We start from the raw sequence: 111,719 nt of genomic DNA, 5'->3' as shown, positions 1-111,719 counted from the left end.
CGCACCTGCTTGATCGCGGCCGCGATAGCTAGATCGCGTTGCTCCTCTTCTCCATCCGCGTTCCAAGCTGCGGAAAGGCACCCATAAGCGTACGCCTGGTCGAGCAGGCGACGCGGATCGACGTCCAGCGCACGAGAGAATGCGTCCGCCATCTGTGCAATGCGTCTAGGATCGAGACAAAGGTCGTCTCTGTCAGCCGGATCGTAGAACATATTGGCGGCGCCAAAGCCCACTTCACCGACCAGACCGACGGGATCTATCACCAGCCAGCCGCGACTGGAGAACATGATGTTTTCATGATGCAGATCGCCATGTAGCCCACGCAGTTCCGAGGCATTGCTCATCATTTGATCGGCTATAATCGCCGCGTGGACGTAGTCAGTTTGACAACCTGCGTTTTGATCATCGCGCGCCCGCTGAAACAAAGCTGCAAAGCGATCCCGGATCGGGAGAAGGGCAGAAGGCAGGGGTTCCTCAGATGCGGCATACAGCTTCGCCATTAGTTCCGCTGCAATTTCGGTCGCCTGGTAGTCGCCGTGCTCGGCAACGATGTGAGAGAGCATTCGCTCCCCGGCATATTCGAGCAACATCAGATTGTTCTCACGACCGAGCAACCGGACTGCTCCCCTCCCATTGCGCCATACCAGATAGTCGGCCCCGCGCAGTTCATCAGCAATGTCTTCTATAGGTTTCAATCCCTTGACGATTGCAGGAGTCCCGTCTGGCAATGAAACTTTCCAAACGAGGCTGGAAAAGGTGTCCGCAATGAGAACAGGTTGCGAAACGTGCCAATGAGCAGGAAAAACAGGCGGCATGAACATCAACCCCAAGTCAGAGGGTCCAATCGCAGATAGAAGGCAAGGCGTTCGCGGTCGGGGGCTTCGATCCCCAATACATTGAATAGGACAGCGAAGGCGCGCTCTGCTTCATCTGGCGCTGCCCAGTTCTCTTCGGCGTTAGCAATCATGAGTGCCAAATCGGCATAGCGATCTGCTGTTCCGAGCCGCCCAAGGTCGATCAGACCCGTGCATTGAAGAGTTTTAGGGTCCACCATGAAGTTCGGCATGCAGGGATCACCATGGCAAACAACCATATCGGTGCGCTCTTGGTCGAGCCGCACCGGTAGCTCTCGTTCGACACGAGCCAAAAGATCGAGCTGCGGCGTACTCTTGTCCTCGTCCGGTAAGAAGTCGGGATTGACGGCATTGCGGGACACCACATCAACGGCGCGTCCGAACATTCGCGACAGCCTGCGCTCAAACGGACATTGATCAACCGATAGGCTGTGAACAGCGCCAAGTTGCTGCCCCATTGACGGCCACGCTTTGAGCAAATCCGCTCCAGACAGATCAGCCGCCGGTACTCCCGGAATTGCCGTTATCACCAAGCATGCACCCTCCTGTTCCTCCTGCCAGTTGATCACCTCGGGGCAAGCCACACCTCGACCTTTGAGCCAAATGAGGCGGTCACGCTCTCCAGCGAGCTCACCGCGGCGGGAAGCAGGTGCGATTTTCGCGAAGGCATGCCCGTCACCACGTCGAAAAACAAAATCACCAGATTCTCCGCCTCTGACAGGCAACCAGTCAGAATGCGATTCACCAAAAAAAATATTAGTTCGATTCAATGGAGGTTCCTTCAGTTTTCTGATGAAGCGCGGAGGTGGCTCAACCTGCGAAAAGAAACGAGTTGCTACGTAAGTCCGAGAACATGCTTTCCATGGTCTCTGAGCTCGCCTTTGGGACCGACATATCGGTAGAGAGTGACGCGCTCGATGCCGAGTTCCTTGCAGAGATCGGAAACTGAAGTATCGCGCTGGGCCATGGCGGCTTGCGCGAGACGCACCTGAGCTTTGGTGAGCGCGAATTTTCGTCCGCCCTTGCGACCGCGCGCTCTCGCGGAGGCGAGACCCGCCATGGTGCGCTCTCGGATCAGATCCCGCTCGAACTCGGCCAAGGTGGCGAAGATTCCGAACACCATGCGACCGGACGCAGTCGTGGTGTCGATCTGAGCGCCCTTTCCAGTCAGAACCCGCAGGCCGATCTTGCGGTCTGACAGCTCCTTCACCGTGTTGACCAGATGGGCAAGCGATCGTCCGAGGCGATCGAGCTTCCAGACCACCAGCACATCGCCGTCACGCAATGACTTGAGGCAGGCAGTCAAGCCAGGGCGATCATCACGACCGCCGGAAGCAAGATCATCATAGATATTGTCCCGTTCGACACCTGCGGCGCGCAAGGCGTCGTGCTGCAGGTCGAGAGACTGCGAGCCATCGGCTTTGGAGACGCGGGCATATCCGATCAGCATGTATCACAAACGTTGGTTTGAGGCGGCGCTTCGGCCACGATTGCATTGACCTCTGGAAATGTATCTCAACCAGCTTCATAAACAAAGCGTCTTGAACGCTATCAGATTTTGAAAAAGGAACATGTATGCCGCGTCGCGTCACTCTAACCGATCGGCAGAAAGACGCGCTGTTGCGCTTGCCGACTTCACAGACGGATTTGCTCAAGCACTATACGCTGAGTGATGAAGACCTTGGGCATATCAGGCTGCGTCGGCGCGCTCACAACAGGTTCGGCTTCGCCCTGCAATTGTGTGTCCTGCGCTATCCCGGCCGGGTGCTGGCTCCAGGCGAACTGATCCCTGCAGAGGTCATCGAATTTATCGGAGCGCAGCTTGGCCTGGGTGCCGACGATCTCGTAGACTATGCTGCCCGCGAGGAAACACGGCACGAGCATCTTGCCGAGTTACGGGGGCTCTACGGCTTCCGCACCTTCTCCGGACGTGGTGCGAGCGAGCTGAAGGAATGGTTGTTCCGAGAAGCCGAGATGGCGGTGTCGAACGAGGATATCGCCCGTCGCTTCGTAGCCGAGTGCCGACGCACCCGCACTGTCCTTCCCGCGACATCCACGATCGAGCGGCTTTGTGCCGCGGCTCTCGTCGATGCCGAGCGACGCATCGAGACGAGGATCGCCAGTCGGCTGCCTATGTCGATCCGAGAACAGTTGCTGGCATTGCTCGAGGAGACGGCTGATGATCGGGTGACCCGTTTTGTGTGGCTGCGCCAGTTCGAGCCTGGCTCGAACTCTTCGTCGGCCAACCGGCTGCTCGACCGGCTCGAATATCTGCAACGCATCGATCTCCCCGAGGATCTGCTTGCCGGCGTTCCTGCCCATCGGGTGACTCGTCTGCGCAGGCAGGGTGAACGGTATTATGCCGACGGCATGCGCGATCTCCCGGAGGACAGGCGGCTTGCGATCTTGGCTGTTTGCGTCTCGGAATGGCAGGCGATGTTGGCCGACGCAGTGGTCGAAACCCACGACCGGATCGTCGGCCGTCTCTACCGTGCTTCGGAGCGTATTTGCCATGCAAAGGTCGCAGACGAAGCGGGGGTGGTGCGTGACACCCTGAAATCCTTCGCCGAGATCGGGGGCGCCCTGGTCGATGCACAGGATGATGGCCAGCCGCTGGGCGATGTCATCGCGAGTGGGTCAGGGTGGGACGGCTTAAAAACCCTTGTTGCAATGGCAACCAGGCTGACCGCCACCATGGCCGACGATCCGCTCAATCATGTGCTCGACGGTTATCACCGCTTCCGCCGATACGCTCCACGCATGTTGCGCCTGCTCGATCTGCGAGCTGCGCCCGTTGCACTGCCGCTTCTGGAAGCGGTGACGGCCCTTCGTACCGGTTTGAACGATGCCGCGATGACCAGCTTCTTGCGGCCCAGCTCGAAATGGCATCGCCACCTTCGGGCCCAGAGGGCTGGCGACGCTCGCCTATGGGAGATCGCGGTGCTGTTCCATCTGCGCGATGCGTTCCGCTCCGGAGATGTCTGGCTTACTAGGTCCCGGCGCTATGGCGATCTGAAACACGCACTCGTTCCGGCACAATCCATCGCGGAAGGCGGTCGTCTCGCTGTGCCATTGCGGCCGGAGGAATGGCTGGCAGACCGGCAAGCTCGCCTCGACATGCGGTTGCGCGAGCTTGGCCGTGCCGCTCGCGCAGGCACGATCCCGGGCGGGTCGATTGAAAACGGCGTTCTGCATATCGAGAAACTCGAAGCCGCCGCGCCGACAGGCGCCGAAGATCTGGTGCTCGATCTCTACAAGCAGATCCCGCCCACGCGCATCACCGATCTCCTGCTGGAGGTGGATGCGGCGACCGGCTTCACCGAAGCGTTCACCCATCTGCGCACAGGAGCACCCTGCGCTGACCGGATCGGGCTAATGAACGTTATCTTGGCGGAAGGGATCAACCTCGGCTTGCGCAAAATGGCGGATGCGACAAACACCCACACCTTCTGGGAATTGATCCGCATTGGACGGTGGCATGTCGAGGGCGAAGCCTATGACCGGGCGCTGGCCATGGTGGTCGAGGCACAGGCAGCGTTACCCATGGCCCGGTTCTGGGGCATGGGCACGTCGGCTTCGAGCGACGGACAGTTCTTCGTCGCTACAGAGCAAGGTGAGGCCATGAACCTGGTCAACGCGAAATATGGCAATACCCCGGGCCTGAAAGCCTATAGCCACGTCTCCGACCAATATGCGCCGTTCGCAACCCAGGTGATTCCTGCAACGGCAAGCGAAGCGCCTTACATCCTCGATGGCCTGCTGATGAACGATGCTGGACGCCATATCCGCGAGCAGTTCACCGACACGGGCGGCTTCACCGATCACGTCTTTGCCGCATGTGCCATTCTCGGCTACCGGTTCGCTCCGCGCATCCGCGACCTGCCATCCAAACGGCTCTACGCGTTCAATCCGTCGGCCGCCCCGGCGCACCTGCGAGCGTTGATCGGCGGAAAGGTCAACCAAGCCATGATCGAGCGCAATTGGCCCGACATCCTGCGCATCGCCGCCACCATTGCTGCCGGGACCGTCGCGCCAAGCCAGATTCTGCGGAAACTCGCCTCCTATCCGCGGCAGAACGAGCTCGCGACAGCCCTGCGGGAAGTCGGTCGCGTCGAGCGCACCCTGTTCATGATCGACTGGATTCTGGATGCCGAACTCCAACGGCGTGCCCAGATCGGGCTCAACAAAGGCGAAGCTCATCATGCGCTGAAGCGGGCAATCAGCTTCCACCGCCGCGGTGAAATCCGCGACCGTTCCGCCGAAGGCCAGCATTACCGCATCGCCGGCATGAATCTGCTCGCCGCCATCATCATCTTCTGGAACACCATGAAGCTCGGCGAGGTCGTTGCAAACCAGAAACGCGATGGAAAGCTGCTATCGCCCGATCTCTTGGCCCATGTTTCGCCGCTCGGATGGGAACACATCAATCTCACCGGAGAATATCGCTGGCCAAAGCCTTAGCGTAGGATTCCGCCCCCTCCCGCAAACGACCCCTACATGTGCTTACGTTTTGCATCGCAGTTTCTTTATAAGCTAGGCACCACCGGTACTGCGGTACTCATGCGCTTATCTGCATTCATTCTGCTTTGCTTGGGTGTACAAATTGTGTGGGACGGCGTGCATGATCTAGTGTTAAATCTGCTTATTGAAGCTGCCAAAGCTACCCAGTAACCCCTTCCAGCCTTTTCTTGATTCAATAATGAACAATACTTCTACTAAACTGCTGTTCCTGCTATCTGGGCTGTGTTTCTTAGCACTGGCTGTAGCTCTAGTTTCTCAACACATGTTCGGCATGCGCCCTTGCGCGTGGTGCGTACTGCAACGCCTGATGCTTATTGCCGTGGGCGTAGGCTGCTTATTTGCGGGCATAGCAGCGAAACTCAATATTAACGTTATCGCTAAACTGTTGACACTACTCAGTGCATTGCTCGCAGCTAGCGGTATTTGGGCCGCCTGGCACCAATACAGCGTAGCGTCGTTGAGCTTTTCTTGCGATCAAACCTTAGCTGACCGCATCATGACCCAATCGGGCTTGGAAAGCCAATTCCCATCACTGTTCGGCATTTACGCCACCTGCATGGATGCACGCGTAGAGTTGCTAGGTGTGGAATACGCACTCTGGGGCATGGGTTTGTTTGCCGTGTGCGTGGTTGCCTTGTTGTATGTATTGTTCAAAAAACCAGCACGCATGTTCTAGGCCTCTTGCCCAACTTTCGTCGCTTATTCTTAGCCCCTTATTCTGAAAAGAACGGGGGCTTTTTTACGGCTCAACGCAAGTCAAATCCATCACTCCAGCCGCAGATGACCTGAAACCGCACACTTGATAAAACCCCTGCAAATGGGGTTCATAATCCACATGCAGCCAATGCGCACCTCGTTGCTTTGCCACCGCAGTAGCCATTCTCACTAATCCAGTTGCCACACCCTGCCTACGACAGTCTGGATGTACACATGTGTCTAAAATAAAAGCGTGTATACCACCATCCCAAGCCACGTTCACAAAACCCACTAACACGCCCTCACGGTATGCCCCCACATGCGTAAGGCTACGCAACAATATACGCTTGATCTCAGCGGGCACTTCTGTTTTCCATGCCGCTAACCACAGCCTATTCATTTCTGCATAAGAGGGGTGTGGGTCCACTTGATAGTCCAAAATGTATGCCTTCTAAATGAGTAATCAAAACACCAACACCGTAAATGGCGCGTCCGAACATTCGCGACAGCCTGCGCTCAAACGGACATTGATCAACCGATAGGCTGTGAACAGCGCCAAGTTGCTGCCCCATTGACGGCCACGCTTTGAGCAAATCCGCTCCAGACAGATCAGCCGCCGGTACTCCCGGAATTGCCGTTATCACCAAGCATGCACCCTCCTGTTCCTCCTGCCAGTTGATCACCTCGGGGCAAGCCACACCTCGACCTTTGAGCCAAATGAGGCGGTCACGCTCTCCAGCGAGCTCACCGCGGCGGGAAGCAGGTGCGATTTTCGCGAAGGCATGCCCGTCACCACGTCGAAAAACAAAATCACCAGATTCTCCGCCTCTGACAGGCAACCAGTCAGAATGCGATTCACCAAAAAAAATATTAGTTCGATTCAATGGAGGTTCCTTAAAAAATATTAGTTCGATTCAATGGAGGTTCCTTCAGTTTTCTGATGAAGCGCGGAGGTGGCTCAACCTGCGAAAAGAAACGAGTTGCTATGGACTTGCACCGGTTGTGTTCCGGTCTATCTCTCATTTTAAGCGGCTTTTTTCTCAAATGCAACCGGCGATTTCCAGCCGAGTGTTGAATGTCTTCGGCGTGGATTATAAAAGCCATTTATATATTCGAAGATTGCAATCTCAATATCTCGCCTTGTTTGCCAGTGTCTGCGCCAAATCAACTCAGCCTTTAATGATTTAAAGAAGCTTTCTACTGCGGAGTTATCAAAACAATTGCCTTTCCCGCTCATGGACGGCAGCAATTGATGTTTGAGCAGTAGCTTTTGATATTCATGAGCGCAATATTGGCTCCCACGGTCTGTGTGTTGAATACAACCCGGTGGTGGTTTGCGTAAAGCCAACGCCATACCGCATCGCCGGCATGAATCTGCTCGCCGCCATCATCATCTTCTGGAACACCATGAAGCTCGGCGAGGTCGTTGCAAACCAGAAACGCGATGGAAAGCTGCTATCGCCCGATCTCTTGGCCCATGTTTCGCCGCTCGGATGGGAACACATCAATCTCACCGGAGAATATCGCTGGCCAAAGCCTTAGCGTAGGATTCCGCCCCCTCCCGCAAACGACCCCTTACAGGGATTCAACAGCTTCCACCCAATCGGCAGGGTTGGGACGCCACAAGACGTCGCCGAGGTCATCCTCTTCCTGTTGTCGGACAAGGCAGCATGGGTGACGGGCGCAATCTGGGACGTTGACGGCGGCGTGATGGCCGGGCGTAACACATAATGGGGGAACGAGAAATGAACACAAACATTAAAGGAACTCCCGGCAACGGGATCAACGTCGGCGCATTGCGTGAGTTTGCAGATCAGGTCGCAGCAAAGCCCGCCGCAGGCATCGCGACGTTCGGCGTCGTGACAACCTGGGAGGGTGGCACCCGGACGCGTGCGCGAACCATGCCGCTCGTACTAGGTGACACGGCCTTGGCGCGCGGCTTTGTCATCGACGCGGACGAACCGGCAGAATTGCTCGGTACCGACACGGCCGCTAATCCACAAGAATTGATCCTGGCTGCGTTGAACGCATGCATGACTGCAACCTACGCGGCAAATGCGGCGGCAATGAACATCGAGTTGCAATCGCTGACTATCCGCACGAAGGGAAGCCTCGATCTGAGAGGTTTTCTTGGAATCGATCCTGGGATCAATCCAGGGTACGACCAGGTCGAGTATGAGGTCGAAATGGAGTCGTCGGCGGATTCGGCGGCGCTGAAAGCATTGCACGCGCAGGTGCAGCGAACATCGCCGAATTACCACAACTTCGCGAGAGCCATTGATCTCAAGGCCAAGCTGACCATTCTCCAATGATCGAGTCAGTGTTTCCCGTGGTTGGCTGACGGGAGGCCAAACCAGATGCGCTATGACGGAAGGTTCAACCTTCCGTCATCACGTTCTCTGGAATACGCAGTGTCAATTTGAGGTATACCCTAACTGGATGTCAGGCAGAACTGTCGTTTTCAGAAGACGACCGCACCATCTGACTGGATGTAACGCCTGGTGTGCATACGGCTCCTGACAGCCCAATATCAGGAGTCGTCTGCACCAATCTCGACTATGCTCAATACTCGTGTGCACCAAAGCGAGGTTTGGGCATGACATCAGACACTCCACCGATTGCCGCGCAAGGCGTGGCCACCCTGCCCGACGAGGCATGGGCGCAAGCCCGGCACCGGACGGAAATCATCGGGCCACTGGCAGCGCTTGAGGTGGTCGGGCATGAAGCCGCCGATGAGGCAGCCCAAGCGCTGGGCCTGTCCCGGCGACAGGTATATGTCCTGATCCGTCGCGCCCGGCAGGGTACTGGCCTGGTAACAGACCTGACGCCCGGCCGATCCGGCGGCGGCAAAGGCAAGGGGCGCTTGCCGGAACCGGTCGAGCGCATCATCCGCGAGCTGCTGCAAAAGCGCTTCCTGACCAAGCAGAAACGCAGCCTGGCGGCGTTCCACCGCGAAGTCGCGCAGGCGTGCAAAACCCAGAAGCTGCCGGTGCCGGCGCGCAACACCGTGGCCCAGCGGATTGCCGGACTACACCCGGCGAAAATAGCCCGCAGCCGGGGCGGGCAGGACGCTGCCCGTCCCTTGCAAGGCGCGGGTGGCATTCCGCCAGAAGTCACCATGCCGCTGGAACAGGTGCAGATCGACCACACCGTCATCGACCTGATCGTGGTCGACGAGCGCGACCGGCAACCGATTGGCCGCCCATATTTGACCCTCGCCATCGACGTGTTCACGCGCTGCGTACTCGGCATGGTGGTCACGCTGGAAGCGCCGTCCGCCGTCTCGGTCGGCCTATGCCTCGCGCATGCCGCCTGCGACAAGCGGCCCTGGCTGGAAGGGCTGAATGTGGAAATGGACTGGCCGATGAGCGGCAAGCCCAGGCTGCTCTATCTGGACAACGCGGCCGAGTTCAAAAGCGAAGCGCTGCGCCGTGGCTGCGAACAGCATGGCATCCGGCTGGACTATCGCCCACCAGGCCAGCCGCACTACGGCGGCATCGTGGAACGGATCATCGGCACGGCGATGCAGATGATCCACGACGAATTACCGGGGACGACCTTCTCCAATCCCGGCCAGCGCGGCGAGTACGATTCCGAGAAGATGGCCACCCTGACGCTGCGCGAGCTGGAGCGCTGGCTCGCGTTGGCGGTAGGCACCTATCACGGCTCCGTGCACAACGGCCTGCTCCAGCCGCCGGCCGCGCGCTGGGCCGAGGCCGTGGAGCGCGTTGGCGTCCCGGCCGTCGTTACCCGCCCCACCGCGTTTTTGGTCGATTTCCGGCTCTGTTGCAAAAATCGTGAAGCTTGAGCATGCTTGGCGGAGATTGGACGGACGGAACGATGACGGATTTCAAGTGGCGCCATTTCCAGGGTGATGTGATCCTGTGGGCGGTGCGCTGGTATTGTCGCTATCCGATCAGCTATCGCGACCTTGAGGAAATGCTGGCGGAACGCGGCATTTCGGTCGACCATACGACGATCTATCGCTGGGTCCAGTGCTACGCCCCGGAGATGGAGAAGCGGCTGCGCTGGTTCTGGCGGCGTGGCTTTGATCCGAGCTGGCGCCTGGATGAAACCTACGTCAAGGTGCGGGGCAAGTGGACCTACCTGTACCGGGCAGTCGACAAGCGGGGCGACACGATCGATTTCTACCTGTCGCCGACCCGCAGCGCCAAGGCAGCGAAGCGGTTCCTGGGCAAGGCCCTGCGAGGCCTGAAGCACTGGGAAAAGCCTGCCACGCTCAATACCGACAAAGCGCCGAGCTATGGTGCAGCGATCACCGAATTGAAGCGCGAAGGAAAGCTGGACCGGGAGACGGCCCACCGGCAGGTGAAGTATCTCAATAACGTGATCGAGGCCGATCACGGAAAGCTCAAGATACTGATCAAGCCGGTGCGCGGTTTCAAATCGATCCCCACGGCCTATGCCACGATCAAGGGATTCGAAGTCATGCGAGCCCTGCGCAAAGGACAGGCTCGCCCCTGGTGCCTGCAGCCCGGCATCAGGGGCGAGGTGCGCCTTGTGGAGAGAGCTTTTGGCATTGGGCCCTCGGCGCTGACGGAGGCCATGGGCATGCTCAACCACCATTTCGCAGCAGCCGCCTGATCGGCGCAGAGCGACAGCCTACCTCTGACTGCCGCCAATCTTTGCAACAGAGCCAGGACTGGTTCCAAATTCTGCCGCTATGGCGGGCAACATGGACTGGTTGAAGTACACGTTTGCCACAGTCAATGCGGACGCGACAGCCATTAGGCTTATCGCTAATCCGCTGAGCTGATCCTCGGACCTGATATTCATGCCTTGGCACCATCAGCGACCTGAGAGTGTGGCCCCAAGACTTGTGCCGCCGCCGAAATTGCGGCGATTGCTGTGGGAACACCTGCAACAATCGCTACCTGGGTAAGAACGCCGAAAATCTGGTCTCGGGTTGCACCCGCGCGTACCGCAGTGGGGACATGAAATTTGATGACATCAATTCCCGTTGCGCCCAACGCCGCGCCGGCTGCGATGATAACGAGTTCCCGGGTTTTCAAATCCAAATCGGTGCGGCTGTATACATCGCCGAAGACCCACTCAATCACATAGCGACCAAAATCAGGCGAGCTATCCTTGAATCCATCAAGGTATGCCTCCGTGGGAATGCCGGTGACTGCGGCGAATGTAGCAGATCCCCTGGCGAAACGGTCCTTTGAGACCTCAGCAGGCAAAGCGACGCTGGAATTTACGACTGACATACCCTATCTCCTCGTTTGCACTGCACCGTGCGGTCTCCAAAACATACATTGCACAGTGCAGTGCAGTCAAGGAAGGTGATGATCATCGTGAACGAAATTAGCCCGTCTTATTCATGAGGGCGGTGGATCGAAGCTGGCGAGCGTAGCGTAAAGCATTGATCTGGCTTAGGGATTGGGTGCTCACACCAACCTTCTTCACCCCATCGAGCCCGCCACGCCCGCCATGTCCGATCTTGACGCACTTCCGTTCGCGTTTCCATCCGTGAGAGCCAAGAAGCTCACAGCCGCCTTCGACGGCGGGCGCCTGACCTCGGACGGCGGCGTCCTGCTGCTGGCTCAGGCGGCCCGGCGGATGCGGATTGCCGACAAGCTCGCCGCGGTGATCCCGGACCGGCGCGATCCGAGCCGGATCGTGCACCCGCTGCCCGAGATCCTCCTGGCGCGCATCCTGGCCATCGCCTGCGGGTATGAGGACGCGGACGACCTCGACCACCTGCGCGCCGACCCCGCCTTCAAGCTCGCCTGCGGGCGCCTGCCCGAGAGCGGCGCGGACCTGATGAGCCAGCCCACCGTCTCGCGGCTGGAGAACACGCCGGACCTGCGCGACCTGATCCGGCTCGGGCGCGTGCTGGTCGACCTGTACTGCGCCAGCTACGCCGTGCCTCCAGCCGCCGTCACCCTGGACATCGACGACACCTGCGACGTGGTCCACGGCCAGCAGCAGTTGTCGTTGTTCAACGCCCGCCACGATGCGCGCTGCTTTCTGCCCTAATTCCGCTAGAGAGGCATTTGAGAGGGAGTGTCCGCCCAAGCCCCCGCACCTCCCATGATGGTCGACTGCCTACTCCCCGCAAATCTAGCCAAAAGTAATCGCAGCGCCCTCTATACGCATTCGAAGGCGCACTGCAGCGGAGCTCGTTCACCTGGCCTGGCCGCACCACGCGCAATCAACGGATACCGGTGGCCACCGAGCGCGAGCAGCTGCTGGCGGAGGCCGAAAGCAGGGCGCAGCAGCGAGGGAAACTGCTCGAGCAAACGGCTTGGTACCAGGGTCTGCGCACGATCGCGAACCTCTCGGACGACCAGGTGCTGATCAAGCACAAGGTCGTGGCCCCGCACCCGCGCTGCACGCTCTGGTTCGGTTAGCGCGGCGACCATGGGATGCCATCATCAAAGCCCACCTGCGGGTGTTTGTGCTCGCCGGCAAGGCCGAGCCGAAGGTCTCGGCCCTGCGCAACGTCGATCGTGGCGCGCGCGGCCGGCAGCGCGGCGATATGAAGGCGCGCGCTGAGGTCTGGGCAGAGCACAACCTCTACCTGCCCACCGGTTGCCAGCGGCCGCAGGACAGTGCCCGACCTGCGCTCCTTACGCCCTCGACCTATCGGCTTGGCGGCATCGCCTATGTGGCCCAGGGCAAGCCAGGCGCTCGCAAGGGGGGATAGCGTCGCGACCGGGTTGCATTTCCACCGCGTCAGATACGTTCTGCTGAGGCACACAGTTTCCCCATCCAGCGGACGATCACATGACCAGCTACAGCTTCAAGAAGCGACCCGGCACCGATCTTAGCGACCCCGAATTTGTGCTTCAGCACCGCGGGAAACCGACACGCGTCCAGATCCAAGACTCATCCAGCTGGGGCGGCGCCTATGCGGTGTCAGTCGATCATCTGGATGACGAGGCCGAGCCCCATCTCCTGTGGGTGGCCCTGTCCATCGCAAGCTTTGCTGAGGCAGCGCGTGTGGCTATCGGCCATTTCGAGGCGAACCTTCTCGCACGCGATCAAGCAGCCGCGCCTGGCGCAGAGCCTGGCTCGCCTTAGCGGCGGCGCAGAACACGGAGGGAAGGGCGCATCAGCGGCGCGAACGGCGGCTTAGCGGCCCTTGCGTTTTGGAACTGTGCGTTACCATTAGCCTATCAATCAAGGAGGCGCATTATGCACCCCATCATTGCTGGCGAAATCAGGAAGATCGAAGCGTTACTTGAAGGCTACCTTGGCCTTCCACCAAACACTATCAATCTCAATACATTTCAGATAGATCGATTTAAAAGTGTTGCCCCTTCGATCCGTAGAACTGTCGAGCGCGTAGTATTTGTCGCATCGCTTCCCAATACCAGTCAGGCCGACATCGCCTTCGCGGTTAACGCTTCCGATTTTATTGAGCAGGAAGTAGGAAAGCCTCGCGTTCCTAAGATCATTCGCCCGCTCTATGCCTTAGAAACTGAAATTAATGAACGCCCTGCCGTAAATCTGTGCAGGCACTTGGCCTCGATAGGCCTCTCTTTCTATGGCATTGCCTATTGCAATTCCGACACTTTAGAAGGCTCGCAGATCGCATATTTTTATGCAGTGACTGCATTAGTTATAGCGTCCCTCGCGACGCACTTAACATATCGACTCAGAAGCACAGCGATGCTATTAACAATACTTGCTTCGACAATTATTGGAGTGGAGATTCTTCTAGCCTTTCAGCCGCCAGCTGCGGCTTTCATGCTCTACTTTGTGCTATCGCTAATTTTGCTTGGGTCACAGCTTCAATTGCAGGGCTCCTCAAGCGCGTCGCAGGTTAGCTTTGGAACTTTAGACCCACAACTGCGCGATGCGAATTCTCAACACCCTGACCCACTAGATTCGGCTGATCCTTTCAAAATAAGCGTGTACCACACCCCTCAAGAGGTTATCCGAAACTTGGAAGGCAGAACGGGATTTGGGGATCAGGATAGATACCATTGAAAAAGGCCCGCATTGCGGGCCTTTTCTTTGCTACCTCAATTTGAAACTTTCACCGTGATCGTCACGTTGATTCAGCGTCACTACGTCAGCGAGGGTAGCTCCCGATCCATTGTCGTAGAGTCCCGCCTGGACAAGGTTATCAAACGATCCTCTAGCGACGTCCTCGCCGTAGCCGTTTTTGATAGCGCTATCGCGGTAGATTCCCCAAGTGTTGTTGTCCACGGTGCCCATTCTCGCCGCCGCGAATACCTCCGCTTGAGAGTCGTTGAGATGCAACCGCTTACCCTCGTTGACGTAATCCGCATGCGTACCCCCGGCGTTGAACACTGACCCCATCCGGTTCATTGCCTTCTGCGGTATGCCTCCTAAGACGGATTCACCCATATCGTTGACTCTTTTCCCTTTGTCGGCCAAGCGGCCCTCTGCGCGCTCCCCGGCTTCGGCTACTGCCCGGTTGGCGTATACCTGGCCATCACCAGCCACGATCTCACCTCGACGCGCATGCTCTGCAGCAATCTTGCTGTGGTCCCTTGCGGCAGCATTACCGGCGTCGTATCGGCTCTCAAATGAGCCGGACGACACAGAATGGCCTGCACTTTGTGTTTCCGAGCGAAGGTCCCCAACCTGAGGGCCCTTGAGGCCTTGGAATTCGTTGTGCGCCAGCGACGTTGGGCTAGCACCGAGCTCGCCACCGGAACGGGGATTGCTGTACATATCTCGATCTACTGTCCCGCCTGTCAACACGCCTAGATCGTTGTGCTTGGCCAGCGTATGCAACGCCGCCGCAGTATCTCGCCGTGAAGGATCGACCGTATCGAACATCCGCTTTGCTTCTTGGAATTCCTGCCCATAATTGTTCATAGCCTCGGCAACGACGGCGTCGGCTTTACCTTCTCTTTGCAACTTTCCTGCCCAAGCATCAGGGGACATAGATAGTTGCATACCGGTGGACTGAAGATAGCTTGAGGTCTCTGAATACTGTTTCTGCGCGGATATTGCCTCTTGGGCAGATTTGGAAAGACTCTGTTGGTCAGCCTGTGATACGCCTAACTTCTCGGAATTCTGAAAATTCTGTGCAACGGAAGAGGAATTTTCTTTTCGAAGAGCATTCGAAACGACTTCGGAAAGTCCAGCCGACCGAGCGTCGTTCATCACGTCACTAGCAGTCTTGCTGTCGTTCCTCGTTGACGAACTTTGCATGTTCGCGCCGATGTTTGCAGATCCGCCTAATTCGACCCCACCCTTGGATTTGCCGTCTTCACCGGTGGCAGCTCCATATTTGCCAAGGCCCAATCCTGCGCTTACATTTCCTCCGGTAGCCAGAGAGGCAACGACAGCGTCAGTCTGGGCCTGCGAATATCCCATATTGCGCATGTTACCGACCGCTTTTTCGTAGCTGGCATTGTTTGTTAGACCGAAGGAATTTGCGAAGGATGAACCGACTGTCGCCTGCTCGCCCAATGTCTTGGCCTGTTCCATCTGGCGCCCATAGGACGAAGTTAGGCTCTTGGCAAAGTTCTCAGAAGCGCTCTCTGCAGTTGCCTTTTGCGACTGGGCGGCATTACTCAACGACTGGCCGATATTAATCGAACCACGGGTTGTCTCAGACCCAGTCTGCCTCGTCCCATTGACGAAGTCGTTCGTCATATAGGGCGTAGTCGCCAAGCCTTCGGTGGGCTTCACGACGTCAGGCGTCACGATCTTCTCGTTGATCTGATCCGTGCCGCCAAGGCGCTGGGCCATGCTCGTCAACGCAAACGCGCTGCCGGAAACCAGGAACATGCTGATCACTGGAACGGATGAAGCCATCAGGCCGGCCACCCCAATCGCGCTGTCCAAGGCCGGCAGCATCTGCTTCAGCATCTCGAATGACAGGGCGTTGCCGTCTGTCACCGTGCTGGTCGTCGCGAGCAGGCCTTCCATGACCGTGCCGGTGTACCAGTTCGTGTAGAGGTTGACGATCGCGAGCATCGGCTGCCACAGCATCATCCAGCACAGCATGGTGATGTACTTGGTGATGAGATTCATGCCGAACGTGCCCATCACGAGCAGGAACGCCATCAACGGGGTGATTGCGTAGATGAGGCCTTCGAAGAAGGTCAGGAACGGGCGAACGTACCGGGTGAACATCGAGCCTTCGGCGGCCCACTGCGTGGCCTGCTGCGCCTGAGCCTGGGCGAGCATGATCGCGTAGGCACTCTGCTGGTCTTCCAGCGCTTTCTGGGCGGGCGCACGCTCGAAGATCGGCAGCAGAATGGACGCCATGGTAAAGGCACGTGCATCCGCCACCTGGAGATTCAGGCCGCGCAGCGCATCGTCCACGCGGGTGGTCAGATCGTCACCTGTAACGACTTTGCCCGGCTTCTGGAACGCTAGTTTCGAGACATCATCCATGACGCCCGGCTGTGCTGAGACGCTGAGAGCCTTGAGCCGGGTATGGGCCTGGGAACAGTTGTAGTAGGTGCCAGTGCCCGTCTTGCCCTCGTAAATCTCGGTACCGTAAACCTCGCTATCGAAGCGCATAGCGTCGATCGGGCTATTGCTGCGCATGAGGGCGCCATAGGCAGTCATGTTGCGCCCAACACCGACAAGGGTGCACTCCTTGATGTAGTTCGTCCATGAGCGGACGAAGTCGCCGCCCGCGTTGCTATCGCCCATCACAGACGGCATAGCCAACACATTGCGCGTCGCGCCGCGGACCTTCATCAGGGTGGTGAGGGGATCAGCGAACCCATAGGTAGTCATCGCCGGCGTTGAGAAGGCCTGCTCCATCTCCCTGGTCAGCTTGTAGCCGATGTTGGACACCACGGACCCTACGAACAGCGGTCCGATCGGCACGTTGTCGACCACCACAACGGTTCCGTCATAGACGTCCTCTACGACGGCGCGCCCGGTAGGCCCGTAGAGCGCCATGTAGAGGATCAGCGCCACGCCGACCTGTTGGAAGGGAATAGCCTGGTTTTTGAAGACCGCTTGGAATCCCAAGAACAGGGTACCGATCAACAACCCCACCTTGGCGAGGGACTCGATGCTGCCCGACCCGGAGATCATGGCCACAGCGTTGAGGATGCTCTCCAGGTAGGTAGCGGAGCCAATGGAATAGATCGAGAACTCCATCACTCACCCCCCTGCACAGGTTTCTCGACGTTGATAAACGCCGCAGGCGGAGGAAGCGATCGCATGCGCGCCTGGTAGTCGAGCAGCAGGTCATTCTCGTTGCCATACCGGGTGAGCAGCACCTGGTATTCCTGCATCAGCCGTTCCCTCGCCTTACCGATGAAGTCACCGGCAGGCATGCCGAGCTTGTCGACCATCTTGCCTTTCGTGATCACGGCTTCGGCCGTATCGATGTACGACTTGACGAGCGAATAGGCGCCCTCGAGCGCCAGCATTTTGGAATGGCCGGTGACAAACCCCTTCGCCATCGACTCGCTGCCTTGCGATAGGCGTTGCACCATCGCGGAGAAGCCGGGCTTTTGCATCATGTTCAGTAAGCCGGTCTCATCAGGACCAAAAGTGCCAGTATTCGTCGCCCACTTCGTGACGATGCCGACGGAGTTTCCCGATCCGTTGAAGATCTTGATAATCTTTTGCGCCAGGCCGTCGAAGGCCAGGTTAGAGAGCTGCGGCTCCAGGCAGACTGCATCTTCCTTGCACGAATAGACCTGCACCGATTCGGTCTTGACGCCCTCGACGATGTCCTGCAGCGAGATGCCAGTCGGCATCAGCGGCTTAGTGACGATCACCTTGCCCTTTCCATCTTCAGCCTGCTCTAGCCCGGGAATGATCACGGATCCGGTGAAGGACATGATCAGCTCGTCGGTCTGCTGAGAGCCGTATTTGAAGAACTGCTGGCTGTTGTACTGTTTCATTGCACACCAGACGACGTTGCCGGTGTCCTCGCAGCTCACTACGTTGCCGGCATCCGTCTTCATTTCGATCGGCGACTTGGAGTTGCTGCTACCGGAGAACAGCGATCCGAAGCTGTCGGCCAATCCCTTGATGGTGTTACCGGTGGCAGTCTGCATGTTCTCTTTTCCTTCGAAAGCAGAGAAGGCGTCCGTCACCAGGCCCTGGGCGAGCTGGCAGCTATTGGACATGAGGCCGTTGAGGTCCTGCATGGTCTCCTGCAGGTTGGCGATGGTGTTCTCCACCGTAGGCCCCATGGCCTTGAGCGCCAGCTTGAACGCATAGCCCGACGCTACGCCTACGGAGTTGGAGGCGATGGAGCGCAGCGACTGAACGAACTGCTGCGCGTTGATGAACGAGAAGGAGCCGGCGAACATGTCGATGCCGCCGCAGCCGGCCTGGAAGGAGGGCGGTCGGAAGGAGACCACCGGCGCCGTTGCGATCTGATTCCGGATCCTCATCGAGCCACCGCTGACCACGCCCCGGGTCGCCGTCTGATACATGCCGGGGTCTGTGCTGTTCGACATCGAGTTGAACATCGAGTCCAGCTGGCTCTCGATGTTGGCGTAGGCGCCCAGGGGCGCGAGGGCCGCAACCAGCACGGCTGCGCACAACGACTGCTTACTGCTGCGCCTCATGGGGCACCTCTCCATCTATGGTCTTGCGGGCGAGCTTGCGGCGCATGCTCTCAACGAATGCGGCGGGGTCCTGGTCGATCTGGTCTTGGCTGAGTCCGTCGTTGTCCTCGAGGGTCAGCAGGCCGTTGTCGAAGAACGGCTGGGTGGAGGCGAAGGTCTTCTGGTCGATAAGCGAGGCTTCGCGCGCAGCGATCAAGACCCGGTTGAACAGCACGTCCAGGGTGATGGCGCCGTAGCCGACGATCTCGGTGCGGCCCGGAGGGATCGCCAAGGCGAGGGCAGGGGCCTGATAGACCTCAAGCTTTTTGGCCTGGCCATCGTCGGTGCGGTAATTCGCGAAAAGCCCGTTGTCGAGGGGCGCGCCATCCAGCGAGACGGGGATGATCCGGATGCCGGTGGCCGCAGTGAGCGACTGCAGCACGGCCGCTTGCTCAGCGCAGAGTACGCAGTTGCCCTTGAAGAAGAAGAAGAGGCCGACCTTGTTGGCCAGGCCCTTAAGCACCTTGTCCCGGTTGTTCGAGACTTCCCGATTGAGCGCATTGGCGGCGTAAGTGGCCACCGGCCGCCGGCTGTCCTCGTCGAGGAACGGATCACGCATGATCACCTGGCTGGAGCGCTCGGAGAACTTGGACGATTTGTCCATCATCACGCGCTGCAGGTAGTAGTAGGCCTGCACGTTCGCGTCGGTCGGGTTGTCGATCGCGCGGTCGCGGTACTTGGGCAGGTTGTCCCTGATCCAGGCCACGCTGAACAGCTCCGGCCCTGGCGGCGCCGGCGGAGCGGCCGGTGGCTCAGCCTTCTGGATGAAAGCAGGCGGGGGTGGAGGCGGGGTAGGCGCCTTTACCTCGAGCTCCGGCTCCTCCTCGGGCGGATCCTTGTACCAAAACCAGCCCTCTGCCTTACCGCGGTAGAAGCTTTCGCTACCAGGCGCAGCGAAAGAATCTTTCACGCCATCCGCAGCGTTATCCGCCGCGCTCGCGATACCTGAAAATACTGCCGGCCAGAGCGCTGCAGCGACGGCTACAGCCAAAAGCGCGCGCCTCATTTCCTACCGTCCAGGTACAAGGCGACTGCGACGGTCGCGTACACCCAGCGCGAGCCTCGCTTGCGTCGGTGCGATCCGATCGCGCTTACCCACGGCAGGTGCTGATAGTCGGCATTGCCGATTTTCTTACTGACGTAGGTAACGCTGTAGCCGAGCGCATCAGCCACCTCGGCGACCGGCATCGACGGTCCATACGCCTGCAGGAGCTTAGGGAGGTGTTTCGATGGGGCGCGAATGCTCTCCAGCGAGCTACGCTGGCTGTCCAGGAAGGACGCAACGCCATGCGTGCCGTAGACCCAGTTGAGTCCTTGCCGGCGCCGGTGTGGGGCGATCGCTGCTACCCAAGGGAGATGCTGGAATTTGGCGCAGCCGATCTTCTTGCGGACATAGCCGACGCTGTATTCCAGCGCCTCCGCTATCTGCTCCGGCGTCATCACGTCGCCGTAGGTGTCCAGCAGGCCCGATAGGCTGGATGTGGGGGTGAACGAGCTCGTGACAGCTTCGGGCGTAGCGACGGACAAGGACATGCGCGCATCCGGAGTATTAATTCGATGCACACAAGGCTAGGGATTCGCGCGGACCAAAAGCGCTCGATTCACTCCCTTTTAGGGCGCGAATAACGCTCGGGGTAGAAAACGGAGGCCTGCTGAGCCATCAGCGATCAGCCACCTAGCTCAGGTGAAGGATCACCTGAGGGTATCGTGGCTCGCACAGCGTGACGAAGAAGTCTTCGTCGGAAGCCCTCCTCACCGGAGACGTTATGCACGAGCAGTTGAGCGAGATAAGCAGTAAAGGCTGAGCCGCATAGCATCGACTCCGCAATCCACAGAGGATTGACCTGACGCGCACGTTACCGAGCAGTCTCCTCAAGGGGTGCATTGCCCGCTGCGCGTGTGACTTCTACTCGACATCGACTAGGCTCACTTATGGCCGTGCGGCCTTTCGCTACTACATTGAATGACCGGTCAAAAGGCCCTTACTGACGCGCTACACGAGCGTGATCATAACACCGGCTAACACCGCTACGCGTGTAGCCTGTTCAAAGGAATCTGTGCTACAACGCCTCTAAGCGTCTCAGCTAAATCTTTTCAGCCGGAATATAAAATCAAATGATTAAGTCGTTTCTGCATGAAGGAAAGGAGTTGCGCTTTATTAGCTCCAGCAGTATCTCGTTAGGAGGGCAGGCGATTTTTTCCGCTGACTCTATGACGTTGCTTGTAGGACCAAATGGAGCGGGAAAAACCGCTTGCCTTCTATCCCTAGTGCGCCACGCAACAGAAGATGAATTTGCCGACGAACAAGCGCTCATCTTCGATGAGAAAACAGATCGCGAAAAGACCTGTGTTATCTATTATACGCCGGTGCCGTTTCTTACAAACGCCCCGAAGTCCGAAGAGCGAAGGACTGTAATTGTACCGACATCGTCTACCAAAAAGGAGTCCGTCACAGACATCCAAACGGCGATCGCGTCCGCTCTAAAGCAAGACTTCGGAATTGACGCAGCTTCAACTTTAAAACTCAATACCATAACTGATCGCGATATTGAGCGCTTAGTTCATATTATTCTAGATAGCGAACGTGTCGAGCAGGAATGGGTGCAAAAGTATAGCGCCGCCTATGAGGACATTAAACGCCGCCAAAACTCATTCCGTGGCGCATTTGCGATAAAAGATAGCCCAGAAAGAAACCAACTCAATAAAGATGTAGATGAACTTCACAAAAACTTTCTAATCGAATATGCGCTATTTGCGGGCTAAGAATATGCAATGAAGATCCGCGCTTTTCAAACTGCCCAACGCGCATATAAAACGACCTCTGGTGCAAACCTCCAACTTCTAGAAGAGCTCGGGTTCGACATAGCCGAACGCTACTATAATCTTTTGCCTAAAAAAAGTACAAAAGCCCGAGTCGTATTCCGAAAAACCCTTTCTTTATTGCGAACCGTCTCAGAAATTATAGACGACAAAACCCTTGAAAATGACGTACATTCCATTACAGAGATTCAAGTCTCCCAGCTCTCGAAGTTACACTTAGGTAGCATTGGGTATACGCGATTCAAACAGCTGAGTTCCGGCGCTGCCGCACTCATCGACCAATTTTCCGGAATCACCCTAGCGGTCCATCAACTCAGCGGGAAAGACCGCTTTAAAAACCTTTTGCTGTTAATTGACGAAGGGGATGCGTTTCTACATCTTAGCTGGCAAAAACGATATGTAGATTACTTGGATCGCATGATCGAAAACTTTAAAAAGCACTTTGATACGATACAGGTCGTTGTATCGACTCACTCCCCGGTTCTCATGTCAGACTTCCCTCGCCAATTCATTGTAAATTTAAAGGAAGAAAGAAGCATTAAAAGTTACATTGAAAAAGAATATGGGCATGACCAGTCTACGTTTGGGGCGCCATTAGAAACAGTAATGCGAGAAATAGCTGACACCGGTGCGATCGGAAGTTTTACTGCGCGAATTATCAGATTGATAGCCGCGAAGATCGAAGGCGGAGAATCTGTCGATCCGGAGCAGATTGAAATGATTGGAGATCCGGCTATTAGAAATACGCTCGCCTCGAAATCGCTCAAGCGAGCGAAGGCACTATAGTCTATGCTATTTAATACAGAAGACATCTGGAATAAGAGAACTCTAAAACGTCATCGGCAGTTCGTAAAAGATGCGATGATGCAGAGGCTACCTACGAAGCCAACACGTCTAATCAAGTACTTAATCTCTACTTATGGCGAAGATATCGCAACAGCCCATGCCTCAGTGCTTCTTCAAATTATAAACGACATTGAGGAGCGACGATCTAAGCTATCAGCAGCAACTGATCGAAGGTTCCGTCGGGAATGCGAACGCCTATTCAATTACAAAAGCTTTTCCAGAAAAGGAAAGAAAGGCTGGGGTGCATATGCGCTATGCCTTACTTCTAAATATGCATACTGCCCTTATTGCCATGAAAATGCTATTTATACAATATTTACTGACCCGAAATCTGGCTCCATAAGACCTCCCCTCGATCATTTCTATGCGCAAGTACACTTTCCATACTTGGCCCTATCAATATACAATTTGGTTCCGTCTTGCAATACATGCAACTCAACCCTGAAGAAAGAAGAGAATTTCTTTCTATCCCCGCATTTGAATCCATACATGGATGAAGAAAGTATATACTTTTCGCTGGACGTCAACCGCTATTTAAATTTGGTAAGCTATCCCGGTCGAGAATATAGTGCCGGGATAGTAGCAAATCCGTCAGCACCAACACACCCACACCATGAGAAGTCCACTAATTCCATCAACACTTTTTTAATCCAAAAGCGCCTGGACGAACAACATAACAGCATCAAAATCAATCGTTTCGTTAAGCGCCTTAGATCTCATAATCGCAACAGGCAGGGGGAGGTCAGCATGCTGCTCGGGCTTCTTTTTGACGGGATGACGGAAGCTGAGGCAATCGATTTTTGCCGTGGCAACTATAAAAATGAAGAGTTTGGTACAGTGAAGCGTGATCTTTATGACCTATTTTGGCGCTAAAATGTAGCTAAGCTACGAAGTGTGATGTCGAATTTAAGACCTACACGCTTCAATAGCCGCCTGCCAATCGCGCCAATGACAATGGCAGTACTTATCAAGAGGAAATTTCTTTGCACCTATCGTTTACTGAACACCTAGACAATATTATAAAAGCTGCTGGAGGAAATCAGCTTTTAGAGAACCTGCTATTAAGATCGCTCTTAGCCAATCTACCCGACTCCGCATCGAAAAAGCTGAAGAGCATCTGGCACCAATACTATCTAGACCTCAGTAACGCCCCAGAATGGCGATGCCAATATCGTGGTTGCAACGAAAAATCATGTTGGTCTCATGAAATATCCGAGAATGCCGCGCTTAAAAATCTATGCTCGAATTCACATGAAGTTGCGATATTAAAGCGCGACTTAGTATCAAATCCGACGAACTACGTAATCGGATTACAGCACAGGCGAAATGCAACGACTTTTCCCGGCTACTGCGCTATCCACGACGCCGAGCTATTTGCGGATATAGACTCAGGTGATATACCTTTCGATCTACACTACGTAAATAAACAATGTATGAGGACAACCCGGGCTGAAGTGTTTCGTCTGCAGCACCAGTTGAACTCATCCAAGGCATTCGTACGCAACATACCAGATGACCTACGCCACATCGATGACGTTATAGATATAATTAAAAAATTTGAAGGCATCAGTGCCCGATTAGTAAAAAATATAGATAGGCTCTGGACTTTGCATGATCAAATCCATTCTGGCATCGAGAGCGTTGACTATTTTTTAAATTACGACACGATCCCGGACATCAAGCCAGGCTTCTGCTGCGCTATCTGCAGTGATTCAACAGAAGAAAATGACGTCAAAGTATGTGTAAACTATCTATTGAAACTTGACCTTAAGTCAGGCACAGAGGCGATCGTAGCCTATCCGAACAACACACCATCTCGCGATAATGCTGGAATATTTATTGAAAACTATAGATTCTTATTTGGATATTTAGCTTACCACAATAAACGCGCCTTGGTATTGTCCGTTGATTTCTACAAGACACTTTCGGAAAACTGGAAAGATTTTTTTCTGAAAGACAATGAACTATATGCTATCAATCCGAAAGACCCGGCGAGCACCTATTTCTTGTCTCAACCGTTTATCGAGGAGCTTGCCTGAAGCATTGCGTACTGATAGCGCCAGATCAATCTCAAAGGATGATGTGGACGGTTGACGCTGATACGCTTGGCGCATGTGATTTAACATAAGTTGTATTATGCGAAGTGGACGTGTTACGGCCAAATAGTAATGTCGCGATCCAGCCAGATAGAAATGTCCCGATCACGTATTGCAGCTAGCCTACCGGCTTTGCAGCCGATGCGGAGCGATCAGGATGTCAGCCTACGAGCGGATCACGATGAGCCTACGTGAAGTTGGTCGCCTCAAGGTCATCCAGGCGGTGACCGAGGGGTTCCTTACGCCAACACGCGCCGCCCAGCGCCTGCAGCTGAGTTCCCGGCAGGTTCACCGCCTGGTGCAACGTTACCGGGACGCCGGCGTTTCGGGCCTGACCTCACGTAAGCGCGGCCAGCCCAGCAATCATCAGCTGCGGCCTGGCCTTGAGCAGCGTGCCGCCGCTCTAATCCGGCAGCACTACCAGGATTTCGGTCCCACGCTTGCGGCCGAAAAGCTCGTTGAATGTCACGGCTTACGCCTGGCCAAGGAAACCGTCCGGCGCATCATGATGGATGCCGGGTTATGGACGCCGCGTCGGCAGCGACTGCCCAAGGTGTACCAGCCACGCAATCGCCGGGCCTGCCTGGGCGAGCTGATCCAGATCGATGGCAGCGATCATCGATGGTTCGAGGACCGAGCACCGGCATGCACCCTTCTGGTCTACATCGACGACGCCACCAGTCGCCTGATGCACCTAGCCTTCACCCGCAGCGAATCGACCTTCAGCTACTTCCAGGCTACCCGGGCCTACTTGGAGCACCACGGTAAGCCCTTGGCGCTCTACAGCGACAAGGCCAGTGTGTTTAGAGTCAACAGCAAAGATGCTCAGGGTGGCGATGGCCACACGCAGTTCGCCAGGGCCATGTTCGAGCTGAACATCGATACCTTCTGCGCCAACTCCAGCCAGGCTAAGGGCCGCGTGGAGCGAGCCCATCTCACCTTGCAGGATCGCCTGGTCAAAGAATTGCGACTACGAAACATCAGCACTGTCGACGCCGCTAACGCTTATCTGCCGCTTTTCATGGCCGATTACAATCGCCGCTTCGGTAAAATTGCCTGCTCGGATTTCGATGCGCACCGGCCAGTACGCGACGACGAGGACCTGTCTCTAACCTTCACATGGCGGGAATCGCGGCGGGTATCGAAAAGCCTCACGCTGCAGTACGACAGACGTCTCTATGTCCTGCACGACACGCTACAAGCACGAGCTTTAGCAGGCCGATACGCAGAGATCTATCACTACCCTGACGGCCGGATTGAGGTCCGTTCAGCAGGGATTCTCTTTTCCTACGAGACGTTGGATCAGTTGCCTGAGGTCAGCCAAGGCACCATCGTGGAAAACAAGCGGCTGGGCCACGTCTTGCAGGCCGCGCAGCGGATGCAAGAGCAGCGCGATAGCCGTCGGTCCCAAGCGGTACCTGGCAATCCAAAGCCAACCAAAGCGCAGCGCCAAGAGTCGCCGAAGAAGAAGGCCAAAGATTTCATGCCGGAGGATATCGTGGCTGCCCTCGATAAAAGCCGGCCTCCGAAGCGTAGCCGTCATGCGTCAGTCAATCAGCGCTGAAGGGCTCAGTGCGCTTGTAGCGGCCGGGGCCGCATACGACGTGCGCGCAATTCCAGGTCCCGAGGGCCATGGGTGGCAATTGCAGGTGCGTTATAGCAAAGAGAGCCGACATTTTCCTCTCCGCTCCCGGCGCGAATTAATAAGGGTGTTTCGGTCACTCGATGCGCTCAATAGGTATGCACAGGGTATTGGAATACGAGGGTTCAGGATCGAAACCTGACTCTTTTGTAATCCTCGGCTCAGTCAACTGAAAGCTTTCCAGCGCTACCTTGTGGTCCGCGGCATGTGCCGCTGTATTTGCCCAAGGTGCTTCGTCATGAACGTTTCTAAAGCTGTGTTCCTCGCTCTTGCTTTCACCCTTTCCTCGTCTGCTTTTGCTGAAGGGGGCGCCGATCGCGTCTTCACTCGCATGATGGACGCCCAACAAGCAGCGCAAAGCAAGAAAGCCGAGCCGAGGCTAGCTGGCACGTCTGCAGAAAAAAAGATGAAGACGGCAAGGCTTGCTGCTAGCGAAGCGGCCTACCCAATGCTTACAGAAATGTAATCGCGCCCTACAAAGCGCTATGACATCTTTCCGCCTAATCTTCTAACTCCTGTACACGGCACCGGTGCCGTCCTCGCTACCAGGACCTGCTCGTATGGAATCAAGAACCTCTCGACGTACCTTCGTCAAAGGCCTCACGGCCGCCGGCATGCTTGGTGGGCTGGGTCTGTGGCGTTCGCCCAGTTGGGCGGCGGCTGGGTCGACAACGCCCCGCACACTGACGGGTACAGAGTTCGATCTGTCGATTGGCGAGATGCCGGTGAACATCACCGGGAAGCGCCGTACGGCGATGGTGATCAATGGCGGATTGCCGGGCCCCCTGTTGCGTTGGAGGGAGGGCGACACGGTGACGCTTCGCGTGCGCAACAGGCTTGATGCGGCTACCTCCATACACTGGCATGGCATCATCCTGCCTCCAAATATGGACGGGGTACCGGGACTGAGCTTCGCGGGTATCGAGCCAGGCGGCATGTATGTCTACCAGTTCAAGCTCCAGCAAAACGGGACCTACTGGTACCACAGCCACTCCGGCTTCCAAGAGCAGGCCGGTGTGTATGGGCCTTTGGTCATCGAGGCTAAGGAGCCGGAGCCGTTCAAATACGATCGTGAGCATGTGGTGATGCTGACGGACTGGACGGATGAAGATCCGGCTTCGCTGATGCGCACGCTGAAAAAACAGTCCGACTACTACAACTTCCACAAGCGTACCGTTGGCGACTTTGTCAATGACGTGGCTGACAAGGGCTGGGCCGCGACGCTGGCGGATCGCAAGATGTGGGCTGAGATGAAGATGAACCCCACGGACCTTGCGGATGTAAGCGGCGCAACCTACACCTACCTGCTCAATGGCCAGGCTCCGAACATGAATTGGACAGGCCTGTTCCGTCCTGGCGAGAAGCTACGGCTTCGATTCATCAATGGCTCCGCCATGACGTACTTCGACATCCGTATCCCAGGCCTGAAAATGACCGTCGTAGCGTCTGATGGCCTTTACGTGAACCCGGTTGAGGTCGACGAGCTTCGTATCGCCGTGGCCGAAACCTACGATGTCATCGTCGAGCCCACAGGCGAGGCTTACACGGTCTTCGCCCAGTCAATGGATCGTACCGGCTATGCTCGCGGCACCCTTGCCGTGCGGGATGGCTTGGTGGCTCCAGTCCCTCTACTTGATCCTCGCCCCTTGGTCACGATGGACGACATGGGTATGGGCGGTATGGACCATGGCGGCATGGACGGCATGAATTCGGCGGCTGGTGATGATATGCAGACCATGAGCAGCATGGGAGGCAGCCCCATGCCAGCCATGGACCACAGCAAGATGTCCTCTATGCAGGGCATGGACCATGGCGCTATGGCGGGGATGGACCATGGTTCGATGTCTGGAATGGCCGGAATGACCATGCAAAGTCATCCCGCGAGTGAGAAGAACAACCCGCTGGTCGACATGCAGGCGATGACCCCTACCGCCAAATTGAATGACCCCGGCCTGGGTCTGCGTAACAACGGACGTAAGGTACTCACCTACGCCGACCTCAGAAGCACTTTTGAAGACCCTGACGGCCGCGAACCAAGCCGTACTATCGAGCTACACCTGACAGGACACATGGAGAAGTTCGCTTGGTCCTTTGATGGCATCAAGTTCTCCGAAGCTCATCCTCTGGTTCTGAAATACGGGGAGCGGGTGAGGATTGTGCTGGTGAACGACACGATGATGACGCACCCGATTCACCTGCACGGAATGTGGAGTGACCTGGAGGACGAGGAAGGCAACTTCCTGGTTCGCAAGCACACCATCGATATGCCACCCGGATCCAAGCGCAGCTATCGCGTCACCGCCGACGCCCTGGGGCGATGGGCCTATCACTGCCATCTGCTGTACCACATGGAGATGGGTATGTTCCGCGAAGTCCGGGTAGAGGAGTGAAGCTAGTGACCGCGTTGAATCGACTCCACGTTTGTTCGCTGCTTGCCATCACCAGCTTCAGCATCGCTTCGGTTGGTGCCTTTGCTGCCGAAGCGGGCAGTTCTGACCTGGACCACAGCCAAATGCAGGGGATGGATCATTCCAAGATGCAGGGCATGGACCACAGCCAGATGCAGGGAATGGATCATTCCAAGATGCAGGGCATGGACCACAGCCAGATGCAGGGGATGGATCATTCCAAGATGCAGGGCATGGACTCTGGAATGACCACCATGGCGCCCAGCAAGCCGGCAGCCCTCGCTCAAAGCCGCACACCTATTCCGCCCATCACGGATGCCAACCGGGCGGCCGTCTATCAAAGCGGCAAAGGTCACACGGTCCATGACGATGCCCTCAACTACTTCCTGTTGTTCGATCAGCTTGAGTGGCAGGACGCTGATAACGGCAGTGTGCTGAGTTGGGACGTCAACGGTTGGGTAGGGGGGGATATTGATCGGCTGTGGATTCGCTCCGAGGGGGAGCGCACCAACGGCAAAACCGAATCCGCCGAGCTACAAGCGTTGTGGGGCCACTCGATCGGCCCGTGGTGGGACGTGGTGGGTGGCGTACGGCAGGACTTCAAACCAGGGCCGCCTCAGACGTGGGCCGCATTTGGTCTCCAGGGTCTGGCCTTATACAACTTCGAGGCCGAAGCGACCGCTTTCCTTGGAGAGGGTGGCCAAACTGCGTTGAGGCTGGAAGGCGACTACGACATCTTGCTGACCAATCGCCTGATCTTGCAGCCCACCGCCGAAGCTAATTTTTACGGGCAGAACGACCCCAAACGCGGAATCGGCTCAGGCTTGTCCGAGACGGAAGTCGGAGTGCGCTTGCGGTACGAAATTTACCGGGAATTCGCCCCGTACATTGGCGTTAGCTGGAACCGCTCCTATGGCAACACTGCCGATTTTGCCCGGGAGGAAGGGGAAGACCGCAGCGAAGCCCGCCTGGTCCTGGGCGTACGTATGTGGTTCTAACCAGACACCAAATCTCATTCCCCACGAACGCCCCTTGGGCTGTAGGAGTTCGCATGTTCAATCGTGCACCTTTCATCACGCTCTTTGCCGCTGGAATGCTGTTTAGCGCCCTGGCTCAAGCCCATCCCAAGCTGGTGTCTTCGACGCCTGCCGAAGGAACTGAAGGCGCCGCCCCGGCAAAGATCGAGCTGCACTTTTCTGAAAACCTGGTCACTCAGTTTTCCGGCGCGAAGCTGGTCATGACGGCGATGTCGGGTATGGAGCATCCGCCGATGGCGGTCAAAGCGGCTGTTTCGGGTGGCAGTGATCCTAAGACCATGGTCATCGCACCTGCCTCGCCTTTGACGGCCGGCACCTACAAGGTCGATTGGCGGGCGGTGTCATCAGATACCCACCCCATCACCGGTAGCGTGACGTTCAAGGTCAAATAGACATGGAAGATCCGTTCAGCATCGGACTTCGCTTCGCGTTGTATGCCGATTTGATGATGCTGTTCGGGCTGGCGCTCTTCGGTCTCTATAGTTTGCGTGGCCCTGAGCGCCGCTCGGGCATGGTGTTGCCCTTCCTGCCTTTGCTGGCTACAACCGCGGTGGCGGGTCTCTTGCTCTCCGCCGTGTCTATGGTGCAAATGGCCAAGGCTATGAGTGGCGTGGCGGAATGGGGCGAGGCCATGCCGCACGTTGAGATGATGATCGCCGAGACGGAGCTTGGCACCGCCTGGCTTATCCGTATGGCCGCACTCGTGGCCGCTGCTGTGGCCATTGCCTTCAATCCTCGTTGGCCAATGGCGAGCCTGACCGTGGTTTCGCTGCTGGCAGGCGTGGCGCTGGCCACACTGGCGTGGGCCGGGCACGGCGCCATGGACGAAGGCTCCCGCCGCTTCTGGCACTTCAGCGCAGACATACTTCACCTATGGGCCTCCAGTGGCTGGTTCGGCGCGCTGGTGGCTTTTGCCTTATTGCTGCGGCCCAGCAAAGTGGAAACGCGGGCGTCAGTCCAGATCCTATCGCGCACGCTTACCGGCTTCGAGCGAGCCGGGGCGGTGATCGTGGTGCTGATCGTCTTCACAGGTGTGATGAACTATCTGCTCATCGTCGGACCCCAAATCAGGGGACTGGCGCAAAGCACCTATGGCCTGCTGCTGCTGGGAAAGCTGGGCCTTTTCGGCGTGATGATCGGGCTGGCTTCGGCCAACCGCTTTCTCTTGAGCCCGGCATTGGAGCAAGCAGTCCACCAAGGCGATTACACGCGTGCGGCACGGTCTATTCGCTACAGCATGGCCTTAGAACTGGGTTCCGCCATTTTGGTGCTTGGGTTGATTGCTTGGCTTGGTACGCTATCTCCCGAGATGGAAGCGGGGATGTGAGTTTGCCTGGCCCCGTAGTGCCGTCCCGAAAAGATCGTGTAGCCGAGGATGGAGCATGAAGCTGCTGGTAGCTGAAGACGAACCCAAGACCGGAATCTATCTGCAGCAGGGCCTCCGAGAGGCTGGCTTCACGGTAGATCGAGTGGTCACCGGAACGGATGCCATCGATCAGATGCAGACTGAAGCCTATGACCTGCTGATTCTCGACGTGATGATGCCCGGCCTCGATGGTTGGGGGGTGGTCACACGCCTGCGTGCTGCCGGTCAGTCGGTACCGGTGCTGTTTCTGACGGCACGGGATGGCGTGGACGACCGAGTCAAAGGATTAGAGCTGGGCGCCGATGACTACCTGGTCAAGCCCTTTGCCTTTTCAGAACTGCTGGCACGTGTTCGAACGCTATTAAGGCGCGGGCATGGTAGCCCACCGATTCAAACGAACCTGCAGATCGGAGATCTGCAGGTTGACCTACTCAAGCGCCGCGCCACGCGGGGCGGCAAGCGAATTGACCTTACCGCTAAAGAGTTCGCCTTGCTGGAGTTGTTGATGCGTCGGCGAGGCGAGGTCCTGTCAAAATCTCTTATCGCATCACAAGTATGGGACATGAATTTCGATAGCGATACGAATGTCATCGAGGTGGCGATTCGGCGGTTAAGGGCCAAGATTGACGATGACTTCGAGGCGAAACTTCTCCACACCTGCCGTGGAATGGGCTACAGGCTAGACGTGCAGGACGAAGGATGAAGCCAGGTTCACTTACCTTCCGCCTCAGCCTCATGTTTGTAGCCGCGGTCGTCGCTGTCCTCATCATCGTGGGCATCGCTTTCAACGAGCTGAGCCGCCACCATTTTCGTGCTCTGGATGCCCAGGCTCTGGAAGAAAAGCTTGAAGCGATCACCCAGATTGCTCAAGAGCCCGGCGCGAATTCGGACCAGCTCAAGATTCGCTGGCACACGCTACTGGGAGCACATCCCGATCTCAGCGCGGTATTCCTCCAGGCTGACGGAAGCCTCTTTTTTGCAGAGCCTCCCCAGTCATCGGTGCCGTCCCTGGCTCAGGCGACCGAGCACGATGGCGTGTGGGAGTGGGAAAGTGACGGACACATGTTCAGGGCCTTGAAGGCGCCAGTCTCGTCGTCGGAGGCCACTGCTCCGCTGACCATGTGGTTGGTACTGGACGTCACGACGCATATGCACTTCTTCGCCATGCTGGAGCGCTGGTTCTGGGGCGTTCTGCTAGCCAGCACCGTGCTGAGTGCCGCACTTGGTTGGCTGGTTGCCAAGAATGGGCTGCGGCCGGTGGCCAAGGTGACCCAGACAGCCGCCTCGATGTCCGCAGGCTCCTTGAAGGAGCGTATTCCTCTGGAGCCCGTGCCCGATGAGTTACGCGAGCTCATCACCGCCTTCAATTCCATGCTCGGTCGCCTGGACGACTCGTTCATACGTCTATCGAATTTTTCTGCCGACATCGCACACGAGCTACGAACCCCGATCAGCAACCTGCGGACTCATACCGAGGTGATCCTGGCCCAAAAGCGGGACTCGGACGTGTACGAGGAGAATCTGACCTCCAACCTGGAAGAGCTCAATCGCCTGTCGGGAATCATCGACGGCATGCTGTTCCTGGCCAAGTCCGACAACGGCCTGATCGTACCTGAACCGGTCGAGCTGGATTTGGGTAGGGTCATCGGCAAGCTGTTCGGATACTACGAGCTTCTGGCTGAGGATAAGGGTATCCAGCTCAAGGCATCGGGAAGCGCCTTGATCTTTGCGGATAGCGTGATGATCGACCGTGTCGTGTCGAATCTGCTGTCCAATGCCCTGCGCTATACCCCTTCTGGAGAGACGATTGAGGTCTACATCCAGGACTATGGCAGCCGTGTAGAGCTTCGGATAGAAAACCCCGGCCCCAAAATTCCACCGGAGCACCAGGCGAGGATCTTCGACCGGTTCTATCGGGTGGATCCAGCACGTCGCGAAGGTGACGGCAATGCGGGGCTCGGGTTGGCCATCGCCCGGTCGCTGATGACGGCGCATGGTGGCACGATCAACTGTACATCCCAAAGAGGCCGAACGGCCTTCACCCTGACGTTCTTGCGACCTGTTGGCATGCAAACCTGAGCGGATGGCTACCGGTGAGCGGGCCATACCTACGGGCGCTTTCAAAACTACCATCGGGAATGGCTTACAGAATTGTAATGTTCCAGGCAAAACCAATTGCGGCAGGCGCCGGTCGCATATTTTGGGTCCTCTGGACCGAGGTCGGCAGCCGCTCACGCGAGTGGAGTTGCCTACTCACTTCGGGGCCACTCAGGTTCGTCACTCTTTCCCAATCTGGAGATTTACCATGACAAACTCTATGTTCGAATCTTGTATCCAGGCCTGCTCCAACTGCGCTATCGTCTGTGAAACCTGCGCCTCCGCCTGCCTGCGCGAAGACGACGTGAAGATGATGGCGCGCTGCATCGAGCTCGACCGAGACTGCGCCGACATTTGCTACATGGCTGCCACGCTAATGGCTCGCGAGAGCGAGTACGCCAAGCAGTTCTGTGCCCTGTGCGCCACGATCTGCCGTGCCTGTGGCGAAGAGTGCGCCAAGCACGAGGCGCAGCATTGTCAGGCGTGTGCCGAGGCCTGCATGCGCTGTGCCGAGGAATGCGAGCGAATGGCCGCCTGATATCGGTCAGTCAGAGGTGGGGCGGCTCGGCTGCCCTCACCATCTATGCCTCCGTCACACTTAATTGCATCAGTCACTTCACTGACCTGTAACGGCTTCAGGGCATTGGGCGTCCCGGTCCGGCCATGTACGCCTGCACTCAGCTGCCCAAACCTGGCGGAAACCACCGTGACAGCACGAAGCCTCTGGTAGAAGCCAGTACCGAGCTGCGATTGTCATCGCTGCTTTCGTGAAGCTAGAAGACGGCGGCTACTATCAGCAGTCCTGCAGCTAGGTACCAACTATTGATGTCACTCCGATAAGAGTTAGGCTCGGACGTAAGGTCATAATGACATTTTTACTTAGCTGTCAGAGCGACATCTCTACTTAGCCTTGACAGGACGCGCAGCCGGACAGGGCGGCCGTGCGTGCCTACAACCGGTCATGGCGCAAGATCAGATCCAGAATCCGTGCACGCGGTTCGAAACGATGTGCAGCCAGCAAGGATGACGAAAAATGCCTTACTGGTTAGAAAACTTTTACAACTGACGGGATTATTTAAATCCTACACTGTTATCAGCCATTTTAAAAAAATCATCACGCGCACTTTTCTCGAATGGCTTCATTTCGGCGATATCCTTCTTCATGCTCGCCATGCAGGCATTCATTGTGTTTTGCAATGCATAAATAGTTTGTGCCCGGTGCCTGGCCATTTGGTATTTGTAGCTATATTCGTTCGGCTGATAAATTTTTAGAAAGTATGCGGAATCCGAGTATAAAATCGAAGCGACCGCGGAGTTGACAGAAAAATCAGTGAACAGCTGATCTGTAGCACCCTTGGCTTTTTCGATTTCTTCATTTAATACAGACGCCATTGCTGAGCAACGTGCATAAAACTCCGCTTTTTCTGGGCTATGAGGACGCTTGGGTGATAGACCAACAACGATAGGCTCAGAAATGATAGTGGTACCCGCTACCTTGCCCTCCTGACCCTTTAGCAGACTGCGGGCCATGCTTACCTTTTCCGCTCCAAGCTTGCTTTCGGCTGCGTCTATCAGAAGCTTGATTTTTGGAAGGTCGTCTGACTTGAGCTTAGTGCTCATCAGTAGCTCTTGAGCGAGCTGAATCTGCGAATCGGCGTTGCCATCGTCAGACTCGAATCGGAGTGTATCGATATAAACATCGTAGCGAGAGGTGGGAGCTTCGCCTTCTTCCTGAGCTTTCCACTCGACGGACGTCCTTGGGAAGTCAGCGTGAGCCCAATTGCAAGCGAGCACGCTCGATACCAGAATAAATTTCCATGCCCTACCGTTCATATCCACCTTCCATACTGAGTTCTGGCATGATTATCGGCGGTAGATAGAAAAGCTTTAGGCACAAAAAACGTCGAAGCGGGGCTTGTACGGGGAAGCTATCGAGCTTCCTCGGGCTCCATACATCCTAGGCGTCGTCATGCTATTCAAGAGGGCCGCAAGGAAAAAAGTTCTCGCAGTCGGACTCAACATACTGCGTCCGGCCGCCGAACTGAAGGGTAAGTACGCTGGCGTCATCTGATCCATCTGCTATCGCATCTTGCGCAGCATGGCTTTTGTACCAGTGGCCATCTGTACATACGATTAGCCGATCCGGTTGAGCATAGGTAACGCTGCAGCTTTCTGGGACGTGCGCACGATGCACCTTTAAGCATCGCGTCAGCACATGCCGTGCATCGACCGGCGCTGAAATCCCCAGCAGTTCCGCTTGGCGACTGAGCGTATGCGGAACCGTTATCCAGGTAACCGACTCATCGGTCTTCAGGATGCCTAGCTGGCAGTCGCCTGCATAAAGTACCTCCACTTGGAGGACGCGTAGGTCAACGAATACGCAACAATAAGCCGCTTTCTCAATCGAAAACTTCGATCTCAGCCGGTCTTGCTCAGCGTTGATAAGCGCGCGGAGTGAGTCTCCATCAAGCGGCGAAGAAGACTCTTGTGTAGCGATGACGATAGACCTTGCCCAGTGCTGCGCAAATGCGGCCCCATCGCCATCTTCGGCCGCGTCAACTACTACCGCCATTACGCCATATTCTGTATACCCTACCGCAGCAGCATCGTTATTGCTGCTGCGCCCTACGCCTTGGCGGCTCTGCCACGTAACGTGCATCAGCCGACTTCCCCGATCAAGGCTCGCATACGCTCGTACAGCAATCTTTCACGCTCGGGATCGTTTCTGGTTTGGTCGCTGATGGCCTCTGGAAATTGGGGGCAGTCGCTGAATAAAAGGCCGATCTCGGCAGCAATGTAATTTCGAACATCGTCACCTGCCTCTTGGATCTCATCCAAAAGCTCTTCGCGGCCCTCAATAAGATTAAAGATGTCTTCTAGGTCCCGGTTGGCGACCGGCTTTCCATTTCCCCTGCCCTTCCATGCTTCGAGTTTGGTCGCGATGAAGTACACCGGATTGACCAGTTTGATTGAAGTGTGCTCGTCCAATCGGTATCGACTTGAGCTCTTGATCGCATCTTGGTACCAGCGATTCGTAAATCCCAGTGAGTCGTCGGCCGGCATAAAATCAACGCGGAGGTCGCCAAGCATCATCGTGCAAATTGGAACGTTTTGCTTCGCAAGGTGGGGCGTCCTAAACCCAGACGCTCGCAGGCGGTTCTGTAGCTCTAAATATTTAATCGCTCCCATTACGGGTACGATCAAGTCGACGTCATCCGTAGCCCGCACTTGATCGCGAATGAACTCGTCTGTGAGCAGTAGACCGGTTGTACACCCTCCTACGAACGTCATGTCTTCGCACAAATCAGGCCCTAGAGCGTGCGCCACCTTGCATATCATCTCTTTCAAAATCGGAAAGACGTTCATGTCATCTCCAGGCGTTCGCGCAGAAGCTCAATAGCCAAATTTCGCTCCCGTGGTTGGCCAACACGAATGGAATCCACTAGCGCCAACAACGCGTACATCTCTGGATCCTTTCGAGCTGCTAGCACTGCGGTCTTGAAGAGTGGTTCAACTTTCATTCCCATCGTTTTCCCTCGGGCATATGGCCACACCGGGATATGTTCACCGCTGCTGATCAGTGAGCGCGAAAGGACAGGAGCGGCGAATCCGGTCGCAATGCCTCTGGTCAGTTCGCCGTACCGAGCTGGAAAGACGAACCGCAGTCCATAGACGAGAAACTCTAATAGAGCCTGGGTGTTGACCCGGGGAAGCTGAGAGCGCACATCCACCCTAGCTAGGCCGATCTCTACGCAATGCTTCAGAGCCAGGGCGATCTGTGATTTGCTGATCCCGGTCTGTTCCTCCAACGCGCGTGCGGTGTAGTAGGAGGCGCCTGGTGACATATCGTCGAGATCGAAATCCGGTTGATACGAGAAGGCGGCATCTTCCTCATTATGGTGCCAGTCGCGCCAATCGTGTGGCCACGTCGCTACAACCTTGTCTCTCGCCTCGTGTTTTTGCAGACATACGAGTCTGAGCATCACGCCTACGTCTTGACCTTTCATTTTTTGCTCGCTCTACTTGTCCCAAGTCCTAGGACACGGGACAATAAGAACAGCAAATTACCTGTTGCGCAAGCGCGCGAGGTCGGCGAGGTTGGGAATAATTGGCCTGCAGCGCGCTTTTAGATACTTAGAGCGGGCGTGAAAAGCTGGCTCGCACGCGTGCCGCAGAAGACCAGTTCTAGGCTACACGCTGGGCGACACCGGTAACGGCCGGTCTGGGTTAGGCGAGGGTCGGTCCCCCGCTTCCACCATCTTCTGCTACCAGCGGCTCGCCAACGCCGTTGTACAGCGCCGCGTCAGCCTCGCGCGCACGTTGCATGCGGATGACCTCGGCCCCGGTGCAACTGTAACGCCGCCAGTACCGCCGTGCTTCGCATCAATCTACCAGCAGGAGCGGAAAGCCGGTCCGCTGAGCGGCCGCAAGTAGGCTATCCAAGAAGGTATTCCAATCGAAGCAGCGGCGGTCGACCCAGCCCTTACCTAAGTGGCGCGCAGGCGATCTGAGGGATATTGACGAAGGAACTCGCTCGCTGCTTCGGCTGGCGCCTGCAGCCATTCCTTGATCGAGCCATTCGGCAGTATCGCCAACATCCGCTTCTCATCTTCAGGCCGATGGTAGTTCTTCATGAAGGGGTGATCGTCAGCGTTGACGGTCAGCATGGTGAAGCTGAAGCGCCCCTTGCCATCTGGATCGCTCCATTCCTCCCACAGCCCAGCGATCGCCATCAGGCCGCCGTCGGCACGCTCGATCCGCGTGGGCACAGCCTTCCCGCTGCGCCAGTCGGGCTCATAGATCGCTGCTGCAGGGATGATGCAGTGCTGGACCCTCTTCCAGGCGGTGCGAAAGGAGTTCTTTGTGGCAGCCGTTTCGGAGCGGCAGTTGTAGGTGCTGCGCCCGAGCTTTCTGCCCTTTGCCCAACCAGGCAGCAAGCCGAACTGGCCTACCGATATGTCGTACTCCGGTGCGCCGTCATCCTGCGCCTCGGCTGGGTTCAGCCGAACGAAGGGTCCCATGTAGAGGGGCCAGAGCTCGCCTTGGTATTGCTCGTCGACGGAAGCGCCGAATGCGCTTTTCAACCGCGCCGGCGTCGGCGCCTCATAGTGACTGCACATGCCCTGTCGCCTCCGGGAAATCTAACCTGGTGCAGCCGCCTTGTTGGCCGCGCCACCTTGTTTGACCCGTTGGCCACGCTGCGTTCCAGATGGGCTGCTGCCACCTTATCGGTCAAGGAGCCGCAAGCACCCCCGCCTCCCAGCCGCAGGCTCAGCGCCAGGGACAGGTGAGTGGGTCCACCCACCATGGGATTCGAGCATGATCATCAGCAGATATCTGAGTTCCACCGATAGCATCGCGGTCCTCTGAAGCGGGGCAATAGCTAAGCTGCTCCCCAATTCTCCGGGCGAAATGTGGCCCTACTTCACCAGATCCAAGATCTCAGGTCCTGAAATTGGAATGCCAGCAGGGACGCTCACGAAATCGCTGATTCGGCCCAAGAATGCAGCGGCGTCGTCTGTGTTCGAGAGGGGGCGGCCGAAGAGCAATACGTTCGCCGGGTAGCCATTCTGATCCCAGTCGATCGAGAGGCGCTCCAGCTGGTACAGCACACCGTTGCGGAGCCGCTGAACAATCCCGTCTTTCTCGTACCCAGCCTGCCCCAGCGCGTGCTCGCAAATAAAGCGCCTGATCGCAGAGCTCTTGAACAACGCGTCAATCTGCGCCTCAGGTGAAGCGTTGCGCACCTGCTCCCAGACTTCCGGCTCCGCCATCATGAGCACGCTCATCAGCTCGGTGCGCAGCCGCGCGATGTAGCTGTTCAGCCGGTGGGACATTGGGACCTCAGATCTGTTGTCGCTGGTATACGGTGATCGCTAGCAGACCGGACCGGTCCAGCGCGGGCCTCGTCACGAGCTGCCAGCCCGCCATGCTGCCAAGGTACCGCACGCCGTCTTGGTTACCTGCGTGGCGATGCTGCTTATGCCGAAGTACCTCGGCAGGGAGCGTCACTTCGCGATTCAGGTCACGGACCACCCGCGCCAGCCGCGGGAAGACGTTCTCCGGCTTGCACTCACCCTTCGTCTCGTCCAGGTACTCGACCAGGGTGTGATGGGTCAGATAGATCTTGCCGAATACCGGGTTCTCTACCGACGGTTGCGGAGGGGGCGTTCCGTCCCACTTAACGCAGAAGGCCTGGTGATCCCCACGGGTCCAGGGCTTGTTCTTCTCGACGCTGATACCGCTGAGGCCGAAGAACTGGGTGCGCAGCGCGTTCGACGTCTCGTAGAGCTCGCCCTTGGAGCTGTCTGAGAGCAACAGGCGCTTCACCGCACCGCGTGACACCACAAGCTTCAGGTTTCCGCAGTTACGCTGGTGCCCGGCCAGCTCGAATTGCACCAGGGCGCACCACAAGCCGTAGAGCTCGATGAAGTCGAGCACGTTGTCGCCGAGGTCTCGGCTCAGGTGGACCTCGATCCGGCGGAAAAAGCGGTCGTCACCATTGAACAGGACGCTGTAGACGCCTGGCGCGTCCGTGGCCGCGGTGCTCACTTTGCAAACTTTATAGGTCATCGTTTGGATCTCGGCAGGTAACTGGAACCTAGTCTCCATGCCTTTCGAAAATTGCAAACGCCGATTCTAGCGCGGTTGTGGGTCGAACCTTCCAGTGCGTCATACGATCACTCAGAAGTCGTCGTAGCTGACCTTCCAGAACAGGTCGACGCTACCGTCATCGCGGTGGGCAATGATGACGCCCTCCATCTCGCTGATCGCCTCGAGCAGCTGGTCCCAGTCCTGATCTCTCGCGTCGCGTCGTTCAACGTGGACGTGCTTTTCTCGGACGCCAGGCGCGCTCATGACTTGCCTATGAACCCTAGCGGCAAGCTGGTCATAGGGCGTCAATGCCGGCGGTGGGGTGCGGGCCATCTCCACAGGTCCCATGGGGATGTTCTTTTATACAGTATTAAACCGGCCGGCCTGCTGGCAACCGGTGCGTGCCTGGCGAGACGAAAGGCATCTGCGTTGATCGCGAGGCAAAAAAAAAGGGTCAGCGTGCGCTGACCCTTTCAGGGTGTTCGGTCTGACCGAACAAGGTGTTGATGATGAGCTGAGCCTCGGCGGCGTAGGGTCCGAGGAAGGTCAGCGTAGCGCCCTCCTCTGCGGCCCTTACGTGAAGCAGGATCCGGTACCGGCCGTAGTGCTCCCGGTACCGCTCCCTGACCAGCGCGCGGTACTCCCCCGGGCCGCCGGCAAACGTCGCCGGCGGCGCAAAGGGATCGATACCGTGGCTGCCTGGCGCCGTGGGCACGATCCGCGGATCGAAAAGGTAACTGCTCACGCAACTGCCCTCCTCGCCCACTGCGGAAAGCCCATCCGCCCCAGCTGCAACAGCACATCATTCCAGTCGACGCCCTTGGCGCCCTCCGGAATGGGGAGCGGCGGCGCGAAGACCTGCAGCTGGATGTTCCGCTCCCAAAGCCGCTTGCGCAGCACCTTGGCAGCTTCCTCTCCACGACCGGACCGGTCCTTGTCGATCCAGATGCGAACGAGCTTGGTCGACGGCCCAGGCTCAAACGCTTCCAGCAAGGTGGCGCTCACCGCCGGGTAAACCCGAACCGCAAGATCCATCCCTGTTTCGATCGCAAACGCGGTCTCCAGGCCTTCGCACAGGTCGACGACCTGAGCATCCCACGGCCCGGTGCAGATGGCGCCACCGGTAACCTGACGATCACTGGGATAGGCGCACATCTTCTTCGGGTTCTCCACCGGTGCCTTCTCGCCGCGGGCGGTGAGAAAGTGCCGGTGCAGGGTGATTGGCATCTTCGCCTTCGAGACCTTGGCGACGATCGCCGGGTACTCGCCTTCAAAGCGCCCATCTTCATTGTGGCTGGACAGGCCCCGGTGAAACCGCACCGTACCTTCGAGGCCGCTGCGATCCCAGATCAGGATCTTTCGGCTGGCCAGGTACAGCCGCGCGGGTTCGGCATCGGGATGAGTCAGCGGGATGGTCTCCGCCCACATCTTGTTCAGCCGGTTGCGCAGCATCGTGTCCTCCTCCGCCTGCTTCGCCGCTGCGGCTTCGCGCCGGGCTTGAAGCTGAGGCAGGCTCTGGCGATTGACACGCTCCTGCACGTTCTCGTCATCGGTAGAGCGGATATCCAGGCGGTCTCCCACCAGCGATACCGCATCAGCGAAGTCGATACTCTTGAGCCACTGCAGCAGCGCGAACCCGTCCGGGAACGCACCGCAGGTGTTGCAGATCCCGCCGCCGGACTCGTGAAAGTCCTTGCGGAAGAAGCGGAAGCCATCCCCCTTGCGCCCGGTCTTGCCGTGCACAGGGCAGGCGACATGGCGCCCCACCTTGCTGAATGCGCGTGCATCGATCTCAGGGCACAGATCCTCCAGGATGGAATCCCAGCCCCGCACCTTTGCCGCGTCACGCACCACACTCGCTTTCAAATTTCTCATCATGGACCTCCAGGTAAAGCCCAGCACCGGGGCTTCCCGAAACCCCCGAGACGGGAGCTTGGGGAAGCCCCGGCGCTGGGGAATGGTCCAGAGAGACTTCGCCCCCGGAGGGGGATAAGCCCCCCTGGGGTTGGTTGGATCAGGCTGCCTGCCGCAGGCGCGGTAGGGACAGCGAGTCGAGGTACTGACGGGCAGTACCGATAGCTTCGTGAATGACCTCGCGGCCGGCGCTGCAAACGCGCTGACCCTCCGGAAGCTCAACGCCGTAGACGTGCTTGCCAGCGAGAAGGATGTCGCCACCCTCCTCTTCACCAGTGACCAGGTAGACCTTGGCCTCCAGTGCGCAGAAGCGCAGCTTTTCCTCCATGACCGCCGAGATTCGCTCATCGAGCTCGTCGTCGGTGGTCTGCCATTCGAACGGGTTGTAAGTCTCGTCCTCGAAGGCGTTGAGCTCTACACGAAAGCGATCCAGGCGAAAGACTCGCAGCTGGACGCTTTCGCGCAGGTAGCGCTCAGTGAGGCTGTAGCCCAAGCGCGCAAGCATCGCTCCCGTCGACACGACGTCCTCTTCCAAGGCCGTCATGAAGCGGTGGAACGCGACCTTATGCGTAGGGCCGCCGTATACCTCCGCGGCGGTACCTTCAACGCTACGAGCCGACTCGCTCAAGGACGTTGATCGCTCATGTACATAGCGACCTGGATCTCGAGACAGCGTGAGCTCCTCGTCCTGGTCAGCGTTTTCCTTGAGCTCGCTCCAGATCGCCGGAAGGATCTCCGGTACCAGGCGCGGGCCAAGCTTTTCGATATCGAGCGTACCGGTGAAGCTTGCGCCGTCGCCCTGGCAGTAGCCGAGGGAGAAGCGCACGTCGTCGGACGGGTAGCCAAGCTTGACGAGCTGGCGGGCCATCATGGTGGTAAGCGCGGTGGTGATAGACATTCCTGGATCTCCGGTAAGCGCGGAGTCCGGCCCCGGCGGGGACGAAGCCCGCGCGGGTTAGGGGTGGCCGATCAGAACGATAGGCCGGTGCTGAAGAGCTCAGCTGCTGCATCACGAGGGCGCACCATGGCGCCATCGAGAATCCACTGTGGACTGCCTGAGAGGCACTCCGCAGTAGACTCAAAGCAAGCCCCGCCGCATGTGCGGGGACTCGCTTGAGCGATCGCTTCAGAGAAGCAGATCGAGAACGACAATCACCAGATTGATGATCTCGGCCATGGTGCACCTCCTGGTTGGGAGGGACCCTGCCCCCATCGGGAGCAGAAGTCCCGTGGGGAAAGGCCTTGCGGCCCGCTGATACGTCTATCGGTGAAAGCTCAGCCTCCCGGAAGAGAGGCTGGCCAGGATTAAGCTCAAGCCTTGCGAGCTTGCGCCTTTACCGCGTTGATCGCGCCCCGCAGGGGTGCGAAGTAGATCGCCGGCGCCTGCTTGGCAGCGCTGACGAACTCAGCAGCGAAGGTTTTGAAGAAACGCACCAGGTGATGTCGGAACATGGTCGGCTCCTCGCCAGTACATGTCCTGAGCATACGCCCGGGCTGGTGCCATCACAACGGCTTTGTGCCACTGTTTTGGTGGCAGTTTTGCAGCTGTCGCCACTGCAAAGTGACACCGGTTATAGCCCCGCGTAACGGAGCGAAGTAGATGCGCGGTGCCTCGCGGGCCGCCGTGATGAACTCCGCTACCGCTCTTCTTACCTTCGAGCCTTCAGTGATCATCTTTGATCTCCTTGAATGCCTTCCAGGACGTGAAGCCCAGGTAGGACAGGAACAGCAAAGCATCGACCACCAGGATGGTGTGCTCGAGGAAGAACAGCACCGTGAGCGTGAACTCAGCGACGTTGTACTCCCGCAGCTTGTGCACCAGGTATCCCAGCAGCACCGCCGGCATGGCGACGATGAGGAAGATGCCGGTACCGACCAGGCTATGGCCGGCGAAGTGCATCAATGGGTGGTACCAGGGAACGCGGACAGCAGGGTCTTTCTTGCTATGGTCTCCCATAACAGGCCTCCATCGAAAATGCAGAGACCCTTGCCCCACGGGGACAGAGATCCCCGCGGTGGGTTGAAGTGCTGAAGGAAGATGCTCAGCTACATCGTCTTCACCGATCGCATGATCGAGTGAAAGATTCTTACAGCGCGGCCTGGCTTCAGGCCGCTGCTACGAACATCTCAGCCGCCAGCTGGTCGAGCAGGTTGCCCTGGTGCTCGATCCAGTTGAGTAGCGCCTCCGCGAGAACCGGGGAGAATCCCTGTTCCAGTGCGGTAGCAGCCAGCTCAGCGACGAGCCTGGAGGGCAGCATCTCAATAGACGCGTCCCCCAGGTCGAAGCACGACGGCACCACCTCTTGCGGGGTGCCCTCGAGCTCGTCGAACTCAGCGCCCAGGACATCCATCAGTTGCGCAAGCGCGAGATATTTGGCCTTCAGCTGCGGATCACCTCCACCCTGGTGGGTGGCAGCGAAGTATTGCAGCGCTTCGAGCATCACCGAAGGCTCGGGAATGCCAGCCGCTTCATTTGGCACGAAGTGCCAGCAGTGCACGAATGCACCCCGCTCGCTACGCGACACAACGGTTCTGTCATCGAACTCGATGTCGTCGTCCGGCATTGCCTGCGCAGCGCTCACGAACGCGCTTTCCTCAGGCGTCATACCGAAAGCGTTGATGCAGTCACCGAAGGTCAGCCCTCGTTCGACGGCGGCCTGCAGCAGCTGTTTGGCGTCGAGCGCGCGCAGCGACTGCACGAGCTTGAGGGCATCCGCTTCAGCGCAGGGACGTACCGCGTTTTCGTGATTCATGGTCTAGCTCCTTGGTAGAGCCAGGCCGCGTCCCTACCGGGACTAGGCCCGGCTGGGTGGGGTTATGAGTAGATGATGCGTTCGATGGACACGAGCGGTATCAGGGTCTGCTTGAGCAGCTCCATTGGGGTGTCGACGACCAGCACGTGATCGCCAAGAGCCTCAGGGAACAGACACAGCAACGTGCGTCCATCCGTGAGGCGGGCGCGAAAGCTCGTGTGGACATCCACCTCTCCTTCGGCAAAGTTGATTCTGGCCCAGGGATACACCTGGCAGAGCCGTTCACGCTCAACGTCGGAAAACGTCGAGACGAAGCCTGAGTAGAGATAGTTCGCAAGGTGGCGAGCGGTAACTTCCATGGTCTCTCCGGTAGAGGGCGAGACCAGTCCCTGCGGGAGAGCTCCCGCCAGGGTTTATCGATGTGCTGATAGAGGATCAGCTGCCTTTCGACGCGGCCACCATTGGCCACGCTGAAACCGCTTTGCAAAGGCCTGCTTTGCGAAACGGTTTCCGATCCGCCGATCCAGAGCCACAACGGCCCTGGATCGACATCGGCGTTCCCAGCAAGAGGAACGGGTGCAGCGGCGCAGGCAAGCCTGGACCGCCGCCGATGTAGAAGGAAAGCTCTATTTCTCTGCCTGGTTCGCCTTCCGGATCAGATCGTCCGTAGTGCTCGACAGCAGTCTCCACAAAGCCACGGCGGGCGCCCAGTAGCCGTACATGGTCTCTCTTGCGCCGCGCTTGAAGCCACGAATGAACTCACTCATAGCTGTTTCCTCTGGTGATGTCCTATTAAAGGGCTGCCAAGCAACCCATCAACCGATCTTAGTCTAGGTTCTTGCACGCTTTGATAGTGGATTTTATCACCCACCACAGAAAAAACGCACAGTCACCATAGAGAACCGCTTTTTCGAGCACTGTAAGGATAGGGACGAGCGGTCTTCCGTATTCCAATGTGCCGACCTGGTGGGTAAACCAAGCGAGCAGCAGAGCGGCCGAAGCCAGGATTAGAAAGAACAACACCCCTACGAGCACGTGAGCGACGAATGCGCCCAATAGACCTATTTTTTTCAACATTGTTATCTCCGGTTATGACGGGATAACAACGCCCTGACGGGGTTGTTAAACCCCGTCGGTTTAGTAAGTGCTGGTGGTACCAGCTTTTCAAAACAGACCACCATGGGTCTGCCTGAAACCGCTTGAGCAAGCTGCTCTTGCCGAAGCGGTCTCTGCCCCCCCTCAGCCAGGCTGAAGGGGGGCGAGATCGTCATGCCGCGAGTCGATAGGTGCCAGGTGCGACGCGCTCGAAATAGCGCTCGTCCTGGACGACCTGCCGAATCTTGGCCTCCCAATGGTTGTTCGCCCGGGTAGCCGCGTAGGCCTCGAGCTGCGTGTTGATTTCCTTGAGATGCAGCGTCTTGCCGCCCTGCAGCAACCGATGCACCGCGGCTCGCCAGGTGATGCCCTGCATGGCCTGAGCGCGCTGCTGGACCTTGGCCAGGAAGTGCAGTGAACCGCGCTCCTTGCGAAAGACCAGCAGCTTCTCGTGCGCGATGCGTACGACGTTGCCGCCATAGGTTCGCCGGTCCGAGACGCAGTTGTGCTGCGCCTTGATCAGCTCGTCGATCAGCTTGCCGGGCGCGACCCGCTCCACCAGCGAAGAGAGATTGAAGTACTCCCCCTGCCGGCGCAGGTTGCCCATCAAGATGCCGTAGGTACCGCCGCGCTCCATGGCGTCGTGGATGTTCATCAAGGCCAGCTCCAGCGCCTCAACAAACTCCCCCATCGCCATGCGGCTCATGTCCCACCGATTGGGCTCACCCCAGACGTTCCCGCTGTACTGGATCATGTCCAGGTACGCCGGGTGCCAGAAGCACGAATGTGCCTCCTCGCCCAGGAACGTCTGCAGATCATCCAGCAGCAGGTTGAAGCCCTGGTGCAGGTCGGTACCTTTGAAACGCAGCCCCATCTCCTGAGCCACCTCGACCGAGGTGCCCCCGCCAATGCTGGGATCGAACGCCAGGCCGTCCTTGCGCCGGTGGTAGGTCGCGAAGAAGCCTTGGATGACGTGGCCGCTGCAGTTACCGCGGTAGCGGCTGTTGCCCCAGGGCCCACGGTCCGGGAAAGACAGGATCGAGTTTGGGAATTTCATGATGTGCTCCGTATGTAGGAGGCACACCCCCTATCGGGGGTAATGCCCCGATAGGGTTGAGTTGTTGATTAGTTGCTGGAAGGCACGTGGTCGAGGGCCTCCAGTAGGTCGGTAATGTCGGTGGCCTCACATATCATGCGTCTGACATAGAGATCACGGTCATCTATAGAAACACAGCTGTCTGGGCTGGATTCGCCACACCAGTTACTGTCTCCGTCTTCTAGAAAATAGAGGTCGACTGGATTGTCAGCTTCAAGCAGTACCTCGCCATTCTTGGTGTGACGAACTACCACATTGGTCCGCAGCGGTACGTCTGCAGCGACAACCTTGAAAAACCAAGTGGCCTCTGAAGAGGCAGGTGATTTACAAGGACCACACACGAACGCCCACTCTGCGGCTGGATCGTCTGGGATACGCTCAAGAATCACATTTCCCATAGCTACACGCCCGGCGGCCAACTTACCGAGCTCATCGCTCAGAAAGCGGGACGCAGCAGCCCGCGGGTTGGCAGCTAGGACCTCGTCCATCACGGTCAGGCCTTTCGAGTAAATGGCACAGCAAAACTTTTTGTTCATGACTATCTCCGGGAGTAGGAGGTGGTCATGCCCCGAGGGGGACATGGCCACCCAGGGGGTTAGGAAACGCAGACGCTGCGACGGGCGACCGCCGAAGCATCGAAGCAGAGGTCGTCGACGGCCTGAGTCGTGAGGCTCCAGGCCGAGACGAGGCACCGCGGCTTGCCGAACTGGTCGCGCGCCGCGGTGCGCCACAGCGGCAAGGCCATCACGTAACGGCTGCCATCGAAAAAACCGATGATGGCGCCGGCCGCCGATGCTCGCGGTGCAATGTGACGAAATAGCCGCTTGCCGAAGGGAGACACGACGAAGCGACTCGCCGCATCGACCGTGCTCAGACCAGTTACCTGGGCGGTCACCCGGTAATCAGCCATTTCAAACGTGCAGTGGTAAAGGTTCATACCGATCGCTCCAGAAAGAAGCGAGGCTATGACCCTGCAGGGCCAGTAGCCCCGCAGGTGGGTGAGGTGCTGACCAGGTCAGCTGAGGAATCTGCCACCGCACATGCGGGGACAGAAAAGATCGCTTTCGCAAGCTTGGGCTTGGGAAAGCCATCTCGAACGGATCAGGAAGGGTGCTGGGCTGCCAGCTCAGGCGTCGATGCGCGCTCCGACTATAGCGAAGCGGCTGGGCCGACGCCAGCAAAGCCCCCTCTGGACGCCAAAGCGCCAGAGGGGGGATATTTACGCAGCAGCGTAGCGGTTAGGGCTGAAGACCCGGGCACGCCCGCGCTCGTAGTACACCAGCAGGTCGTCGAAGCCATCGCCGCGCTCTCGGACCAGGGTGAAGCGCGGCCGCTTCCCGGGGCCCATCTCGCGGTGAAGCTCTAGAACCGCACCGTCCGAAAGCTCCCAGAGCAGGATTTTCATCGTATCGGTGGTGACGCTTGCGCGTCGGCCGATCTGGCGTGGTCCCAATAGCCTTGCAGCTTGGAGAATGATGGTCATGCATGCACCTCGAAAGAGGCGGGCACGCACGCCCCTAGCGGGCATGAATGCCCGCTAGGGTTGAAGCTCAGGTCACGCCGGTAAGGACGCGCTGAGTTGGCCGATCACGCTCATCACGCGATCGGGATCTATGGCAAAGCTACCGCCGACGACGTGCCTGGACAGGCTGTGTTCGCGAACGATGCAATCCTCACCGTCGACGCCGGTCTCTTCGTACAGCTCAGCGTCGGGGGCGCCGTATTCCAACGTCACCACCCGCATAGCCGCAGAAGATTGAAGGTTCGTAATGCCGCCCTCAGAGAGCGTCACCACAAGCGTCGGAGGCGAGACCATCACCGTACCTGCGTCCTGGACGAGCTCGGCGCCAATTGCTGTTACTGGGTTGGCGCCGTCGGCGTTCAGGTAATTCTCGATGAGGTCATCGATCTCCTCGCTGGAGAGCGGGTCGACCTCACCGTCGTTGCTGGCAACATCCACCAACGGCGATGGATGCTGGCCCTCGTGCAGCTGCCAGAAACGCAGAGCGGCGATGAGGGTGTGAAGAGTACGATCGTTCATGGTCTGCTCCTTGAAGCGAGGCCATGACCCCCACGCGGGATCATGCAGCCCCGCGCTGGGTTGGTGGTGTGCTGACTAGGCGTCAGCTGGCTTTCCCGTCATCGACATCGATGACGAAGAAGTCTGCTCAGCAAGCCATCGCTTGCTCAAAAGACTCGATAGAAGGCCCGCCCCCGGGTGGGGGCAGGTGTGTCACGCAACAGTCAGCAGGGCGGAACGCGTCCGCCGCAGCGTCTCTCGGGATAGCAGCATCCCGCGATCAGTCCCGGTGCCTAAGCACAGGTCCAAACCAAACTCAGCGATCAGCTGGGAGGCGTTCCCAGGCGCTGCAACCGCGGCGCCGGCGAGGCAGCTGCTCAGCAGCTGAGCGACGTCCTCCCCGGGCAGCGTGCTGGTGACCACGTCGTCACCGGTGTTGCGGTCCCGCACGGTCAGCTGATCGGCTGCGGGCGCCGTTGTCAGGAGCTTGCGCAGCGTCGGCGACAGCCGTGGGATCACCTCGGGCGAGCCCAGGTGATACTCCTTGAGCAGCGTAGGCTGTCCGAAACGGACGACCACCTGGCCGATGTCACCGTAGTGCGCCAGCTGGCGGCATCCGGTGAGCGCCTGGCCAAGACCGCTCCAACGAGCGTTGCGGCCCGTCTGATCGAGGATTCCCAGGATCCGATAGCCTTGGTAGCTATGAACGAACGGGACCACGATGCGGTTGCCGAGGCGACCACGGCCGACGACCGTGAAGGACCAGAAATCGGTCCCGCAATGCGAGGGCTGCCGTAGACGCACGCGAGAACCTGCACGCTTGAGTAGCAGCTGACAGACCAGCAGGGCTTGATGGGTATTCATGGTTTTGCTCCTGGGTGGGAGCGGGACCATCCCAGTGCGGGGTGATCCCGCAGTGGGTTATGGGTGTTGCGTACCGTCTACCGCTTCACTAGGCGGGATACCGCTGAGCGCTAGCACCTCATCGAACGTGTGGAGGCGAGACCAGCCGGCCTCCTTACTCCACACCCCGCCGAGGTAAATCCGAAATGGCTCCGGCGTGTAGTCGCCATACTTCTCCGGCTGGGCCAGGATCAGATCGATCTGCGCCTTGTATTCTTCGTAGCGTGACCGGTTGAACCCGGCAACGGCTTCGAGCGACAGCGGCAAGAAACAACGCACCAGGCCGACTGACCCGTTGACGTCCCGCTCGAACTCCTCTGGCGAGAGGTTCGAGTAGGTATCGCGGATCCTGCGCTCGGTCTGAACCTCAAACCGGCACGATGCGCCGTCCAAAACACAGTCGAACGAATGGCAACCTTGGTAGCTCGAGCGCCAGCGCACCCGAAGGTTGAGCATGGTTCGCTTGACCTCAGCAGAAGACACGGTTTGGGTAGTCGTCATGGGGAAGCTCCTATGAAGAGAGCGGCCCCTCCCCCCGCGGGAGAAAGGCCGCAGAGGGTTTAAGGTCTATCGAGGATCGATCAGGTACGCACCCAACCGACCCCTGGTTCGTATCGGGCCGCATGCACTACGGGATAGGGCTCGCGAACCGGATCGTCTTGCTTGATCACACCATAGCGCTCGGGCTGACTGCATAGCCGGTTGAGGCGCTCGGTGTACAGCTCCTGTCGCCAGGCGTTGAAGGCATCCACCAGCGCCGCGCTAGGCGCAGACTGGTTGAGGCAGCTGATGAGGTTCTCGCGACCAACCACATCGCGCAGGTACTCCTCATCGGTGAGGCCGCTCATCCAGTCACGCAGGTGCCGGTGGGAGCTGTCTCCCACAATCACCCGGTAGTGCCGGCCGTTTTCCCACACATCGTGTTCCCACTGGCCAGCGAACCTTAAGCGCTGCCTGAAGCGAAAAGCGGGTACCGAATTGGCTTGTGTCATGGTCGTCTCTCCAGTTGAAGAGCGGGCCACCCCCTACGCGGGAGTAGCCCGCTCAGGGTAGGTTGATGCCGGATACGCCGGCGGCGATCAGGCGTGCTTCTGCAGGATGCGGCCACGCCAGATGGTGCGCGTGACGTGCTTCTTGCGTGTGCCGGTCGGATTGCCATCGGCGTCGAGGATTTTCTCGTCGACTTCGACAGTTTCCTTTCCCATGCGCTTGAGCTGCACCCGATCACCAACCTCGATGTTCAGCTCATTGACAACCTGCTGCAGCTCGATTCCCCAAACAAGACCACCGGTGTCCAGATGTACCAGGTAGGAGAATGACGAGTTTTTCTCGAAGCGGTAGCGATAGCGGCCGTGCCGCTTTACAACCCCTTCTTTAGCGCCGGACCAATCGATCACGTCCGAAGATACCGGCGATGGCGTGGCCCGCCGCTCCGCCTTGGGCGGGGCAGCAGGTGACTCGTCGGAGACCGGCAGATCCTCGCCGACGTCGAAGCCCTCATAGTCAGCAAGGCTCGCCGGCGGCGCCGCGAAATAGTCCTGCCCGGCAGCCGGGGTCGACCTTTCAAACGGGATGAACTGCGCAGCGTGATGAAACCGCGGCAAATCCTGCCAGGCGGTGTCTGCTGCACGCGAAGGGAAGCTTCGCAGCGAGCACGGCCCGTCTTGCATGACCCCGCGAAGGCGCTGCGCGAATTCGCGCTGCCGGTCTTGCAGTGCTTCACGCTGAAGCCGATCAAGCTGCTCGTAATCCGCCCGGGTGCGATAGGCCTCCGGAGCACGATAGGGAAACAGCAGGGCATCGACTACAGGTGACTGGGTGGGTAGATAACGCATGGTGAACTCCTCGTAGAGAGGAGACACGTCACCCCGAGGGGGAACGTGCCCCCAAGGGTGTGATGCTCCGGACGGGCCGGAACGATAGGTGCTGGAAACCTCCAGCTGGGTATCTCTCGACCAACAGAGGTCGAGGAGAATCTGATCGGCGCAGCCTGGCGCTCTGCCCATGAGACTCGAGAAAAAGCCTCCCCCGGTGAGGGGGGAGGTGTCAAGCAATCACACCGTCAGTTGCTCGAGGACCTGGTGCTTGGTGAGGGTTCGAACCAACCCCTCGCGCAGCAACTCACTGTCGACGCCGGCGAAGTAGGCCAAGGTCTTGAACGAGAAGGGACCGAAGTCCTCCTCGTCCATCACCCAGGCCCAATGCTCCTGGCGAGACGCCAGCGAATTGCGCCGGTCCAGCAGAACGCCCAGCGCGTGATGCAGCATGTATTCGCGAACGCGATCGATATCCGCGTCAGTCCAGACGTAGGTGTCGACCTCGCTGTCCGGAATGGCCAGCAGGTCGAAATACAGCTGCTCGATATCAACCGCGGTGTTCGTCTTGCGAGGCGCCCGTTTGACCCGCGGCCTGGGCAAGCGCTGCGGTAAGGGAAATTCGCAAAACGAGCTTTCGGTGAAAGAAAGCGCAAGTTGCATGGTATGCCTCCGGTAAGGAGGAGACACACCCCCCACCAGGGAGGTATGTCCCCTGGTGGGTTGTCCGCCGTGAGGCGGTTGGTAGATCTGCGGCCGCGGTTAGGCGGCCTGGGTCAACACACGCTGCACGAGCGCCTGGAGGGCGCTGCGCAACTGCCCGAGGTCATCCAGCAACTGCCAGTGACCGGTGCCAAACATCAGCTGCAGGTTCGTGGCCTTCGCCTCGCCATAGGCGATCGCGAACACCTCGATTCCTGAAGCGCGACACCGGGCGACCATATCGATCACGTCGGTCACGTTCCGCGGGTCGCCGTCGGTGCTGATGATCAGCACCTTCCGCTGTCCCTTGGCGCGCAGCAGGTCGCCGGCGGCCGGCCACATGGCGCTGGCCAACGGTGTTCCGCCGGAAGCGGTCAGGCCGAAGCGCTGTTCTGCCACTGCGCTGGCCAGGTTCTGGCCGTGCCGTTTCAAAACACCGACCTGCTCTCGATCCCCCCGAGGGAAGACCATCGCACCACTGGTAACGCCGGCAATACCCTCCAATGCCGTAAGCATCGCAAAGCACGCCTCCTCCGCAACCTGGATAGGCTTGCGCCCGCCGGTCTTCAAACCCATGGAGCCGGAGCCATCGAGCAACAGCTGGATAGCAGCGTTGGTGTGCTGCACGGGTTCCTGTTTCCGGAAGATCCGGTTTTCCCCAACCCTCACCCGTGCAAGGCTCGCTGTATCCAGACGATTACCCGTTTTGCGCACGGTGACCCGTGCGTTCTGGCTGCCCTGAATGAGACCGTTGAGCACCTGGCGCAGCCCCATGGAGGCGGCGCGTCCGTTGATGACAACGTCCTGCTGCAGAGCCTGTGAACCGACAGCGTGCGCCAGCACCGAACTCGGCGTGGAGCTTGTGCCGCCGGCGTTGGCGCCGATCAGGGTAGCGGCTTGGGATGAGACGTCCCCAAGCGCATCCTGCATGGCCTGCGAGTCAGCGTTTACCACCCGCTGCTTCAGGCTTGGCTGAGCGCCCTGCTGATCGGCGCCAGGCTGGCCGGACGCCGCTTGCGCGTCGCCTTGACCTGCCTGATCGCCGTTGCTGGCGTCGCCCTGCTCATCCTGACCAGGTTGATCCTGACCTTGCTGAGCGCCTTGATCCTGGCCCTGTTGCGGGCCCTGGTCCTGACCTTGCGGCGCAGGATCAGGATCCGCGCCAGCGTCTGGCTGCTGAGGCTCCTCTTCGTCCAAGACATCGAGTATCCGATGGGCGAGCTGGTACACCCCCGCGGTATCCGGCAAGCCGGTGACCGTGGACAGTAGCCCGAGGATTTTCGCGCGTCGGCCGGCACCAAAGGTGTTGGCCAACGCAGCATCCAGGACAACGGCGACCTCTTCGATCGGCTGATTGAGCAAACGCGCCCGGCCGATGATCAGGCAGGCGTCGTGCAAAACAACCGCTTCGGATTTCCCGTCGGCGCTCCAAGGCTTCTGGAACACCTCTTGGGCAGTCACCCGCAGTGGCTCGATGGCGCAGTAATGGTCTTCCATCATGCGCTTCTCGATCCGCAGATCTTCGAGCAGGTTCAGAAAGCGACCCATGAAGGGGCTTTCTGCATTGGCCAGCTCATAGGGCTCATCGTCCGTGTACTTGATGTGCGCCGACTCATGGGCCGTCCACCCGAGGGAGACGTTGACCATGCGAGGCGACTCATCTTTGAGCACCGGCAGGTAGATCACCTTGTCCTTTGTGGCCGGCTGGTTTCCACCAAACTCGATGCGCACCCCCAGGTCGTCGCAGAAGTAGCGCGCGATGATCGGGAAGGCGTTGCTCAGAGAACGTTGCATAGCTGTCACTCCAGTAGTGGAGGACACACCACCCCCAAAGGGGGCAGGTGCCCCCGGGGGGTTGGTTTACATGCAGAAGTCCAAGGCGTCCTGGGTAGTCGGCATTGGGATGTTGGCAATAGACGCAGCAACGCCCAACGCCGACATCTGGGTATCGATCACCTGCCCGTCAATGGCCCGGGCCTGCAGCTCTGCAGCTACCGAGCTCAGATCCTGAATACCAGGTGCTGCCTGCTGACCGGCGATCTCATCGAGCAGCTCGCCAACGGACATGCCGCCGTCGTCCGCAGGGGACGGCGACTGCTCGATCACGGCGGCAGAAGCTACGACGGCACCAGCAGCTGCCGGGGCTTGTTCGATCACGACACTCGCCGCCGGCACGCCACCAGTGGCGGCAGTCTGCGCAGCAGATGCCGCGAAGGACGCGGCCAGCTTCGAGATGTTGCGCTCGTCACTCAAGGACAGCATGAGTGTCTGCAGCGTTTGGAAATGCCCACCCTCGTACGGCCCCTTTTTGGGGAGCTGCTCGATGACGGACATCATGTGCTCGGCGACCAGATGGATCCCAGGATTCAAGAACGCAAGCGAGGTGAGCTTGCGGTGAATCTTCAGGATCGCGCTGACCGCCTTGCGGCTGACAGAGGACTTGTTGGCGAAACTGCCATCCACCAGGTCCTCGGCCGCGTCCGCGATCTCCCGGAACAGCTGTCCGGAAAGACCCTCCACTTCCTGCTCCAGCCCCTTGCTCAGGGCCGGATCGGACTTGTCGGGCACCACGCGCACCAGGGTGTAGCGGAAGCCCAAACGTTGGGCCACGACCTCTTTCGGGGTCTTGGCCTTCTCGATCGCAGCTTGCCACTTCGGATCCTGATCCCACTTCTGCGCCCACGCGTCGAAGTTCGAGTCGTAGTTGTCGAGGAAGGATTTGATCTCAAGGCCGAACTCGCGCTGGATGTCGTCGAGCTCCTTCGCGATGGCCGGAGCCGCGTCGTTCGGGATGCCGTAGCCGCCCAGGAAGCGCACGCCTTCGCTCTCGAGGAGGCGATGGGCGCGGCGCTTGAGGTTGTCGAACCGCTTGATCTGCTCGGGATCCATGATCCGCTTGCTTCCCAGCGATGCGAGCTCCGCCGGCGGCAGATCCACACCAGGACCGAGGTCCTCGATACGGAGCTTTTTGCGGCCGGACCAGATGTTGACGTCGAGACCTACCAGCAAGAGCTTGCTGAGGGTTTCGATTTCCTTGATGGGTTGAGCAGTTTGCATGGTGAAGACTCCGGTTTGGGCGGGAGTCTTCCCCGATGGGGAGAGACCCCCATTGGGTTTGAGATGAGCTGCTGGTGTTTTGAGTGCCCAGCTGGCACTTCGCAGCTGCCTCCACATGGAGGCGGCCGAGAACCGGATTTGCTATAGCCGACTATAGCAAATCGGGCTCAGAGAACGGGGGCCCGAAGGCCCCTATTCACCAGTCAAACGTGGGCAGATCGTCCTCGACTTCAGCGTCGCGGTCGAACGCCAGGTACATGATCGCGCCGTCATGGGCATTCTGGCAGTAGTCCAGGATGTCCTTGAAGGCTTTCGATGCGCCGGCTTCGATGAGACCTTCGATAGTCACGCTACCGATGCAGATGACATAGCCATCGCGGGTCTCGAGCACCGCTGGCACGAGCGTGTCGTTGGTCTTGAGGGTGTCGCGATAGTCGGCGGCCATCCGGTCCAGAAGCAGGAAGTCTTCCTGCGTGACGTGGGCATTGGACAGCTCGATCGACTTGGTGAGGTTCAGTTGCATTGCATCGCTCCATCGTAAGGGACGGAGGCCACCCCAGCGGGATGGCCCCGCCAGGGTGGTTTAAAAGCAGAAGGACGTCTCGCCTGAAGCAGCCGTATCGGCGACCACAAGGCTCGAAAGATCCATCGGCCGCGGCATAACGCCCAGGGTAACCAGGGCATCACGCCATTTCGGCATCGACGCATCGGTGAGGTTGCAGACGCGCTGCAGCACCAGGTCCCAGCCATCCGGCCGAGCGGGCTCCAATGTGGCGCCGGTATCGTCTGACAGGGTCAGATTCGACGGCTCCTCCAGAGCTACCTTGAGTGCAATGAGCATCACAACCTTTTCGACCTCGTACTCCGGATCCACCGAGCCCGCGGCAAGCTTCCCGAAGGAAGCCTGCACAGCCTCGAAGGCGCCGGAGATTCCGAGAGATGCCGCAGCAGCGCTCAAGCCAGACAATGCCTGGCCAGCCCACCACTGCGTATTCGCCTGCTCGAACTCGTTCTGGTCCGCGGGGGCCAGCGCAAAGTAGAGCGTCACGGTTTAACTACCGATGGAACGACAGGATCATTTGCCCAGGCCGCGCCGAACTTGTCCTTCGCGATGGTATGGATCACCAGTCGCATGGGCTTGTCCGTCCGGTTGGTCAGTGCCTCGCGCAGCGCCTGCGCCAGAGGGCAGGCGAACGGGAAGTTCGCTTGCTTGCTGGCAGCGGTGCTGTAGGTCGTCGCGATACGGGCCCAGCGCAGCAGGGTCCGCGTCGAGAAGGTGACCGTGAGCCCCGCTTGGCCAGCCTTAAGCGCCTGGTCGGGATTGCCGATGAACTGCTGACGCACTCCATTGGCCACATCGATCATGGTGCTCAGGATCGTCGCATCGACCTGGGGCAGCGTCGCCTGCAGAACCGCGAGCTCCTCCTCCTTGGTCAGGTAGGAGACTTCCAGCATGCGGTACCGATCCCAGGACGCAAGGTTCTGGGACAAGGTACCTGTGTAGAGGCCCGTCTCATCACCTTGACCCCGCGTGTTGCAGGTGATGATGAAGCGGAAGTTGGGATGCGGCACGATGACCTCACCACGGTTTTCGGCCAGCACCAGGGCGCCGCCTTCCAATACCGCGTTGAGGCCGGCCATGACAGCCGGATCCAGGAAGTCAGCTTCATCCAGGAGGAAGATGCTGCCCTCTTTCATCGCCAGCGCCAGCGGCCCGTGCGCGAACACGGTCTGCTGATCACCGGTGACAGGATCACACTGCAACGACATCTGACCAATGAGCTCCGGCATTTCCATGCGGGAGTGGGCATTGACCTTGCGCAGTGGGTACCGCATCCGCGCCGCGATCTGCTCAACGACGGACGTTTTACCGGCGCCGGTAGGGCCTACGAGTGCCAGCGAGTCACCGCCCGACGCTGTCAGGAAGTTCATCACGGGCATGCGCAGTTCAGTGCGGAACAGGAATTGCGCGTTGTGCTTGGGTACCAGGTCGAGTAGCGGGTGATTCTCGGCGGCGAACGCAGGCGACATAGTGTCAGCGTTCGTACCAGTAACACCGTAGGCGGACATCGGGACGCAAGGGGTAAGGTTCATGGTGAATCTCCAGTGAGTTGGAGGCGCACCACTCCCCTACGGGGCGTGGTGGCCCCTGTAGGGTTTCAATGATTGCTGTGAAGACGCACAGCTGCGTTATCGCTCTCGGGCCGCATAGCCAGAGAACAGATTCGGGAAAGCTCTGGTAAACCGGAGGTTTACCGCAACGTTCCAGGCAAGAGACAGGGGCGCTTTCGCGCCCCCTCATCCTCACAGGCAAAATGCCTGAGATTCCGTCTCCTGGTCAACCGATGGAAGCCTCATGGCCTCCAGCGCGGCAGTCGTGATTGGGTGATCCGAATCGAGGGTGATCCGGACCCGCTCAGAGGGTGCCTGCCGGAAACGCTGACGCTCCTCCTCAGTCGCCTGCAGCTTTCGGCTCTCGAAGAGATCCTTCCACCGCATGTTGCCGGCCTGCTGGTAGCGGACGACGCGAACGCCCTCCGCTTCTGCCAGCATGTACCCGCCCATCTGCTCGACCAGATCCGCCTGCAGGGCTTCGCGTTGGCCCTTCAGGGCTTTCAGCTGTTCCTGCAGCGTGCTCGCCAAGGCATCGACGTCGCGTACCTGCTGCGCCGTCGCTGCCCAGCGCGCCAGGGCACCGTCGACCGGGGTGAAATAGTCGCGCTGAGGATCCTTCTCAGGTTCCTTCTCGCTGACCACCAACTCCCAGAACAACTGCGCCTGCTGCTTGATGAGCTCGATGGTGTCCGGATCGCGACGGATCTCGAACACCAGGGGCTGTCGGGTCGTGCTGTAAAACACGAGATAGCCCCTGGCAGAGCCAGCCACCGCAATCTGGTGCTGTACCTGCCACCAATAGAGCCGGTAGGGCTCGCTCTTCTCGCCCTGCTCCAGCACCAGGTCGAAGTTCTTGTCCGAGGGGACCTTCACCTCGACCGGGCAGCCGTCGTCGTCGACGCCATCGAAGCTGGCGCGAAGAAGCGGAAACGTCGCGCACTCGCCGCATAGCGGCAGGAGCGTGGTCTTGTACCGCTCCTCGAACCAGGCGACCGCGTACGGCTCATGCAGGATGCCAAGCCGGACCTGCGGAATCATGGACAGGTCCAGCGGCGCTACACGGCCGGTGAGCTCGGCCCACAACCGCCAGCGCGTCTTTTCCACATGCTGGCCCAGGATGACCGCTGTCGCGGTCGCCGTGATGCCCTGCCGGCGCCAGGCGTGCCATTCCGGCGTGCGCTGGCGCAAGTCGACAATATTCATCATCACCTCCAGGTTAGGAGGGACCCCAGCCCCAACGGGGATGAGGCCCCGTTAGGGTTGGGTTTGGGCTACGCCGCCTGTGCTTGCGCGGCTTGCCTCTGCTTGAAAAGACCCAGTGCATAGGTCAGGGCATCACCCGTGAGGTTTTGCTCTGCCCAGGAACAGGCCCCTTCCCAGCTGCGGGTTCGTGCAGCGCGATCGCAGACGCTATGGATTCGCTCGCGCGTCACCTCACGTCCTTGGCCAGAAGTAGCTTGGGCGGCCGGCTGCACCTGGGTGCGACCGGGCTGCTCGCGTGGAACCTGCTCATTGACCGTCTCCTGCTGGCGACGATCATGCGGCTGGTCGCCGACGTGGTCATAGACGTTGCCGCCTTCCGCCTGCGGTACCGGCGCGGACGCCTGCACCATCGACGCGTTGGCCAAACCGTCCAGAGCGCTCAGCGGTGTGCCAGCGATCCCCTCCTCACCTTCGGTGTTGAGGTAATCGATGACCTGGTCGAGCACCGGGTTGGTCGTTGGCCAATACTTGCGCGCTGACTTGATACCGGTCTTGATCGCCATCGCCTCGAAGTGCGTCTCCCAGGGACCGCGTTTACCAGGACCTTGAGAGGTCCAGGCCGCCGACATGTCCCGTGCTTTGAACACATCCGCCGCCCGCATCGCCTTCACCATGACCCGTCCTGTTGCCAGGTAGGCGGTGGTGTAGACGCCGCGAAACGTCCCGCGCTCGCTCACGTCGAGGAACGGGTCGAAGACATGCTCAGGCTCGGCAGTCGCACCTCGGTAGATGAAGCGATCGCCACTGTAGACGACCTCCGCCACCACCATATCGACAGCGCGGCTGTCGGTGGCCACCTTGATCAAACCGCGGAACGAAACGTCAGCGATCACCTTGCCCTGGCGGGGAACCAGGAAGGCCATCTTTTCGGTGGGATTGAGCGTCAGCCCTGTCGCTGCGATCTGCTGCATCGCAAGCTTGAAGCTGAGCTTGTTGTTGATTGCGCACTTCATCAGCGTTTCGTTGGACAGCATGGCGTGGTAGGCAAACAACGCCTCCTGCGCCCAGTTCACCCCGCTCTGCGAACGGGTGACGATCTGGATGCATTCCGCCTCGATACCGCTGAGCAGATCCTGCGCCTGTTGATCGCGCTGGGTTACCTGCTGAGTGTTCTGGGATTGGATAGAACGGGACATGTGAACCTCCGGTGAGGATGCGGAGGTCCCCCGAGCGGGAGACGCCCGCAAGGGTTATTGGATTGAAGCGTTACAGCATGCAGAGATACGGCACTTTCGCGAACGGGATGTCGTCGTCGAACGAGTCGTAATCTCCTGGGGTTGGTTGCTGCTGAGGACGAGGCTGCTGCTGCGGCCGCGGTGCTTGCTGCGGCCGATCATTCGCCGGCGCCGAAGACGCCGGTGCCTGCTGTGACCGCGGCGATCGTTGGGGCGCTGGTGCGCTCTGCTGATCGTCGTAGTCACCGCCCTGGGCAGCGCCATTGCTGCGGCCGCCGAGCAACTGCATATTGCCGTTGATGTCGACGACTACCTCGGTGGTATAGCGATCCTGGCCGTCCTGCCCTTGCCATTTGCGCGTGCGAAGCGTGCCTTCGACATAGACCTGGGAGCCTTTACGGATGTACTCGCCGGCGATCTCGGCCAAGCGGCCGAAGAACACGACGCGGTGCCATTCCGTTCGATCTTGCTGCTGCCCGGTCTGCTTGTCCTTCCAGCTTTCGCTGGTGGCCAGGGTGACGTTGGTTACGGCATTGCCGTTGGGCATGTAACGGGTTTCAGGGTCCGCACCGGCGTTGCCGACGAGGATGACTTTGTTGACGCCACGAGCCATGAGAAATCTCCGATAACCGAGGCGCCTTGCCCCTATGGGGAAGAAGCCCCGCAGGGTGGAAGGGAGGTGCTGACGGAAACAGTTCAGCTGCTGCAATCAAGCGCCCTGCAGAGGGTGCTCGAAAGTCATGGTCTGGGCAGGAGAAGCTCCTTCCGGCTGGGCTCGATACAAGGCCAGGCGGGAAAAGCTTCCGAGGGGAGTGACTCCCCTCGGCTATTGCGGGATCAAGGACAAACCGCCACATGCGCGGTCGCGGCGATCAGTCCTATCGACTTGGCCCAGCGCGCTAGTCGGCGCAGGTCCAAGGCGTCCGGGTCTACAGTCTCGGCGATATGGTCAGGTACAGGTACCGACTTCTCGCCGAGGTGTAGCTCCCGACTATCCACTTCATAGATGGCTTGTACATTCAGTCGCATGGTGGAAATCCTCGTCGGGTGGTCCACCGAAACGCCCGTTCTTCAGGGGCGCTTGGGTGGACCACCCGCAAGGGAGGTCCATGCAGCACTGCCCCCGGAGGGGCAGTCCACGGCTCAGAAACTGAGCGGCTTGCCGCTACGCTGCCAGGCCGGCGACTCGTATTCCGAGTAGTCGACTGCTGGCGGCAGAGAACTGACACGCGTAGCTCCGCGCAGCCGAGGCTGTTCAGAAACAGGCGGGTCAATCACAAGGGCAGGTGCTGCTTTTGCTGGAGCGGCCGAGAGCGGCGACTCAAGCTTGACGTCGATGTCTTCTCGCAAGGCGATCGTAGGCTCCTGACGTTCAGGTGCTTTCGAGCGATTTTTGAAAAGACGATACAGACCCCAGATGAAAGCCAGAACCAGAAGGTATGGAATCAGTTTCATTTGCCAGCCTCCTCGAGCGCTTGATGGTGCGCGCGGATCTGATTGGCAGCAGGGGACGACTGTATAGACGGGACTACAACGTATTGCACGAAGGCAAACGCGATAGCGATGCAAAGGATCAACTTCTTCATGAATGGAGGCCTCCAAGAAAAAAAGGGCCTCCATCCCAAAAGGGATAGAAACCCTTTTGGGATTAGTCACGACCGCGAATCGTGACCAGATAGTGCTAGTAGAGTGACCAGCTACACATAGACCCGCCTGATGGAATCAGGGGGTACGACACACAAGCGACATGCTTGGGCGAAGTAGACTCCAGAATATCGCTGTGCCACTACACCTGTAAACCCCCTAATCCGCTCCCTCCACCGGGGTGAATTGGCCCTGGCCTGGGCGATGGCCACCTTATGGTAGAAGCTCCCCAACCCAAGGAGCCGACCATGGCCAACGGAAGCGATTTCAAACCCCAAGGAAGCTATTCCGCCCCGACGCTGCAGTCCCAATACGTACTCAAAACCGAACAAGCGCAGCAGGTTCATCGCCGCTGTTTCGAAGGGGCCGCGCGCGCGCTCTACACCGTAGACGTTATCGCCCGTGCCCTCGCACACCGGAACAACGCGTTCAGCCATGCCGACGTGATGAAGGCCGTGGAAAGCCTGATCCTCAAGCTCGAAAAAGAGATCAGTGACGAGCGCGATCGCTTCGTGGCCATCCTGAAGGCCGCTGGCCAAGAAGGGATGGTTGCTCGGTACGACAACGCGGCTACGTTCACCTTCACGATCTCGACCCCTCTCATCATGCGCCTGGCCCACATCATCCAGAGCTTCGATGAGATGCTGGTGCAGGCCCAGACGGCCTGGCTGCTCGGCGTCCTGCCCTCTGATCGCAACGACATGACGGGCAACGAGCGTAAGCGCCAGCTCATGCGCGTAGTGCGCAAGCTGCAGGCCATGGCGACCGACGCTCGAGCCAAAGCGCGGAAAAGTCCCGATGCCGCAGAGATCGCTCGCACCGTGGGCGAAGTCGGCGAAGAGAACGCCCTCGACCAGCAAACCGCAGCCGCTGTCAGCGAACTGGATGCCGCAGCGGCGTGATCTACCTCACCAAAAAAAGGCGCCTTAACGGCGCCTTTTTTATAGCTACTTGTCTGTGAACGTCCCTCTCAAACTATTTTCAGATGCGTTGCGCACATCCGGGAATGTTTCTTCCAAGTTATCTACGATCTCATTATTACGCTGAAGGGTGTTCTTCCTACCCATTCCGCCCATGTTCAATGCAGAGCCATTACCGGTGAGGTTATCGAGATTAATCTTGTCCGCAGTCGGATAGTTGTTCGTGATCTGCAGGATGTCGATCCACTCAGAAATATCTATCTTGCTCCAATCCAACTTAGACAGATCGTTTACAGATATCCCTTCGCAGGTTGGATTTTCCGCGTCACCCCAAGTGCGCCCCAGCTGGGGCCGTGCCTGCTCCTGAATGATGCGACCGAGCGGGGAGTTGAAGCAGCAGTAGGACTCTCGCTTCTCGATGCAGCCCATTGGGGACTTAGAGGCACAATAGCTTCCGATGAAATGGCATACCTTGGTCTCTTTCTTGGCCGCGAGAGCGAACTCAGCCTGCTCACACTCCCAAATGATCTGGACCATTATGTTTGCGATGGTGTAGATCGTGTACGCGATCATGATGACGGATAGAGCGGAGGCAACTCCAGCGGCAAACGTAGCATTCGGCGCGGTACTCACCGCGCCGGTAGCAGCGTTAGTTGATGCATATTGGCCCGTGCCTGCTGTTCCTGCGGTCCCGCTAGCAAAGATAGTATTGGCCGCGGCCGTACCGAAGGTATTGGCTGTCCACTCCGCCGCGTAGTTCATCATTTTCTGCTTGATGAAATCGAGACCGATCATTTGGCTGATCGTTGTAGCGCCCGTCGTAGAACTCGAGGCGGTTTGCCACGCTGTCCCAAAGCCATTGCCACTGAGTAGCTCTTTGCCGAAGGTCCAAGCTGCAGAGGAGGCGGCCGAGGTATCGATGATGCCCATCTTCTCGGTGAGGCTGATGGTACTCATGGTCAGCGACACGTAATCCATGAGCGAGATGCCATCCGGCGCCTCACAGCAATCGACCCAACCGCCGACCGCCTTTTTGCACTCCATAGGCTCGCCCTTCCAGACCTTGCAGTTGTGGTCGGTGGAGGTGTCGGTCGGGTTCTCACCGCAGTCCAGGTCATGCTCCGCGAACTGGGCAATCTGCAGCGCCGCTGCGGCGTAACCGAAGTCGGTGGATTTTTCGTCCGTCGGGCTGAAGCATTCGGTGCCCAGGCAACGAACAGGTCCATCGCACTGATAGCTGGTGTTTGAGGTCGACGTCGGGACCTCAACTTCATGGCCACAGTCCCAGGTTTCCTCCGTGACGTAGCATTTGCCCGACTCGCCCTCGGCGCCGTCCACGCACTGGCGAGAGATAAAGCCGCACTGCTTGTCAGCCTCGAACTTGGTACAGGTGTCCAGGTTGAGACCGCCGGTCACGCACCCCTGCACCTTGACGTTTTGAAAGAGCTTATCGACGCCCTTGATCGGGGAAGGCTTCATGGCGTTGTACATGTCATCGCCCGGGCAAACCGTCACCCCCTTCAGGTTCAAGCACCCGCTGGCCACACCCCGGGTAACTGTGACACTGCCGCCCTCCGAACATTGGCCGTTCTGGATTTTGTTCGCCGAATCGATGCAGTACTGGGGACCGAATGACTCACCATCGATGCGCACGTTCTTCAGCTTGAGCTCATGGGCATAGAACGCGCCAGGCGTGCCTTTGCCGGTGTCCTTCACATCGACGACCATCTTCAGGCCGTTGTCGCACGTCGGCATCTGAACGATGTTCAGGGAGTCCTCGGTCAAGGTGTTGGGGGCAAACTTGTGCCCCGTCCAGATCGCGGTGCTCGAAACGGCGAAGCGTTGTGGAAGCCGCTTGCCGTCCGCGCCTTTCTTGCACATCACGTCCAGTGAGGCCTGGTCCACGTAGCCGTCGCTGCGCAGGTTGCTGGAGGTGTTGCGGTAGGTACCGGCGAGGAAGTCGACCTCGACCCGATTGGTCTCACCGGCGCCCGGGGCATCCTCTACCGCAAACCGAGCTGATACCGGCACCTCCACCACACGCATGTCGTGGGACACCGCACAAGTCTTATCGCTATTGGTGGGGCACTGCTCGTTGCCCTGGGCGTCGGTGTAGCACTGCATGTCGCCCTTGTAGAAGTTGCACTGCGCGTCGACCGATACCTCCTGGCACAGTGGCGATATTCCGGATGCCGGGGACTTGTTCTTGAAGCTGCTTTCACATACCCGCGTGCCGTTAATGACCGCGCAACCGTTCTCGTCCACGTCAGGCATCTTGTTGCAAACGAACTTGCCCTGGCAGGCGCCGTCGTTCACCGCAGTCACGGCCTCGGCAGCCTCCGGCGGGTACCAGTTGTCGTTGCTGATGACCTCCTGAGGATCATAGAGAATGCGCAGCTTGGCGTAGGCCTCACCGCGGCCGGTGACCGATGCGCGGATCTTGAAGGGGATGACACCTCCCTTTTTGACAATCGAGGTCATGTTGACGTCGGGATTCGTCTCCCAAGACGTATCGAGCTCGCATGCCCCTTCGGTCTCCGGGGGGAAGTTCTCGTTCGGGCCAGACCATACCTTGGTCCCGCCGACGAGCACCTGCATGTAGTCGTCCCACTTCGCATAGACCAGCTGGGCGCTCTGGATCGCTTCGGGCTTGATGACCTCGAACTTCATCTCGTTTTCGAAGATGGTGCAGCTGCCGCGCCAATAGTCGTTGCCGACCTGGCCCAGCCAGATATCAACGCAGCCCTCACCGCAAGATTGGACGTTTGCCGGACCGTCGTAATACCGGACGACCCCTGCGAGGTACTCATGCTTGAGCGTGTAGCTGCCGGACTTATCGGTTACCCGCTCGCACTGCTTGAGTTCGCTTACGTGCTTCGTGGCCGTGCCCTTGGTGTACTCGGTGTTCTGCTTGCAGTCCGAGAACTCCTTGTTGAAGAGCGCCTGGTTGTCGATGATCTTGTCGGTGTTGTTCCACAACGGATCATTGGTCAGATCGGGGCGCGTCTGGGAGACGTTACCGCGCAGCAGGCGATAGGCCTCACCGCTAGAGGACTCCTCCGAGGTCAGCCGCAGGTTGGCATCGCTGCCAGCCGCCATCGTCGCCTTGTCATCGCCGTAGATGTTGCTGAGCGCGCTGGTGTTGGAAGAGTCGGTCACCCCGGGGAACAGCTCCGAGATACTGACCGACTGCTTCGCCGCGTCCGAGCCAAAGGTGATCTCCGTTGAGCTGGCGGACGGTGGCGACCAGGCGTTCAGCGCCTCCTTTGCCGTCGCAGTGCCGGTCGCGGCTGAGGCAGTCACGCTGTCGGCCCAGGCCATGACGGGGCACGCATAGGCGTAGAAGAACAGGGTGATAGTGGCGATCACCCGGGCAAAGATTGGATTGCGCATCGGGTGCCTCACAGAGTGTTACAGCAGTCGTTCCAGCGGAACATCATGTAGAGCGCGTCTTCGCCGACCTGGGGAATGGCGCGCCCTTCGCCGCCTTGCCACGTCAGGGGGCTTGCGCCGATGTAATGCCCCTTCTTCGTCTCTGCGCGCGGGAAAAACATCGACATCTTGTATTGCGACTTGGGAATGGTCGGGAAAATGGATCCCCTGCAAAGGGTGTCATCGCCCATCGTCAGGTGCGCCAGGCCGCGCCGGTGCTGGGTGGCCAGGGTCCGCGCGGCAAGCAACGAGGTAGTCCGGCCAAAGTCGTTCGGCAGCGTGGTGCCGGCCATTGGGTAGATCTCACCCCAGGTCCCAGCGCACCACCACAGGGAGGTCAGCGGTTCCTTACCGACCACACCCAGCGCGGCGTCTGCCGTGCACGCCGCCTGGGCTATTGGGTTCGCTACCGCAGCAGCCTCCGGATTGACGAAGAAGGCCAACTCGTCGTTCGTCCAGGTGGGGTCTATCTCGGAAAGCTGGATGATGTCGAAGTCCGCATAGCCATCCGGTGAGCAGCGCTTGGGCATGTACATCTCGAGGATCGAGAGCAGCGGGAAAGCGTAGTAGTGGACGTTGTAGAACGACATCCGCTCGTGGCTCACCTGGTTGCCGGTCGTGGCATCGGCGTGAGTCCCCCACAGTCGCTTGTCGCCGATAGCGAGCGTCACGCCGCCAAGCGCAGGCAGGCAGCCCGGCTTGCGCACCACCTCGATCAAACGCGCCGGCTCCCACATGGAGTTCACGATTCCCGGCTTCCAGATCCCGAGGTTGTCCTCGCACATGCAGAGACTTTTCTTCGAGGCCCCCCGCGGCGCATCGCCTGGCGTGATGGAAATGCCGGCGATACGAATCGGGAAGAGGCACGCCCAGCAGATGTCGGTGAACAGCTTGCCGCTGAACAGCTCGGCGTTCGGGCAGGACGCTGTTGGCGTGGACGCTTCGGCTGCCCGCGCGCCGTTGGAGCCGAAAACGGCCAGTAACAGGATCAGAGCCGCTGCATAGCGAATCAACATGGGTTCAAAGGCCTTGAGTCAGGAGGCGGCGAGCGCAGCAGCAGGAAGGAGGAAGGGCATCGACAACCCGAAGCCCTGGCGGGCGGCGCCGGTGAGCGGTAGCAGCACCTCGCACAGGAGGTGCTCCTGCTCGACCTTCTCGAGGATCAAACCGGTACCGCAGCGGGTGCAGTGATCACGCGCATCAATGACCCAGTCCAGGTTGATACTGCGGGCCAGTGCCGGCAGATCGATCTTGCAGAAGTCCCAGGCGTGCCGTTTGAGACGGGCCGAATCCGCGCTGTCCTGGCCATAGTCGTCGATGGCAACGGCGATACCGTGCCGACGGATCATCACCAGCCGCTCCTCCAGGTCGACGCCCTGGAGGGGAGAAAGCTCGGGAATCTCGAAGCACACGGAAAGCGAAAGGCCACTGACCAGCTGACAGAGCCGGTTCAGGTGCAGCAGGTTGAGCAGGGATGCCGGGCTCAGATTGATGAATAGGATGCCCCTGGCAGGTAACTCATGCGCCCGCGCTACGACCAGGCCGATCACATCCGCGTCCAGGCGTTCCCAGTCCTCATCGGTCGCGCCGGACATGAAGACGCCGGGCCCCAGGACGCCCTGGACGGTGGTCTTGCGGGCCAGGACCTCGTGCCCAAGAACCGCGCCGTTCTGATGATGGATTTTCTGCAAGGCAAGCTCGATCACGGCGCAAACTCCTCGATGTAGAAGCTATGGCGATCGGCCGTCACAACAGACGGCACGAAGTCGATGGCGAAGCGGCTGCGCACGTCATCGCGCAGGACATAGGCGGCGTGGTCGATCTCGTTCTGCAGGGCGGCGAAGCCATCCCAGCCTTGCTCCCGCGCCACGCGCGAAACGATCACCACGACGTTTTGCTTGGCGCCGTAATCCGCAACCTGCTTCTTGGCCAGGGCGACCTGCTGCGGGTCGAGCGGGTCGATGATCACCAGGCGTTGGGTGAAGGGACGCATGTCGAGCGGATTGATCCGATCGCCCGCCTTGTGGATCACAGTGCCATCTGCCGCGGTCATGTCCGCCGGCACCAGCACCGTGGGATCCAGGGCGCGCACTCGATGCCGGGTGGCGCGTGGCAGCTCGGCGAACGTCTGCTTGTCCCAGAAGGTGTTCAGGGCGCGCGCTTTCATCTTTTCCATGTCGACTTTGGCCAGCCGCTCTTTCATCACCTCGATGAGGTCACGTTCGGCGATCTCGACCAGAGGACCCAGCGACAGCACTGGCTCTTTGCGACGGGCAAAGGCCTCGTCCGCGCTCGCGGTGGAGGTGGTGCCCTTCGCCAGGTAAACCGACTTCTGATCAACCAACTTGCGAATCGCCGGCACCTGGTCGACGCCGGCCTCTTCGAACACCACCGGATTGATCAGCACCGATGTTTTGGTCTTGGTCTCGAGCGACAGGCGCTGCAGCTTGGCGAGCGCCAGGGCAAACGGCATGTCTTCGGGCACACCGCGGAAGACGAGCTCTACCGACTCGTCACCGTCATAGTTCTGCAGCAGCTGCTTGATCTCTGCCTCGCCCAGGGACCACGACACCAGGATCTGGTAGACAACCTTCCGGGTGTCTACCGGCGGCTTGGGCGCTTCGAGAGGGCTTGCCAGCGGTTGGCTTTGCTTCAGGTAGCTGAAGTCTTCGTTACGCAGCGTGAAGTCGACCTGCTGCTTAGTGCTGACCTGCATCTCCTTGAGATCAGCGGCGAAATGCTCCAGCGCCGCCTGCTCTTGCTCAACGGCGCTGTCGGCGGTCGAGAGCGTGGCGAACACCAGCGCAACGACACCGATTACCGCGCGCAGGCTCACCATATCGGGTACGCCCGGCCGAGCACGTCAACCTTGCTGACGTAGCCCCAGTAGCGAGAGTCAAAGCTGTCCAGGGAGGTGCCCATGAACCAGAGCTGGTCCGCTGGTACGATCTCGTCACGACGGTAACGACTTGCAGGCTTTCCGAGCCGTTTGGCCAGCAGCACGCCTTGGCCCTGGGCCTCACCGTTGATAGTTACCCGCTCGGGGGTCACGATGACTCGGTCACCCGGCACGCCACGGACGTACTTGATGACCTTGGTGCCATTGCGGAAGAACGGTTCCATCTGGGTCGAGCGAAACGCATAGATGGCATCACGCTCGACGGTCTGGTCATAACGGTCGATCAAGAACACCCGCCAGTCCAGGCACGTGTTCTTCTGCGGATCGATCCCTATCTCGTAGCGCGACGTCGCGTACCAGGCCGCGCCGGCGGCCAGTAAGCTGAATGGGAGGGCCTTCAGCAGAAACCTGAGGTGGCGGTTCACTCGGCATCCTCGGCTTGCTTCGCAGCTCCCGGCGCGCTCGCTGGCACCTCAAGCTCTGCGGGATAGCTGACCACCGCGCGCTTATCGATGGTGACGAAGCCGTTGGCAGCGAGCTTATTCGCCGAGGCGCGTAGCGCTGCCATGGCCGCATCTACCGCTTGCGGGTCACGCACATCGACGTTTCGGGTGGCAGCGTCGTAATCGACGATTGCGATCTGGGTGCCGAATTCGTCCGTTTTGAACAGCCAGGCGTAGCCAGTGACCACCGCCATGGAGACGAGCGCGGAGATCAGGACCGTCGAGAGGGTCTGGTTCATGCCGCCAGCCCCCGATCAGCCATCACCCGTGTGATGGCTTCTGCCGTCGGGATACCCTGGTCGGTATAACGCCCAATATCCTCAACGTCTTTCGCGAAGGTGCTGTAAAGCAGGTTGGAATACTTGTCGACCGTCAACCGCCCGATTCCGGAACCATGTTCGGTCGAGAAGAAGATTTCGGAGTACTGGCCTCGTACTGTGTGCACCGACTTGAGAAGTTTGAAGCCACCCTCCGTGAGCGAGAGGCGCTTTTCCTTTTGGATCAGATCGATCGCGGAGGCCTTCTGGCCGAGCAGGAACTGATGCGCGGAGTTTTCTACGATCGCCCGGCCGGTAGAGTTCGCGTACAGGTCGTTCACGGACTGGGTGATCGTGATCGCCGAGCCGTTGTACTTACGGAACCGGCGGTAACCGTGTTCGATGAACTTAGCGACGTCGCCCTCGGTGAGCAACGACCAGGCTTCATCGATAATCACGATCTTCTTCTGGTCACGACTACCCAGATACATCGCTTGCTGGATTTGATAGATTAGTTGTAGCAATACCACTTGCTGCAGATGCTTGCGCCCTTTCAGTTCTTCAAGTTCGAGAACGGTAAAAGGGTTTTTAAAGTCAACGTTGTTCTTTCCATTGAAGAACTTGCCATACATGCCTGCTCGAGTGAACGGATACAGCTGCTTCCCGATGTCCTGAACACGCGGATCCTCATCACTTAGCAGCGACTTCTCCACATCGTCTACGACCATCTCGCCGCCCAACTTTTCAAACACGTCATGGGTGTGTTTGCGAAGCCCTGCAATTTGCAAGTCCAAGAGCGGAGCGGTGGGCGCGGCCATTGCGCTCAAAAGCCCAATCAGTACATCTTCTTCTTCAGAGTAATCTTGAACGAGCTCGAAAGGATTCAGGCAAATTTGAGACTCCTGGGTGAATTCCACGAAGTCGCCGTCGAATGCTTTCGCCAACTTCAAGTAGGAACGACCAACGTCGATCACCCACACCTGAGCGCCGATCGAGCGATACGAAGTGATCAGATAGTTGGTCAGGAACGACTTACCACTACCTGATTGCGCCGCGATTGTAGCGTTATAGTTGGTATCCGAATCGAATAGACAATAGGACATCAGCTGTCCGTTTCGCGATACGAACTGCATCGTTGGCGTGCCGGTCCCCTTCCAGTCTGCATAGATAGGAACCAGGGGAAGGGCCTGGGTGATAGCCATAGACTTATAACGGTAAAGCTCCTCAACAGCTTTAGGATCAGCTCCGAAGGGAAGCGCATTGAGGAATATTGGGAGGACAAAGAATCGATCCTCCATGAAGGTAAATTGGCGGATGCTCATGTAGTTGCGCGCTTCAGCCGCAGCGCGGATCAGGCGATCACGGTTTGGAGCGAAGACCACCATGGTCATATTGCAGCGGACAGCAGACTCGCCCTCGTCAAGCTCTTTGAACAGCGCATCCATACCATGCTTCTTTGCGCCCAGCTTTGGCACGAACTTCAGCAAAGGACCGTATGCTTGGTTATTTACCCACTGGCGTTTCGCGCCCAGTTTGTCCTTAAACCCCTGCTGCTCCGGGAAATAGATCGTGAAGCTGATCAGGCAGTTTTCGCGAATACCCGTTGCACCGGTGAGCAGATCTCCGAGATACCATCCGGCCGCTCCCTGCAACGTGCGCCGCGGAAACTTCTTCACGGAAAGACATTTGACCAAAGTATCTCCAATCTGGAGATGATCCTTGTGGGGAATCAACGTGCGATCGTAATCCAGGAGCTGAACTTTTAGCGGCTTGTCATCATCCGCTTCAATTTCGTTTCGGTCACGCCAAGATGCTTCTGCGCCCTGATTCAAGATAGAGGACATCACCTCTAGATAGAGATTACGCCCCATACCAATCGGCGCCAATCCGACCGACTTGAAGACGGAATCGAATTGGGAGCGGATCTCACTCGCCATTTGCGTTTCACGGTCCGTCGGTTCGACATTCGCGATAGGCATCATGACAGTAATTACAAGGTGAATATCACGGACCTTGATTCCAGAATAATCGTCAATAGGGTCCAGAGTTCCCTTGAACAGGTATTCCGAGCGATTTTTCAATGCAGTCTTGATAACCCCTTCCGGAGTATCATTTCTCAAGCGAAGCATCGCATTGATCGGGTTATTGATATTTTGCGACGCGAACAGGCAGAAGTTGACACTTGCGTTGGCGGGCCACGCTTGTTTAAGGACGGATTTCAACTGCTCGCCTTCTTTCCCGTCACTGCCGGGGAGCGGCTGGCAAAGGAAAGAGAATCCAATCTGGTTGTCGTCGAGGAGAAAGACCATGTTGGCCTCGTCGAACGCCGTAACGCTCAGCAGATCCCCGATCGGAAAGTTACCCTTCACATAACTGGTCATTGGCCGGCACCCGCAAGCCAAGGCTCCAGGCTGCCCTTCTCGTACCCATGGCGGACCAGGCCGTCATTACGGATCATGAAGGGAACGCCCTTCACCCCGAACATCTGCGCGCTGATGATTCGCTTGCCGATAGCCGAGGTATCGCAATCGTCTCCGACCTGATCGACCACACGCGGCTTCGTCTCGCCCAGGGCCACAGCAAGCGCCTCGGACTTGTCCTTGGCACAGTGCAGGCTTCGAACGATCTTGCCGCTATCGGGGCCCATTGCGGACAGTTCCAGGATCTTGAAGGTGTAGCCCTTCACCTGCTTAAGGTCCTGCACCAGCTGGTGACAGGATGGGCAGAGCGGATCTGTGAAGATGACCACTTCTTTCGAGCCGGTGCCGAAGGTGAAAGGCGCTAGGTCGTCCACCCGGAAGCGCAGCTTCGCCAGATCGATGTAGTTCGATGCTCGCTCGGCCTCAGCGAGGGTGGTGATTTCCTTCTGGCTCCAGGTGTCGTACAGCGAGCCGCGGAACACAAAGCGACCGTTGTCGCTGACAAAGGCCAACTTTTCGTTTTTCACGGCGGCGATCATTCCGTTGATCGGTAGCGGTGCCGTGTCTGTTGCGCTCTGGGCGAAAGCCAGTTGGAAGGATAAGGCGCTGGCAGCGAGCACAGCGCTTGTAAGAATCTTACACAGCATGACGGCACCTCTATTTGAGTTACCGTCAGGCTACCGATGCGTTGAATCCGAGAGTCTTGAGTTCACCCCGATTGAAGGTTGGAACCCGCGGACGCCATAGCGGCGCCCGCGGGAAATCACCACTCCACAGGCTCGGAATCGGCGCCGGCATCGTCCGTGGCGGTCAGCACGATGTGCGGCGCCTGCGGATAGGTGCGCTTCGAGATGGTGATCACCGACCCGCTGAGCCCCTGCTTCTCATCATTCACGAACCAGTGATGGCGAGAGATCCGGCCATCCGGATCCTTGCAGTTGGCATTGGCGCGCCAGGACGACGAGCTTTCCTTCACGTCGAGCTCGCATTTGGGCGGTTGGTTTTCCTTCACATCGATGACGACTTCGCTCTCCGCGGTCTTCTGCATCTGGGTCTCGATCTGCAGAGCGATCTGGTACTCGCCCTCGCTCTCCAACGTTGCTCGCGCATACCGGGAGCCGTTGGTATCGAGCTGCTTGCCGCCCAGGGTGTAGCGCATGGACAGCACCTTGTCCTTGGGATGGCCGCCCGAGATCGAGGGCATGACCAGGACCTTCAGGGGCGCCCGGGTCGCGTTGTTATCGCCCGTCCACCGGAGCGACACCGTCCACGGGGGCGGATCCAGCAAGGTCACGGTACGCTCGACCGTCGAGTAGTTTCCGCGGCCATCAGATACGTGCACCTTGAACGGATAGGCCGCGGCCTTGCTCATCTCCAGGATGCGCAGCGTCTCGTTCGTCTCGTTGGCCACGGTGTAGCCGTCAACCTTCGGCAGCTCCCAGTCATATTTGACGTTCTCCAGCGCCTTGAACTGACCGAGGTTTCTCATCCGCAGGGTAAGCGTCGCCGGGACATAGGCGGCGCTCAGGCTAGGCTGCAACTCCCATTTCGGCCACTCGTACTCCCAGTAGGTCAGTCGCTGCTGCGTTAGCCCCTCGCCGCCTTTGTCGCGATAGCCCTCGATCCAGGCTCGGTAGGTGATGTAGGTCGGCTTGTCAGTCACGTCCTCTTCTGTCGGTGTGAACGCCGCCGTGGTACCGGGAACGATCGATGTGCCATCCGGCATGATGAATTCGCCGGAGGCCTTCAGATCCATGTTGGTGTACGGCATGACGAGCCGGGCAACCCAGGTCGACTCCTTGCCTACTTCTGGCCGGCGGTTACCCACCAGCTGCACGCGCGGGGGCTTCACCTTCCGGAACGCAACGCCGCCGCGCAACAGCTTCCACGCCAGCGGATCGTCTGCAGGCGCGTCCTTGAACCGGACGCGCGAGAAGACGTAAACGCGCTCCTCGGCGCTACGGGTGACCGAGTAGCTGTCATTGCCGGCGAACCAGGTCACCCCCTTGTCCAGGCTCCACTGCGCCTCGATGTTGGACAGGTCCATGACGTCGCCCTTTTCCGACTGCTTGAGCTGGAAGGTGGCCTGTGCGTCGACGAAGGTGTTGCCCGGGCCGGAGAGGTATCCCTTAGGGATGTTGAAGGCGTTGATCTCGATGGCCTGGGTCATCGACTTGGCGCCGCTGTTCTTGTTGGTGAGCTCGGCCCTGATCATGTAGCTGCCCTTCTGCAGGGTCGTCGCCAGCCGTTGCGGGGCATTGCTTGGATTGCTCACGGTCTGCCACTCGCCACCGTTGGTGGACATCTCCCAACGCACGTTGCCCAGGTCCCGCGCCCAAGACCGGTTGTTCACCTCCGCGAAGAGAGTGACGCGCATGGGGGCCTCGCCGGTGAGGCGTAGCGCCCGGACACTGCCGTCGAGCGCCGCACCGTTGAGGATGACGATGCTCAAGGGGCGCGGCGAGGTGCGCGTCTCCTGGTAGGCGGGCTCCGGCGACACCACCCGTGCTTCGGCGTACACGCGCAGGTTCTTGCCGGCGAGCTTCTCCACCGGCACCTCGAAGGCCGCGTGGCCAGCGCCGTCGGCACGGACCCATCCGGCGATCTCCTCAACGGTGTTCCAATCCGGCCGCTGCACCAGGCGAATCTCCCACTCGCCCATGGTCGCGCTGTCGTACGGGACCTGGCTGTTGTAGGCATCGCCCATCGTGACGCCAACTTCCAACGCATCGGTCGAGAGGATCTTGCCGTTCTCGTTGTCGATCACCGGCATGATGTTCGCGTCCGGAACGGACAGCACCGTGAGATCGGAGTGGGTAGCGATGTTGGGCAGAGCGGTATAGGCCACATCCACGGCGAGGGGCCGGCGCTGCCACAGCGTCGAAAACGGCGCGGCGTAGATCCTGCGCAACTGGGTGCTGACGTCGCCATTGACCGGGTTGATGTCCTCGGTGATCGAATCACCCTGGTTCAGGTTGTGCGTAAGCTTCAGCCGCGCGCTGACAGCGGTCACGGTCGCATCGCCGGCGTATCCACCGCTGATAGGCGCCGCCAGGAGGGTATCGCCGAGCTGCTGCGCACCCTTGTACGTCACCACCGGAGCCGTCGGCTGCTTCGCGGTGAAGACGAACTGGTCGGTACCGAGATCGATCTTTTTGCCGCTGGGCGTGAACGAGGAAAGCTTCCAGGCGATCCGGTTGCTGCCGAGCATCGTCACCGCGCCGCGCAGGACCGGCTTTTCCCAGTTCTCCCGTATGGCAAGGCCTGGCGGGATTTCGGTCCATTCGACCAGGCAAGTCGGCCGGGTCGAATAGGAGGCCGCCGCCGTGATTGCCCGGCGCTCGATTACCGTCAGATCACAGGTTGGTCCTGCGCTCTGGACGAACTCGATGTCCAGGTCCTGGACCTGGGCATAGACGGTATCCATGGGGTACTTCGAAGTCATCTTCACGGCGCCCGCCATGGGCACCACGTTCACCTGGGTAGGATAGGTCGCCAGAAGGCTCTTCTCCCCCTTGTCGTCAACGATGTAGGCAGCTGCTTCGACGGGATAGGTGCCCGCCTCCGCGGCGAAGCCCTGCTGCAGCAGCAGACCGTCGCTGGACAGATCCTTGGCCTCAGGCATCGGCTTGGTGAACTGCAGCAGGCACACCGGCTTGTCATAGGGATTGCTGTCGCGCGCCGAGACTTCTCTGACGGTGTTGGTGCACACCGAGTTGGAGGCTGAGAACTGGATCCGGGCCGACTCGAGCCCCAGGCCGATCGTCGCCGGGGTCGCCTTGAGCTCACCGGTGAGCTTCCATACATCGAACGGGATGGCATAGACGGTACCGGTCAAATCGGCACGCGCCAGAAGGATGCGGCCATGGCCGGCGGCTCCGCTTTGCAGCGCAGCGACGGCCGCACCAAGCGAGCCATTCATGACCCGGTCCATGGCCAGGCGCGCACCCTGGCCGCGCTCCAGCGGCCGACGGCCGACGCGCAGGCCAACCTCCGACTTGCGCTCGACCATGGCGATGATGTCGGTACCCAGCTCAGCGAGCGCCTGCTGATCTGTGATCACAAGCCCAGGGCGCCCATCCAGGTGAGTGAACTCCTTCGTGATCGCCGGCGTGCTGAATGCGCTAGGGGACAGCTCCTTGACCGGCAACTTGTCGAAGGGATCATCGAGGGATCTTGGCGCCAGCCGCACAGGGAAGGTCGCCGCAGCGCCGTCCTGATCGGTCACCGTGACAGAGACGGTGGTTGCGGTGCGGCCGTCGGTGCTGAAGTGGAGTTCATCGCCGGTGAACCACACGTAGCCGTGCTCCGGCTGAGTGGCCACGGAGAAGGTGTGAGAGCCCCAGGTGTTGTCGTCAATCGCGGCAAGTCGCTGGCTTCCACCGACGCCCTCATAGAAATAGACGACGGAGGGAGTGAGGCCGGTCGGCGCGGTGTTGAGCTGCGCAACGGCCACAGTGGCCATCGCTTCGACGTACTCGCCGCCCTTATCCACCACCCGGAACCGGAACAGGTCGTTACCGACGAAATGCGGGTTGGGCGTATACACGTAGCCGGCGGCCGTGGCCACCACGGTTCCCGACTTTGGCTGTTCCACCACCTCATAGGTGAAGGAATCCCAGGCATTGCCATCGGTGACCTTTGGCAGGGTCGCGGCGGAGGCGGCGTTCTCGACCGTCCTGATGCGCAGGGTTGCCGCGACCGGCGCCAGATTGAAGCGATCGACCTGCAGCGCAATGGTGCCCTGCACAGTTAGGCCGCCAGGATCGGTCGCCTCGATGACGGCGGAATCAGTACCCACGAAGCTGGCCGCCGGCGTGTAGACGAGCCGGTTCTCGACGATGGCCAGGCCCCCATTGGCAGCCTGCTGCACGAGCCGGAGCGTATGCCGCCCGGCATCGGCCACGTTGCGGTCGACGATGCGTGGGTAGTAAGGCGCGCTTGCCGTACCCTCGCGCACCACGATGCTCCCCGACAGGCTTTCAGGCGCCAGGTTGCGTGGCTTGACGACCACGGTCACGGTGCCTTTGCCAGACTCCCCACCGGCGTCCGTCGCGGTGATGGGGAAGCTCTCGGTCCCGGCCCAACCGGGCTTGGGCATGTAGACGACCTGGCCATTCAGGACTTTCACCGTGCCACCCGCGGAAGTGGCCGGTACGGCGAAGGTGAAGGTATCGCCTGGATTGGGATCGACCACCGTGGGGGTACCGGATACCTCGACGCCCTCTTCTGTTACCAGGCTCAGGCCAACTCGCGTAGGGCCGACGTTACGGCCGCGGACGGTAACCGTTGCGGTCCCCACGACCTCGGCACCGGCAGGATCTCGGGCGATGAATTTGAAGCTGGTGGTGCCCTTCGAGCCAAAGGGGGCATGGTAGACGAGCTGGTTGTTCACCACCTCGGCGGTACCCCGCATCTCCTGGATGGGCACCGCGAAGGTGTGTTTGCCGGCGTCATAGAGGTTTTTATCAATCACCTCGGGTGTGACGGGCGCGGAGGCCTGGCCCTCGTTGGCAACCAGCGCTGCGTTCGCCGCGCTGGGGGCGTAGTTGGTCTTGTCGACCTGGATCGCGCCGTCCTTGATAGCCGATTCGGCGCCGGCGGCATCGCGCAGCTTGTACTTGAAGGTGGCGGTACCGACATAGCCGTCGACCGGCACGAAGCGAACGCGCAGGCCTTCAGTGGTGATTTTCCCGACGCTCGGATCCGGTTGCTGGACGATCACCACGGTGTGGCTGTCCGGATTGTCTGGATCGGTCCCGATGACCTGGTCACCGACGACCTCGAAGGCGATGGTCTGTGCAGCGGACACCAGGCCACCTGGATCCGTCGCCGTGACCTTGGCGCTGGCGGTTCCCAAGTAGCCGGTCGCTGGCTTGAACGTCAGCAGGCTGCCGGCGAGGCTGACGGTTCCTGCTGCCGCAGCGACAGGCTGCTGAATTGCAAAGGTCAGCGGCGCGTCGTGGTTCGGGTCGGTAGCGGTCAGCTCGACAGTGACCGGCGTCTCCATGGCCGTCTTGGCAGATGCGGCATCGACCACAGGCGCCTGGGCAACGGGTAATACCCGCACCAGGATCACGCCCTCATCCGAGTCCAGGCCGAAGGAGTCCTTGGCCACGTAGCGAATCTCGCGGGTACCGACGAAGGTGGCGTTGAGCGAGACCTTCACCGTCGTTCCCGTGAAGCTGACGCTACCGAAGGCGGGATCTGCCGCAGATACTGCGCGCAGCGTCGCCGTGTCGTTGGCGTCTACGTCGGAAACCTGGAGGGTGAAGCTGCTGGTAGCGCCCTGGTTGAGGGTGACCGTCTTGCTCTCGACCACTGGCTTGTCTGCTACCGGCGTGACGGTGATGCTCACCGGTACGGGCGCTGATGCCGCACTGCCAGCGTCGATGACGGCCACCTGACACGTGGTCTTGCCGTTCCAGTCAGGCGCAGGCGTGAAGACCACGGAGTCGCCGTCCAGGCCGCAGCCACCGATCGACGCGCCCGGCTGGCCGCTCACGACAAATTGGTAGGGACCGTCGCCATCCGGATCGGTGAAGACGATCTTGGAGCGCCCCGGTGTGTCCTCGTCCGTCACGATGCTGATGGGCTGGGCAACGGGGGCATCGTTGACGCCCTGGACTGTGATCGGGATATCGACCACGGCGCTCTTGGCGCCAGCGGCGTCCACAGCGCTGATGCGCAAGACGTCCTGGCCGTAGAAGTCAGGCCTGGGGGTCAGCTTGATGCGGTGCCCGTCAGCGAGCACCTCGCCAGCAACGCCCTTGCCTTGTGCTTCGATCACCAGGCGGTAGATGTCCACCGCGTCGGGATCCTGCACCGTTGGCTCAAACGTCATTTGCGCGTCTTCCGTCATGATGACGGGCTGCGCGATAACCACCGGCGGATCGTTTCGCCCCGTGGTGATGATGCGGATGGTGGCCGTATTGGAGTAGGTGCCGTGCTGATCGCGGCCGCGGTACTGCAAGGCAACGATACCGCTCCACCCGGGCACCTGGGTGAAGGTCAGGGTGCTGCCCTCAACCTTGACTTGGCCAATGGCGCTATCGGGCGTATCGAGCACTTCGAACTGCTCTGCAGTGACGCCCTCCCCGCCCAACGTGAGCGGCACGATCGCGGGCTGGTCTTCCGCCACCGAGATTTCGATGTCGCGAGCAGTCGGCTGCGCGATCGCGGCCTGAACGATCACCTCGGTGAGCGTATCGCCAACGGTAAGCACCAACGGGCCGGTGAAGCCGGCTGGAGCCGTAACGGTACCACTGCAGCTGGCGGCCTCCTTGGTACGGACGCCGCCGCACTTGCCTGCTTCCTGGCCCGTGCCGGCGCCGATCAGGATCGGGACGCTGTAGCTTCCAGCCGAGGTGCAGCTGTTGCGCGTGGCGCTGTAGGTGAGCTTGATCTGCGCACCGGCAAAAACCGCCCGGGAATCAGGCGTCAGCACCGCATTGGACTCGGTGCATTCAGCAGCTTGGACCTGGTTGGTGTAGTGCGCGAGGCCTGCGAACAGCAGCGCGACGAGTCCCTTCGAAATCTTCCAGTTCACAGGCCGGTTCCCGAGCAAGTTTCAGATACCTGAAAGCCGGCATGCGCCGGCTATCAGAGGGGTGAGCCCTGGGCGGCTCCCTAGTTGATCTGCAGCAGCGGCGCTGCGCTGGTCACCATGTCATTGGCTGCCGGCAGGGTTGCCGACATGATCGATTCGATGATCTTCGGGGTGTTGTACAGGCCGACCCCGCCGCCGATACCGGTGGCGAACGCCATGATCGACTGGCGCACGACGCCGCCAACGATGCCCACCAGCACCATGGCGCCGGCGACCACGCGGCCGAGGGTGCCCTGCATCCAGTCACTGATGGTGGTCCAGACGGCGTCGAAGTCGGTACCGCCGGTGCCTGCCATGGCGCTGGATGCGCCCACGACGAGCAGCAGGGCGACGCCGAACTTCACCAGGTCGCGTTGACGACGCGCGCGGTGGGCCGGGTTGCTCAAGGGTTTAGCCGGATTGCTCAGGCGCATGTTGTGTCTCCTTACGAGGGCTGGGGGGGTTACGAGGCGGGGATCGCCTTTTTGTGGGATTCAAGCGGACGCAGCGACGGCGTCGGCCGCAGGGATGGCGTACCAACTTCCCAACGGCGCGGTTCGATCTCGGTGTAAATGAAGCCAGGTACGTTCAGGTCGCCGGCTTGCGACTCCCAGGGCGCTACCCAGACCCGCATGACGGTGGCCTGACTGCGGATCGGCACCGGATCACGCGCCGGGCGAGGCACGACGTAGCGCTCGCCGGCCGCTACTTCCGGCTGCACCGCCGGCGCCGGGGCGTGGCCGCCGTGCTTTTCGGCCTCGGCCTTCTGGGCATTCTTTTCGTCGACGATCTGCCGGAAGTTTTCGTTCTCGGTCAGTTGGTACACGTCACGCGCCGACATACAGGTCACGCCGTCGGGCATGCCCTTACAGCCGTAATCGGACGAGCCGATCTGCAACATGGAGCAGCCGCTGATCATCGAGGTGAGCGCCGCCGCAGCGGCAAGGCCCAGGGCCTTACGCAGGTTCGTTTTCATGAGGTTGAGTATCCGTAGCGAGGGATGTTGGAAGGGGGCAATTCACCCCCTTCCAGGGCGTTCAATAGAAGGGAGCTGGGCGCTCCCGCCGGCTTCAGGTTTTGTTCTTGCTCAGCGTTTTCAGCTTGAGCTGCACACCCTTCTTGACGACGAAGTCGATCTCCCGGGCAGCGTCCACTTCGATGACCGGGTAGAGGTTCTCGGCCATCTCCAGGTAGAAGTCCGCGATGCGCTCGAGGGCTTTGCCGGTACCGCCGATCATGGCGCCCTGCATGGCCTGGGAGTTGAAGGCCTGCTCATAGACGGGCGATACCGTCCGGCCATTCGTACCGCTGCCACTGCTGGCGATGCTGATGCTCGGCACCTGGCGCACGCTGAATGCGTCCGAGACGCCCTGCATGAAGCCAGCCATCAGCGAGCGAGCCAAGATGGCGCCCTGCTTGGAGACCAGGCGCCCACGCACCCCGGCCTTGCCGTCCTCGCCAGAGGCATAGGCGTCCATGCCGCTTTCGATGATCCCGCCGTCGTCACGTACGCAGGAGATCGTCTCGGCCCGCATGTAGGCGCGTTCCGAAGAGAGGTCGCCGAACGCACTGGCAATGAGGAAGCACTCACGAACGTCTGCGCGGAAGCGGTTCGGCAGTACGGCCTCCTTCTTCACCCGCAGCAGGACAGGGAAAGGATCTTTCCGTGCTCCGTTACCGGTGGGCGCGTCGATACCAGTGATGATCGCGCCGGAAAGGATGGCGCCGGCCGGCAGGTAGACGTCCTCTTCCTTGGCGTCGGCATCGGGATCTTCAGCAGGTGCCTCATCCCCGTAGGACATGATCTTCGGCGGCTCTTCCTTCTTGGGCGCTGCACCCGGCTTCTCAGGCTCCTTTTCCGGCGCCGGAGCGTTGGCGAAGAAATTGCCCTGGTTGCGGTTCGGGTCCATCAGCGTACGGTCATACCGCTGGCGCTCCTGCGCCTGCGTCTGCTGCTGCGCAGCCTTGCGCTCCAGCTCCGCAGCCTTGTCGGGAGTCGGTGCCTTGGACTGCGCTTCCTGCAGCTGCTTGCTGAGGTCGCGGTTGTCCTGCTCGGCCTTCTGCTGAGCAGCCTGCGTTGCCTCAAGCTGGGCCGTCAGCTCCCCTATTTGCCCCTGAATCTCTTTGAGGCCCGCGGCGGTCGCTTGCTGGGCCTGGGTGCCATTCATGAGGTTCTTTAGCGTCAGCTTGAGGTCGTTGAGCTCCTTGCTCTGCGCACGCTGCTCGGCGTTGAGCGAATCCAACCCGACACCACGCGGATCCGCGTCGGTCAGGACGTTGGTGATCGTCGGCTTGGCGTTGGTTTTGCGCTGTACCTCGCCACCCAGGCTACTCAAGCCCCAGACGAACAACAGCACGCCTCCGAAGGCCACGCCGATGACGGTCCACTTCTTCTTCCCCGGGCTCAGGTTGGCCCATGTTTGCTTGATCATGGTGCCTTCCTCAGTTCAACAGGCTCGGGCGGGACGAATCTTCCGCCGGCGCCTCGCCCACACGGGTGACGATGTAAACCTCGGTCTTCTCACCGGCCTCGAGCATGTTGCGCGGCCAGGCGGCGGCAGCCGCCAGCGAGGGATGGGTGCAGCTGGTCTCATCGAACATGACCGGCGCGCGGCCGTTGTTCTGAGCGACGCCCACCAGAACGCGGAAGTTGTGACCCATGATCACCTGGGCCCGGCTGAAGTCGAAGTTCAGGCCCTGCTGATAGCAGGCGGGAAGCTTCTCGCCGCTCTGCAGTTTGGCCATCGAATAGCCCTTGGGAATACCGCCCAGGGCGAGGGCGCGCATGATGCCTTTGATGGTCTCCATGTAGGGCTGGCCCTCCTCCCACTTCTTGGCCTGCCCGCTGTAGCGCGATCCGTAACCGAAGCCACCGGCGCTGGACGGGCTGGTGCTCCCTGGCACCTGGCCGATGATCAGGTTGGCCTCGATCGGCGGCACCTTGCGAGGCGCCAACGTCAAGCTGATGGCCACCGATTCGTCGTCCTTGGGGGTGATGTACATCGTCACCGGGCTCTCGCTACCGGTCGACACGTAGATCACGTTGCCCTTTTGCTTAATGGTTGCCTGAGACGTGGTCTGGACGATCGGATTTTCGAACGGCGTGACGATGCGGTTCAGGTGATACAGCGCCGCAGGGATGATCGTATTGACGCCTGGCTGAACCACCACGTCTTGGCGCGAGCTCACCGGCGGCGGCGCGGCCTCGGGCGCACCAGAGGTCTTGGCGACCGAAGCCGGAACCGCGGGAAGATCACGGCCGCCACCGGCGACATGAACCAGGTCGGTAGACGCCTTCGCGGGCGCCGTCTTGACCAGGTCCTGCTTCTGCTCGGTACTGGAGGCCACCGTTGGAGTGGATGCGGGTGAAGCCGGCGCAACAGCAGGCTGCGCGGCCGCGGCGCTCGGTAGCGTCTTCTGCTGCTGCTCGGCCAGAGCCTGGCGCGCCACCTGCTCGTCTGCTTCCTGCAGGCCGTACTCGGCCGGGTCGACGTCACGGCCAGGCACCGCGGCGATTTCCTGAGTGCGTGACTCGGCCACTGGGGTCTGTGGAATGTTGAGCTCACGAGCGTTGGCGATCGATGCTGAAGAAAACAGCGCGACGCCGATCAGCGTGAGAGTTTGGATATTAGTTTTCATTGCGCTGCTGCTCCAAACGCTTGCGAGTGTCTGCGGCCTTGGCTTCGCGACTTCTTACTTCTTCGGTGCGCGGCGCACCTTCGTATACAGAGAGGAAAGCAATGACCGGCTTATAGTTTTTGATCTTCAACTCAATTTCATAGGTCATATCGAGTTGTTTCGGCTGGCCACTCGGGCCCGTCATCTTGGATTTGCCCACGATGAAGTACTTGGACGCATTTTCCTTATCTTGCAGGACTTGGCGTGGCTCGAATTCCAATGTCACCCGATCTTGGCGAATCTGATGAACTTGGCTATCAATCTTATTGAGCACGTCCTGATAGATATCGTTGGCGAGCAATGGCTCGAGCGTCGCCTTAATGATCTCGGCAGACTTCGGATTAACATTGCCTAGTCGATCAGCGATGTAGAGCGCCCAGGCGCTGACGTAGCTATCCGAAGCGCGGTCCTGATCGACCCAAGCACGCTCAGCGAGCGTCGGCGGCTGCATGTCAACAACGGTGCTTTTGCGCAGCCAGCCGATGACGGTCAGAACCTCCAGCAGGATAAGCGCAACGATGATCTTGCGAAGAAAGGCGTTCTCCGACATGGTCCCGCGATAGGTGTTTTTGAATTTGCCAGACAGCATGGCGACCTCAGTTAAATTCGCGGATAAAGGGGTTCGGTATGGTTCTGGCTTTCGCACCGGCATATCCGGTCGCCCAATAGAGCATATGAACCATAAAGCCATCCGGATGATCATCGCGGTATTTCCGATACCAGCGAGTCAACAAATACCCGGCAATAGTGCAGACCGCGGCATACCCAGTGAACATACCAAATACGAGACCGATCCCAATGGGCGCAACTTCATCTGCCTGCCAAAACAACAGGTGAGGCGGATCATCGACGTATTGGGGAATATCAATTGGCTGCATTATTGCGCGGCTCCATTGCCTTGAACGAGTTTCGCCATGGCGCGAAGAATATCTTCGGGTCCCTTGGCACCAGAAAGAACTACTTGTCTATTGCTCGGGTTATGGCGAACGATGGTGGTCGGTGTTTCCTTGATGCCCAGCTCTACCGCCTCACGGAAGTCCGCTTTTACTTTCTGCAGCGGCTCCTGGTTGTCGATGCAGCGCGAAAGGGCCGCGCCGTCCAGGCCAATGCTGGAGGCGATCACTGCGAGCGGCTTTTCGGTCCCGGTACCGTTACCTGCGGTCGAGCTGAAGATGGCGCCGGCCATGCGGTAGAAGGCATCGTTACCGCCCTGGGCCGCTGCGCATTCCGCGGCGAAGGCCTCCCGGCGCGACGCTTCGCCATGGATCGGAACATGCTTGAACACAACCGACGCGTTGCCGCGCGAGCTGTCGACCACGGCCTTGGGTACCGCGAAATACTGCTTGCAGTAGGGGCACTCGAAGTCCGAGTACTCGATCAGGCTGAATTGGGCGGTAGCATCGCCATAGCGACGCTCGCCGGCGATGGGCGCGCTCTCACGCTTCATAGGCGCTGGTGGTGCCTCCGGTGCCGCCGGGGGTGCCACAGATAAGCTTTGCCTGGAAAGGAGCGCGTCGAGATCGGAGCGCGAAAACGCGTACGGCTGGATCCTTGCGACCTGGCCATTCAGGTGGTCGACGAGCTGCTGCTGCTCGCGTAGGGCGTTAGCGCTATATAGCGCTGACGCGGTACTCAAGACGATCGCAAGGCCGGCGAGTGTGATAGGGATTCTAGAGCTCATGATGCACCTCAGCTGTTGAAGCTATGGTGCTCAGGCGCAAGCGCGTTTTGCGGTCAATCCACCCCGACCGAGGGCTCAAACCTGGCCGGGGGAGCAGCAACGTCGCCGGGTGTTGCGCCCGACTCGCCGGCGGATACGCTAGAGCCGTTTCGGCAGGTTACCGATGAGGAGGCTTGCTGCTATGGGGATCAGGAAGATCACCACGAGCGGAACGATCATCGGGGGTATAGGTAACGGCGCGATGAACGACAGCGCGAGTGCCATCACCACCCAGGAGATGATTTTTGAGCTGTAGGTGTTCAAGAATGGCGAGGAGTGATCGAAGTTGTAGCGCTTGATGTTCCAAGCCATGTAGCCCCCCAGCACGGCCGGCGCCAGAATGACCAACATGTAGGGCATCCACATCAGCAGGAGCAGGCTGCGGTAGTAGATGTGGTAGCAAACCTTGAGCACCGCCTCTCCTCGCCCCGCGATGAATGTTCCCCACTGCCGTTCGAGTGACTCCCACCCCGGGGTTTGCTTGCCTCCCAGGAAAAAGTCACGGACGGTCTCGTTGAGCCCACTTTCGAGATGGATGGTGCTGTAGAGCCGGGCCGTATCGTCGATCAGTTGGTCACTGGCGGCCTTGCCCATCATCGCCTCCCCCCAGTCCTGCTCTTTCAAGATCGCCCGGTCGATGAATGCGTTCGGCACGATGCACACGATCAACAGGATTTCGACGCAGACGAAGACCAGGGTTAGCCAGATTCCGGCGGGCATCTTTTCTTCGATATCAGCCATTGCGGTGCTCCTGGATGCTACGCCAGACGACGCCGATCGACGTGTCGGGCGGCAGCAGCAGCGCCTCCAGGCGATCCCGTACTGCCGCACCCTTGGTTTTCTCGACTTCGCTGAGCAGGCGCTTATGCATCTCGAGGAGCGCCGCCGTGGGCGCAGGCGATTGCTCGAGCAGCTCCGCCAACCCATCCAGGAAGGTGCCCATGAAGGCCACAAGACGGTCTCGATCGGGCTTGCCGAGCGCAGCCTGATACGAGCGCAGCGATCGGGTCAGAACGTCCCGACAGTCGGGGTCACTGGTCATCTCCTGCTCGACCCGAAACGCGGCAGGGACGACCTGCAGCGCGGTGGGCCAATCGCACTCGAGAACTCCCAACAGGGTCTTGGCTTTCGCATCGCCGTTAAGCAGGCGAGATAAGGACTCAAAACGGGTACGCATGGATCAAGCCGCCTCTTCAGCCAGCAGGCGGGCCCGAGCCACAGCCTTGTCGAATTTTTTGGGTTTGGTCAGTACCGGGATCCGGCCCTTCTCGACCTGGCCGCCGGCCAGGATGGCCAGGAACTCAAGGTCAGGCAGTTGCCCGAATAGTTGGGCGGGGAACAGCTCACCCTCCTCGTCCATCAGGCGCTCGCCAACGTTCAGCGAGTGCATGTGCGGATCGTCTTTGGTCGAGTTGCCCTGGGTGCGCATGACGTACTTGTAATACGTCGGCGGAATCTTCTCGGCGATGTACTTTTGCGTGTCCTGATCGGTAATCCGGAGCGCGATGACGTGGTTGGTGTTGCCCAGCACCTGGCGCGCCTTCGCCGGCGACCCCATGCGAGCCTCGAAGTCGGCGATGGTCTGGGTTGCGACGTAAATGCGCATTCCGGCGCCCCGCCCCTTGTTGAGGAGCTGAACGAGCTGGTCGTTGACGATTTCTGCGGCCTCATCGCAGAAAATGTTCACCGGCCGACGCTTTAGATTCTCGCTGCTTTCAAGGTTGTAGCGCTGGCCCGCGACCGCCGCCAGGTCGGCGAGGAAGATCGAGCCGATCGCGGAGCCCACCATCGAGTCGGACAGCGAATCAAGGCCAAGATAGAGCACCTGGTTGTTCTCGATGATCGTTTTCGAATCGGTGATTTCGCGGGTATCGCCACTATCGTTTTCGATTGGCGAAAGAATGGGCCCCATGTGACCTGCGGTCAGCATGTTCAATATCGGAAGCAGCGTCGCGATCATCTTTCCGAAGTGATCGCGATCGTGCTCGAACATGGACAGGATGCCCTCGAGGTCGGAGTTTGGCTTCAGCGGCACGATCTCAGTGCGGTAGACAGAGATCATGGCCTTTGCCTTGAGCTCCTCGGTCCTCGCCTGCCTCGTGGCCGCGGTTGCTAGCGCGTCGAAGGCTGGGTGAACGGACTTGCCGTATGCCGTAATCGCCTCAATGACCAGAGGAGCAAGGCCACCCTCGAGCGCGCGGCGAATCTGCACCAGCGTCGGGAAGATGTCGCAGAACAGCATGGCCTGGATGACGTTGTTCACGGCCATCTGGGCGAATGCCTGGAACGGTCCTTCGCCATCAGTCAGTGCGGCGATGCGCGAGGCCAGCTCTGTGGCGCGGCCGAAATTCTGCGTTGGAGAAATTCGCACGCAGCTGTCGGGGAATGCAGGATGGAAGTGCTTATAGCGGCTGACATCGCCGGCTAGCTCGCACGCCCGGCGCGCGTTTTCCGACATTTCCTTATCGCCCTTCGGATCGAGTATGACCACCGATTCGCCACGCAAAATGGCCTGGCTGATCAGCAGGTCGAACAGTCGGGTCTTCCCGCTACCCGTAGTACCTACGATCAGCGTATGGAGAGAGGCGAGCGTGTGCTTATACCCAATCGGCTTGTCCGGTTGCAGCGAGATCCCGTGGATCCAGGGTGAGCCCATGAAGCCCTCGGGAACCGGGGGCATGAGCTTCGTGATATCCCGCTTGAGCAGCTCGAATACCTGCTGACCTTCACGCTGCGTCCATTTGAAGCCCACGCCGATGTACATCTTTTCGCGATCGGCGAGCATCTGCTCGATGAGCTCATCTTGGCCCATCAGCGTAGCGGTCTTCGCACGCAGCCCCTGCCTTACCCGGTACAGGTGCAGCGCAGCAGGCACGCGCCGAAGCGCAAAACCACCCATCACACCCAAGGACAGGTAGAACGGCTGCGCAGGTAGGTTCGTGCTGAAATGGACAGCGCAGGTCCCAGCCATACCCAAGACCCAGCCCGCAATTTCGATCGCCTCGAAATTCGGCCGCCAAGGCATTTCATAAGTCCATTCGCTCATGCGGGAAACTCAGTCAGGTCAATGACGTGATTGTTTCCGACCTTGAGGTACGGGTAGTGCGCAATTAGCGCCCTCCTCAGGGTAAGTTCGCTGGTTTTCAGCTCGTACGCGAGCTGGAGCATCCTTCGGTCCGAGATGGAGACCACGGTCCGCCCGTCCGTCTTTTTCGGCGGACACCTCGAGATGACAGCGTCGGCGGTCGCCTGCAGTTGATTCGCCTCGTGAGCGTCGCGTGCCACGGTAGAAGAGTGGTCATAGGCGCCACTCGTAACCTGCTCGAGAAGCGCCCCCAGATACCGCGATAGCAGGAAGCCTTTGCGATGTAGGCCGGTATAGGTGCCGGTGAAGTCGTCGAATAGCCAGTTCGCGGCCATGAGCGCATCGCGGTCATCCAGCGTAAACCCTGGCTCGCTATGAAGGCAGTACGGCTTCCCGTCTCGCTGCAGCAACAGGTCTTTGTTTTCCGGCCGGGTGTACCAGAGGAGCTTCGCTGCAAGGTCTGGCCAGAGGGCGAGATAGGCAGTGACCTCTGAAGCGGCAACCTCGGGTACAGCCTTTCGCTCCGTCGGCTTCAAAGGTGATTTGGGCGGAGGCGGGCTTACGGCGTCCTGGGCAGCAGGACGAGGCTTTCGCGGCTGCCCGATGATCATCGGCGCCGGTCCAGGAGCCGCGCCACTGATCAAGAGCCCAGGTGGCGGCTGCTCGCGCGAAGTGCTCGGTCGCGTGGCCTTTGACGGTCCTGGTCTTGAACCGGCTGGATTTTGGCTTCCGGCGGCGGGACGCTTCCCATCCCCTGGGTTACCGGCCGATCGTGCAGTAGGGGCATGCTCAGCCCTACCACCGACCTTTCCCGCGGGTAGTGGCTGGCTGGCGAATGCGCTATTACCCCTGCCGTCAATGCCTTCGCCCGTAACCGGCGCTGCCGCGCGGGTATCCACCCCATTGCGGGAATCACCCGCACGAGCCTTCGGCCGTGGTGACGCTGGTTCACGTCCAGCGTCCTCACCTCTGTAAGATTCTTTCAGCGTCCTTCCAGGTGCTGCTGTCGCGTCCGGTTCGATGTTCACGGCCTGGTTGGGAGCAGGAACTCTCTGCGTTTGACGAGAGGCTGGGGAGGCAGTGTAAGAATCTTTCACGACGTCAATTTCGCCGCCCGCTGCTTCCATCGGCGGCCTGGTAGCCTTCGGTAGGTCAGGCGATTGTCCATCCAGAACCGGGTAGCGTTTCCGCTCCATTTCGGCGGGCAGCTCGACCGCTCGGGGCGAGTCCCCCGGTAGCGCAATGCCCTCGGCGCTGCCGACAGCACGCAATTGACCGAAGCTAAATTCGCCCGAGCCAATGAGCGCCGCGGGTATGACCATCGACGAAACAGGGCTGTCCGCACTGCCCTGTTTCGGCGGTAAATTCTCTGTCGGCGGCGTGGATAGCATCACGGCCGGCATGGCTGGATCAGCTGGTGTGGCCGCCGGCGCTATCAGGGCCCGATCCGGAAGATCCATGCCAACGAGTTCCAGCACCTCGTCATCGATATCGAAGTGATCGTGGGCGTAGACCGCATCAGCGTGCCGAACGGTTGGACCAGGTGAAATCGGTATGACTGCATCTAAACGTTCGGTCACCTGTTCTGCGGATGACTGCGGATGCTGGGGATCCGCCGGCGACCCTGTGGAGGCCGGTTGGGGGACATCAGGCTGCTCGGCGACGGCCGCGCCGCCGTCGCGGCTTCCTGCGTTTTCTTTCGAAGACCCGGTAGACCTGCCCTTCGATGACGAACGCTTGTCGAGCGTGGACGACAGCGACACAACGTGGGGCTCTTTCGTAACAGATCCAGACGCTAGGTCGTCGCCAGGCGCCGCACCTTGTATCAGTAGCCCACCGCCGCTATGCGTCGCCGTACGGGGTACAAGGCCAACCTTTTCTACCGTTTGCGGCCTACCAGGCGCTTTGGGTGCTTTGGGTCCACCACGGTGTTGGGCGTCTTTCCCATCACCCTTGGAAACGGTTTGGGCTGGGGCTGGGGCTGGGGCTGGGGCTGGGGCTGGGGCGGGTAGCGTGGCATCAACACCTTCCTGGTGCGGTGCTTCCGGCAATACCTCTACTGACGCAGCCGCAGTACCGCGCGCGTGTGGTAAGTCGAAGCGCAATTCGTGCGGCGGTAACCCCACAGTAGCGGCCACCGATGCCGGCGGCGTTTCGAACTTGAAGAGTGCCTCCGGATTGACCAGCTTCAGACACTTTAGGGTGATCGGCTTTTCCCGCCCGACGTTGATCATGTCGATGGTCGTGTGCCAATACATCGAGCCATCGTCGGCTTTGGCGACCACACCGTGATCTAGCAGTATGCCGCCGAGGACATCCGCACTCCGGGGAATTGCCTTCACTCCCTGCGAATGAAGGTATTCCGCGACCTCCGCCGCTGACTGGGACCATACGACATAGACTTCCCCGCCGATGATCCATACCCGCTGGCCAGGCTCGTTGATCCGCCACGTTTTCGTAGCGAGGAAATGGATCATCGTATCGAGCACCAGCGCCGGTATCGGCACGCCGCTGCCCATGCCAAATTGACGGGATGCGTCCCCGCCGTGCTTCTGCATGTCGAGCTCGACAGACTTCGAGTCGCACTTTGCAACGATCGACGCGAGGGCTTTGTCGCCCTCGCGTCCGGACATGGCATTCACCATCTCGGTGTAGATGTCCGCGCCTTCAGCCCGCAGCCATATCAACAGCTCCTGAGGCAAGAAGCGCGCTATGAGCGTGGCCGCGAGGTCCCGGTGAATGCCGTGGCGATTCGGCGTCCAGCTCAGGTAATAGCGGTCGATATCGTGCTCAGCAGCCCAGACCGGGATGGACGGGCCCATAGGGTCCCAATGGCGATCGCCCATCTCGTCCGCTACGACGACGTCGCTAAGCACCTTGCCCAGGTCGTGCATGAGAGCGGCCAACACCGCGGCGACGTACCAACGGTTTTCCCTCACCAATCGCTGCGCCGGATACAAGGCGTAGTCGAAAGAAGTGCATTTGCAGCTGTTGAACGCGAACATCGCCACTTCCAACGAGTGCGCAAGTAACCCACCTGGGCCCCGGTGATGATGTGACTGGGAAGCCGGGAGCAGGTGCACGAACTCAGCTACTCCCTCGAAAACCGGAAGCAGTAAGCGATCGAAGCCTCGATTGGGCATGCGTACGCCACTCGAGAGCTTCTGAAGGGTCACTTTGTGAGGCTGCAGCAACACTGTCCCCGGGACACGGGCTGGCCATCCTCGTTGAAACGGCGGGTACCGGAGCAGCGCTTCATCGCCAGCTTGGATGTACTGCTGGATCTCAGGCGCGCTCATGTCGAGCAGTTGAATATCACGCACGCTGGCGAGAGGCTTCGCCGCGGTTTTTTTCGGCGCGAACCATCTTTTGAAAAAACGCATCAAGGCCTCCAAAGTTGATGTCATTTTTTCAGGTCAAGCGGGGAAGGGTTGCTGAGTTACAGCCCGAAATTGGCCAGGATTAGCCGCTAACGGGCGTGGACGGCGCCATACACTCGCTGCTCCTAAGACCGGAGCACCTTGATGACACGAAGTGGCAGAACACAGAAAAGGGGCGAACTGGAGCAGGCGTCGTTACGGAAAGCGCAGGCGAGCATCGCCCGAAACGAGCAGACATTGGGTGCCATAGCAGACATGGTGATCTTCGACGCAAGGTCGCGTCAGGCGGACGACTATCCCGATATCGCTGTTGACCTCAATCCAGAGCGGCACCGCGACGACGCTACGTCCTTGCCATGGACAAGCCAGCGGATGCTTGGTCTCAAGCTACCGATCCTGTTTCTCGCGCTGCTTGCGAGCGGAATAGCCGCTGGCGTGCTGGTAGGTTGGGTGAGTTATGGCTCTGCGCTGTACCGGTACATTGCAGGCCAGTAGGACTGCTGCGATGGCGCGCCGGCGAACGACCGGCGCCTCCCTATCACTTCGCTTGCAGGCACTTCCCGCGGAGAGAAGGCGGCACACCTTTAGGACCGCCCTTTGCCACCAGTTCCCACTCGCGCTCCGTCAGGGCCATACCGGCACCCTTGCAGAACTTTCGGTACGCGACGAGATATTCGGCCTCGCTGCCGGCAACCACCGGCTTGCTGACCGGAGCTGAAGGCGCCGGCGGCGAGAATGCCAGGGCCTGGTCGATCGCACGCCCCATACCATAGGTGACCGCGGTGACCGCCACGCTGTCCTTCGGGCCTCGGCCGTCCGGCGCCACCTGCAGATCGTGGTAATTACCATGGGTCGTCATCACAACGTCCTCGCTTCCCATCACGTGCTGATACGCCGGCTTCCGTAGAGCTGCGCCGCCGCGGCCGTCATGCCCCCAGCTACTGTAAAACTCGTGGGCCAGACGGGTTGGAACGTAAGTTGTCTGCGGCTGCGGCACGGTGTCCTTGTTGTGGCTCGAGCAAGCAACAAGCAAGCTCCCTGCTACCAAGGCGACGAAGAGTTTTTGCATGGGATCCCCCTTAACGTTGCAGGGACGGTACCGCGACTTACTCGGCGCTTGGCCCAGGTTCACCCCTGGCCAGGGCATGAACTCGCGACTTGCGTTATTGCGGCCTTGCGTACATTGAGCATCTCAACAGGACTTCTGCAATGAAATCGACAGCCAATCGATCCGACAGCATCGCCTTTCTCCTCGGCTTCATAGCGGCAGCGGTACCGGGTAGCTGGTACCTACTCACCTTGAGCTATGGGGAGAACGGCGCGAAGGTCGCGCTGGTAGTTGCGGCCGAATTCGCGGCGGGTTTCATTGCGCAATACGTCCATCGAAAGATCAGAGCACGACGTACGTAGCGCGGAGCACAAACGAGATGAACGACAGCCAAGCACCCATCGAACCAGTGAAACGCTCGATCAATAGCCTGACCGCCTTCTGCAAGGCGATCGGGGCGACAAATCCGGAGGTCGTCGGCTCCGCTACGCAAACCTGGCTCGACCCTGCGATTCTGGAAGAGGACCCCAGAAGCAAAATGCGCATCTACGAATCGCCCAAGGTGCAAGCGCATATCGCAAGCCTGGTCGAGGCCTGGATGGACAACGACCATATCCCGATGGTCGAGGTGCAAGTCGTCGACGGCCGCTGCTACATCCGCAAAGGGGTATGCCGTATCCGCGCCGCGATGATCGCTCGGGAGCGAGGCGCGATGATCAAGCGTGTGGAAGTCTACGAAGCCCGCGGTCTCACCTCACCCATAGTCCGGGCGCTCACGGCTGACCAGCGACTTCCCCTGACGCAAATCGAACGTGCGCACGGGTATCAGAAGCTGGTCGACGAAGGTTGGACGACGGAAGCCATCGGTAAAGCAATCAAGCTCAGCGGCGCCCATGTCCGGGAAAGCCTGCGTCTGCTTCGACTGCCGGAGTCGATCCAGCAGCTGATCGACCAGGGTGTCATCAAGGCCCACACCGCACTGGACGTTGCCCGCGCACACCCGTCCGATGCCGAAAAACTCATCCTCGAGGCCTACCACAATCAGGTAGCCCTCCTGGCCAAGGAAGCTGTCGCCGACGGCGGCATTGCAGGCGACGGTCAGGAACCCGGAACACCGGCTCCGAACAGGCCGGTGCGTCTCACCGAGCGTGACATCGGTAGGCCGACACGTCGCATTGGCAAACGGTTTGTTTCTCAGATGGCCTCGACTATCACCGGCTTCTCCGAGCGACTGCGAGCTACAGCTGTCCCGAACGTGGCCCAAGGCACTGTCGCAGTAGAGATTCCCCAGGCCGATTACGAGGCATTCCTCAAGCTCTCAGACGAAGCCGCCGCGCACATCGCGAAAGTCGAAGAGAAGGTCGAAATTGGCGTCGGCCATCAGATCGACGCACGCGCCGCCGCCCCCTCCGCCACACGCCACTGAGTGACACGCCCAGCAGCTCGGCTGGGCGCGTTGCATCGAATCACAGGCGCTGTCCTACCGGGCAGCCCGTGCGCTTTACGCAAGCCTTGCACACCCCGGCCGCCGGTATCTTGGGACGGGCCTTCGCACCTTGCCCTTTCAATATCCAGTAGCGGTTCCACAGGCTAATGATCACGCTGCTGGGCAGAAGCCGCACAGCCGTATAGGTGACGCCCTGTGGGGTCACCAATCGCACGTAGCCCTCCGACGCCACGGGCCAGTTAGAGCCCAGAACTGTTTGGCTCTGGCGGGAAAGAATCGCTGCGTACACGCTCAGCTGAATCACGTCTTTGAGGTAAACGCGCGCGGCCGCCCTCCGTTTTGTGTCAACGACCACCAGCCAGCCGCCGGCAAGGAATACCTGGTCTACCCGCCCGTGCATCGGCACCGGCACATCGGTTTCGATATCCCGTTCAGACAACACGACCTGTCCTCCGCGAAGAAGGGGGGGTATCGGTTCACTCCAGTTCTGGCGCATATCCTAAGTCCTTGGTTCGCTATTAAAACCAGCATACCTCTGTTATTGAAAACGCAAGCGCTCACTCGCGCTACGCTGTCTTGCGTTTTTGCTTGGTGCGATTAAGGTAAAGACAGGCAAACCATTGGAGTTGGGAAATATGAAAGGTAAGCGTCGCGAAAAGCTTTCTGTTTCTGCTACCGAGCTTTCAAAGTTAGGGCACTGTGAGGTGATGGTAGCGCTTAGGCTCGCTGACGATCCCCACCACAATCAAAAGGAAGCTAATCTTGGTAACGCAGAACATGATCGCTTCCACTTACGAGCTGTACTCAACATGGGCACGACGGAAGAGTTCGAAAGGCTGAACAATAGCGTGCCGCAGAAACCCCGATAGGGCCTGTTGCACAGCCGACAGGCCTATACGAACGCCTGAAGCCTCTCCTGTCAATTTATCGCATATTGGCGAAACGTCTTAATACCGGAGGCACATTCGATACTGATACTTTCAAGTGCCCAAACGACTGGCCATAGATGGATGGACTATCCGAATTTAAATCAAGCCCAACTTGGGAACCCTGCCCTATCCAACCCTTCAACGGCCCATAAAGCTGGTTGACGCGATACACCGATCCCTCTACGTCACACGACGCGGTGCAATAGCACGCCTCGTGCCATTGACCAGGAAGACCAATCACCAGGGCCAGGTGCAGCCGATCCTCGTCTGGCAGCAAATACCCCCTAGCCACATAACGGGGATACTTGTTACTTATTACCTCAAAGCACCAGCATCGGTTCCTATCTAACGGTGGAAGCGCCGTTTTTCGAAGCGGGGTCAGGTTTGGCTCTGAAAACTCTTCGGATACGACCACCGGCGTTTCCCATGCTAGTCGACATAGCCTTATGTAACCAGCCCGGTTTTTCTTGGTATCCAAATGGCGCAGTGTCGAAAGGACAAGGGTATAGGCTACTATCGAAACCCCGAATGCAAGACCGGGCAAGGCAAAAAACAACAATAGGGGATTTGCCCAAGGAACAATATTGAGCCATAGCAACGCTGCTAATGCATGAAGTAATAACGAGACCCAGGGTTTCGCAGCGCTATAGGCTTCTGCAAGGACCAACTTCACCATCTGGCACAGCTCCTAAGTTAGCAAGTATCGCCCTGCGGGCCCCCGCTTGTAAGCCAGCAGAAAGGTCAAGGCCTTTCGCTGCTAATTTCACGAGCTGCAGCGCCTGCATTGATTGATAGGTAGGGTTTCTATAAACCGAAAATTTAGCCCACTCGGCTGCTCGCATTAGGATGTCGGGCTCACGGCTGGCCGTGACCAAAGAGATCGCATAATCGGCGGCGGCCTGATTATTTCCTCTTTCACCGGAGTACCGCAGGAAAGGCATCGCTCGGCTCAGGTCTCTTTCAAAGGTGCCGTTGCCAAACAGGTAGAGCCGCCCTATGGCGGCTGACGCGGAAACATCCCCAGCACACGCGCGAGTGCGAAGGTTCGCGACGTTCAGAGCAATGGGATCAACCCATTCGCCGGAAGGGGTATCTGCAGGCGCCGCAGGCTCGGTGGGTAGCGCGCTCACCGCCATACCAGGTGTCAGCCAGCCGCCAAGGACAAGCATCAACGCTACCTCAGCTATCACACACCTGCTTCTCATCACGGCGACGTTCGAAATGGCCTTATTGGGGTCCAGGGTACTCAACAACACCGCAGCGGTACCGTCAGTTCGTGCCCTCTACCGGCCCGAACCGCCGGCCTTTCGCCCTCCGCAGTCGATAGCATCGGGACATTGCCAGAGGAGGATGCTGCGTGGAATTTCAATGGACAGCGGAGCAGTTAGCGTTCCACGAATGCAAGGCCCCGCGGATCCGCGTGAAGGCTTTCGCTGGAGCCTCCAAAACCACCTCGCTGGAGGGCTATACCAAGCGGTACCCGAGGTTGAGATTTCTCTACGTCGCCTACAACCGAAGCATTGCCGACGAGGGAAAGGCGCGTTTTCCGTCCAACGTGAAATGCATGACTTCCCACCAGCTGGCCTTCAAAGCAGTAGGCCGGCAATTCCAGCACAAGCTTGGCGCGTCATTGCGGCCGGCAGACATGCGCGCCGTCCTGGGAACGAATGACTGGGCATTGATCAACGCGGTCATTGCGACGGTCAACGGGTACCTTTGCAGTGACCTGGAGGAGTTCCACGAGGATCACCTGCCGCTGTACAACGGACGCCCCATGGCCGAAATGCCTCCGGCGTTCATTGCGGAAGTCTTTCTCCAGGCCAAAGAGGTTTGGCGGCGCATGATCGATCCCCAGGACACGACCGTACCTCACCTTCACGACGCGTATCTCAAGCTCTACTACCTGAGTAAACCGGACCTCAGTGACCGCTTCGATGTGATCCTCGCGGACGAGGCCCAGGATCTGAACGGCATCACGTTGGGACTCATCAAAAATCAGTCGTGCCGAGTGATATTCGTCGGGGATCCTCATCAATCGCTCTATGCGTTCCGTGGCGCTGACAACGCCTTGTCCGATCCGGATCTGGATGACTCCGTCGATCTCTACCTGACGAAGTCCTTCCGCTTCGGGCCGGCGGTGGCCACCGTGGCCAACATCATCCTGAGCTACAAGGGCGAGCAGCTGAAGATCATCGGCGCTGGCCGGCCGACGCAGATCAAAACGCAGCTCGACGACGGCGTTCGAGGAGCTGCGTACCTCTGCCGGACGGTCTCTGGGGTGATCATGACCGCGCTGGAGTTTGCTCCTCAGGGAAAGACGCTCTACTGGGTTGGTGGCATTGAGGCGTACCAGATCGGCGACTTGGAAGACCTGGTCTGGTTCAGCCAGGGCAAGACCGACAAGGTACGGTCCAAGCGCCTTCTGAAGGATTTCGCCGACTGGACCTCCTATCTCGCCATGGCCAAGGAAAGCAAGGATCGGGAGATGGCCCGGCTCATTAAGGTGGTGGGTCTTTTCCCGGACATCGAGAAGCGACTGGCACGCCTGCGGGCACTGACCCAGAGGGACGAAAAGGACGCCGACGTCATCCTCTCGACCGCGCACCGCTCGAAGGGCCTTGAATGGACGCACGTCTACCTGGGCGAAGACTATCCCGACCCCCTGGATCCTGAGCTCGCGCCGGATGCGCGCCGTGATGAGCTCAACCTGCTCTACGTCGCAGCGACGCGAGCTAAGCATCAGCTGGCCATCAACTCTGTCATCTTGGGGATCATGCGGGATTTTGAGCGAAGCCGGAGGCGAGCGATCGAGCTCGCAGAGGCGGCTGACTAGCGTTGCTACTCGAGCACGCTTAGATGGGCAGAAGGGAAAAACGCATGACCCTGGCCAGCTCGGCGCCGGCGTGCGCTGAGAGTGAAGGTGGGCATTGCTGAGCAGCGTTGCCCGCGGGTGCATGGGCGAGCGATGGATCCGGTACGCGGCAGGTGCTAGGGGTGATTGCGCGGCTGGGAGCAGGGGCAATCACCCTGGTTGATTACCCTGACACCCGCACCTGCCCAGCAGACCAGATACCGGGTCCTACTGTGCTTGGTCCGCCTTGGACCCAAAGCCAAGGATCTTTCGCGAAACCTCATCGCCCTGGTCTTGATGTTTCCCTTGCGCCTTGTCCGCCTCAGCCTTCGCCGCGGCCTGCTCAGCGGCCATCATCCGCTTCATGATCGTGACAAACGCGCTGATCGGTTGGGCGCCCGAGACAAACTCTTTCTCGCCGGTCAGGTTGTCGATCACTACCGTCGCAGGCGTACCCGTCGCTCCGATTTTCTCGCCCATGCGGACATGCTCCGCTATCCGGTCCTTGACCTTCCCACTGCTGATGCATTCGTTGAATGCCTTCATATCGCCGCCGAGTCTGGATACCAAACCAGGCAGATCTTTCACGCCGGCGCCGTTACCGGCCGACTCTTCGAAGATCTGGTCGAGGATCACCCAGAAGCCCCGGTTGCCTTTCTGCTCCGCATAGCACTCAGTAGCGATAGCCTCATCCGTGGCTGCGGGGTTGTGGAAGCCGAGCGGCATATGGCGCCACTGCCAGTTAACGGCACCGTTGGACTTATCGACGATCTCTTTGAGGTTTGGGTGCAGGCGTTTGCAGAATGGGCATTCCAGATCGGAAAATTCGGCGAGGGTGAAGCGCGCCTTCAGATCCCCATAAACCCGGGCATCGTTCGGTACCTGGTCCGCCGCGCGTCCGAAGCGAGCGAACTGTGCCTCGACCCAGGCCTGCTTCTCGGCGCGCTCTTTGGCGAACACGCCAATCTCGATGCCGGCCGCGATCTTGCGGTTGAGGTACTCCTCACCGGCGAAATAGAAAAGGCCCGCAGTGATGATCTGCGAGACAGCTACGGCGGATACCAGGGTGAGGAGATGAGCTTTCAATGCTGGCTTCATGGGAGATCCATAGGTCATGGTTTCCCAAACGATAAGCAAGCCGGCCGCCGCAAAGTCTCGAGTCCCGTCCCTGTATTGGGTGGAACCCGCTTTAGAAGGTCTCCCGGTCAACAACGCGAAGCCGAACCGGACGCGATCGCGCCACCTGAAAAGCCGTCGCCCTCCTTGCAGTACTTCTGCCCCTCGCCACGGGAACTGCCAACTGCCCGCGGTGAGCCATGAGGGCAGTCGCTATCGGCCCGCTGATAGAGGCCTCCGAAGCGCTTTCGACCCGGTGCCGCAGCGCGAGCTGCTCAAGACAGCTTCCCGCCCACGCCGTGCTCGAAACAGCCTGTGGCCGTCCCCCCAAAAGTGCCATTCGTTCTTCTGGGGTGGTGTCCTTTCCGATATCGGCAAGGAGCACGACAAGCTGTTCGCCATATGCCTTCAACGTGACCGCCAGAGCCTTTAGCCTTTCCTCGAGCGCCCACTGGAGCACCTGGACATCGCGATAGGCCCTCACGTCCACCTGCGAAAGGCCTAGGCCCTGCCCTTTAGCGTCGAGAATGTTCAGCCGACGCTGCAGCTGTCGCAACTCAAGAGAGAGCGTCCAGAACTTGCAAGAGACGCAGCGAAGCTCTTTGCGTAGGACAAAGAAGCAGTTTCGAGACACACGTTCTGCCATTGGGACCTCAGATTTGACAAGTTCGCGCCGACCGTGCCCGCGCTATGCGCAGGCGTGTGGGACGGAGCAATCTAGCTCCGCCCCCCGGCCACATCAGTAAAACGCGATGGGGGTTTCGCGGTTGGGAAGGAAGAAGGCTGTGTTGCGAGGCAAATTCCTTCCTAACGCACTCCCCAAGTCGACCTGACCTACGTCCCCCACAACCCAGCCCATCCTCTTCCCGAAGCCCTCTGCCACCAGCGCGTCGAAGCCTATCGCCACCACCGTTGCCGGGTAGGCGCCACGGTCGACCGGCGCGTACCCATCGCCAACAAACACACCTTCGGTGTTGACGTAGAGCTGCGCGATCTTCTTTCCGGTTTCCGTAGCGACCGGTCCGATGAAGCGGCGTGCAGAAGTTGATTTTTCGTCCGCGCGGATAGGCTCAAACGTCCGCTCGATCATACCTAACAGCTTGTTCCCGCAGCTCTGTACAGCGGCCGCAGCATCCTTCGTACCGGACTTGGGCTCGAAGCAAACGAAGGTACCGATCTCCGTTCGCGGGTCGAAAGAGTTGCTCCCAAGGACGGTGACCGCCAAGCCCGCAGCACCGACATTCCCGCCCAGGGCGTTGAAGGCGGCAAGCTCAGCAGCATTACGATTGGCCGGAGCCTGCCTCGCAACCGAGCTGATGTTCTGTTGGGTCTGTTCGGCGGACGTTTTCTGCACGGCCTGGATGCTAAAGGCCCCAGCGCGGACCGCTTGAAAACTCGGCATCCCCAGCACGCTGAAAATCTTTTCTGCAGCCGTTGCATCTGCAGAAAACTGAAGTGGCTTTTCATTGGCAAATTGCACCGCGTTATCGGAGCCCGGCCACACCTTCAAAGCCAGTGGCGCCGGCGTCACCGCCTTGGCATTCGGGTCCAACGCTGCAGGCTGGCCGGCACAACCGACCAGGGCGCCTACTACAGTCGCCGCAAAGACTATCTCTACATATTTCATATGCTGGATATCCGGCTCGTTAGTAGACCGCTACCGGCTGATCGCCGTTGGGGAGATAGAAGGCCATATCCTTGGGAAGCTGTTGCTTAAGCAGCTCTGCCCATTCCACTGGCCCAATCTCACCTAGTTCGGCGCCGGTCATTTTGCCTACACCGCTAGCCAGTTTTTGCTGAATAGGGATCGCTACGATTCGGGCCGGATATCCCCCACGGTCTTGCGGGGCATAGCCGTCAGTCGCGTAGGCCTCCGTTCCAATGAAGATCTCGCCAACTTTGCTAACAGTCCCGGACCGGACGATTCCAGCGCGAACTTGGCCGAAGCCTATGTTCAGTACCCGTGTGGTTGGCTGAAACAGGCTATTCACCAGGCCAGTGACCTTTTCACCACACTTTTGAACGGCATCATTCAGATCGGCCGTCTCGGTTTTCTTTCCGAAGCAGTATGCGAAGCCTAATTTGGTCCGGGGATCGAACGTGGCGTCCCCCAGCACTGTGATTGCGGTCCCGGCAGCGCCGATACCACCACCGATGAGGTTGTAGGCGATGAGCGACCCGTCGTTGTTGTAGCCCGCCTTGGGGCTGGTAGCGGGGCGGATAGCGTCTAGCACTTGCTCTTTGGTGGCCTGGCGCAGATAGGGATTTCGGATGCCCTTCTCTTTGACCGTGCTCAGGCTGGGCATACCAAATACTGCGAACAGCTTATCCGCGGCAGTGACACTACTCGAAAAGCGCAGCGGTTCTTCGTTCGCAAACATCAGGCTAGATGTCTTGCCGTCCCACGCTTTGAAGTGGGGAGCAACGAGTGCTGAATCGGGTACCGGCTTCGACTCCGTGTTATTGGTAGCGCAACCGGCAACGGCGGCTACTGCGGCGGCCAATGCCACCAGCCGAACAATTTTCATGGTGTTACTCCTGTGTTGGTTTTATCCATGGAACCACGCTTCCCCAAAAACGCAATGGGGTATTCCCCCCCAAACTCAACCGCCATTGGCGCGTCCGTGACGCCCAATAATTAATTTGCGTTTTTTCCTAGTCATTTATAAATGAAAAGGCTATAACGGCAGCCACCGCCTAATCTTGAGGAGATCACGATGTCCCTGATCCAAGAATACCGTCAGACCGAAGCCGCTATTGCAGAATTGCAACAGCGTCTTGAACAGCTGAATACCGACGAACGCCTGCAGAAAGAACTCGATTTCGAGAAGAAGCTGCGAGCGCTGCTCGGCGAACATAACAAGTCGCTGCGCGACGTCATTGCAATCCTAGACCCCAACGCCGGCTCTGCCTCTGGCAGCAAGTCCAAGAGCAACTCGGGCGCAGCCCCGCAACAGCGCCGGGCGCGTACGCTCAAGCGCTATAAGCACCCCGAAACTGGTGAGATCATCGAGACTAAGGGTGGCAACCACAAGCTTCTGAAAGCCTGGAAGTCCGAGCACGGTGCCGATACCGTCGAAAGCTGGCTCCAGAGCGAGTAATCACGCGGACCGACGCCGGCGGGCCTTGTGCGGCACCGCCGGCGCTGTCATCATCGGCGCTCTTAATCCAACGCCTGTGCTTTGGATGCTCCACCAGCTGCATGGCAGCACTCTCTTCGCAGCAGGCTCTTTCAGGCCCACTGCTCCTCTGTAAGATTCTTACACTCAACTCGGTTGCCGATCACTCCGCTGATCCTTGGCCGATTTGTCGCGCGCGCATCAAATGCCCACGCGCCCCCGGTTTCATACGTCCAGAAGGCGGCCACTGCCATAAGTGCTGGGAGCTCTACTTCGGTAGAGGTCCTGTCGCATAGCGAAAGAATCTTTCGCTATGCGACGGTGGGGCCAGCAGACGGTGCCCCGGGTGATCTTTACCTACAAAACAGCTGCAGTTGCAGAGATGGTGCGAGGGTTCGCTACATCCGATCAGGATCTCCTGTCGGAACGGGCGAACCCGCCTCCACCCTGCACTGCAGGGCCCAGGCGACTGGCGCATCAGGCTCCAACACTGTTCCGCGGAAGCGGAGCAGCAAAAACCCGGCTCATGGCCGGGTTTTTTTTCGCGCGCAGAAAGGCGCTATCGCGGGTGCGGGTCGGTGATGTCGCGCGCGGCTACGGCGATCAGGCAGCAGTAGAACAGCCAGCCACCGATGCTTACCAGAAGCAGCGCGACACCAAGCCAGTTGCTGGTGGCATCCAGCGCTCTCGCTGTCGCCTGCAGGGTCACTCCGCACAGCGTCAGCAGCCGCATCGGGCCGAGCACGAGCTTCTGCGATTTGCTGAGCTGTGCCTGAACGGCCCGCGCGGAAGACCATGTCTCTCGACCGGCCATGACTGCAGCCACCAGGTACGGCTCGAGCCGGCCGCCCATGATCACGAAGAGCGGCATCAGGCTCAGCTGCTGTTCCACCGCGGTGGTGTAGAGCATCACGAGCAGCGGGCGTTTCTCCGCGCTGAAGAGGTCCAGCGGCAAGGTGGTGAGGGGTAGCGCCCCGCGCTTCCAGGCGCCGATATCGGAGCCAAGCATCGCCAAGACCGCCAGCGCGTTCAGCGCAATGCCGATGACCAGGGCAAGCGGCGCCGCTACCCGAAAGAAATTTCGCCACGGTGACCCGGAGCCCACGGCCGTGCGCAGGACGGGGCGGTCTCCGAGCATCCCTGCACGCCGGAGCGCGAGCGCCAGCACCAGGAAGATCAACGGCGAGCACAGGCTGGCCAGGTGAAAGGCCGCTTTGCCCAAGATGAGCAGAATGCTCACCGTGGTGAACGCTGCCAGCAGCGTCAGTGCGACAAAGGCGGGTAGCACCTGCACGAATAACGGGACAGCCTGCTTTATCCATCGCGGCCAATCCGACCACCGCGGCGTATGGGACGCCACGCTCTCTTCCATCGTTGCTGCTTCCATATCCTCTCTTCCACCCAGGTGCTGCGCTTCTCGCGCGGGGTCATGGGTAGCTTATCGATCCGCAGCCAATTGCAACCTGACTCGTCAGAGCGCTGATCGCGCCTCCGGTTCCTTAGGCGCTGCGCCGTAACTGGCCAAAGGGAAGGCAACCTAGTCAAGCCGGCGCCCAGGGTCAACAGCTCCCCTCGAACCGGTCCCGCAAGCGGCATGAATGGCCGTTTGCATTTACCGCGGCTCGTGGATGCTGAGCAGGTTCAACTTGAGGAATCTGCTATGCACAGGAATGATCACGCTCTGCAGCTCGTCGTCACCAGCGAGCCCACCACCCAGGAGCTTTACAACCTCCTCGGTCGCTACTGCCTACCGTTCGAGGACCTGGTGCTGAACAACATGCGCCAGGTGCTGGGATCCGGGTACCGCAATGGCGCCTATCAGCTTCGCCGCTACTTCAACGGAGCTTTCGCCCTGGTGCTGCCTGTCGAGGGCGGGCTTGTGACGGCGACCCTGGGCCAGGTCGAAGAATCCTTTTCGCTCGAAGCTGCCAGCTACCTGTGCTCACTACTTGCGCTGTCGCAGCTGATCACCGTCGCGCACAGCCGCAACGACCACGACGACCACTCCCGGCTCCATTACCTCTACTACGGATTGCTGGAGGTCCTGAGGGCCGACCCGACGTTCGCTGCGACCGCGACCGCGCCGCACCATCGTCCTCTGACCGATGAGGAGGCTCGCATCGGCGGATCGCTCGCGCCGTTCGCCTACCAGCCGGCCCTTGAGCGCCTCCTGGATTAGTCCACGCCCTTGCATTTCCGGTACGCCTGGAAAGATGAGGCGTATCCCTCCACCTTGAGTCGTCCTCACCATGGTCCAATCCCCACAGCTCGACCTCTTCCCTCTCGTCGAAGCGGCCTTCCGGAACTGTCCGGATCGGCCGCTGGCCAACGCGGAGCTCTACCGCCTCGTCGGCGCCGCCGCAGGGCTCAAGGACCGGGAGGTTCACGCGAAGCAGCCAATTGGCGCGGCCGGTCAGCCCCGCAGCCCCGTAACGCGCGAGATTCGCTGGCATCAGCAGACCCTCAAGGCCTGCGGCATCCTCGAGCGCGTTCCACATGAACGAGGGGTGTGGCAACTGACCGAAAAGGCGAAGCGCGGGATGCATCGAGCGGCGCCGCAGGTCACGCTGCTGGGGTTCAGCACGTCGCTGGGCCTGGCGCTGTTTGGCCATTCGCCGCAGGCGCTGCAGGGGCTGGAAGAGCGCATCGACCTCGTACTCACCTCCCCACCCTATCCTCTGCAGCAACCACGGGGATACGGTAATCCGAAGGCGAGCGAATTCACCGACTTCATCTGTCGCACGATCGAGCCCTTGCTGGGCAACCTTGCCAGCACCGGTAGCCTGGTCCTGAACCTGTCCAACGACATCTTCCTTCACCGATCGCCGGCGCGTTCCACATATCTGGAGCGTCTCGTCATCGCCCTGGAAGATCGTCTTGGCCTGCACCTGATGGACCGCCTGGTGTGGGAGAACCGCAGCAAGGCACCGGGGCCCCTGCAGTGGGCGAGCCTCAGCCGGCAACAGCTTAACGTTGCCTGGGAGCCTTGCTACTGGTTCTCGCCTGATCCGCTTCGATGCAAAGCGAACAACCGGCGGGTCCTGGTACCGCATTCTGATCGGCAAGCCAGGCTCATCGCGGCCGGGGGCGAGACGCGCCAGACCTCCTATGGCGACGGCGCCTACCGACTGCGCCCGGGTAGCTTCGCGGCGCCCACAGAGGGTGCCATACCGAAAAACGTGCTGCAGATTGGTCACAGCTGCAGGCGCAGCCGTGAGCACCGGAAGGCGTTGATCGAAGCCGGCCTACCGGCGCACAGCGCGCCCTTCCCCTTCGCCCTGGCAGACTTCCTCATACGGTGGCTGACCGAGGCGGACGACCTGGTGGTGGATCTGTTCGCCGGCCGCATGATGGTCGGGCGGGCGGCGGAAGAAGCCGGGCGCCGCTGGATCTGCGTCGAGAATATCCTCGAGCACGTGATGGGCGCAGCGGCACTCTTTCGCGGGTTCGACGAGCTCTGGATCAACCCTGCGCTCCAGCCCACATCGCAGCTTTGAACGCCCGGCGATGGGTCGAACTCAGGCTTTTCGAAGACTGGCCCTGGCTACTCTGCTGCTGTCGATCAAACCGGAGCTCGGCAGCATGCACCTTCTTCAGCGAATCACCCAGGGCACCACGAGCGGGACGCTCCTCGCAGTCGGCTTTTGCGGCGCCATCAGCATCGCATTTTCCGCCGGCCCGCTGAGCCGATCGCTGTCCGGGGGCAACGCCGTCGACGGCTGCCCGATGTCAGCGGATCGGGCGTCGAGCTCCCAGCAGCTCGACGCCGCCAGCCTGGCAGCTTCGCACCCGAACCTGCTGAACGAGCCACCGGCCTCGCCGGACTGGCTCGATCACTCCTTGGCGGCTCTCTACTGCCACGCCAAGTAGCTCAGCTCAGGCGCGCTCTGGCCGCCTGTGACTCTCATCGATCCTGTCTCGAACCACGCCCGCTATCCGCCGCCGAGGCTTCTGTTTGCGCTTGAGGTACTCGGCCCGGCACTGGGCGAACCACTCGCTGGCCAGGCGGACGAGATGTCGGTGCTGTGGCGCGGTAATCGAACCAACATCGAGCAGGGCCAGGATGTATCCTTCCAGCTGCCCGTAGAGGCGAACCAGGTGGCCAAGGCCCATGACGGCCATCTGCTCGATCAGCGCGACCCAGCGCAGCCGCGCTTGCTGGGGAAGAAACTCAAGGTCTGCCATAACGCCTCCTTAAGGTCATCGTACTACTGTAGACCGTCTCGGTTCGGCCGCCAGCCCGGTAGTAGGCGTCACCACCTCAAAAAAGGTACGCCGGCATGACGTTCTCTCCAGAGCAGCACATCCAGTTTCTGCTTGCCGTGACCGCCCAGGCAAAGCGGCTGCACGCCGACTCGGCCGACGGCCACGATATAAATTGGTTTGAGCTTGACGATCTGCAGCAGCAGGCGTGGGCATGGAGCGCCTGTCAGAGCTTGGGTCATCCTCTCCAGCGCTGGCGCGCGGCGATAAGCGCCACGCGGCAGCCAGGTCAGACGGTGAAGCGCCTGCTGTCGATGCTCGACGGCCCGGGTGCCGAAGAACTCCGAGCTGTTCAGCGCGCAGGCTAGTCCCGGCGCTGGTGGAGCGCCTGGACGTTGCGGCACAGGGTGGTCAGCTGACCGAACGACCACGGCTTAGGAAGGAACGAGGCCTTCGGTAGCTCCGGTGTCGCTGAGACATCGCCGGACGATACGACGACCGAAGTTGCTGGCCAGCGCGCCATCACCTGCTTGGCCAGGGCCAACCCATCCATGGCTCCGGGCATTCGCACATCGGTGAACAGGAGATCCGGCGCTTGCGCCGCGGTCTGCAGGTGCCGCCAGGCATCGTCCGCCGTCGCGAAGGCGGTGACGTCGAGGCCTTCGGACTCGAAGATCTCGGTCAGCATCTCCACAAGAAGCGGCTCATCTTCAGCAATCACTACCAGGCACATCGAGGCCACCGCTAGAGGAAACGCATGCATCACCAGATGCGGACGGCGAGTCATTCGTTCGGCTGATCCGATGAAGGGATAGCTCGCCAGACAAATACCGCCAATAGTGCGCAGTAGACCGCTTTATCGCTTATCGCGCGCTTAATTCACCAGCGGCGTGCGGCGCACCTGCGGCTCCGGCTCAGCCCCCGGTGCAGCACCTGGCACAGCACTGCGGCATAAGGCATTGCCTGCCTCATCGGAGATGGCCACAAGCTGCGGGACCTTCTGACCCGGCCGTACCCCCCACAAGCAGCCCCGGGCGTCTTGCAGCACAGCGCCGCGGCCGATCGGGATGGCCACCGCCTCCAGGCGATCAAGCAGGGGGAGTTCGTCCGGCGTTTCGGCCGCAACGGCCCCGGCCAGCGGCAGACTGGCAAACGCGGCCAGCAGCAGCCCCTTAAGCAATCGTGCACCAGAACCAGTCATTCTGAGTCTCCCCCTTCATCTTCAGCTGAACCAACATGGTCTTCGTCGGGGTCACCCAGGCCAGGGCGTCCTCCCGCAAACGAAGCTTGGTGGCGCTCTGGCGCCAGTACATCTCATCAATGCCGAGGACGATCTTGGTCGCAACGGATGCGACGAAGTCCTCCGGAAAATGCGTTGGGCTTTGCGAGGCAGCCACGAGCATCAGGCCGAATTTGCGCGCCTCTTTGGCGATGCGGTTGATCGGGCTCTCGGGGTCGTCGTCGGCGTAGATGTGGGCCTCATCCAGGATCACGACGTCGACGATGTGGTCTTGCTCACCGCGCTCTACAGCCGCCAGGAACAGCTCCTCCAGCCGGAAGAGCACGATCAGCTTGCGCTCCTCCATCGACAGGGCGTGGATGTTGTAGCGCCATACCGGATTGGTGGGGTCGAAGGGCGGAATCCCCGACTTGAAGATGCCGATCGCCTCGAGGTTCTGCAGCCGATCGACCACCGACTTCAGCACGTCGGTGCTGTCGTAGCGCATCAGGCTGTCGAGCTCCTTGCCGGTGGTGATCGCATCGATGTAGGCGGTATAGCTGTCGATGGCCTTGCGTTTGCTCTTATCGAGCTCCGACTTCTCCGCTTCTTCGTCGAACTGGCTTTGGCCTTTGCGCAGAGCCTGGATCACCTTCTTGCGGTGCCCCTGGGCGGCGCGGTTGGCCACCTCCAGGTACGTGACGGCCTCAGCGCCGGAGCCCAGAAACGACTGCTGCAGGATGTTCTGCGCCATGCGCAGCGCGTCGCGGATACTGGGATGAGCCCGGCCCATGAGCTTGGGCGGCCAGCGCGTGATGGCGCCCTGGTACTCGATCTGCGGTACCCACCAGCTGTACAGCGGCGCACTCGACCAGCGCGCGCCCAGGGCCTTGGCCTCGTCCTTCTCGCCCTTGGGCACGTCGATGAACAAGCGATCGTCGTTGCCGTCAGTCATGACCACCGCGGCGCCCTCCTCCACGATCCAGGTACTCGGATCCTCCTGCCTGAAGCCGTACTGGGCGTAGACGTCGTTCAGCACATTGCGCAGGCAAGCCTCCTGCTTGGGCCCCATCTGGCGCATGCTGCGATTCATGGTGGCGAGAAAGGATTGCACGCGCTTTCGCACACCACCGAAGTGCGGATCGGGGTTCACGCGAAGCGGATTGAGGCCGTAGTTGGTGCGCTCGGAAAAGCGAACCTCCGACGCCCCGGGAATCGACAGATCGCCGTGCACGTCGAAGATGTGGATCCGCGGAATGTGCCCGCCACAGGACTGCAGCATGTGGCTGATCATCTTGCGCAAGGTGTAGGTCTTGCCCGAGCCGGACATCCCCACCAGGAGGGTGTGGCCGTTCACCAGTTTGTCGCTGTCCCACATGACCGGGACCTGGCGATTCTTCTTTTGCTCAGCTGCGTCGATACCGAAGATGATCTGCATCAGGAGGCCTTGTTACCGCGGTCGACTTCGATGGCCTGGCCTGCAGGTGGTGGCGACACGCACATCAAATCGTCGCGCGGTGCGGCGCGATGTTTCTCACCCTTGAGCGTACGCTGCTTCTCGCTTCTGGCCAGGCCAAGCAGCGCGAGGCTCACCGAGCCCACTGCCAAGCCGTAAATCAGGCGTCCTTTCCAAAGCGCTGCGGCGGCATCGGCAAAGGCGATCGCCCCGAGCCAACCCAGGACTCCCGGGCGAGGTAGGTGTCGCCTCCAACCCAGCTTCTGACGGTGCGCGGCTTCCAAAGCAGCCAGGGTCCGCATGCATTTCGGCGTGGTCTGCCGCAGATTGGACTGGTCCAGCGTCTCGTTGATGAGCTCGAGCACCTGATAGGTGCGACCGTCATGGTCGCCAGCGCTACGATCGTCGACGTGAGCGTAACGTAGATGACCAGCCTGATAGAGCTGCTCAGCTCTGGTGCGAACACGCTCCATGCGCGCAGCTAAAAATGCGGCCTCTGCATCCGAGCGTAGCGCTTTGTCCGCCATGCGCCGGACCAATGCCGGAGCTCCCGGTACTCGAAGCTTTGTCAGTATCCGAGTTGACGCGCCGAGGTCGACACCTTCGCTGATCGCAAGGTAGCCGTCGGCATAGGGCTCAGTGAGCAGCCGCTGCAACAGACGATGCATCTGCTTTGGCGAAAGCTCGCTGTCAACTGGGCACCAGGGGAAGGGTTCGATACCAGCGCGCGATAGCGCGGCAAAGACTGCAGCTGTGTTCATGGACGTAACTCCTTGGCTTTGCACAGCATGGCAAGGCCAAGGAGCTCGATGGTTTCGATTCCTACCGCGTTGAGGGATGAACCTAACTTTGCGAATCCGGCACTTCAGTTCCATCGCTCGCCTGACCGAGCAACGCGACTGCAAGCGCCGGGATCGCCGTGCGACAGATCCGTATGTTGTAGGTCGCACCGGATCCGTCACTGAGGTTGAGATGAACGCCGCCGTCGGCTGATTTCACTTCCGCGAGCACGCTTTCTGCCATGTGAACGCATGACAAAGTCACTTGCCCAGTTGGATGAACGAGGGTCACGCGCTTCTCAATTTCCGGATCGGAGCTGAGGGATAACAGGTGCACTTTCGTCTCAGCAGGTAGCGACGAGAAAAGCACTTCAGTAATTTCGAAGCGGGAACGGAGTACCCACCGTTGAGCAATTGCGTGCCGGCGGATAGCGGTAAAGCGTCCCTGCAGTCCAGGCAAACCGACGAGATCGCGTAGGGGCAACCAGAGCCCTGTCCGAAGGCTGAGTCGATCATATTCTTCGATAGTACGCTCCGGCTGCTCCGCAGCGTCGCTCCCCTTGACGATCGCTTCGCCATCCTTGTGGTAACGCTCAGGCCATATGGCCTTTGGCGCGACGCCCAGGCATCGCGCGATCATCCGCTGCAACTCGACATGGGGCGTTTTGCCCAGACCATCGAGCGCGCTCCGGCGTGCACCAGCATGATGGGCAAGGTGCTCAAGCACAAATTGACGTCGACGCAAACTGGACTTGATCCAGCGCAGGCGCTCCGGCTCCGAGCCTGGGCAATCCGCCAAATCAACCGGCCGCGTCTCCCACTGGGCAACATGTATCCCAAACCCTTTCATTCCAGCCTGTGCGGCAGTGGCTCCACCCAGACGATCGAGAAGCTCATCGAAGGTGTTCTGGGCATGCTCCGACCAGACGACTCCATATCGCTCCGGGAAGAGCGCCTCGACGGTCACCCCAAGTGCTAGCGCGATAGCGCTTTCCGCGGCGGGGAAAGGCGTTCTCGCGGCAGTGCGCAAATTGGATAGCTGGTTGGCTTCGGCCAACTGAGTCAAGTTGGTGCCACGTCGGGTCAAGGCACGACGGATGACAGTCCATCGCCTTTCAAGCCGTTGCGCTTCAAACCACTGGTTCGTCATATCTACTACCTCTGTTGGGGTAGATCGACGGTCCCACGAGTTTTCAAAATGCAAGTTTGCGCTCCAGATACCGGGCTAGAGGCGTTAGAGCTTCGCTTATTGCGCTTGTGACTTGCGTATTTCAAAAGGCTGACAGGGTAGGCATTTTCCGAAGCGAGTCGCCGACCATGCCCTCCCCTTTCACCTGGAATATCGCGTTCCATTCCGGCTTCACCGCCGACAGCGACCTTCAAGCCGCACTCGACGTCGGGATAGCAATAGGGGTGGTCGCCGATCGAGTGACGCTCAGGCAGCAGCTGCGGGCTCTGCCTGATCACTTGGACAGGGGTGGGAAAGTCTTCGTTGATTCAGGCGCGTTTACCGCCTTCCGCCGGCAGTTAGCCATGGATTGGCCCCGGGTTCTCATGCTCTATCGCGCCTTGTGCACCACGACCCTGCGGCCGGAGAACCTGAGCGTCGTCGCCCCAGACGTAGTGGGCGATCAGCAGGCGACCCTGCTCCTTTGGCACCGGTACGCGCGGGACATACGGAGCTGGATAGACGCCGGCGCCAGGGTGATCATTCCCCTGCAGGCTGGATCGCTATCAGCCGGCGAGCTGCTGCAGGAGGCGATCGGCCTTTTGGGTACCAAGACATTCTGCGCCGGTATCCCTTCCAACCTCGCCGCAATGACCGCCGCCGATTGTCGTACGCTTGAGCACAACGACTTCCACATCCTGGGACGGGTGGTCATGACCGAAGAGCTACGAGACAAGGTCGAGGCCCTGCTGACCTGCAACGCTGGGGCCACGATCAGCTCTGACGCCAACTGGCTGAGATCTCGCACGAGGCAGATTGCCGGCGCAGTGGAGATGCTGCGCAGCACCCCGAACTTGCTGCAGACCCGCCGCACCCGCGCGGTGAAGGCTCTGCTGATGCAAGATGCGTTTGGAAGCCTCGATCAGTTGGCGCCGCGGTAGAAGGCCGGCGCGGAGGCTAAAAGGATAGGCCTACGCTTCGCTGAGCCTTAGCCGTACGAACGCGCCAGTCAACGCGCCGCCAAGCGGCGCCCTGCTCCCGACCGCACCGTGTCATAAGCGACCAGACCGTAGGCCAGGGCCACCCCGCCCGGCGCCACATACATCACCGCCTGAGCCATCAACTGCGCCATAGCCTCTAGCTGCTGTTGCATCCGCTCGACCATATCGCCGGTGGCGTGCACATCCATCATGCCCACAAACCCGACGCTCATGACGAGCCCGATCGCGATGACGAAGGCCAGCATCCAAGCGGCGTGCTTACGGACGGTATCGAAGCCGACCAGCAGGCCTACACACAGTCCCATGCAGATCGTGTAGTACCAGAACGTCCAGGCGGTGAAGCCAAGCTCCTCCCCGCCCTTGCCGATCAGCACGCTGAAAAACGCGATACCGGTACCCAGGAAGGAGCCTGCTACCAAACT

The 111,719-nt window shown here is 59.6% G+C and carries 110 protein-coding genes and 7 pseudogenes (2 of these 117 running past the window's edge); 37 read left to right on the top strand and 80 right to left on the bottom strand.

Going from position 1 to position 111,719, the window contains the following annotated elements:
* The 3 genes from NRG74_RS23725 to NRG74_RS23715 all read right to left on the bottom strand — a co-directional run.
* Positions 1 to 821 carry the 5' portion of an aminoglycoside O-phosphotransferase APH(6)-Id gene (locus NRG74_RS23725; RefSeq protein WP_000480968.1) on the bottom strand. The gene continues 16 nt to the left of window position 1, outside the view, so the window shows 821 of its 837 coding nt (coding positions 1-821); its start codon is at positions 819 to 821; its stop codon lies off the left edge, out of view.
* Entirely contained in the window at positions 821 to 1,624 is an 804-nt protein-coding gene (aph(3'')-Ib, locus tag NRG74_RS23720; RefSeq protein ID WP_001082319.1) for an aminoglycoside O-phosphotransferase APH(3'')-Ib, read from the bottom strand. The genes NRG74_RS23725 and aph(3'')-Ib overlap by 1 nt, the downstream gene beginning before the upstream one ends.
* 65 nt (positions 1,625 to 1,689) lie before the next feature.
* Positions 1,690 to 2,304 carry a recombinase family protein gene (locus NRG74_RS23715; protein WP_000904906.1) on the bottom strand — a complete coding sequence of 205 codons (615 nt, stop codon included), beginning with the start codon at positions 2,302 to 2,304 and terminating at the stop codon, positions 1,690 to 1,692.
* A gap of 125 nt (positions 2,305 to 2,429) precedes the next feature.
* Between NRG74_RS23715 and NRG74_RS23710 the strand changes: the two genes are divergently transcribed.
* The 3 genes and pseudogenes from NRG74_RS23710 to NRG74_RS23700 all read left to right on the top strand — a co-directional run bounded on the left by NRG74_RS23710 (position 2,430) and on the right by NRG74_RS23700 (position 6,051).
* Positions 2,430 to 5,315 carry a Tn3 family transposase gene (locus tag NRG74_RS23710; RefSeq protein WP_001138082.1) on the top strand — a complete coding sequence of 962 codons (2,886 nt, stop codon included), beginning with the start codon at positions 2,430 to 2,432 and terminating at the stop codon, positions 5,313 to 5,315.
* Positions 5,316 to 5,348: 33 nt separating this feature from the next.
* A pseudogene (locus NRG74_RS23705) lies at positions 5,349 to 5,525 on the top strand (MarC family protein); the annotation flags it as partial.
* A gap of 28 nt (positions 5,526 to 5,553) precedes the next feature.
* Positions 5,554 to 6,051, top strand: a complete 498-nt coding sequence (locus tag NRG74_RS23700; RefSeq protein ID WP_126547899.1) for a disulfide bond formation protein B — start codon at positions 5,554 to 5,556, stop codon at positions 6,049 to 6,051.
* A gap of 63 nt (positions 6,052 to 6,114) precedes the next feature.
* Here NRG74_RS23700 and NRG74_RS23695 read toward each other — a convergent pair whose 3' ends face one another.
* The 3 genes and pseudogenes from NRG74_RS23695 to NRG74_RS23685 form a co-directional block, all read right to left on the bottom strand.
* Complete coding sequence (locus NRG74_RS23695) at positions 6,115 to 6,513, bottom strand: GNAT family N-acetyltransferase (protein WP_126547900.1); 399 nt, start codon at positions 6,511 to 6,513, stop codon at positions 6,115 to 6,117.
* 40 nt (positions 6,514 to 6,553) lie between these two features.
* Positions 6,554 to 6,955, bottom strand: a pseudogene (locus NRG74_RS23690) (phosphotransferase); the annotation flags it as partial.
* A gap of 140 nt (positions 6,956 to 7,095) precedes the next feature.
* Positions 7,096 to 7,431, bottom strand: a pseudogene (locus NRG74_RS23685) (IS3 family transposase); the annotation flags it as partial.
* Here NRG74_RS23685 and NRG74_RS23680 point away from each other — a divergent pair.
* The 5 genes and pseudogenes from NRG74_RS23680 to NRG74_RS23660 all read left to right on the top strand — a co-directional run.
* Positions 7,425 to 7,613: pseudogene (locus tag NRG74_RS23680) on the top strand (Tn3 family transposase); the annotation flags it as partial. The pseudogenes NRG74_RS23685 and NRG74_RS23680 sit on opposite strands and share 7 nt — an antisense overlap.
* A gap of 30 nt (positions 7,614 to 7,643) precedes the next feature.
* Positions 7,644 to 7,802: pseudogene (locus NRG74_RS23675) on the top strand (SDR family oxidoreductase); the annotation flags it as partial.
* Positions 7,803 to 7,816: 14 nt separating this feature from the next.
* Positions 7,817 to 8,383 carry an OsmC family protein gene (locus NRG74_RS23670; RefSeq protein ID WP_004574805.1) on the top strand — a complete coding sequence of 189 codons (567 nt, stop codon included), beginning with the start codon at positions 7,817 to 7,819 and terminating at the stop codon, positions 8,381 to 8,383.
* 284 nt (positions 8,384 to 8,667) lie between these two features.
* Positions 8,668 to 9,849 (top strand): annotated as a pseudogene (locus NRG74_RS23665) (DDE-type integrase/transposase/recombinase); the annotation flags it as partial.
* A gap of 62 nt (positions 9,850 to 9,911) precedes the next feature.
* Positions 9,912 to 10,676, top strand: a complete 765-nt coding sequence (locus tag NRG74_RS23660; protein ID WP_001389365.1) for an IS6-like element IS6100 family transposase — start codon at positions 9,912 to 9,914, stop codon at positions 10,674 to 10,676.
* A gap of 188 nt (positions 10,677 to 10,864) precedes the next feature.
* Here NRG74_RS23660 and NRG74_RS23655 read toward each other — a convergent pair whose 3' ends face one another.
* The gene (locus tag NRG74_RS23655) at positions 10,865 to 11,305 is read right to left on the bottom strand and encodes a carboxymuconolactone decarboxylase family protein (protein WP_008786759.1); all 441 of its coding nucleotides are present in this window, start codon (positions 11,303 to 11,305) and stop codon (positions 10,865 to 10,867) included.
* 223 nt (positions 11,306 to 11,528) lie between these two features.
* Here NRG74_RS23655 and NRG74_RS23650 point away from each other — a divergent pair.
* From NRG74_RS23650 to NRG74_RS23630, 5 genes and pseudogenes are all read left to right on the top strand, one after another.
* Positions 11,529 to 12,074 (top strand): annotated as a pseudogene (locus NRG74_RS23650) (transposase); the annotation flags it as partial.
* A 191-nt stretch (positions 12,075 to 12,265) separates the two neighbouring features.
* On the top strand, positions 12,266 to 12,451 hold the full coding sequence (locus tag NRG74_RS23645) for a hypothetical protein (RefSeq protein ID WP_257706761.1): 186 nt from the start codon (positions 12,266 to 12,268) through the stop codon (positions 12,449 to 12,451).
* A 41-nt stretch (positions 12,452 to 12,492) separates the two neighbouring features.
* A complete protein-coding gene (locus NRG74_RS23640) occupies positions 12,493 to 12,747 on the top strand; it encodes a hypothetical protein (RefSeq protein WP_257706760.1) in 255 nt (84 codons plus the stop codon).
* A gap of 80 nt (positions 12,748 to 12,827) precedes the next feature.
* Positions 12,828 to 13,124, top strand: a complete 297-nt coding sequence (locus NRG74_RS23635) for a hypothetical protein (protein WP_257706759.1) — start codon at positions 12,828 to 12,830, stop codon at positions 13,122 to 13,124.
* Positions 13,125 to 13,238: 114 nt separating this feature from the next.
* Positions 13,239 to 14,036, top strand: coding sequence for a hypothetical protein (locus NRG74_RS23630; protein WP_257706758.1), 798 nt, complete (start codon positions 13,239 to 13,241; stop codon positions 14,034 to 14,036).
* Positions 14,037 to 14,066: 30 nt separating this feature from the next.
* On the opposite strand, the gene NRG74_RS23625 is transcribed toward NRG74_RS23630, so the two are convergent.
* From NRG74_RS23625 to NRG74_RS23610, 4 genes are read right to left on the bottom strand one after another with little or no spacing between them, the layout of a single operon-like run.
* Positions 14,067 to 17,153, bottom strand: coding sequence for a conjugal transfer protein TraG N-terminal domain-containing protein (locus tag NRG74_RS23625; RefSeq protein WP_257706757.1), 3,087 nt, complete (start codon positions 17,151 to 17,153; stop codon positions 14,067 to 14,069).
* Complete coding sequence (locus NRG74_RS23620; protein ID WP_077171978.1) at positions 17,153 to 18,583, bottom strand: conjugal transfer protein TraH; 1,431 nt, start codon at positions 18,581 to 18,583, stop codon at positions 17,153 to 17,155. Before NRG74_RS23620 ends, NRG74_RS23625 begins: the two co-directional genes overlap by 1 nt.
* On the bottom strand, positions 18,567 to 19,628 hold the full coding sequence (gene traF / locus NRG74_RS23615; RefSeq protein ID WP_257706756.1) for a conjugal transfer protein TraF: 1,062 nt from the start codon (positions 19,626 to 19,628) through the stop codon (positions 18,567 to 18,569). Before traF ends, NRG74_RS23620 begins: the two co-directional genes overlap by 17 nt.
* Positions 19,625 to 20,155 carry a hypothetical protein gene (locus NRG74_RS23610; RefSeq protein WP_257706755.1) on the bottom strand — a complete coding sequence of 177 codons (531 nt, stop codon included), beginning with the start codon at positions 20,153 to 20,155 and terminating at the stop codon, positions 19,625 to 19,627. The genes traF and NRG74_RS23610 overlap by 4 nt, the downstream gene beginning before the upstream one ends.
* Before the next feature lie 582 nt (positions 20,156 to 20,737).
* Here NRG74_RS23610 and NRG74_RS23605 point away from each other — a divergent pair.
* The 13 genes from NRG74_RS23605 (at position 20,738) to NRG74_RS23545 (ending at position 33,472) form a co-directional block, all read left to right on the top strand.
* On the top strand, positions 20,738 to 21,385 hold the full coding sequence (locus NRG74_RS23605) for a hypothetical protein (RefSeq protein WP_257706754.1): 648 nt from the start codon (positions 20,738 to 20,740) through the stop codon (positions 21,383 to 21,385).
* A 9-nt stretch (positions 21,386 to 21,394) separates the two neighbouring features.
* The gene (locus tag NRG74_RS23600; protein ID WP_257706753.1) at positions 21,395 to 22,228 is read left to right on the top strand and encodes an ATP-binding protein; all 834 of its coding nucleotides are present in this window, start codon (positions 21,395 to 21,397) and stop codon (positions 22,226 to 22,228) included.
* A gap of 3 nt (positions 22,229 to 22,231) precedes the next feature.
* Positions 22,232 to 23,161 (top strand): hypothetical protein, encoded by a 930-nt coding sequence (locus NRG74_RS23595; RefSeq protein WP_257706752.1) that lies wholly within the window; start codon positions 22,232 to 22,234, stop codon positions 23,159 to 23,161.
* 581 nt (positions 23,162 to 23,742) lie between these two features.
* Positions 23,743 to 24,327: a hypothetical protein gene (locus tag NRG74_RS23590; RefSeq protein ID WP_257706751.1), complete on the top strand. Its 585-nt coding sequence runs from the start codon at positions 23,743 to 23,745 to the stop codon at positions 24,325 to 24,327.
* Positions 24,328 to 24,541: 214 nt separating this feature from the next.
* Positions 24,542 to 25,948 carry an ISNCY family transposase gene (locus NRG74_RS23585; RefSeq protein WP_231357415.1) on the top strand — a complete coding sequence of 469 codons (1,407 nt, stop codon included), beginning with the start codon at positions 24,542 to 24,544 and terminating at the stop codon, positions 25,946 to 25,948.
* A gap of 316 nt (positions 25,949 to 26,264) precedes the next feature.
* Positions 26,265 to 26,492 (top strand): co-regulatory protein PtrA N-terminal domain-containing protein, encoded by a 228-nt coding sequence (locus NRG74_RS23580; RefSeq protein ID WP_257706750.1) that lies wholly within the window; start codon positions 26,265 to 26,267, stop codon positions 26,490 to 26,492.
* Positions 26,493 to 26,586: 94 nt separating this feature from the next.
* Complete coding sequence (locus NRG74_RS23575) at positions 26,587 to 28,416, top strand: copper resistance system multicopper oxidase (protein WP_257706749.1); 1,830 nt, start codon at positions 26,587 to 26,589, stop codon at positions 28,414 to 28,416.
* 5 nt (positions 28,417 to 28,421) lie between these two features.
* Positions 28,422 to 29,432 (top strand): copper resistance protein B, encoded by a 1,011-nt coding sequence (locus NRG74_RS23570; protein ID WP_017641153.1) that lies wholly within the window; start codon positions 28,422 to 28,424, stop codon positions 29,430 to 29,432.
* Positions 29,433 to 29,485: 53 nt separating this feature from the next.
* The gene (gene copC, locus NRG74_RS23565; RefSeq protein ID WP_007163121.1) at positions 29,486 to 29,863 is read left to right on the top strand and encodes a copper resistance system chaperone CopC; all 378 of its coding nucleotides are present in this window, start codon (positions 29,486 to 29,488) and stop codon (positions 29,861 to 29,863) included.
* A gap of 2 nt (positions 29,864 to 29,865) precedes the next feature.
* Entirely contained in the window at positions 29,866 to 30,798 is a 933-nt protein-coding gene (gene copD, locus NRG74_RS23560; protein ID WP_074585335.1) for a copper homeostasis membrane protein CopD, read from the top strand.
* A 55-nt stretch (positions 30,799 to 30,853) separates the two neighbouring features.
* Entirely contained in the window at positions 30,854 to 31,540 is a 687-nt protein-coding gene (locus NRG74_RS23555) for a heavy metal response regulator transcription factor (protein ID WP_074585336.1), read from the top strand.
* Positions 31,537 to 32,916 (top strand): heavy metal sensor histidine kinase, encoded by a 1,380-nt coding sequence (locus NRG74_RS23550; RefSeq protein ID WP_074585337.1) that lies wholly within the window; start codon positions 31,537 to 31,539, stop codon positions 32,914 to 32,916. The genes NRG74_RS23555 and NRG74_RS23550 overlap by 4 nt, the downstream gene beginning before the upstream one ends.
* Before the next feature lie 226 nt (positions 32,917 to 33,142).
* A complete protein-coding gene (locus NRG74_RS23545; RefSeq protein ID WP_007162846.1) occupies positions 33,143 to 33,472 on the top strand; it encodes a four-helix bundle copper-binding protein in 330 nt (109 codons plus the stop codon).
* 533 nt (positions 33,473 to 34,005) lie between these two features.
* Here NRG74_RS23545 and NRG74_RS23540 read toward each other — a convergent pair.
* The 35 genes from NRG74_RS23540 to NRG74_RS23370 all read right to left on the bottom strand — a co-directional run bounded on the left by NRG74_RS23540 (position 34,006) and on the right by NRG74_RS23370 (position 60,890).
* A complete protein-coding gene (locus tag NRG74_RS23540) occupies positions 34,006 to 34,554 on the bottom strand; it encodes a hypothetical protein (RefSeq protein ID WP_169854969.1) in 549 nt (182 codons plus the stop codon).
* A 352-nt stretch (positions 34,555 to 34,906) separates the two neighbouring features.
* A complete protein-coding gene (locus NRG74_RS23535) occupies positions 34,907 to 35,593 on the bottom strand; it encodes a PP2C family serine/threonine-protein phosphatase (protein WP_132833155.1) in 687 nt (228 codons plus the stop codon).
* The gene (locus NRG74_RS23530; RefSeq protein ID WP_007162844.1) at positions 35,593 to 36,300 is read right to left on the bottom strand and encodes a nucleotidyl transferase AbiEii/AbiGii toxin family protein; all 708 of its coding nucleotides are present in this window, start codon (positions 36,298 to 36,300) and stop codon (positions 35,593 to 35,595) included. The genes NRG74_RS23535 and NRG74_RS23530 overlap by 1 nt, the downstream gene beginning before the upstream one ends.
* The gene (locus NRG74_RS23525; RefSeq protein WP_007162843.1) at positions 36,297 to 36,941 is read right to left on the bottom strand and encodes a hypothetical protein; all 645 of its coding nucleotides are present in this window, start codon (positions 36,939 to 36,941) and stop codon (positions 36,297 to 36,299) included. The genes NRG74_RS23530 and NRG74_RS23525 overlap by 4 nt, the downstream gene beginning before the upstream one ends.
* 480 nt (positions 36,942 to 37,421) lie before the next feature.
* A complete protein-coding gene (locus NRG74_RS23520) occupies positions 37,422 to 38,054 on the bottom strand; it encodes an SOS response-associated peptidase (protein ID WP_007162842.1) in 633 nt (210 codons plus the stop codon).
* A 300-nt stretch (positions 38,055 to 38,354) separates the two neighbouring features.
* On the bottom strand, positions 38,355 to 38,771 hold the full coding sequence (locus tag NRG74_RS23515) for a hypothetical protein (protein ID WP_007162841.1): 417 nt from the start codon (positions 38,769 to 38,771) through the stop codon (positions 38,355 to 38,357).
* Positions 38,772 to 38,778: 7 nt separating this feature from the next.
* Complete coding sequence (locus tag NRG74_RS23510) at positions 38,779 to 39,507, bottom strand: hypothetical protein (RefSeq protein WP_231893055.1); 729 nt, start codon at positions 39,505 to 39,507, stop codon at positions 38,779 to 38,781.
* A 111-nt stretch (positions 39,508 to 39,618) separates the two neighbouring features.
* Positions 39,619 to 39,861: a DUF1654 domain-containing protein gene (locus NRG74_RS23505; RefSeq protein WP_231893056.1), complete on the bottom strand. Its 243-nt coding sequence runs from the start codon at positions 39,859 to 39,861 to the stop codon at positions 39,619 to 39,621.
* A 121-nt stretch (positions 39,862 to 39,982) separates the two neighbouring features.
* Positions 39,983 to 40,273 carry a hypothetical protein gene (locus tag NRG74_RS23500; protein WP_169887019.1) on the bottom strand — a complete coding sequence of 97 codons (291 nt, stop codon included), beginning with the start codon at positions 40,271 to 40,273 and terminating at the stop codon, positions 39,983 to 39,985.
* Entirely contained in the window at positions 40,270 to 41,406 is a 1,137-nt protein-coding gene (locus tag NRG74_RS23495) for a DUF7146 domain-containing protein (RefSeq protein ID WP_169887020.1), read from the bottom strand. Before NRG74_RS23495 ends, NRG74_RS23500 begins: the two co-directional genes overlap by 4 nt.
* A gap of 136 nt (positions 41,407 to 41,542) precedes the next feature.
* Positions 41,543 to 42,340, bottom strand: a complete 798-nt coding sequence (locus NRG74_RS23490; RefSeq protein WP_169887021.1) for a hypothetical protein — start codon at positions 42,338 to 42,340, stop codon at positions 41,543 to 41,545.
* 413 nt (positions 42,341 to 42,753) lie between these two features.
* Positions 42,754 to 42,894: a hypothetical protein gene (locus NRG74_RS23485; RefSeq protein ID WP_156522273.1), complete on the bottom strand. Its 141-nt coding sequence runs from the start codon at positions 42,892 to 42,894 to the stop codon at positions 42,754 to 42,756.
* A 211-nt stretch (positions 42,895 to 43,105) separates the two neighbouring features.
* Positions 43,106 to 43,399, bottom strand: a complete 294-nt coding sequence (locus tag NRG74_RS23480; protein ID WP_064307005.1) for a hypothetical protein — start codon at positions 43,397 to 43,399, stop codon at positions 43,106 to 43,108.
* A gap of 148 nt (positions 43,400 to 43,547) precedes the next feature.
* Positions 43,548 to 44,195: a hypothetical protein gene (locus NRG74_RS23475; RefSeq protein ID WP_169887022.1), complete on the bottom strand. Its 648-nt coding sequence runs from the start codon at positions 44,193 to 44,195 to the stop codon at positions 43,548 to 43,550.
* Positions 44,196 to 44,257: 62 nt separating this feature from the next.
* Positions 44,258 to 44,554 (bottom strand): hypothetical protein, encoded by a 297-nt coding sequence (locus NRG74_RS23470; RefSeq protein WP_257706748.1) that lies wholly within the window; start codon positions 44,552 to 44,554, stop codon positions 44,258 to 44,260.
* A 267-nt stretch (positions 44,555 to 44,821) separates the two neighbouring features.
* Positions 44,822 to 44,962 carry a hypothetical protein gene (locus NRG74_RS23465; RefSeq protein WP_156522274.1) on the bottom strand — a complete coding sequence of 47 codons (141 nt, stop codon included), beginning with the start codon at positions 44,960 to 44,962 and terminating at the stop codon, positions 44,822 to 44,824.
* A 500-nt stretch (positions 44,963 to 45,462) separates the two neighbouring features.
* Entirely contained in the window at positions 45,463 to 46,347 is an 885-nt protein-coding gene (locus NRG74_RS23460; RefSeq protein ID WP_257706747.1) for a DNA adenine modification methylase, read from the bottom strand.
* Positions 46,348 to 46,415: 68 nt separating this feature from the next.
* Positions 46,416 to 46,922, bottom strand: a complete 507-nt coding sequence (locus NRG74_RS23455; RefSeq protein ID WP_257706746.1) for a hypothetical protein — start codon at positions 46,920 to 46,922, stop codon at positions 46,416 to 46,418.
* A 59-nt stretch (positions 46,923 to 46,981) separates the two neighbouring features.
* Positions 46,982 to 47,323 carry a hypothetical protein gene (locus NRG74_RS23450; protein WP_257706745.1) on the bottom strand — a complete coding sequence of 114 codons (342 nt, stop codon included), beginning with the start codon at positions 47,321 to 47,323 and terminating at the stop codon, positions 46,982 to 46,984.
* A gap of 282 nt (positions 47,324 to 47,605) precedes the next feature.
* Complete coding sequence (locus NRG74_RS23445) at positions 47,606 to 47,869, bottom strand: hypothetical protein (RefSeq protein ID WP_257706744.1); 264 nt, start codon at positions 47,867 to 47,869, stop codon at positions 47,606 to 47,608.
* Positions 47,870 to 47,941: 72 nt separating this feature from the next.
* Positions 47,942 to 48,427 carry a hypothetical protein gene (locus NRG74_RS23440; RefSeq protein ID WP_257706743.1) on the bottom strand — a complete coding sequence of 162 codons (486 nt, stop codon included), beginning with the start codon at positions 48,425 to 48,427 and terminating at the stop codon, positions 47,942 to 47,944.
* Positions 48,428 to 48,619: 192 nt separating this feature from the next.
* Entirely contained in the window at positions 48,620 to 49,270 is a 651-nt protein-coding gene (locus NRG74_RS23435) for a hypothetical protein (RefSeq protein WP_257706742.1), read from the bottom strand.
* 57 nt (positions 49,271 to 49,327) lie between these two features.
* Positions 49,328 to 49,810, bottom strand: coding sequence for a hypothetical protein (locus tag NRG74_RS23430; RefSeq protein ID WP_257706741.1), 483 nt, complete (start codon positions 49,808 to 49,810; stop codon positions 49,328 to 49,330).
* Positions 49,811 to 49,890: 80 nt separating this feature from the next.
* Positions 49,891 to 50,301 carry a hypothetical protein gene (locus NRG74_RS23425; protein ID WP_257706740.1) on the bottom strand — a complete coding sequence of 137 codons (411 nt, stop codon included), beginning with the start codon at positions 50,299 to 50,301 and terminating at the stop codon, positions 49,891 to 49,893.
* Positions 50,302 to 50,388: 87 nt separating this feature from the next.
* Positions 50,389 to 51,144: a hypothetical protein gene (locus NRG74_RS23420; RefSeq protein WP_257706739.1), complete on the bottom strand. Its 756-nt coding sequence runs from the start codon at positions 51,142 to 51,144 to the stop codon at positions 50,389 to 50,391.
* Between the two features lie 219 nt (positions 51,145 to 51,363).
* The gene (locus NRG74_RS23415; protein WP_074585472.1) at positions 51,364 to 51,786 is read right to left on the bottom strand and encodes a hypothetical protein; all 423 of its coding nucleotides are present in this window, start codon (positions 51,784 to 51,786) and stop codon (positions 51,364 to 51,366) included.
* 99 nt (positions 51,787 to 51,885) lie between these two features.
* Entirely contained in the window at positions 51,886 to 53,619 is a 1,734-nt protein-coding gene (locus NRG74_RS23410; protein ID WP_257706738.1) for a VWA domain-containing protein, read from the bottom strand.
* A gap of 66 nt (positions 53,620 to 53,685) precedes the next feature.
* Complete coding sequence (locus NRG74_RS23405; protein ID WP_257706737.1) at positions 53,686 to 54,882, bottom strand: DUF3150 domain-containing protein; 1,197 nt, start codon at positions 54,880 to 54,882, stop codon at positions 53,686 to 53,688.
* A gap of 196 nt (positions 54,883 to 55,078) precedes the next feature.
* Positions 55,079 to 55,405 carry a hypothetical protein gene (locus NRG74_RS23400; RefSeq protein WP_257706736.1) on the bottom strand — a complete coding sequence of 109 codons (327 nt, stop codon included), beginning with the start codon at positions 55,403 to 55,405 and terminating at the stop codon, positions 55,079 to 55,081.
* A 60-nt stretch (positions 55,406 to 55,465) separates the two neighbouring features.
* Complete coding sequence (locus NRG74_RS23395) at positions 55,466 to 55,930, bottom strand: hypothetical protein (protein WP_257706735.1); 465 nt, start codon at positions 55,928 to 55,930, stop codon at positions 55,466 to 55,468.
* Positions 55,927 to 56,976 (bottom strand): AAA family ATPase, encoded by a 1,050-nt coding sequence (locus tag NRG74_RS23390; protein ID WP_257706734.1) that lies wholly within the window; start codon positions 56,974 to 56,976, stop codon positions 55,927 to 55,929. The genes NRG74_RS23395 and NRG74_RS23390 overlap by 4 nt, the downstream gene beginning before the upstream one ends.
* A gap of 210 nt (positions 56,977 to 57,186) precedes the next feature.
* Positions 57,187 to 58,200: a YqaJ viral recombinase family protein gene (locus tag NRG74_RS23385; RefSeq protein WP_257706733.1), complete on the bottom strand. Its 1,014-nt coding sequence runs from the start codon at positions 58,198 to 58,200 to the stop codon at positions 57,187 to 57,189.
* A 68-nt stretch (positions 58,201 to 58,268) separates the two neighbouring features.
* Entirely contained in the window at positions 58,269 to 59,396 is a 1,128-nt protein-coding gene (locus tag NRG74_RS23380; RefSeq protein WP_257706732.1) for a RecT family recombinase, read from the bottom strand.
* A gap of 70 nt (positions 59,397 to 59,466) precedes the next feature.
* Positions 59,467 to 60,048 (bottom strand): single-stranded DNA-binding protein, encoded by a 582-nt coding sequence (gene ssb / locus NRG74_RS23375; RefSeq protein ID WP_257706731.1) that lies wholly within the window; start codon positions 60,046 to 60,048, stop codon positions 59,467 to 59,469.
* A 530-nt stretch (positions 60,049 to 60,578) separates the two neighbouring features.
* The gene (locus NRG74_RS23370; protein WP_108576343.1) at positions 60,579 to 60,890 is read right to left on the bottom strand and encodes a hypothetical protein; all 312 of its coding nucleotides are present in this window, start codon (positions 60,888 to 60,890) and stop codon (positions 60,579 to 60,581) included.
* 437 nt (positions 60,891 to 61,327) lie between these two features.
* On the opposite strand from NRG74_RS23370, the gene NRG74_RS23365 reads away from it, so the two are divergent.
* Complete coding sequence (locus tag NRG74_RS23365) at positions 61,328 to 61,981, top strand: AcaB family transcriptional regulator (RefSeq protein ID WP_093256530.1); 654 nt, start codon at positions 61,328 to 61,330, stop codon at positions 61,979 to 61,981.
* Positions 61,982 to 62,026: 45 nt separating this feature from the next.
* Here NRG74_RS23365 and traN read toward each other — a convergent pair whose 3' ends face one another.
* The 20 genes from traN to mobH form a co-directional block, all read right to left on the bottom strand.
* Entirely contained in the window at positions 62,027 to 65,392 is a 3,366-nt protein-coding gene (gene traN, locus NRG74_RS23360; protein ID WP_257706730.1) for a conjugal transfer protein TraN, read from the bottom strand.
* Between the two features lie 8 nt (positions 65,393 to 65,400).
* Positions 65,401 to 66,447, bottom strand: coding sequence for a TraU family protein (locus NRG74_RS23355; protein ID WP_093256535.1), 1,047 nt, complete (start codon positions 66,445 to 66,447; stop codon positions 65,401 to 65,403).
* A gap of 18 nt (positions 66,448 to 66,465) precedes the next feature.
* A complete protein-coding gene (locus NRG74_RS23350; protein WP_093256538.1) occupies positions 66,466 to 67,137 on the bottom strand; it encodes an EAL domain-containing protein in 672 nt (223 codons plus the stop codon).
* Entirely contained in the window at positions 67,134 to 68,270 is a 1,137-nt protein-coding gene (locus tag NRG74_RS23345) for a TrbC family F-type conjugative pilus assembly protein (RefSeq protein WP_257706729.1), read from the bottom strand. Before NRG74_RS23345 ends, NRG74_RS23350 begins: the two co-directional genes overlap by 4 nt.
* Positions 68,264 to 68,755 carry a signal peptidase I gene (gene lepB, locus NRG74_RS23340; protein WP_257706728.1) on the bottom strand — a complete coding sequence of 164 codons (492 nt, stop codon included), beginning with the start codon at positions 68,753 to 68,755 and terminating at the stop codon, positions 68,264 to 68,266. Before lepB ends, NRG74_RS23345 begins: the two co-directional genes overlap by 7 nt.
* Positions 68,752 to 69,072 carry a hypothetical protein gene (locus tag NRG74_RS23335; RefSeq protein WP_074585408.1) on the bottom strand — a complete coding sequence of 107 codons (321 nt, stop codon included), beginning with the start codon at positions 69,070 to 69,072 and terminating at the stop codon, positions 68,752 to 68,754. The genes lepB and NRG74_RS23335 overlap by 4 nt, the downstream gene beginning before the upstream one ends.
* Positions 69,069 to 71,471 carry a type IV secretion system protein TraC gene (traC, locus tag NRG74_RS23330; RefSeq protein ID WP_108582837.1) on the bottom strand — a complete coding sequence of 801 codons (2,403 nt, stop codon included), beginning with the start codon at positions 71,469 to 71,471 and terminating at the stop codon, positions 69,069 to 69,071. The genes NRG74_RS23335 and traC overlap by 4 nt, the downstream gene beginning before the upstream one ends.
* Complete coding sequence (locus NRG74_RS23325; protein WP_081348017.1) at positions 71,468 to 72,157, bottom strand: DsbC family protein; 690 nt, start codon at positions 72,155 to 72,157, stop codon at positions 71,468 to 71,470. The genes traC and NRG74_RS23325 overlap by 4 nt, the downstream gene beginning before the upstream one ends.
* Before the next feature lie 116 nt (positions 72,158 to 72,273).
* Positions 72,274 to 79,059 carry an Ig-like domain-containing protein gene (locus tag NRG74_RS23320; protein ID WP_257706727.1) on the bottom strand — a complete coding sequence of 2,262 codons (6,786 nt, stop codon included), beginning with the start codon at positions 79,057 to 79,059 and terminating at the stop codon, positions 72,274 to 72,276.
* A gap of 80 nt (positions 79,060 to 79,139) precedes the next feature.
* Complete coding sequence (gene traA, locus NRG74_RS23315; protein WP_064306971.1) at positions 79,140 to 79,532, bottom strand: TraA family conjugative transfer protein; 393 nt, start codon at positions 79,530 to 79,532, stop codon at positions 79,140 to 79,142.
* A gap of 29 nt (positions 79,533 to 79,561) precedes the next feature.
* The gene (gene traV / locus NRG74_RS23310; RefSeq protein ID WP_064306970.1) at positions 79,562 to 80,074 is read right to left on the bottom strand and encodes a type IV conjugative transfer system lipoprotein TraV; all 513 of its coding nucleotides are present in this window, start codon (positions 80,072 to 80,074) and stop codon (positions 79,562 to 79,564) included.
* A 94-nt stretch (positions 80,075 to 80,168) separates the two neighbouring features.
* Positions 80,169 to 81,530 (bottom strand): TraB/VirB10 family protein, encoded by a 1,362-nt coding sequence (locus tag NRG74_RS23305; RefSeq protein ID WP_108576333.1) that lies wholly within the window; start codon positions 81,528 to 81,530, stop codon positions 80,169 to 80,171.
* Positions 81,531 to 81,540: 10 nt separating this feature from the next.
* Positions 81,541 to 82,737, bottom strand: coding sequence for a type-F conjugative transfer system secretin TraK (locus NRG74_RS23300; protein WP_257706726.1), 1,197 nt, complete (start codon positions 82,735 to 82,737; stop codon positions 81,541 to 81,543).
* On the bottom strand, positions 82,727 to 83,365 hold the full coding sequence (locus tag NRG74_RS23295) for a type IV conjugative transfer system protein TraE (RefSeq protein WP_257706725.1): 639 nt from the start codon (positions 83,363 to 83,365) through the stop codon (positions 82,727 to 82,729). The genes NRG74_RS23300 and NRG74_RS23295 overlap by 11 nt, the downstream gene beginning before the upstream one ends.
* Before the next feature lie 7 nt (positions 83,366 to 83,372).
* Positions 83,373 to 83,654: a type IV conjugative transfer system protein TraL gene (gene traL / locus NRG74_RS23290; protein ID WP_074585280.1), complete on the bottom strand. Its 282-nt coding sequence runs from the start codon at positions 83,652 to 83,654 to the stop codon at positions 83,373 to 83,375.
* Positions 83,654 to 84,457, bottom strand: a complete 804-nt coding sequence (locus NRG74_RS23285; RefSeq protein WP_257706724.1) for a DsbA family protein — start codon at positions 84,455 to 84,457, stop codon at positions 83,654 to 83,656. The genes traL and NRG74_RS23285 overlap by 1 nt, the downstream gene beginning before the upstream one ends.
* Positions 84,458 to 84,595: 138 nt before the next feature.
* Positions 84,596 to 85,237: a DUF4400 domain-containing protein gene (locus NRG74_RS23280; RefSeq protein ID WP_257706723.1), complete on the bottom strand. Its 642-nt coding sequence runs from the start codon at positions 85,235 to 85,237 to the stop codon at positions 84,596 to 84,598.
* Complete coding sequence (locus NRG74_RS23275) at positions 85,230 to 85,673, bottom strand: hypothetical protein (protein ID WP_074585277.1); 444 nt, start codon at positions 85,671 to 85,673, stop codon at positions 85,230 to 85,232. Before NRG74_RS23275 ends, NRG74_RS23280 begins: the two co-directional genes overlap by 8 nt.
* Before the next feature lie 3 nt (positions 85,674 to 85,676).
* Complete coding sequence (gene traD, locus NRG74_RS23270) at positions 85,677 to 87,542, bottom strand: conjugative transfer system coupling protein TraD (RefSeq protein ID WP_093256573.1); 1,866 nt, start codon at positions 87,540 to 87,542, stop codon at positions 85,677 to 85,679.
* Positions 87,539 to 90,988 (bottom strand): MobH family relaxase, encoded by a 3,450-nt coding sequence (gene mobH / locus NRG74_RS23265; RefSeq protein ID WP_257706722.1) that lies wholly within the window; start codon positions 90,986 to 90,988, stop codon positions 87,539 to 87,541. The genes traD and mobH overlap by 4 nt, the downstream gene beginning before the upstream one ends.
* Before the next feature lie 117 nt (positions 90,989 to 91,105).
* Here mobH and NRG74_RS23260 point away from each other — a divergent pair, with 117 nt between their 5' ends.
* Positions 91,106 to 91,456 (top strand): hypothetical protein, encoded by a 351-nt coding sequence (locus tag NRG74_RS23260; RefSeq protein WP_093256579.1) that lies wholly within the window; start codon positions 91,106 to 91,108, stop codon positions 91,454 to 91,456.
* Between the two features lie 43 nt (positions 91,457 to 91,499).
* Here NRG74_RS23260 and NRG74_RS23255 read toward each other — a convergent pair whose 3' ends face one another.
* Entirely contained in the window at positions 91,500 to 92,030 is a 531-nt protein-coding gene (locus NRG74_RS23255) for a hypothetical protein (RefSeq protein ID WP_257706721.1), read from the bottom strand.
* 140 nt (positions 92,031 to 92,170) lie between these two features.
* Here NRG74_RS23255 and NRG74_RS23250 point away from each other — a divergent pair, with 140 nt between their 5' ends.
* Together NRG74_RS23250 and NRG74_RS23245 are read left to right on the top strand one after the other, a co-directional pair.
* Positions 92,171 to 92,371, top strand: a complete 201-nt coding sequence (locus NRG74_RS23250) for a hypothetical protein (protein ID WP_257706720.1) — start codon at positions 92,171 to 92,173, stop codon at positions 92,369 to 92,371.
* Between the two features lie 17 nt (positions 92,372 to 92,388).
* Positions 92,389 to 93,435, top strand: a complete 1,047-nt coding sequence (locus NRG74_RS23245) for a ParB/RepB/Spo0J family partition protein (protein ID WP_108576216.1) — start codon at positions 92,389 to 92,391, stop codon at positions 93,433 to 93,435.
* Positions 93,436 to 93,475: 40 nt separating this feature from the next.
* Here NRG74_RS23245 and NRG74_RS23240 read toward each other — a convergent pair whose 3' ends face one another.
* Positions 93,476 to 93,952, bottom strand: coding sequence for a PD-(D/E)XK nuclease family protein (locus NRG74_RS23240; RefSeq protein WP_108576215.1), 477 nt, complete (start codon positions 93,950 to 93,952; stop codon positions 93,476 to 93,478).
* 428 nt (positions 93,953 to 94,380) lie between these two features.
* Complete coding sequence (locus tag NRG74_RS23235) at positions 94,381 to 95,061, bottom strand: hypothetical protein (protein ID WP_257706719.1); 681 nt, start codon at positions 95,059 to 95,061, stop codon at positions 94,381 to 94,383.
* Positions 95,062 to 95,742: 681 nt separating this feature from the next.
* On the opposite strand from NRG74_RS23235, the gene NRG74_RS23230 reads away from it, so the two are divergent.
* Positions 95,743 to 97,218: a UvrD-helicase domain-containing protein gene (locus NRG74_RS23230; protein WP_257706718.1), complete on the top strand. Its 1,476-nt coding sequence runs from the start codon at positions 95,743 to 95,745 to the stop codon at positions 97,216 to 97,218.
* Positions 97,219 to 97,464: 246 nt separating this feature from the next.
* Here the strand turns inward: NRG74_RS23230 and NRG74_RS23225 are convergent, their stop codons facing one another.
* From NRG74_RS23225 to NRG74_RS23215, 3 genes are all read right to left on the bottom strand, one after another.
* On the bottom strand, positions 97,465 to 98,334 hold the full coding sequence (locus NRG74_RS23225) for a DsbA family protein (protein WP_108576211.1): 870 nt from the start codon (positions 98,332 to 98,334) through the stop codon (positions 97,465 to 97,467).
* A gap of 757 nt (positions 98,335 to 99,091) precedes the next feature.
* Entirely contained in the window at positions 99,092 to 99,979 is an 888-nt protein-coding gene (locus tag NRG74_RS23220) for a hypothetical protein (protein WP_093256604.1), read from the bottom strand.
* Positions 99,980 to 99,998: 19 nt separating this feature from the next.
* A complete protein-coding gene (locus NRG74_RS23215) occupies positions 99,999 to 100,880 on the bottom strand; it encodes a hypothetical protein (RefSeq protein WP_108576209.1) in 882 nt (293 codons plus the stop codon).
* A gap of 189 nt (positions 100,881 to 101,069) precedes the next feature.
* Here NRG74_RS23215 and NRG74_RS23210 point away from each other — a divergent pair, with 189 nt between their 5' ends.
* Positions 101,070 to 101,453, top strand: a complete 384-nt coding sequence (locus tag NRG74_RS23210) for a histone-like nucleoid-structuring protein, MvaT/MvaU family (protein ID WP_093256612.1) — start codon at positions 101,070 to 101,072, stop codon at positions 101,451 to 101,453.
* Between the two features lie 577 nt (positions 101,454 to 102,030).
* On the opposite strand, the gene NRG74_RS23205 is transcribed toward NRG74_RS23210, so the two are convergent.
* Positions 102,031 to 102,858, bottom strand: a complete 828-nt coding sequence (locus NRG74_RS23205; RefSeq protein ID WP_257706717.1) for a hypothetical protein — start codon at positions 102,856 to 102,858, stop codon at positions 102,031 to 102,033.
* 273 nt (positions 102,859 to 103,131) lie between these two features.
* Here NRG74_RS23205 and NRG74_RS23200 point away from each other — a divergent pair, with 273 nt between their 5' ends.
* The 3 genes from NRG74_RS23200 (at position 103,132) to NRG74_RS23190 (ending at position 105,341) form a co-directional block, all read left to right on the top strand.
* Positions 103,132 to 103,650: a hypothetical protein gene (locus NRG74_RS23200; protein ID WP_257706716.1), complete on the top strand. Its 519-nt coding sequence runs from the start codon at positions 103,132 to 103,134 to the stop codon at positions 103,648 to 103,650.
* Positions 103,651 to 103,720: 70 nt separating this feature from the next.
* Positions 103,721 to 104,968, top strand: a complete 1,248-nt coding sequence (locus tag NRG74_RS23195; RefSeq protein ID WP_257706715.1) for a site-specific DNA-methyltransferase — start codon at positions 103,721 to 103,723, stop codon at positions 104,966 to 104,968.
* An 85-nt stretch (positions 104,969 to 105,053) separates the two neighbouring features.
* Positions 105,054 to 105,341, top strand: coding sequence for a hypothetical protein (locus NRG74_RS23190; RefSeq protein ID WP_093256625.1), 288 nt, complete (start codon positions 105,054 to 105,056; stop codon positions 105,339 to 105,341).
* A gap of 6 nt (positions 105,342 to 105,347) precedes the next feature.
* Here NRG74_RS23190 and NRG74_RS23185 read toward each other — a convergent pair whose 3' ends face one another.
* Positions 105,348 to 105,656, bottom strand: coding sequence for a hypothetical protein (locus NRG74_RS23185; protein WP_257706714.1), 309 nt, complete (start codon positions 105,654 to 105,656; stop codon positions 105,348 to 105,350).
* Positions 105,657 to 105,751: 95 nt separating this feature from the next.
* Here NRG74_RS23185 and NRG74_RS23180 point away from each other — a divergent pair, with 95 nt between their 5' ends.
* Positions 105,752 to 106,042 (top strand): hypothetical protein, encoded by a 291-nt coding sequence (locus tag NRG74_RS23180; RefSeq protein ID WP_257706713.1) that lies wholly within the window; start codon positions 105,752 to 105,754, stop codon positions 106,040 to 106,042.
* Here the strand turns inward: NRG74_RS23180 and NRG74_RS23175 are convergent.
* The 5 genes from NRG74_RS23175 to NRG74_RS23155 all read right to left on the bottom strand — a co-directional run bounded on the left by NRG74_RS23175 (position 106,039) and on the right by NRG74_RS23155 (position 110,278).
* Positions 106,039 to 106,461 carry a response regulator gene (locus NRG74_RS23175; RefSeq protein WP_257706712.1) on the bottom strand — a complete coding sequence of 141 codons (423 nt, stop codon included), beginning with the start codon at positions 106,459 to 106,461 and terminating at the stop codon, positions 106,039 to 106,041. The two genes, NRG74_RS23180 and NRG74_RS23175, sit on opposite strands and share 4 nt — an antisense overlap.
* Before the next feature lie 87 nt (positions 106,462 to 106,548).
* Positions 106,549 to 106,875, bottom strand: coding sequence for a hypothetical protein (locus NRG74_RS23170; RefSeq protein ID WP_257706711.1), 327 nt, complete (start codon positions 106,873 to 106,875; stop codon positions 106,549 to 106,551).
* Positions 106,847 to 108,331, bottom strand: coding sequence for a helicase HerA domain-containing protein (locus tag NRG74_RS23165; protein ID WP_108576203.1), 1,485 nt, complete (start codon positions 108,329 to 108,331; stop codon positions 106,847 to 106,849). The genes NRG74_RS23170 and NRG74_RS23165 overlap by 29 nt, the downstream gene beginning before the upstream one ends.
* Positions 108,331 to 109,110: a hypothetical protein gene (locus NRG74_RS23160; protein ID WP_257706710.1), complete on the bottom strand. Its 780-nt coding sequence runs from the start codon at positions 109,108 to 109,110 to the stop codon at positions 108,331 to 108,333. The genes NRG74_RS23165 and NRG74_RS23160 overlap by 1 nt, the downstream gene beginning before the upstream one ends.
* Positions 109,111 to 109,192: 82 nt before the next feature.
* Entirely contained in the window at positions 109,193 to 110,278 is a 1,086-nt protein-coding gene (locus NRG74_RS23155) for a helix-turn-helix domain-containing protein (RefSeq protein WP_108576201.1), read from the bottom strand.
* 167 nt (positions 110,279 to 110,445) lie between these two features.
* Here NRG74_RS23155 and NRG74_RS23150 point away from each other — a divergent pair, with 167 nt between their 5' ends.
* A complete protein-coding gene (locus tag NRG74_RS23150) occupies positions 110,446 to 111,237 on the top strand; it encodes a hypothetical protein (RefSeq protein ID WP_257706709.1) in 792 nt (263 codons plus the stop codon).
* A gap of 68 nt (positions 111,238 to 111,305) precedes the next feature.
* Here NRG74_RS23150 and NRG74_RS23145 read toward each other — a convergent pair whose 3' ends face one another.
* Positions 111,306 to 111,719, bottom strand: the 3' portion of a protein-coding gene (locus tag NRG74_RS23145; RefSeq protein WP_093256658.1) for a hypothetical protein. It continues 27 nt past the right edge of the window; only the last 414 of its 441 coding nucleotides appear in the window; the start codon falls outside the window, past its right edge; its stop codon occupies positions 111,306 to 111,308.

It is taken from the genome of Pseudomonas oryzihabitans (assembly GCF_024652905.1).
GTDB classification, from domain to species: domain Bacteria; phylum Pseudomonadota; class Gammaproteobacteria; order Pseudomonadales; family Pseudomonadaceae; genus Chryseomonas; species Chryseomonas benzopyrenica.
The sequence above is the reverse complement of the archived record's forward strand: the minus strand, read 5'-3'. Positions and strand labels throughout refer to the sequence as shown.

Excerpts from the sequence above, each read along its gene's own strand:
- NRG74_RS23715 (WP_000904906.1), bottom strand. The coding sequence starts at position 2,304 with ATGCTGATCGGATATGCCCGCGTCTCCAAAGCCGATGGCTCGCAGTCT.
- NRG74_RS23710 (WP_001138082.1), top strand. The coding sequence starts at position 2,430 with ATGCCGCGTCGCGTCACTCTAACCGATCGGCAGAAAGACGCGCTGTTG.
- NRG74_RS23700 (WP_126547899.1), top strand. The coding sequence starts at position 5,554 with ATGAACAATACTTCTACTAAACTGCTGTTCCTGCTATCTGGGCTGTGT.
- NRG74_RS23670 (WP_004574805.1), top strand. The coding sequence starts at position 7,817 with ATGAACACAAACATTAAAGGAACTCCCGGCAACGGGATCAACGTCGGC.
- NRG74_RS23660 (WP_001389365.1), top strand. The coding sequence starts at position 9,912 with ATGACGGATTTCAAGTGGCGCCATTTCCAGGGTGATGTGATCCTGTGG.
- NRG74_RS23655 (WP_008786759.1), bottom strand. The coding sequence starts at position 11,305 with ATGTCAGTCGTAAATTCCAGCGTCGCTTTGCCTGCTGAGGTCTCAAAG.
- NRG74_RS23635 (WP_257706759.1), top strand. The coding sequence starts at position 12,828 with ATGACCAGCTACAGCTTCAAGAAGCGACCCGGCACCGATCTTAGCGAC.
- NRG74_RS23630 (WP_257706758.1), top strand. The coding sequence starts at position 13,239 with ATGCACCCCATCATTGCTGGCGAAATCAGGAAGATCGAAGCGTTACTT.
- NRG74_RS23625 (WP_257706757.1), bottom strand. The coding sequence starts at position 17,153 with ATGGAGTTCTCGATCTATTCCATTGGCTCCGCTACCTACCTGGAGAGC.
- NRG74_RS23620 (WP_077171978.1), bottom strand. The coding sequence starts at position 18,583 with ATGAGGCGCAGCAGTAAGCAGTCGTTGTGCGCAGCCGTGCTGGTTGCG.
- traF (WP_257706756.1), bottom strand. The coding sequence starts at position 19,628 with ATGAGGCGCGCGCTTTTGGCTGTAGCCGTCGCTGCAGCGCTCTGGCCG.
- NRG74_RS23610 (WP_257706755.1), bottom strand. The coding sequence starts at position 20,155 with ATGTCCTTGTCCGTCGCTACGCCCGAAGCTGTCACGAGCTCGTTCACC.
- NRG74_RS23605 (WP_257706754.1), top strand. The coding sequence starts at position 20,738 with ATGATTAAGTCGTTTCTGCATGAAGGAAAGGAGTTGCGCTTTATTAGC.
- NRG74_RS23600 (WP_257706753.1), top strand. The coding sequence starts at position 21,395 with ATGAAGATCCGCGCTTTTCAAACTGCCCAACGCGCATATAAAACGACC.
- NRG74_RS23595 (WP_257706752.1), top strand. The coding sequence starts at position 22,232 with ATGCTATTTAATACAGAAGACATCTGGAATAAGAGAACTCTAAAACGT.
- NRG74_RS23585 (WP_231357415.1), top strand. The coding sequence starts at position 24,542 with ATGTCAGCCTACGAGCGGATCACGATGAGCCTACGTGAAGTTGGTCGC.
- NRG74_RS23580 (WP_257706750.1), top strand. The coding sequence starts at position 26,265 with ATGAACGTTTCTAAAGCTGTGTTCCTCGCTCTTGCTTTCACCCTTTCC.
- NRG74_RS23575 (WP_257706749.1), top strand. The coding sequence starts at position 26,587 with ATGGAATCAAGAACCTCTCGACGTACCTTCGTCAAAGGCCTCACGGCC.
- copC (WP_007163121.1), top strand. The coding sequence starts at position 29,486 with ATGTTCAATCGTGCACCTTTCATCACGCTCTTTGCCGCTGGAATGCTG.
- copD (WP_074585335.1), top strand. The coding sequence starts at position 29,866 with ATGGAAGATCCGTTCAGCATCGGACTTCGCTTCGCGTTGTATGCCGAT.
- NRG74_RS23555 (WP_074585336.1), top strand. The coding sequence starts at position 30,854 with ATGAAGCTGCTGGTAGCTGAAGACGAACCCAAGACCGGAATCTATCTG.
- NRG74_RS23550 (WP_074585337.1), top strand. The coding sequence starts at position 31,537 with ATGAAGCCAGGTTCACTTACCTTCCGCCTCAGCCTCATGTTTGTAGCC.
- NRG74_RS23545 (WP_007162846.1), top strand. The coding sequence starts at position 33,143 with ATGACAAACTCTATGTTCGAATCTTGTATCCAGGCCTGCTCCAACTGC.
- NRG74_RS23540 (WP_169854969.1), bottom strand. The coding sequence starts at position 34,554 with ATGAGCACTAAGCTCAAGTCAGACGACCTTCCAAAAATCAAGCTTCTG.
- NRG74_RS23535 (WP_132833155.1), bottom strand. The coding sequence starts at position 35,593 with ATGCACGTTACGTGGCAGAGCCGCCAAGGCGTAGGGCGCAGCAGCAAT.
- NRG74_RS23530 (WP_007162844.1), bottom strand. The coding sequence starts at position 36,300 with ATGAACGTCTTTCCGATTTTGAAAGAGATGATATGCAAGGTGGCGCAC.
- NRG74_RS23525 (WP_007162843.1), bottom strand. The coding sequence starts at position 36,941 with ATGAAAGGTCAAGACGTAGGCGTGATGCTCAGACTCGTATGTCTGCAA.
- NRG74_RS23520 (WP_007162842.1), bottom strand. The coding sequence starts at position 38,054 with ATGTGCAGTCACTATGAGGCGCCGACGCCGGCGCGGTTGAAAAGCGCA.
- NRG74_RS23515 (WP_007162841.1), bottom strand. The coding sequence starts at position 38,771 with ATGTCCCACCGGCTGAACAGCTACATCGCGCGGCTGCGCACCGAGCTG.
- NRG74_RS23510 (WP_231893055.1), bottom strand. The coding sequence starts at position 39,507 with ATGACCTATAAAGTTTGCAAAGTGAGCACCGCGGCCACGGACGCGCCA.
- NRG74_RS23505 (WP_231893056.1), bottom strand. The coding sequence starts at position 39,861 with ATGGCCCGCACCCCACCGCCGGCATTGACGCCCTATGACCAGCTTGCC.
- NRG74_RS23495 (WP_169887020.1), bottom strand. The coding sequence starts at position 41,406 with ATGATGAGAAATTTGAAAGCGAGTGTGGTGCGTGACGCGGCAAAGGTG.
- NRG74_RS23490 (WP_169887021.1), bottom strand. The coding sequence starts at position 42,340 with ATGTCTATCACCACCGCGCTTACCACCATGATGGCCCGCCAGCTCGTC.
- NRG74_RS23485 (WP_156522273.1), bottom strand. The coding sequence starts at position 42,894 with ATGTTCCGACATCACCTGGTGCGTTTCTTCAAAACCTTCGCTGCTGAG.
- NRG74_RS23480 (WP_064307005.1), bottom strand. The coding sequence starts at position 43,399 with ATGGGAGACCATAGCAAGAAAGACCCTGCTGTCCGCGTTCCCTGGTAC.
- NRG74_RS23475 (WP_169887022.1), bottom strand. The coding sequence starts at position 44,195 with ATGAATCACGAAAACGCGGTACGTCCCTGCGCTGAAGCGGATGCCCTC.
- NRG74_RS23470 (WP_257706748.1), bottom strand. The coding sequence starts at position 44,554 with ATGGAAGTTACCGCTCGCCACCTTGCGAACTATCTCTACTCAGGCTTC.
- NRG74_RS23465 (WP_156522274.1), bottom strand. The coding sequence starts at position 44,962 with ATGAGTGAGTTCATTCGTGGCTTCAAGCGCGGCGCAAGAGAGACCATG.
- NRG74_RS23460 (WP_257706747.1), bottom strand. The coding sequence starts at position 46,347 with ATGAAATTCCCAAACTCGATCCTGTCTTTCCCGGACCGTGGGCCCTGG.
- NRG74_RS23455 (WP_257706746.1), bottom strand. The coding sequence starts at position 46,922 with ATGAACAAAAAGTTTTGCTGTGCCATTTACTCGAAAGGCCTGACCGTG.
- NRG74_RS23450 (WP_257706745.1), bottom strand. The coding sequence starts at position 47,323 with ATGAACCTTTACCACTGCACGTTTGAAATGGCTGATTACCGGGTGACC.
- NRG74_RS23445 (WP_257706744.1), bottom strand. The coding sequence starts at position 47,869 with ATGACCATCATTCTCCAAGCTGCAAGGCTATTGGGACCACGCCAGATC.
- NRG74_RS23440 (WP_257706743.1), bottom strand. The coding sequence starts at position 48,427 with ATGAACGATCGTACTCTTCACACCCTCATCGCCGCTCTGCGTTTCTGG.
- NRG74_RS23435 (WP_257706742.1), bottom strand. The coding sequence starts at position 49,270 with ATGAATACCCATCAAGCCCTGCTGGTCTGTCAGCTGCTACTCAAGCGT.
- NRG74_RS23430 (WP_257706741.1), bottom strand. The coding sequence starts at position 49,810 with ATGACGACTACCCAAACCGTGTCTTCTGCTGAGGTCAAGCGAACCATG.
- NRG74_RS23425 (WP_257706740.1), bottom strand. The coding sequence starts at position 50,301 with ATGACACAAGCCAATTCGGTACCCGCTTTTCGCTTCAGGCAGCGCTTA.
- NRG74_RS23420 (WP_257706739.1), bottom strand. The coding sequence starts at position 51,144 with ATGCGTTATCTACCCACCCAGTCACCTGTAGTCGATGCCCTGCTGTTT.
- NRG74_RS23415 (WP_074585472.1), bottom strand. The coding sequence starts at position 51,786 with ATGCAACTTGCGCTTTCTTTCACCGAAAGCTCGTTTTGCGAATTTCCC.
- NRG74_RS23410 (WP_257706738.1), bottom strand. The coding sequence starts at position 53,619 with ATGCAACGTTCTCTGAGCAACGCCTTCCCGATCATCGCGCGCTACTTC.
- NRG74_RS23405 (WP_257706737.1), bottom strand. The coding sequence starts at position 54,882 with ATGCAAACTGCTCAACCCATCAAGGAAATCGAAACCCTCAGCAAGCTC.
- NRG74_RS23400 (WP_257706736.1), bottom strand. The coding sequence starts at position 55,405 with ATGCAACTGAACCTCACCAAGTCGATCGAGCTGTCCAATGCCCACGTC.
- NRG74_RS23390 (WP_257706734.1), bottom strand. The coding sequence starts at position 56,976 with ATGAACCTTACCCCTTGCGTCCCGATGTCCGCCTACGGTGTTACTGGT.
- NRG74_RS23385 (WP_257706733.1), bottom strand. The coding sequence starts at position 58,200 with ATGAATATTGTCGACTTGCGCCAGCGCACGCCGGAATGGCACGCCTGG.
- NRG74_RS23380 (WP_257706732.1), bottom strand. The coding sequence starts at position 59,396 with ATGTCCCGTTCTATCCAATCCCAGAACACTCAGCAGGTAACCCAGCGC.
- ssb (WP_257706731.1), bottom strand. The coding sequence starts at position 60,048 with ATGGCTCGTGGCGTCAACAAAGTCATCCTCGTCGGCAACGCCGGTGCG.
- NRG74_RS23370 (WP_108576343.1), bottom strand. The coding sequence starts at position 60,890 with ATGAAACTGATTCCATACCTTCTGGTTCTGGCTTTCATCTGGGGTCTG.
- NRG74_RS23365 (WP_093256530.1), top strand. The coding sequence starts at position 61,328 with ATGGCCAACGGAAGCGATTTCAAACCCCAAGGAAGCTATTCCGCCCCG.
- traN (WP_257706730.1), bottom strand. The coding sequence starts at position 65,392 with ATGCGCAATCCAATCTTTGCCCGGGTGATCGCCACTATCACCCTGTTC.
- NRG74_RS23355 (WP_093256535.1), bottom strand. The coding sequence starts at position 66,447 with ATGTTGATTCGCTATGCAGCGGCTCTGATCCTGTTACTGGCCGTTTTC.
- NRG74_RS23345 (WP_257706729.1), bottom strand. The coding sequence starts at position 68,270 with ATGGTGAGCCTGCGCGCGGTAATCGGTGTCGTTGCGCTGGTGTTCGCC.
- NRG74_RS23335 (WP_074585408.1), bottom strand. The coding sequence starts at position 69,072 with ATGAACCAGACCCTCTCGACGGTCCTGATCTCCGCGCTCGTCTCCATG.
- traC (WP_108582837.1), bottom strand. The coding sequence starts at position 71,471 with ATGACCAGTTATGTGAAGGGTAACTTTCCGATCGGGGATCTGCTGAGC.
- NRG74_RS23325 (WP_081348017.1), bottom strand. The coding sequence starts at position 72,157 with ATGCTGTGTAAGATTCTTACAAGCGCTGTGCTCGCTGCCAGCGCCTTA.
- traA (WP_064306971.1), bottom strand. The coding sequence starts at position 79,532 with ATGCGCCTGAGCAATCCGGCTAAACCCTTGAGCAACCCGGCCCACCGC.
- traV (WP_064306970.1), bottom strand. The coding sequence starts at position 80,074 with ATGAAAACGAACCTGCGTAAGGCCCTGGGCCTTGCCGCTGCGGCGGCG.
- NRG74_RS23305 (WP_108576333.1), bottom strand. The coding sequence starts at position 81,530 with ATGATCAAGCAAACATGGGCCAACCTGAGCCCGGGGAAGAAGAAGTGG.
- NRG74_RS23300 (WP_257706726.1), bottom strand. The coding sequence starts at position 82,737 with ATGAAAACTAATATCCAAACTCTCACGCTGATCGGCGTCGCGCTGTTT.
- NRG74_RS23295 (WP_257706725.1), bottom strand. The coding sequence starts at position 83,365 with ATGCTGTCTGGCAAATTCAAAAACACCTATCGCGGGACCATGTCGGAG.
- traL (WP_074585280.1), bottom strand. The coding sequence starts at position 83,654 with ATGCAGCCAATTGATATTCCCCAATACGTCGATGATCCGCCTCACCTG.
- NRG74_RS23285 (WP_257706724.1), bottom strand. The coding sequence starts at position 84,457 with ATGAGCTCTAGAATCCCTATCACACTCGCCGGCCTTGCGATCGTCTTG.
- NRG74_RS23280 (WP_257706723.1), bottom strand. The coding sequence starts at position 85,237 with ATGGCTGATATCGAAGAAAAGATGCCCGCCGGAATCTGGCTAACCCTG.
- NRG74_RS23275 (WP_074585277.1), bottom strand. The coding sequence starts at position 85,673 with ATGCGTACCCGTTTTGAGTCCTTATCTCGCCTGCTTAACGGCGATGCG.
- traD (WP_093256573.1), bottom strand. The coding sequence starts at position 87,542 with ATGAGCGAATGGACTTATGAAATGCCTTGGCGGCCGAATTTCGAGGCG.
- mobH (WP_257706722.1), bottom strand. The coding sequence starts at position 90,988 with ATGACATCAACTTTGGAGGCCTTGATGCGTTTTTTCAAAAGATGGTTC.
- NRG74_RS23260 (WP_093256579.1), top strand. The coding sequence starts at position 91,106 with ATGACACGAAGTGGCAGAACACAGAAAAGGGGCGAACTGGAGCAGGCG.
- NRG74_RS23255 (WP_257706721.1), bottom strand. The coding sequence starts at position 92,030 with ATGCAAAAACTCTTCGTCGCCTTGGTAGCAGGGAGCTTGCTTGTTGCT.
- NRG74_RS23250 (WP_257706720.1), top strand. The coding sequence starts at position 92,171 with ATGAAATCGACAGCCAATCGATCCGACAGCATCGCCTTTCTCCTCGGC.
- NRG74_RS23245 (WP_108576216.1), top strand. The coding sequence starts at position 92,389 with ATGAACGACAGCCAAGCACCCATCGAACCAGTGAAACGCTCGATCAAT.
- NRG74_RS23240 (WP_108576215.1), bottom strand. The coding sequence starts at position 93,952 with ATGCGCCAGAACTGGAGTGAACCGATACCCCCCCTTCTTCGCGGAGGA.
- NRG74_RS23235 (WP_257706719.1), bottom strand. The coding sequence starts at position 95,061 with ATGGTGAAGTTGGTCCTTGCAGAAGCCTATAGCGCTGCGAAACCCTGG.
- NRG74_RS23225 (WP_108576211.1), bottom strand. The coding sequence starts at position 98,334 with ATGAAGCCAGCATTGAAAGCTCATCTCCTCACCCTGGTATCCGCCGTA.
- NRG74_RS23220 (WP_093256604.1), bottom strand. The coding sequence starts at position 99,979 with ATGAAATATGTAGAGATAGTCTTTGCGGCGACTGTAGTAGGCGCCCTG.
- NRG74_RS23215 (WP_108576209.1), bottom strand. The coding sequence starts at position 100,880 with ATGAAAATTGTTCGGCTGGTGGCATTGGCCGCCGCAGTAGCCGCCGTT.
- NRG74_RS23210 (WP_093256612.1), top strand. The coding sequence starts at position 101,070 with ATGTCCCTGATCCAAGAATACCGTCAGACCGAAGCCGCTATTGCAGAA.
- NRG74_RS23205 (WP_257706717.1), bottom strand. The coding sequence starts at position 102,858 with ATGGAAGCAGCAACGATGGAAGAGAGCGTGGCGTCCCATACGCCGCGG.
- NRG74_RS23200 (WP_257706716.1), top strand. The coding sequence starts at position 103,132 with ATGCACAGGAATGATCACGCTCTGCAGCTCGTCGTCACCAGCGAGCCC.
- NRG74_RS23195 (WP_257706715.1), top strand. The coding sequence starts at position 103,721 with ATGGTCCAATCCCCACAGCTCGACCTCTTCCCTCTCGTCGAAGCGGCC.
- NRG74_RS23190 (WP_093256625.1), top strand. The coding sequence starts at position 105,054 with ATGCACCTTCTTCAGCGAATCACCCAGGGCACCACGAGCGGGACGCTC.
- NRG74_RS23185 (WP_257706714.1), bottom strand. The coding sequence starts at position 105,656 with ATGGCAGACCTTGAGTTTCTTCCCCAGCAAGCGCGGCTGCGCTGGGTC.
- NRG74_RS23180 (WP_257706713.1), top strand. The coding sequence starts at position 105,752 with ATGACGTTCTCTCCAGAGCAGCACATCCAGTTTCTGCTTGCCGTGACC.
- NRG74_RS23175 (WP_257706712.1), bottom strand. The coding sequence starts at position 106,461 with ATGACTCGCCGTCCGCATCTGGTGATGCATGCGTTTCCTCTAGCGGTG.
- NRG74_RS23170 (WP_257706711.1), bottom strand. The coding sequence starts at position 106,875 with ATGACTGGTTCTGGTGCACGATTGCTTAAGGGGCTGCTGCTGGCCGCG.
- NRG74_RS23165 (WP_108576203.1), bottom strand. The coding sequence starts at position 108,331 with ATGCAGATCATCTTCGGTATCGACGCAGCTGAGCAAAAGAAGAATCGC.
- NRG74_RS23160 (WP_257706710.1), bottom strand. The coding sequence starts at position 109,110 with ATGAACACAGCTGCAGTCTTTGCCGCGCTATCGCGCGCTGGTATCGAA.
- NRG74_RS23155 (WP_108576201.1), bottom strand. The coding sequence starts at position 110,278 with ATGACGAACCAGTGGTTTGAAGCGCAACGGCTTGAAAGGCGATGGACT.
- NRG74_RS23150 (WP_257706709.1), top strand. The coding sequence starts at position 110,446 with ATGCCCTCCCCTTTCACCTGGAATATCGCGTTCCATTCCGGCTTCACC.